Origin of the sequence: Streptomyces sp. NPDC005302 (genome assembly GCF_040607345.1) — a bacterium.
Taxonomy (GTDB): domain Bacteria; phylum Actinomycetota; class Actinomycetes; order Streptomycetales; family Streptomycetaceae; genus Streptomyces.
In genome coordinates, this window is sequence record NZ_JBEXGN010000026.1 from 1 (window position 1) to 99,121 (window position 99,121).

The 99,121-nt window shown below is 70.6% G+C and carries 118 protein-coding genes and 6 pseudogenes; 84 read left to right on the plus strand and 40 right to left on the minus strand.

What is annotated here, in order from left to right; translation table 11 throughout:
- Positions 1-116: 116 nt before the first annotated feature.
- Positions 117-491, minus strand: a pseudogene (locus ABZT74_RS29360) (DUF6325 family protein); the annotation flags it as partial.
- Between the two features lie 167 nt (positions 492-658).
- Positions 659-1,303, minus strand: coding sequence for a GAP family protein (locus ABZT74_RS29365; RefSeq protein WP_356439673.1), 645 nt, complete (start codon positions 1,301-1,303; stop codon positions 659-661).
- A gap of 337 nt (positions 1,304-1,640) precedes the next feature.
- On the opposite strand from ABZT74_RS29365, the gene ABZT74_RS29370 reads away from it, so the two are divergent.
- From ABZT74_RS29370 to ABZT74_RS29380, 3 genes are read left to right on the plus strand one after another with little or no spacing between them, the layout of a single operon-like run.
- Positions 1,641-3,059: a DUF2252 domain-containing protein gene (locus tag ABZT74_RS29370; protein WP_356439676.1), complete on the plus strand. Its 1,419-nt coding sequence runs from the start codon at positions 1,641-1,643 to the stop codon at positions 3,057-3,059.
- A gap of 12 nt (positions 3,060-3,071) precedes the next feature.
- On the plus strand, positions 3,072-4,901 hold the full coding sequence (locus ABZT74_RS29375; RefSeq protein ID WP_356439678.1) for a glycoside hydrolase family 15 protein: 1,830 nt from the start codon (positions 3,072-3,074) through the stop codon (positions 4,899-4,901).
- 56 nt (positions 4,902-4,957) lie between these two features.
- A complete protein-coding gene (locus ABZT74_RS29380) occupies positions 4,958-5,692 on the plus strand; it encodes a Sir2 family NAD-dependent protein deacetylase (protein WP_356439680.1) in 735 nt (244 codons plus the stop codon).
- Positions 5,693-5,717: 25 nt separating this feature from the next.
- Here the strand turns inward: ABZT74_RS29380 and ABZT74_RS29385 are convergent, their stop codons facing one another.
- The 4 genes from ABZT74_RS29385 to ABZT74_RS29400 all read right to left on the minus strand — a co-directional run bounded on the left by ABZT74_RS29385 (position 5,718) and on the right by ABZT74_RS29400 (position 10,464).
- Entirely contained in the window at positions 5,718-6,200 is a 483-nt protein-coding gene (locus ABZT74_RS29385; protein WP_356439682.1) for a methylated-DNA--[protein]-cysteine S-methyltransferase, read from the minus strand.
- A 70-nt stretch (positions 6,201-6,270) separates the two neighbouring features.
- Positions 6,271-7,770: an AlkA N-terminal domain-containing protein gene (locus tag ABZT74_RS29390; protein WP_356439685.1), complete on the minus strand. Its 1,500-nt coding sequence runs from the start codon at positions 7,768-7,770 to the stop codon at positions 6,271-6,273.
- Positions 7,771-7,900: 130 nt separating this feature from the next.
- Positions 7,901-8,959: a lysylphosphatidylglycerol synthase domain-containing protein gene (locus ABZT74_RS29395; protein WP_356439688.1), complete on the minus strand. Its 1,059-nt coding sequence runs from the start codon at positions 8,957-8,959 to the stop codon at positions 7,901-7,903.
- On the minus strand, positions 8,956-10,464 hold the full coding sequence (locus ABZT74_RS29400; protein WP_356439691.1) for a hypothetical protein: 1,509 nt from the start codon (positions 10,462-10,464) through the stop codon (positions 8,956-8,958). The genes ABZT74_RS29395 and ABZT74_RS29400 overlap by 4 nt, the downstream gene beginning before the upstream one ends.
- A 235-nt stretch (positions 10,465-10,699) precedes the next feature.
- Between ABZT74_RS29400 and ABZT74_RS29405 the strand changes: the two genes are divergently transcribed.
- Both ABZT74_RS29405 and ABZT74_RS29410 read left to right on the plus strand, forming a co-directional pair.
- Positions 10,700-11,101 (plus strand): BlaI/MecI/CopY family transcriptional regulator, encoded by a 402-nt coding sequence (locus tag ABZT74_RS29405; RefSeq protein WP_356177450.1) that lies wholly within the window; start codon positions 10,700-10,702, stop codon positions 11,099-11,101.
- Between the two features lie 54 nt (positions 11,102-11,155).
- Positions 11,156-12,127: an endonuclease/exonuclease/phosphatase family protein gene (locus ABZT74_RS29410; RefSeq protein ID WP_356439694.1), complete on the plus strand. Its 972-nt coding sequence runs from the start codon at positions 11,156-11,158 to the stop codon at positions 12,125-12,127.
- A 57-nt stretch (positions 12,128-12,184) separates the two neighbouring features.
- Here the strand turns inward: ABZT74_RS29410 and ABZT74_RS29415 are convergent, their stop codons facing one another.
- From ABZT74_RS29415 to ABZT74_RS29435, 5 genes are all read right to left on the minus strand, one after another.
- A complete protein-coding gene (locus ABZT74_RS29415; protein ID WP_356439697.1) occupies positions 12,185-12,691 on the minus strand; it encodes an O-acetyl-ADP-ribose deacetylase in 507 nt (168 codons plus the stop codon).
- Positions 12,688-14,097 carry an NAD(P)/FAD-dependent oxidoreductase gene (locus ABZT74_RS29420; RefSeq protein ID WP_356439700.1) on the minus strand — a complete coding sequence of 470 codons (1,410 nt, stop codon included), beginning with the start codon at positions 14,095-14,097 and terminating at the stop codon, positions 12,688-12,690. Before ABZT74_RS29420 ends, ABZT74_RS29415 begins: the two co-directional genes overlap by 4 nt.
- A gap of 191 nt (positions 14,098-14,288) precedes the next feature.
- Positions 14,289-15,155, minus strand: coding sequence for an inositol monophosphatase family protein (locus tag ABZT74_RS29425; RefSeq protein ID WP_356439703.1), 867 nt, complete (start codon positions 15,153-15,155; stop codon positions 14,289-14,291).
- A gap of 87 nt (positions 15,156-15,242) precedes the next feature.
- Entirely contained in the window at positions 15,243-17,063 is a 1,821-nt protein-coding gene (locus tag ABZT74_RS29430) for a gamma-glutamyltransferase (RefSeq protein WP_356439706.1), read from the minus strand.
- A gap of 91 nt (positions 17,064-17,154) precedes the next feature.
- Entirely contained in the window at positions 17,155-17,847 is a 693-nt protein-coding gene (locus ABZT74_RS29435) for a DUF4232 domain-containing protein (RefSeq protein ID WP_356439709.1), read from the minus strand.
- A gap of 335 nt (positions 17,848-18,182) precedes the next feature.
- On the opposite strand from ABZT74_RS29435, the gene ABZT74_RS29440 reads away from it, so the two are divergent.
- Positions 18,183-18,854 carry a hypothetical protein gene (locus tag ABZT74_RS29440; protein ID WP_355883265.1) on the plus strand — a complete coding sequence of 224 codons (672 nt, stop codon included), beginning with the start codon at positions 18,183-18,185 and terminating at the stop codon, positions 18,852-18,854.
- Between the two features lie 19 nt (positions 18,855-18,873).
- Here the strand turns inward: ABZT74_RS29440 and ABZT74_RS29445 are convergent.
- The 3 genes and pseudogenes from ABZT74_RS29445 to ABZT74_RS29455 all read right to left on the minus strand — a co-directional run.
- Positions 18,874-19,542, minus strand: a pseudogene (locus ABZT74_RS29445) (cytosine permease); the annotation flags it as partial.
- Positions 19,543-19,599: 57 nt separating this feature from the next.
- Positions 19,600-19,758 carry a hypothetical protein gene (locus tag ABZT74_RS29450; RefSeq protein WP_356439712.1) on the minus strand — a complete coding sequence of 53 codons (159 nt, stop codon included), beginning with the start codon at positions 19,756-19,758 and terminating at the stop codon, positions 19,600-19,602.
- 320 nt (positions 19,759-20,078) lie between these two features.
- Positions 20,079-20,480, minus strand: a complete 402-nt coding sequence (locus ABZT74_RS29455) for a hypothetical protein (RefSeq protein WP_356439715.1) — start codon at positions 20,478-20,480, stop codon at positions 20,079-20,081.
- A 375-nt stretch (positions 20,481-20,855) separates the two neighbouring features.
- On the opposite strand from ABZT74_RS29455, the gene ABZT74_RS29460 reads away from it, so the two are divergent.
- The 19 genes and pseudogenes from ABZT74_RS29460 (at position 20,856) to ABZT74_RS29550 (ending at position 29,810) form a co-directional block, all read left to right on the plus strand.
- Complete coding sequence (locus ABZT74_RS29460) at positions 20,856-21,098, plus strand: helix-turn-helix transcriptional regulator (protein ID WP_356439718.1); 243 nt, start codon at positions 20,856-20,858, stop codon at positions 21,096-21,098.
- Entirely contained in the window at positions 21,095-21,274 is a 180-nt protein-coding gene (locus ABZT74_RS29465; protein ID WP_356439721.1) for a hypothetical protein, read from the plus strand. The genes ABZT74_RS29460 and ABZT74_RS29465 overlap by 4 nt, the downstream gene beginning before the upstream one ends.
- Before the next feature lie 84 nt (positions 21,275-21,358).
- Positions 21,359-21,784: a hypothetical protein gene (locus ABZT74_RS29470; protein ID WP_356439724.1), complete on the plus strand. Its 426-nt coding sequence runs from the start codon at positions 21,359-21,361 to the stop codon at positions 21,782-21,784.
- Positions 21,781-22,221 (plus strand): hypothetical protein, encoded by a 441-nt coding sequence (locus ABZT74_RS29475; RefSeq protein WP_356439727.1) that lies wholly within the window; start codon positions 21,781-21,783, stop codon positions 22,219-22,221. Before ABZT74_RS29470 ends, ABZT74_RS29475 begins: the two co-directional genes overlap by 4 nt.
- Entirely contained in the window at positions 22,221-22,427 is a 207-nt protein-coding gene (locus tag ABZT74_RS29480) for a hypothetical protein (protein ID WP_356439729.1), read from the plus strand. The genes ABZT74_RS29475 and ABZT74_RS29480 overlap by 1 nt, the downstream gene beginning before the upstream one ends.
- Positions 22,424-22,804, plus strand: coding sequence for a hypothetical protein (locus ABZT74_RS29485; RefSeq protein ID WP_356439731.1), 381 nt, complete (start codon positions 22,424-22,426; stop codon positions 22,802-22,804). The genes ABZT74_RS29480 and ABZT74_RS29485 overlap by 4 nt, the downstream gene beginning before the upstream one ends.
- Positions 22,801-23,136: a helix-turn-helix domain-containing protein gene (locus ABZT74_RS29490; protein ID WP_356439734.1), complete on the plus strand. Its 336-nt coding sequence runs from the start codon at positions 22,801-22,803 to the stop codon at positions 23,134-23,136. Before ABZT74_RS29485 ends, ABZT74_RS29490 begins: the two co-directional genes overlap by 4 nt.
- Complete coding sequence (locus tag ABZT74_RS29495; RefSeq protein ID WP_356439737.1) at positions 23,133-23,600, plus strand: hypothetical protein; 468 nt, start codon at positions 23,133-23,135, stop codon at positions 23,598-23,600. Before ABZT74_RS29490 ends, ABZT74_RS29495 begins: the two co-directional genes overlap by 4 nt.
- Entirely contained in the window at positions 23,597-24,100 is a 504-nt protein-coding gene (locus ABZT74_RS29500) for a hypothetical protein (protein WP_356439740.1), read from the plus strand. Before ABZT74_RS29495 ends, ABZT74_RS29500 begins: the two co-directional genes overlap by 4 nt.
- Positions 24,097-24,939 (plus strand): hypothetical protein, encoded by an 843-nt coding sequence (locus ABZT74_RS29505; RefSeq protein WP_356439743.1) that lies wholly within the window; start codon positions 24,097-24,099, stop codon positions 24,937-24,939. Before ABZT74_RS29500 ends, ABZT74_RS29505 begins: the two co-directional genes overlap by 4 nt.
- 1 nt (position 24,940) lies before the next feature.
- Complete coding sequence (locus tag ABZT74_RS29510) at positions 24,941-25,996, plus strand: hypothetical protein (RefSeq protein ID WP_356439746.1); 1,056 nt, start codon at positions 24,941-24,943, stop codon at positions 25,994-25,996.
- Positions 25,993-26,820, plus strand: a complete 828-nt coding sequence (locus tag ABZT74_RS29515) for an exonuclease domain-containing protein (RefSeq protein ID WP_356439748.1) — start codon at positions 25,993-25,995, stop codon at positions 26,818-26,820. The genes ABZT74_RS29510 and ABZT74_RS29515 overlap by 4 nt, the downstream gene beginning before the upstream one ends.
- Complete coding sequence (locus ABZT74_RS29520; protein WP_356439750.1) at positions 26,820-27,122, plus strand: hypothetical protein; 303 nt, start codon at positions 26,820-26,822, stop codon at positions 27,120-27,122. The genes ABZT74_RS29515 and ABZT74_RS29520 overlap by 1 nt, the downstream gene beginning before the upstream one ends.
- Positions 27,119-27,337 (plus strand): hypothetical protein, encoded by a 219-nt coding sequence (locus ABZT74_RS29525; protein ID WP_356439752.1) that lies wholly within the window; start codon positions 27,119-27,121, stop codon positions 27,335-27,337. The genes ABZT74_RS29520 and ABZT74_RS29525 overlap by 4 nt, the downstream gene beginning before the upstream one ends.
- Entirely contained in the window at positions 27,337-27,867 is a 531-nt protein-coding gene (locus ABZT74_RS29530; RefSeq protein WP_356439754.1) for a hypothetical protein, read from the plus strand. Before ABZT74_RS29525 ends, ABZT74_RS29530 begins: the two co-directional genes overlap by 1 nt.
- Positions 27,864-28,667, plus strand: a complete 804-nt coding sequence (locus tag ABZT74_RS29535) for a hypothetical protein (protein ID WP_356439756.1) — start codon at positions 27,864-27,866, stop codon at positions 28,665-28,667. Before ABZT74_RS29530 ends, ABZT74_RS29535 begins: the two co-directional genes overlap by 4 nt.
- Positions 28,664-28,933: pseudogene (locus tag ABZT74_RS29540) on the plus strand (WhiB family transcriptional regulator); the annotation flags it as partial. The gene ABZT74_RS29535 and the pseudogene ABZT74_RS29540, both read left to right, overlap by 4 nt.
- A 308-nt stretch (positions 28,934-29,241) precedes the next feature.
- Positions 29,242-29,496 carry a hypothetical protein gene (locus ABZT74_RS29545; RefSeq protein WP_356439759.1) on the plus strand — a complete coding sequence of 85 codons (255 nt, stop codon included), beginning with the start codon at positions 29,242-29,244 and terminating at the stop codon, positions 29,494-29,496.
- On the plus strand, positions 29,493-29,810 hold the full coding sequence (locus ABZT74_RS29550) for a hypothetical protein (protein WP_356439761.1): 318 nt from the start codon (positions 29,493-29,495) through the stop codon (positions 29,808-29,810). The genes ABZT74_RS29545 and ABZT74_RS29550 overlap by 4 nt, the downstream gene beginning before the upstream one ends.
- A gap of 5 nt (positions 29,811-29,815) precedes the next feature.
- Here the strand turns inward: ABZT74_RS29550 and ABZT74_RS29555 are convergent, their stop codons facing one another.
- The gene (locus ABZT74_RS29555; protein WP_356439763.1) at positions 29,816-30,013 is read right to left on the minus strand and encodes a hypothetical protein; all 198 of its coding nucleotides are present in this window, start codon (positions 30,011-30,013) and stop codon (positions 29,816-29,818) included.
- Positions 30,014-30,199: 186 nt separating this feature from the next.
- Between ABZT74_RS29555 and ABZT74_RS29560 the strand changes: the two genes are divergently transcribed.
- The 18 genes from ABZT74_RS29560 to ABZT74_RS29645 all read left to right on the plus strand — a co-directional run bounded on the left by ABZT74_RS29560 (position 30,200) and on the right by ABZT74_RS29645 (position 40,398).
- Entirely contained in the window at positions 30,200-30,463 is a 264-nt protein-coding gene (locus ABZT74_RS29560; RefSeq protein WP_356439766.1) for a hypothetical protein, read from the plus strand.
- On the plus strand, positions 30,460-32,580 hold the full coding sequence (locus ABZT74_RS29565) for an AAA family ATPase (protein ID WP_356439769.1): 2,121 nt from the start codon (positions 30,460-30,462) through the stop codon (positions 32,578-32,580). Before ABZT74_RS29560 ends, ABZT74_RS29565 begins: the two co-directional genes overlap by 4 nt.
- Before the next feature lie 12 nt (positions 32,581-32,592).
- Entirely contained in the window at positions 32,593-33,498 is a 906-nt protein-coding gene (locus ABZT74_RS29570) for a hypothetical protein (protein ID WP_356439772.1), read from the plus strand.
- 54 nt (positions 33,499-33,552) lie between these two features.
- Positions 33,553-34,029, plus strand: coding sequence for an NUDIX hydrolase (locus ABZT74_RS29575; RefSeq protein ID WP_356439775.1), 477 nt, complete (start codon positions 33,553-33,555; stop codon positions 34,027-34,029).
- An 82-nt stretch (positions 34,030-34,111) separates the two neighbouring features.
- Positions 34,112-34,501 (plus strand): hypothetical protein, encoded by a 390-nt coding sequence (locus tag ABZT74_RS29580; protein WP_356439778.1) that lies wholly within the window; start codon positions 34,112-34,114, stop codon positions 34,499-34,501.
- On the plus strand, positions 34,498-35,328 hold the full coding sequence (locus tag ABZT74_RS29585; RefSeq protein WP_356439781.1) for a DNA adenine methylase: 831 nt from the start codon (positions 34,498-34,500) through the stop codon (positions 35,326-35,328). The genes ABZT74_RS29580 and ABZT74_RS29585 overlap by 4 nt, the downstream gene beginning before the upstream one ends.
- A gap of 80 nt (positions 35,329-35,408) precedes the next feature.
- Entirely contained in the window at positions 35,409-35,588 is a 180-nt protein-coding gene (locus tag ABZT74_RS29590; protein WP_356439784.1) for a hypothetical protein, read from the plus strand.
- Positions 35,585-36,331, plus strand: a complete 747-nt coding sequence (locus ABZT74_RS29595) for a hypothetical protein (protein WP_356439787.1) — start codon at positions 35,585-35,587, stop codon at positions 36,329-36,331. Before ABZT74_RS29590 ends, ABZT74_RS29595 begins: the two co-directional genes overlap by 4 nt.
- 54 nt (positions 36,332-36,385) lie before the next feature.
- Positions 36,386-37,531 carry a hypothetical protein gene (locus ABZT74_RS29600; RefSeq protein WP_356439790.1) on the plus strand — a complete coding sequence of 382 codons (1,146 nt, stop codon included), beginning with the start codon at positions 36,386-36,388 and terminating at the stop codon, positions 37,529-37,531.
- Complete coding sequence (locus tag ABZT74_RS29605; RefSeq protein WP_356439793.1) at positions 37,528-37,707, plus strand: hypothetical protein; 180 nt, start codon at positions 37,528-37,530, stop codon at positions 37,705-37,707. The genes ABZT74_RS29600 and ABZT74_RS29605 overlap by 4 nt, the downstream gene beginning before the upstream one ends.
- A complete protein-coding gene (locus tag ABZT74_RS29610) occupies positions 37,704-37,970 on the plus strand; it encodes a hypothetical protein (RefSeq protein ID WP_356439796.1) in 267 nt (88 codons plus the stop codon). Before ABZT74_RS29605 ends, ABZT74_RS29610 begins: the two co-directional genes overlap by 4 nt.
- Positions 37,967-38,437 (plus strand): hypothetical protein, encoded by a 471-nt coding sequence (locus ABZT74_RS29615; RefSeq protein ID WP_356439798.1) that lies wholly within the window; start codon positions 37,967-37,969, stop codon positions 38,435-38,437. Before ABZT74_RS29610 ends, ABZT74_RS29615 begins: the two co-directional genes overlap by 4 nt.
- Positions 38,438-38,521: 84 nt before the next feature.
- On the plus strand, positions 38,522-38,773 hold the full coding sequence (locus ABZT74_RS29620) for a hypothetical protein (protein WP_356439801.1): 252 nt from the start codon (positions 38,522-38,524) through the stop codon (positions 38,771-38,773).
- Entirely contained in the window at positions 38,758-38,958 is a 201-nt protein-coding gene (locus ABZT74_RS29625) for a hypothetical protein (protein WP_356439804.1), read from the plus strand. The genes ABZT74_RS29620 and ABZT74_RS29625 overlap by 16 nt, the downstream gene beginning before the upstream one ends.
- Positions 38,955-39,284: a hypothetical protein gene (locus ABZT74_RS29630; protein ID WP_356439807.1), complete on the plus strand. Its 330-nt coding sequence runs from the start codon at positions 38,955-38,957 to the stop codon at positions 39,282-39,284. The genes ABZT74_RS29625 and ABZT74_RS29630 overlap by 4 nt, the downstream gene beginning before the upstream one ends.
- A 2-nt stretch (positions 39,285-39,286) precedes the next feature.
- Positions 39,287-39,409 carry a hypothetical protein gene (locus ABZT74_RS29635; RefSeq protein ID WP_356439810.1) on the plus strand — a complete coding sequence of 41 codons (123 nt, stop codon included), beginning with the start codon at positions 39,287-39,289 and terminating at the stop codon, positions 39,407-39,409.
- Between the two features lie 102 nt (positions 39,410-39,511).
- The gene (locus ABZT74_RS29640) at positions 39,512-40,219 is read left to right on the plus strand and encodes a hypothetical protein (protein WP_356439812.1); all 708 of its coding nucleotides are present in this window, start codon (positions 39,512-39,514) and stop codon (positions 40,217-40,219) included.
- Entirely contained in the window at positions 40,216-40,398 is a 183-nt protein-coding gene (locus ABZT74_RS29645) for a hypothetical protein (protein ID WP_356439815.1), read from the plus strand. Before ABZT74_RS29640 ends, ABZT74_RS29645 begins: the two co-directional genes overlap by 4 nt.
- A gap of 77 nt (positions 40,399-40,475) precedes the next feature.
- Here ABZT74_RS29645 and ABZT74_RS29650 read toward each other — a convergent pair whose 3' ends face one another.
- From ABZT74_RS29650 to ABZT74_RS29660, 3 genes are all read right to left on the minus strand, one after another.
- Complete coding sequence (locus tag ABZT74_RS29650) at positions 40,476-40,682, minus strand: hypothetical protein (protein ID WP_356439817.1); 207 nt, start codon at positions 40,680-40,682, stop codon at positions 40,476-40,478.
- Between the two features lie 174 nt (positions 40,683-40,856).
- Positions 40,857-41,261 carry a DUF6221 family protein gene (locus ABZT74_RS29655; RefSeq protein WP_356439820.1) on the minus strand — a complete coding sequence of 135 codons (405 nt, stop codon included), beginning with the start codon at positions 41,259-41,261 and terminating at the stop codon, positions 40,857-40,859.
- On the minus strand, positions 41,254-41,526 hold the full coding sequence (locus ABZT74_RS29660) for a helix-turn-helix domain-containing protein (RefSeq protein WP_356439823.1): 273 nt from the start codon (positions 41,524-41,526) through the stop codon (positions 41,254-41,256). Before ABZT74_RS29660 ends, ABZT74_RS29655 begins: the two co-directional genes overlap by 8 nt.
- Before the next feature lie 193 nt (positions 41,527-41,719).
- Between ABZT74_RS29660 and ABZT74_RS29665 the strand changes: the two genes are divergently transcribed.
- The 8 genes from ABZT74_RS29665 to ABZT74_RS29700 all read left to right on the plus strand — a co-directional run bounded on the left by ABZT74_RS29665 (position 41,720) and on the right by ABZT74_RS29700 (position 45,232).
- Entirely contained in the window at positions 41,720-42,184 is a 465-nt protein-coding gene (locus tag ABZT74_RS29665) for a hypothetical protein (RefSeq protein ID WP_356439826.1), read from the plus strand.
- The gene (locus tag ABZT74_RS29670) at positions 42,184-42,378 is read left to right on the plus strand and encodes a hypothetical protein (RefSeq protein WP_356439829.1); all 195 of its coding nucleotides are present in this window, start codon (positions 42,184-42,186) and stop codon (positions 42,376-42,378) included. Before ABZT74_RS29665 ends, ABZT74_RS29670 begins: the two co-directional genes overlap by 1 nt.
- A gap of 74 nt (positions 42,379-42,452) precedes the next feature.
- Positions 42,453-43,520, plus strand: coding sequence for a hypothetical protein (locus tag ABZT74_RS29675; RefSeq protein ID WP_356439831.1), 1,068 nt, complete (start codon positions 42,453-42,455; stop codon positions 43,518-43,520).
- Positions 43,517-43,663, plus strand: coding sequence for a hypothetical protein (locus tag ABZT74_RS29680; RefSeq protein ID WP_356439834.1), 147 nt, complete (start codon positions 43,517-43,519; stop codon positions 43,661-43,663). The genes ABZT74_RS29675 and ABZT74_RS29680 overlap by 4 nt, the downstream gene beginning before the upstream one ends.
- 8 nt (positions 43,664-43,671) lie before the next feature.
- The gene (locus tag ABZT74_RS29685; protein ID WP_356439837.1) at positions 43,672-44,178 is read left to right on the plus strand and encodes a hypothetical protein; all 507 of its coding nucleotides are present in this window, start codon (positions 43,672-43,674) and stop codon (positions 44,176-44,178) included.
- A complete protein-coding gene (locus ABZT74_RS29690; protein WP_356439840.1) occupies positions 44,178-44,552 on the plus strand; it encodes a hypothetical protein in 375 nt (124 codons plus the stop codon). Before ABZT74_RS29685 ends, ABZT74_RS29690 begins: the two co-directional genes overlap by 1 nt.
- A 105-nt stretch (positions 44,553-44,657) precedes the next feature.
- Positions 44,658-44,813, plus strand: coding sequence for a hypothetical protein (locus ABZT74_RS29695; RefSeq protein WP_356439843.1), 156 nt, complete (start codon positions 44,658-44,660; stop codon positions 44,811-44,813).
- A 119-nt stretch (positions 44,814-44,932) separates the two neighbouring features.
- Positions 44,933-45,232 carry a hypothetical protein gene (locus tag ABZT74_RS29700; protein ID WP_356439846.1) on the plus strand — a complete coding sequence of 100 codons (300 nt, stop codon included), beginning with the start codon at positions 44,933-44,935 and terminating at the stop codon, positions 45,230-45,232.
- Between the two features lie 65 nt (positions 45,233-45,297).
- On the opposite strand, the gene ABZT74_RS29705 is transcribed toward ABZT74_RS29700, so the two are convergent.
- From ABZT74_RS29705 to ABZT74_RS29715, 3 genes are read right to left on the minus strand one after another with little or no spacing between them, the layout of a single operon-like run.
- Positions 45,298-45,594, minus strand: coding sequence for a hypothetical protein (locus tag ABZT74_RS29705; protein ID WP_356439850.1), 297 nt, complete (start codon positions 45,592-45,594; stop codon positions 45,298-45,300).
- The gene (locus ABZT74_RS29710; protein WP_356439853.1) at positions 45,591-45,839 is read right to left on the minus strand and encodes a hypothetical protein; all 249 of its coding nucleotides are present in this window, start codon (positions 45,837-45,839) and stop codon (positions 45,591-45,593) included. The genes ABZT74_RS29705 and ABZT74_RS29710 overlap by 4 nt, the downstream gene beginning before the upstream one ends.
- Positions 45,836-46,048 carry a hypothetical protein gene (locus ABZT74_RS29715; protein WP_356439855.1) on the minus strand — a complete coding sequence of 71 codons (213 nt, stop codon included), beginning with the start codon at positions 46,046-46,048 and terminating at the stop codon, positions 45,836-45,838. Before ABZT74_RS29715 ends, ABZT74_RS29710 begins: the two co-directional genes overlap by 4 nt.
- 112 nt (positions 46,049-46,160) lie before the next feature.
- Between ABZT74_RS29715 and ABZT74_RS29720 the strand changes: the two genes are divergently transcribed.
- The 27 genes from ABZT74_RS29720 to ABZT74_RS29850 all read left to right on the plus strand — a co-directional run bounded on the left by ABZT74_RS29720 (position 46,161) and on the right by ABZT74_RS29850 (position 69,995).
- Positions 46,161-46,550 (plus strand): WYL domain-containing protein, encoded by a 390-nt coding sequence (locus ABZT74_RS29720; protein ID WP_356439858.1) that lies wholly within the window; start codon positions 46,161-46,163, stop codon positions 46,548-46,550.
- 12 nt (positions 46,551-46,562) lie between these two features.
- On the plus strand, positions 46,563-46,760 hold the full coding sequence (locus tag ABZT74_RS29725) for a hypothetical protein (protein ID WP_356439860.1): 198 nt from the start codon (positions 46,563-46,565) through the stop codon (positions 46,758-46,760).
- A gap of 103 nt (positions 46,761-46,863) precedes the next feature.
- Complete coding sequence (locus ABZT74_RS29730; RefSeq protein WP_356439862.1) at positions 46,864-47,436, plus strand: hypothetical protein; 573 nt, start codon at positions 46,864-46,866, stop codon at positions 47,434-47,436.
- A complete protein-coding gene (locus ABZT74_RS29735; protein ID WP_356439865.1) occupies positions 47,433-48,836 on the plus strand; it encodes a phage terminase large subunit in 1,404 nt (467 codons plus the stop codon). Before ABZT74_RS29730 ends, ABZT74_RS29735 begins: the two co-directional genes overlap by 4 nt.
- A complete protein-coding gene (locus ABZT74_RS29740; protein ID WP_356439868.1) occupies positions 48,833-49,009 on the plus strand; it encodes a hypothetical protein in 177 nt (58 codons plus the stop codon). Before ABZT74_RS29735 ends, ABZT74_RS29740 begins: the two co-directional genes overlap by 4 nt.
- Positions 49,010-49,026: 17 nt before the next feature.
- Positions 49,027-50,610: a phage portal protein gene (locus tag ABZT74_RS29745; protein ID WP_356439871.1), complete on the plus strand. Its 1,584-nt coding sequence runs from the start codon at positions 49,027-49,029 to the stop codon at positions 50,608-50,610.
- The gene (locus tag ABZT74_RS29750) at positions 50,607-51,698 is read left to right on the plus strand and encodes a head maturation protease, ClpP-related (protein WP_356439874.1); all 1,092 of its coding nucleotides are present in this window, start codon (positions 50,607-50,609) and stop codon (positions 51,696-51,698) included. The genes ABZT74_RS29745 and ABZT74_RS29750 overlap by 4 nt, the downstream gene beginning before the upstream one ends.
- Before the next feature lie 13 nt (positions 51,699-51,711).
- A complete protein-coding gene (locus ABZT74_RS29755; protein ID WP_356439877.1) occupies positions 51,712-53,091 on the plus strand; it encodes a phage major capsid protein in 1,380 nt (459 codons plus the stop codon).
- 93 nt (positions 53,092-53,184) lie between these two features.
- Positions 53,185-53,622 carry a hypothetical protein gene (locus ABZT74_RS29760; protein ID WP_356439880.1) on the plus strand — a complete coding sequence of 146 codons (438 nt, stop codon included), beginning with the start codon at positions 53,185-53,187 and terminating at the stop codon, positions 53,620-53,622.
- A gap of 3 nt (positions 53,623-53,625) precedes the next feature.
- On the plus strand, positions 53,626-54,099 hold the full coding sequence (locus ABZT74_RS29765; protein WP_356439883.1) for a hypothetical protein: 474 nt from the start codon (positions 53,626-53,628) through the stop codon (positions 54,097-54,099).
- Between the two features lies 1 nt (position 54,100).
- Entirely contained in the window at positions 54,101-54,700 is a 600-nt protein-coding gene (locus ABZT74_RS29770; protein ID WP_356439886.1) for a hypothetical protein, read from the plus strand.
- A gap of 38 nt (positions 54,701-54,738) precedes the next feature.
- A complete protein-coding gene (locus ABZT74_RS29775) occupies positions 54,739-55,452 on the plus strand; it encodes a hypothetical protein (protein ID WP_356439889.1) in 714 nt (237 codons plus the stop codon).
- Between the two features lie 11 nt (positions 55,453-55,463).
- On the plus strand, positions 55,464-56,843 hold the full coding sequence (locus tag ABZT74_RS29780) for a hypothetical protein (protein WP_356439892.1): 1,380 nt from the start codon (positions 55,464-55,466) through the stop codon (positions 56,841-56,843).
- Between the two features lie 14 nt (positions 56,844-56,857).
- Positions 56,858-57,220: a hypothetical protein gene (locus ABZT74_RS29785; RefSeq protein WP_356439895.1), complete on the plus strand. Its 363-nt coding sequence runs from the start codon at positions 56,858-56,860 to the stop codon at positions 57,218-57,220.
- Positions 57,217-57,684 carry a hypothetical protein gene (locus ABZT74_RS29790; protein ID WP_356439898.1) on the plus strand — a complete coding sequence of 156 codons (468 nt, stop codon included), beginning with the start codon at positions 57,217-57,219 and terminating at the stop codon, positions 57,682-57,684. The genes ABZT74_RS29785 and ABZT74_RS29790 overlap by 4 nt, the downstream gene beginning before the upstream one ends.
- On the plus strand, positions 57,684-58,436 hold the full coding sequence (locus ABZT74_RS29795) for a hypothetical protein (RefSeq protein WP_356439901.1): 753 nt from the start codon (positions 57,684-57,686) through the stop codon (positions 58,434-58,436). Before ABZT74_RS29790 ends, ABZT74_RS29795 begins: the two co-directional genes overlap by 1 nt.
- On the plus strand, positions 58,436-58,879 hold the full coding sequence (locus ABZT74_RS29800) for a hypothetical protein (RefSeq protein WP_356439904.1): 444 nt from the start codon (positions 58,436-58,438) through the stop codon (positions 58,877-58,879). Before ABZT74_RS29795 ends, ABZT74_RS29800 begins: the two co-directional genes overlap by 1 nt.
- 6 nt (positions 58,880-58,885) lie before the next feature.
- Positions 58,886-59,293 (plus strand): hypothetical protein, encoded by a 408-nt coding sequence (locus ABZT74_RS29805; RefSeq protein ID WP_356439907.1) that lies wholly within the window; start codon positions 58,886-58,888, stop codon positions 59,291-59,293.
- Between the two features lie 12 nt (positions 59,294-59,305).
- Positions 59,306-59,707, plus strand: coding sequence for a hypothetical protein (locus ABZT74_RS29810; RefSeq protein WP_356439910.1), 402 nt, complete (start codon positions 59,306-59,308; stop codon positions 59,705-59,707).
- A 141-nt stretch (positions 59,708-59,848) separates the two neighbouring features.
- Positions 59,849-63,625, plus strand: coding sequence for a phage tail protein (locus ABZT74_RS29815; RefSeq protein WP_356439913.1), 3,777 nt, complete (start codon positions 59,849-59,851; stop codon positions 63,623-63,625).
- Positions 63,625-67,491, plus strand: coding sequence for a carbohydrate binding domain-containing protein (locus ABZT74_RS29820; protein ID WP_356439916.1), 3,867 nt, complete (start codon positions 63,625-63,627; stop codon positions 67,489-67,491). The genes ABZT74_RS29815 and ABZT74_RS29820 overlap by 1 nt, the downstream gene beginning before the upstream one ends.
- Before the next feature lie 9 nt (positions 67,492-67,500).
- Positions 67,501-68,031, plus strand: coding sequence for a hypothetical protein (locus ABZT74_RS29825; RefSeq protein ID WP_356439919.1), 531 nt, complete (start codon positions 67,501-67,503; stop codon positions 68,029-68,031).
- 10 nt (positions 68,032-68,041) lie between these two features.
- Positions 68,042-68,254, plus strand: coding sequence for a hypothetical protein (locus tag ABZT74_RS29830; protein WP_356439922.1), 213 nt, complete (start codon positions 68,042-68,044; stop codon positions 68,252-68,254).
- A 13-nt stretch (positions 68,255-68,267) separates the two neighbouring features.
- Positions 68,268-69,026 (plus strand): N-acetylmuramoyl-L-alanine amidase, encoded by a 759-nt coding sequence (locus ABZT74_RS29835; RefSeq protein ID WP_356439925.1) that lies wholly within the window; start codon positions 68,268-68,270, stop codon positions 69,024-69,026.
- A gap of 8 nt (positions 69,027-69,034) precedes the next feature.
- Positions 69,035-69,292, plus strand: a complete 258-nt coding sequence (locus ABZT74_RS29840; RefSeq protein WP_356439928.1) for a hypothetical protein — start codon at positions 69,035-69,037, stop codon at positions 69,290-69,292.
- Positions 69,292-69,726, plus strand: coding sequence for a hypothetical protein (locus ABZT74_RS29845; RefSeq protein ID WP_356439931.1), 435 nt, complete (start codon positions 69,292-69,294; stop codon positions 69,724-69,726). Before ABZT74_RS29840 ends, ABZT74_RS29845 begins: the two co-directional genes overlap by 1 nt.
- Complete coding sequence (locus tag ABZT74_RS29850; RefSeq protein WP_356439935.1) at positions 69,726-69,995, plus strand: hypothetical protein; 270 nt, start codon at positions 69,726-69,728, stop codon at positions 69,993-69,995. The genes ABZT74_RS29845 and ABZT74_RS29850 overlap by 1 nt, the downstream gene beginning before the upstream one ends.
- A gap of 53 nt (positions 69,996-70,048) precedes the next feature.
- Here the strand turns inward: ABZT74_RS29850 and ABZT74_RS29855 are convergent, their stop codons facing one another.
- From ABZT74_RS29855 to ggt, 13 genes and pseudogenes are all read right to left on the minus strand, one after another.
- Positions 70,049-70,216 carry a hypothetical protein gene (locus tag ABZT74_RS29855; RefSeq protein WP_356439938.1) on the minus strand — a complete coding sequence of 56 codons (168 nt, stop codon included), beginning with the start codon at positions 70,214-70,216 and terminating at the stop codon, positions 70,049-70,051.
- A gap of 28 nt (positions 70,217-70,244) precedes the next feature.
- Positions 70,245-70,490: a GntR family transcriptional regulator gene (locus tag ABZT74_RS29860; protein ID WP_356439940.1), complete on the minus strand. Its 246-nt coding sequence runs from the start codon at positions 70,488-70,490 to the stop codon at positions 70,245-70,247.
- A gap of 831 nt (positions 70,491-71,321) precedes the next feature.
- On the minus strand, positions 71,322-71,555 hold the full coding sequence (locus tag ABZT74_RS29865; RefSeq protein WP_356439942.1) for a helix-turn-helix transcriptional regulator: 234 nt from the start codon (positions 71,553-71,555) through the stop codon (positions 71,322-71,324).
- A 259-nt stretch (positions 71,556-71,814) separates the two neighbouring features.
- The gene (locus ABZT74_RS29870) at positions 71,815-73,221 is read right to left on the minus strand and encodes a recombinase family protein (protein WP_356439945.1); all 1,407 of its coding nucleotides are present in this window, start codon (positions 73,219-73,221) and stop codon (positions 71,815-71,817) included.
- A 40-nt stretch (positions 73,222-73,261) separates the two neighbouring features.
- Positions 73,262-74,131, minus strand: a pseudogene (locus ABZT74_RS29875) (cytosine permease); the annotation flags it as partial.
- 211 nt (positions 74,132-74,342) lie between these two features.
- Positions 74,343-75,365 carry a TIGR03842 family LLM class F420-dependent oxidoreductase gene (locus tag ABZT74_RS29880; protein WP_356439947.1) on the minus strand — a complete coding sequence of 341 codons (1,023 nt, stop codon included), beginning with the start codon at positions 75,363-75,365 and terminating at the stop codon, positions 74,343-74,345.
- 18 nt (positions 75,366-75,383) lie between these two features.
- The gene (gene hydA, locus ABZT74_RS29885) at positions 75,384-76,784 is read right to left on the minus strand and encodes a dihydropyrimidinase (RefSeq protein ID WP_356177441.1); all 1,401 of its coding nucleotides are present in this window, start codon (positions 76,782-76,784) and stop codon (positions 75,384-75,386) included.
- Between the two features lie 130 nt (positions 76,785-76,914).
- Positions 76,915-77,757, minus strand: coding sequence for a nitrilase-related carbon-nitrogen hydrolase (locus ABZT74_RS29890; protein WP_356439949.1), 843 nt, complete (start codon positions 77,755-77,757; stop codon positions 76,915-76,917).
- Positions 77,758-77,948: 191 nt separating this feature from the next.
- On the minus strand, positions 77,949-79,505 hold the full coding sequence (locus tag ABZT74_RS29895; protein ID WP_356439952.1) for a PucR family transcriptional regulator ligand-binding domain-containing protein: 1,557 nt from the start codon (positions 79,503-79,505) through the stop codon (positions 77,949-77,951).
- 166 nt (positions 79,506-79,671) lie between these two features.
- Positions 79,672-80,955, minus strand: a complete 1,284-nt coding sequence (locus ABZT74_RS29900) for an aspartate aminotransferase family protein (protein ID WP_355883284.1) — start codon at positions 80,953-80,955, stop codon at positions 79,672-79,674.
- Positions 80,952-81,794, minus strand: a complete 843-nt coding sequence (locus ABZT74_RS29905; RefSeq protein ID WP_355883287.1) for a nitrilase-related carbon-nitrogen hydrolase — start codon at positions 81,792-81,794, stop codon at positions 80,952-80,954. Before ABZT74_RS29905 ends, ABZT74_RS29900 begins: the two co-directional genes overlap by 4 nt.
- 262 nt (positions 81,795-82,056) lie before the next feature.
- Positions 82,057-83,700 carry a hypothetical protein gene (locus ABZT74_RS29910; protein WP_356439955.1) on the minus strand — a complete coding sequence of 548 codons (1,644 nt, stop codon included), beginning with the start codon at positions 83,698-83,700 and terminating at the stop codon, positions 82,057-82,059.
- Between the two features lie 319 nt (positions 83,701-84,019).
- On the minus strand, positions 84,020-85,837 hold the full coding sequence (gene ggt, locus ABZT74_RS29915) for a gamma-glutamyltransferase (protein ID WP_356439959.1): 1,818 nt from the start codon (positions 85,835-85,837) through the stop codon (positions 84,020-84,022).
- Between the two features lie 104 nt (positions 85,838-85,941).
- Here ggt and ABZT74_RS29920 point away from each other — a divergent pair, with 104 nt between their 5' ends.
- The 3 genes from ABZT74_RS29920 to ABZT74_RS29930 all read left to right on the plus strand — a co-directional run bounded on the left by ABZT74_RS29920 (position 85,942) and on the right by ABZT74_RS29930 (position 89,812).
- Entirely contained in the window at positions 85,942-86,712 is a 771-nt protein-coding gene (locus ABZT74_RS29920) for a hypothetical protein (RefSeq protein WP_356439962.1), read from the plus strand.
- A 373-nt stretch (positions 86,713-87,085) separates the two neighbouring features.
- Positions 87,086-88,042, plus strand: a complete 957-nt coding sequence (locus ABZT74_RS29925; protein WP_356439965.1) for a L,D-transpeptidase — start codon at positions 87,086-87,088, stop codon at positions 88,040-88,042.
- A gap of 192 nt (positions 88,043-88,234) precedes the next feature.
- On the plus strand, positions 88,235-89,812 hold the full coding sequence (locus tag ABZT74_RS29930; protein WP_356439968.1) for an alpha/beta fold hydrolase: 1,578 nt from the start codon (positions 88,235-88,237) through the stop codon (positions 89,810-89,812).
- A 489-nt stretch (positions 89,813-90,301) separates the two neighbouring features.
- Here the strand turns inward: ABZT74_RS29930 and ABZT74_RS29935 are convergent.
- Both ABZT74_RS29935 and ABZT74_RS29940 read right to left on the minus strand, forming a co-directional pair.
- A pseudogene (locus tag ABZT74_RS29935) lies at positions 90,302-90,400 on the minus strand (amino acid ABC transporter ATP-binding protein); the annotation flags it as partial.
- A gap of 223 nt (positions 90,401-90,623) precedes the next feature.
- Positions 90,624-91,064 carry a DUF6278 family protein gene (locus tag ABZT74_RS29940; protein WP_355883304.1) on the minus strand — a complete coding sequence of 147 codons (441 nt, stop codon included), beginning with the start codon at positions 91,062-91,064 and terminating at the stop codon, positions 90,624-90,626.
- A 360-nt stretch (positions 91,065-91,424) separates the two neighbouring features.
- Between ABZT74_RS29940 and ABZT74_RS29945 the strand changes: the two genes are divergently transcribed.
- From ABZT74_RS29945 to ABZT74_RS29955, 3 genes are all read left to right on the plus strand, one after another.
- A complete protein-coding gene (locus ABZT74_RS29945) occupies positions 91,425-92,357 on the plus strand; it encodes a helix-turn-helix transcriptional regulator (protein WP_356439971.1) in 933 nt (310 codons plus the stop codon).
- A gap of 101 nt (positions 92,358-92,458) precedes the next feature.
- Complete coding sequence (locus tag ABZT74_RS29950) at positions 92,459-93,457, plus strand: hypothetical protein (RefSeq protein WP_356439973.1); 999 nt, start codon at positions 92,459-92,461, stop codon at positions 93,455-93,457.
- Between the two features lie 146 nt (positions 93,458-93,603).
- Complete coding sequence (locus ABZT74_RS29955) at positions 93,604-94,506, plus strand: NADP-dependent oxidoreductase (RefSeq protein ID WP_356439976.1); 903 nt, start codon at positions 93,604-93,606, stop codon at positions 94,504-94,506.
- A 43-nt stretch (positions 94,507-94,549) separates the two neighbouring features.
- Here the strand turns inward: ABZT74_RS29955 and ABZT74_RS29960 are convergent, their stop codons facing one another.
- From ABZT74_RS29960 to hisC, 4 genes and pseudogenes are all read right to left on the minus strand, one after another.
- Positions 94,550-95,329 carry an exodeoxyribonuclease III gene (locus ABZT74_RS29960; protein ID WP_356439978.1) on the minus strand — a complete coding sequence of 260 codons (780 nt, stop codon included), beginning with the start codon at positions 95,327-95,329 and terminating at the stop codon, positions 94,550-94,552.
- A gap of 110 nt (positions 95,330-95,439) precedes the next feature.
- Positions 95,440-96,075 (minus strand): MBL fold metallo-hydrolase, encoded by a 636-nt coding sequence (locus ABZT74_RS29965; protein WP_356439981.1) that lies wholly within the window; start codon positions 96,073-96,075, stop codon positions 95,440-95,442.
- Positions 96,076-96,145: 70 nt separating this feature from the next.
- The gene (gene pcaC / locus ABZT74_RS29970; RefSeq protein WP_356439983.1) at positions 96,146-97,444 is read right to left on the minus strand and encodes a 4-carboxymuconolactone decarboxylase; all 1,299 of its coding nucleotides are present in this window, start codon (positions 97,442-97,444) and stop codon (positions 96,146-96,148) included.
- Between the two features lie 210 nt (positions 97,445-97,654).
- Positions 97,655-98,740: pseudogene (hisC, locus tag ABZT74_RS29975) on the minus strand (histidinol-phosphate transaminase); the annotation flags it as partial.
- Positions 98,741-99,121: the final 381 nt, after the last annotated feature.

Sequence of the window (99,121 nt, forward strand, 5' to 3'; positions counted from 1 at the left end):
GATGAGGCACTCACCGACGGCCGGGTAGTGCTCGGGCCGCGTTCCGTACTTGCGGTGTCCGCGGCCGAGGTTCTGCAGATACGCGACGAGCACATCGACAACACCGATGTCCTCGCCGGGATGCGGCCGGAGGCGACCATCTGGGCGCCTCCGCGTCGCAGGGCGGTGGCGAAGGGCGCGGCCCACACGTTCTCGTAGACGAGGATGCCGGCGGAGTTGCCGGGCTCCAGCGCCTGGCCGGCCTCCGCGATGTCGTCCTCGCCCAGCAGGCCCGAGGAGGCGCCCTCGAAGACGGCGAGGTCGAGCACCCCGTCTCCGTCCAGGTCGGCGATCTCCAGGCCGACCACGGATCCGTCCTCCTCCTTCTTCACGAACAGAAGGTCGAGGATGCGGATGAGTCCGCGGTCCACCAGGTCGACCAGGAGGGGAAATCCCTCGCCGGTCATTCGGCTGCCGGGAAACTCGATGACCACGTAGTCGATCGGTCCCATCTCGACGAATTCTTCTTCGCTCACGGCTTCATCCCTGGGTGGTCGCGGAATTCCCCCTGCCCCTCAATTCCTCTCCATTGCAGCACCGGACGGATGCCGACGCACGTTCGCGCGGTGTCCGGAACGCGGCGAACGGGACACGTGCCGCACCGGGGTCGGCGCACGCGTCACGCGGTCAGTCCGTAGATGCTCTTGCCGACCAGCCACAGGCCCAGGAACAGCACCAGCGACACGAGGGCCTGTTCCTGGTGGCCCTCCAGCCAGGCGCGCAGCTTCCCGAGGCGCACCGCCGCCGAGCGGGGGGCGAAGGTCGCGTAGAGCTCCATGGTCAGCAGGCTGGACGAGGCCAGCAGGCAGTAGCCCATGAGGGCGGCGTACGAGGCGAGATGCGCGAGGTCGGCATCGACGACGGTGGCGGCGCCCGCCGCGACCATGCCCCAGGGCTGGAGGAGCAGTGCGAGGCCGGCCGCGGACCAGGGGGAGATGTGTTCGACGCGCGACATGAATCCGGAGGGCCCGGGCCGTGTGCCGATCCTGCGGCGGGTGCGTTCCGCGTAGCAGAGGAGGCCGACACCGACCGCCAGCTTGGCGGCCAGGGCGGCGGTGGACGGCGAGGAGTTCGCGGCCGGTGGCTCGCCTCCTGTCACGAGGAGCACGACGGCGATGATGCCGACGAAGGTGGCGAGCCAGGTGAGGAGGAAGGCGAGGCCCTTCCAGATGCCGTTGCGGGCGGAGAGCACCAGGACGAATCCGGTGACCGGCAGCGGGTTCAGGGCGATCGCCAGACCGATGAGGACCAGGTCAAGGACCATCACCGCTCCCGCGTCGGCTCGCGCGTATCACCATGGCGGCACCGCGCACGTCTTCATCGTCCGCTCCGCCGTCCGCCTCCACAAATCCGCGCCGCGTCCGGGACCGCGCCCCTCGGGCACCGGCCCGGACGGCACTTCGGCCCTCGCGCCGCGGCCGGGAGGAATGCCCGTCCGGCAGTCCGCACGCACAGCGCACCGGCCCCCTCGCGGGCCTCAGGGCCCGCGAGGGGGCCCACCGTTCCCGACTCGCCGGACATATCGCCCGGCGATACCTTGATGACGGGGCCGGGTGTCCTGAGCGGCGGGCCCGGACCGCGACGCTAGGACGGTGGCCGGTATGACCCCCAAGCACCCGGCCGACGGCCGGACCCCGCACCCCACGCCGAAGGAGCGGGCCGCGCTCGGCAAGGCCGCACGGGCCTCCGTGCCCCGGTCCCGTCACGCGGACTTCACGCCCTCCCCGAAGCGGACCGACCCGGTGGACATCGTGGAGGGGCAGTCGGCGAACCGGCTGTCCGAACTGATCCCGATCCGCTACGGCCGGATGAGCGAGTCGCCGTTCCGCTTCTACCGAGGGGCCGCCGCCATCATGGCCGCGGACCTCGCCGACACCCCCCGGTCCGGTATCAGGGCCCAACTCTGCGGTGACGCGCACCTGTTGAACTTCCGGCTGCTCGCCTCTCCGGAGCGCCGGCTGATGTTCGACATCAACGACTTCGACGAGACACTGCCGGGACCGTGGGAGTGGGACGTCAAGCGGCTGTCCGCCAGCTTCGTCATCGCGGGCCGGGCCAACGGCTTCAGCACCAAGGAGCGGGCCGGCATCGTCCGTGCGACGGTGCGCTCCTACCGCGAATGGATGCGCCGCTTCGCCGAGTTGGGCAATCTCCCCGTCTGGTACACGCAGTTCGACGAGGAGTGGGTCAAGACCCACTTCGCCGGAAATCTGAGCGAGCGGGCACGGGACCGCTGGTCGCAGTCCGCCGCCAAGGCGCGGACCCGGGACAGCGCCCACGCCTTCGGCAAGCTCACCCACATCGTCGACGGAAAGGCCCGCATCACCGCGGTCCCGCCGCTCATCACCCCGCTGGGCGACCTGCTTCCCGACGTCGAACGCAGCTCGCTGGAGCGGGAGTTCCGGCGGCTGATCGGACGCTACGGCCACAGCCTGAACTCGGACCGGCGGCACCTGCTGGAGCAGTACCGGATCGCCGACGTGGCCCGCAAGGTGGTCGGCGTGGGCAGTGTGGGCACCCGCTGCTGGATCATCCTGCTGCTCGGCCGGGACGACGACGATCCGCTGCTCCTCCAGGCCAAGGAGGCCGACGAGTCGGTGCTCGCGCCGTTCGCCGGTGCGAGCGAGTACCGGACGCAGGGCGAGCGGGTGGTCGCCGGGCAGCGGCTCATGCAGGCCACCAGTGACATCTTCCTCGGCTGGGAGCGGGCCGACGGGATCGACGGCCGCCGACGGGACTTCTATCTGCGGCAGTTGAGGGACTGGAAGGGCATCGCGCAACCCGAGGCCATGGTGCCGACCGGCATGCGCGCCTTCGGTGAGCTGTGCGGCGCGACGCTGGCCCGGGCCCACGCACGCTCGGGGGACCGGATCGCGATCGCCTCGTATCTGGGCGGCGGTGATGTCTTCGACCGTGCGCTGGTCACGTTCGCCGAGCGCTACGCGGACCAGAACGAGAGGGACTACCGGGCACTCGTCGACGCCGTCCGTTCGGGGCGCGTCACGGCAGCGGCGGCCTGACAAGGAGACAGCATGGATCGCTATCCGCCCATCGCCGACCACGGCCTCATCGGGGACCTGCAGACGGCGGCCCTGGTGTCGTCGCAAGGCGTGGTCAACTGGTTCGCGGCGCCGCGCTTCGACTCCCCCAGCATCTTCGCCTCGCTCCTGGACCACGACGGCGGCGGGTACTTCCGGCTCGCGCCCGAGCATCCCGAGGGAGGCTGGAAACAGCTGTACTACCCCGACACCGCCCTGCTGGTGACGCGTTTCATGTCCCCGGACGGCGTGGGCGAGGTCATCGACCACATGCCGGTCATCACCGACAGGACACCGACCGACCGGCACACCATCGTCCGTGTCGTGCGGTGTGTGCGCGGCACCGTGCACTTCGCGCTGGAGTGCCGGCCGCGGTTCGACTACGCGCGGGCCGGTCACGAGCTCGAACTGACCGCCGGCAGGGCGACGTTCCGGGCGCCGGGCATGACGGCCCACCTCCAAGGTGGCATCCCCTTCGAACGCGACGGGCAGGACGTCCGGGGCGGCATCACCCTGCGCAACGGGGAGACGGCGGGCGCCGTGTTCACGGTGTGCGGCGCGGACGACGACGCCCCGCCGACCGGCAGCGTCGACACGATCACCGAAGGCCTGTGGAACAACGTCGACTTCTGGCAGCGGTGGGTGCGCACCTCCAACTACCGGGGCCGCTGGACGGAGATGGTGCACCGCTCCGCGATCACCCTCAAGCTCCTCACGTACGCCCCCACCGGCGCCCCGGTCGCCGCCGCCACGATGGGCCTGCCCGAGCAGGTCGGCGGGGAACGAAACTGGGACTACCGCTACACGTGGGTGCGGGACGGCTCCCTGTCGGTGCGCGCGCTCCTCGACCTCGGATACGTGGAGGAGGCGACGCAGTTCACGCACTGGCTCGGCGACCGCTTCGCGGCCCGTATGGGGTCCGAGGGCGAACCCCTCCAGATCATGTACCGGGTCGACGGCGACCCGCATCTGACGGAGGAGATCCTGGAGCACTTCGAGGGCTACCGCGGCTCGTACCCCGTCCGCGCGGGCAACGGCGCCGCGGACCAGTTGCAGCTCGACATCTACGGCGAGGCCCTCTACGCCCTGGCGCAGGGCCGCGACGTGGGCGAACAGGCGGGCTATCACGGCTGGAAGGGCCTGGCCGGAATGCTCGACTGGCTCGCCGACTCCTGGGACCGGCCCGACGAGGGCATCTGGGAGACCCGCGGCGGACGCAAGGACTTCACGTACAGCCGGGTGATGTGCTGGGCCGCCTTCGACCGGGGCCTGCGGCTGGCCGCCGAGTTCAGCAGACCGGCCGACACCCAGCGCTGGACGCGGGCGCGGGACGCGATCCTCGAACAGGTCATGGAACGCGGCTGGAGCGAGAAGGAGCAGGCGCTGGTCCAGCACTACGAGGGTGACGTCCTGGACGCGTCGCTGCTGCTGGCACCCCGGGTCGGCTTCATCTCGCCGCGCAGCCCCGGCTGGTTGTCCACCCTCGACGCCATGGAACGCGTCCTCGTCTCCGACAGCCTGGTCTACCGCTACGACCCCGAGGCCTCGCCCGACGGACTGCGCGGCTCCGAGGGGACGTTCAGCCTGTGCACCTTCCTGTACGTCGACGCCCTCGCCCGGGCGGGACGCCTCCCGCAGGCCCGCTACACCTTCGAGAAGATGCAGACGTACGCGAACCATGTCGGCCTGTTCGCGGAGGAGATCGGCCCGAGCGGCGAACAGCTCGGCAACGTCCCGCAGGCCTTCACCCACCTGTCGCTGATCATGGCCGCGACGACCCTGGACGAGTCGCTGGACCGCGCCCTCGAACGGGGCACCCGCTGAACCCCGGGATAAATATCCGCTCGCCGCCCCGCCGCCACCGCCCTACCCTCGACGGCATGACCAGGCCCCTCGTCGCCGTCCTCAGTGGCGCAGGCATCTCCACCGACTCCGGCATCCCCGACTACCGCGGCCCGAACGGGCTGTGGCGGCAGGACCCCGAGGCCGAGAAGCTCGTGACGTACGAGTACTACATGGGCGATCCGGAGATCCGGCGGCGGGCCTGGCTGATGCGGCGGGAGAGCGGGGCCCTGCGGGCGGAGCCGAACGGCGCGCACCGGGCGGTGGCCGACCTGGAGCGGTCCGGTGTGCCCGTGCGGGTGATCACGCAGAACGTCGACGGCCTGCACCAGCTCGCCGGCATGCCCGCCCGCAAGGTCCTCGAACTGCACGGCACCGCACGGGCCGTGGTGTGCACCGCGTGTCATGAGCGCACGCCCATGGAGGACGCTCTAGCCCGCGTCGACGCCGGAGAGGACGACCCGGCCTGCCTCACGTGCGGCGGCATCCTCAAGCCGGCGACCGTGATGTTCGGTGAACGGCTCGACCCGGTCGTCCTCGGCCAAGCCGCCGCCATCGCCAAGGCCTGCCAGGTGTTCATCGCCGTCGGCAGCAGCCTCCAGGTCCATCCCGCCGCCGGGCTCGCGGGCGTCGCCGCCGACCACGGGGCCCGCCTCGTCGTCGTCAACGCCGAGGCCACCCCGTACGACGAGTTCGCCGACGAGGTCGTACGCGAGCCGATCGGCACGGCGCTGCCGGAACTGCTGCGCGCGCTGGGCTCCGAGGGCGGCTAGGCGGCCGGGGCGCCGGAGGGGGCGGTCAGAACAGGGCCGCTCCGCTCTCGAAGTCCAGCAGGCGCTGCTTGCGGTCCAGGCCGCCGCCGTAGCCCGTGAGGCTGCCGTTCGCGCCGACGACGCGGTGGCAGGGCACGATGATGCCGACCGGGTTCCTGCCGTTGGCGAGGCCGACCGCGCGGGAGGCGCCCAGGCTGCCGAGGGCTTCGGCGAGTTCGCCGTACGAGCGGGTCTCGCCGTAGGGGATCTTCCGCAGCCGGTCCCACACGCCGCGCTGGAACGGTGTTCCCGTCAGCCGCAGTTCGACCGTGAACTCCTTCAACTTCCCCGCGAAGTAGGCGTCGAGCTGTTCCGTCACGTCGCCGAAGAGGGTGTCGTCGCGCTCGCCGAAGGTCTCCTCCTGGGGGCGGTGGCGCTGGCCGGCCATGTAGAGGCCGCACAGGACACCGTCGTCGGCGACGAGGGTGAGGGGCCCGTAGGGGCTGTCGATGACCATGTGCTGTTTCACCGGGGGTCCTCGAGACGTGGTGGTCGTGGTGGTCGTGGTGTCGCGTACCGCGCGGCCGGCACGGGCGGGCTCACGCGGGGAGGAAGTTGATCGGGTGACTGGCGGTGGCCCACAGGTACTGGACCGCGTACGCCCGCCAGGGACGCCAGGCCGCGGCCCGCGCGGTGAGGGCCGCGGGCGTGGACGGGAGGCCCAACTCCCGTGCCGCGTAACGGATTCCGAGGTCCGTGGGGAGGAAGGCGTCCGGGTCGCCGAGGGCCCGCATCGCGATCACGTCGACGGTCCAGGGGCCGAATCCGGGCAGGGCCAGCAGCCGCGCCCTGGCCTCCGCCCAGTCGCTCTCCACCCCCAAGTGCAGCCTCCCTTCGGCGAGTTCGGCCACCAGGGTGGTGAAGGTGGTGCGACGGGTGCGGGGCATCGCGAGCGACTCGGGATCGAGAGCGGCGAGCGCGGCCGGCGTGGGGAAGAGATGGGTGAGGCCGCCCTCCGGGTCGTCGACCGGGTCACCGTGCGCGACGACCAGCCGGGCCGCGTGGGTCCGCGCCGCGGCCGTGGAGACCTGCTGCCCCAGAACGGCCCGTACGGCGAACTCGGCCTCGTCGACCGTACGCGGCACCCGGCGGCCGGGCGCCTTGTCGACCAGAGGGGCGAGCAGCGGGTCCGTGCGCAGCTGGTCGTCGACGGCGACCGGGTCCGCGTCCAGGTCGAGCAGGCGGCGGCAGCGGCTGATCGCGACGGGCAGGTCGCGCAGATCGCTGAGACCGAGCCGGCACGCGATGTGGTCCGGCGTCGGCGTCAGAGCGGCGATCCCGTGCCCGTACGGCAGCCGCAGGGTCCGCCGGTACGCGCCGTCGCGCCACTCCTCCACCCCGGGCACGGCGGTGGCCGCGAGGTGTCCGAAGAGGTTGTCCGGATGGAGCGGGGCGCGGAACGGGAGCCGGAGGTTCAGGACGCCCGGGGTGTGCGCGACTCCCGCGGGGCCCCGGTTGCCCTTCTTGGGCAGCCGGGCCCGCAGCTCGCTCGGCGACAGGGCGAAGACCTCGCGGACGGTGTCGTTGAAGGTGCGGATCGAGGAGAACCCCGCGGCGAAGGCGATCTCGGCCATCGGAAGCGGCGTCGTCTCGATGAGCAGCCGGGCGGTCTGGGCGCGCTGCGCCCGGGCGAGCGAGAGGGGGCCCGCGCCCAGCTCGGCGAGCAGCTGCCGCTCGATCTGCCGGGTGCTGTAGCCGAGCCGGGTGGCGAGGCCGGGCACGCCTTCGCGGTCGACGATCCCGTCGCCGATCAGTCGCATCGCGCGGGCCACCAGGTCGGCGCGGTGGTTCCACTCGGGCGAGCCGGGACTGGTGTCCGGGCGGCACCGCTTGCAGGCCCGGAACCCGGCCTGCTGGCAGGCGGCCGCGCTCGGGAAGAACGTCATGTTCCGCGGCTTGGGCGGCACGACCGGGCAGCTGGGCCGGCAGTAGATCCTCGTGGTGGTGACGGCGGTGAAGAACCATCCGTCGAAGCGCGCGTCCTTCGACTGGACGGCACGCAGACAGCGCTCCGTGTCGGTGTGCATTCCGTTCTGCATGCCTCAAGCATCGGTCACCCGGGAGGGTCGGGCTGGCGGGAATCCGACATCTGCCTCGCCCGGCCTGCACCCCGGACCGCCCCTTCGCCCACCTGTTCCCGGCCGGTACGGGGCTGTGGCGGCGTACGGGTCACAGGACGCGGCGCCGGACCAGTACTCCCAGGGTGACCAGCCCCGGGACGAGGGGAAGCCAGCTGGTCAGGAGCCGGTAGCCGAGCACCGTGGACGCCGCCGCGCTGCCGGGCGCGCCCGCGAGGGTGAGGGCGAGGACGAGGGCGGCGTCGAGGGAACCGATGACGCCGGGGGTGGGCAGCAGGACGGCGGCGCTGCTCGCGGCGAGGAAGGCGAGCGCCACGCGTGCGGGCGACAGCGGCAGGCCGATGGCCTGGGTGACGGCGACGACGACGGCGGAGTGCAGCGCGGCGGAGCCGAGGGAGCCGCCCCACAGGGCGGCTGCCCGCGCGGGCCGTTCGTGGACGGCGCGCACGTCGAGCAGGACGCGGCGCAGTGCCCGCCGCAGTGGCCCGGCCAGAAGCACCGCGGCGACGGCGGCCACCACGACGGCCGCCGCACAGGCCGCAACCGTCCACGCGGTCACCTGCGCCCGCGGGATCCGCAGCACGCCGGGGCAGGCCAGGGCGAGGGCGGCGATGAGACAGCTGCGCCCGACCCCTCCGGCGCCGGCCTTGACGGCGAGCGCGGTCGCGGCCTGGGGGACGGACAGTCCGCACCGGGTCAGGAACCGGAGGTTGACGGCGCTCGCGCCGAGCCCGGAGGGCAGGACGTGGTTCGCCGAGGCCGCCGCGAACTGCACCGCGACGAGCCGCCCGGCGGGTAACGGCACGATGGTGGCGCCCTGTTGTGCGAGTGCGGAGGAGGCCCAGGTCGCGCCGGCCACGGCGGCCGCCACGAGCAGCCAGCCGCGGTCGGCGCCCGCGAGCCGGGCGGCTCCGGCCGCGACCACGGGCCAGTGGCGGTGGGCGAGGTAGGCCGCGCACACCAGCACGACCAGCGAGAAGCCGGCATGCCAGGAGACCCGTCCGCGCAGCCGGCGCGCCGGTCCCGGCACCGCCGTCGGCTGCTGCCCGCCCGGCACGGCCGGCCGGAGGTACGCGGCGGGCCGCCGTCCGTCGGCCGTGCCGTCCCCGCGCGGCGGGGACGGCGACGGCGTGCCGGGCGGGGCGGTCATGGTGCCCGGCTCCCGGTCAGGGGGGACACGTAGACGTTCAGGTTGCCGGCGCGGTGCGGGGTCCAGTCGCGGGCGTACGCGGGCGGCCGCTTCCCCGGTTCGGTGACCACGGCGAACGGCAGGGAGCGGGTGGCCCGTGCGAGGGCCCGCTCGGTGGCGTTCGCGTTGTGCCCGGCGGCCGCGAGCGCGGAGCAGCGGGCGTAGAAGGCGATGGGGATGGCCTGGTGGCCGGTCAGCCGGCAGGGCGGGCGCACACCGAGCCGGTGGAGTTCCGCCGCCGTCGCGGACCAGCCCCGGTGCGCCTCGGTGGTGCGCCGCACGGTGGTCTGCAGGACGGAGAACTGGACGGCCACGTGGGCGGCGAGGCCGAGGGCAACGAGCGTCACGGTGACCGGGCGCCAGGACCTGCCCGGGGCGGTGACGAGGTGGACGACGGCATCGGCGACGGGGATCGCGAGGAGGGCGTAGGCGGGGAGCAGGAAGCGCGGCGCGGCGTAGCCGATCATGAAGAGGTACGGCAGCGCCGCGGTCGCCGCGCAGGCCACGAGCAGCACGGTGGCTGCCGGGCGGCGGGCGCGGACGGCGATCACCAGGGCGAGGGCGGCGGCGAGCGGCAGGGCGAACCACCACAGCGTCATCGGGAGGCCGGGCAGTGCGCCGGCGCAGGGCCGGCACAGGGCCTTGCCGCCGAGGCTGCGGGCCTGGTCGAGGATCGCGATGTTCCAGCCGAGGCCGCCCTGGATGCGGGAGGCGTCGTCGAGCCGTTGTCCCAGGCCGCCGTAGGCGGCGTACGCCTCGGCGACCCACTCGACGCCCCCGGCCAGCAGGCCCGCGACGAGCGCCGCCAGAGGCCGCGGGCGCCGCCACCGGGGGACGGTCACGGCGGCGACGAGGAGCGGCAGCGTCGCCCAGACCGCGTCGGTGGGCCGCATCAGCGTCATCAGCGCGGCGCTGAGCGCGAGCCCCCACAGGGCGGCCCGGTCGGTGCGGTCCGCGGTCGCGCGCAGGAAGCAGCCGGCGCAGGCCAGGGCGCCGACGGCGACCCAGTAGTTGGGCATGGCCTGCGGGCCGTAGAAGAGGGTCACCCATAGCGTCGCGAACAGGGCGCCCGCCACGGCGAGCACCCGTGCCGGGAACAGTCCGCGCCAGACGCGCAGCGCCACGAACAGCGCGAGTCCCGACAGGACGGCGAGGTACACGCGCAGCAGCACGGTCGACGAGGACCATGCGGCGACCGGTGCCACGAGGACGGAGACGCCACGGGCGCGCGGGGCGCTGAAGAAGGCCGCCGGGGCGTGCCCGGAGACCTGGCTGACATACACCGCCTCGTCCCAGCCGAGGCCCATCGCCGGTGTCACCAGGGCGAGTTGGACGAGAGTGAAGGCGACCGCGACGAGAGCGAGGAGGCCTGTTCCCCCTGGGTGGCGGAGTGTCCGGGCGGCGGGGGCGGGGGCCGGTCCGTTGCGCCGGACACCGAGCAGCGGGACGTTCTGGGTCTTGGGCATCGTCCTCCCTTCAGCCCTACAAACCGTAGGGTCGGGCCGCGCCGCGCTCCATCCGGGCAAGGTAAGAGTCGGGGAAATATGCGACAAGCTACCTCGCACCGGCACAAGCCGCCGGGCGGGACGGGCAACCGGGTTAGCGCCGCACCGGGACACGTCACCGGGCCGCCCCGACGCGGTGCCCGCCCCCTCTTTCGAGGCCGTCCCGGGCGCCCCTACGCGCTGTAAGGTGAGGGGCATGGCTGGGACAGGCCCCGACGGAAGGGCGCAGCGGCGCAGCGCGGGCATGCTGGAGAGCGAAGTACTCGCCGCCCTGTGGGCCACCGAGGACGCGCTCACACCCGCCGAGATCCAGGCGGAACTCGCGGGCGGCCTCGCCTACAACACGGTGCACACCATCCTCAAGCGTCTGTACGACAAGGGTCTGGTGCTCCGGGACGTGGACGGCAGGCGCGGCGCGTACCGGCCCGCCAAGGACGCGGCCGAACTGACCGCCGCGGCCATGCGCGAGGCCCTCGACCGCGGGCCCGACCCGATCGCCGCCCTCCAGCACTTCGTGACGGGGCTCAGCCGTCAGGAGGAGCAGACACTGCGCGACCTCCTCCGGGGCGACGGCCCTCCGGGCCCGACGAACCCGTGAACGTCCGCGGGATCGGGCCACCCCGCCCGCCGCCCGCCCGATACGGTCGCGCCCATGACAGCCTCCGAGGCGGATCCCCACGGCCGGACGCGTGCCGGCCGAGTACGGTTCGCGACGTTCAACGTGCTCCACGGCCTGCCGATGCGGAACGGGCGGCCTGTCGCCGTCCCGGCCGGAAGCGGCCCCGAGGCCCCGCTCGTCCGGGCCGTCGCCTCCCTGGACGCGGACGTGCTGGCCCTTCAGGAACTGGACCGTCTCCAGGAACGATCGGGCCGGGTGGACCAGGCGCGGGCCGCCGCCGAGGGCGCCGAGGCGCCGTACTGGCGCTACGCGTCCGCGTTCCCCACCGGGCCGGCACCGGCCGCCGGCCGGACGCCTGAACCGGACGAGCCGGGGCTACGCGTGTACGGCCCCGGCGAGACCGAGGCCGAGGGCGGTACGGAGGTGAGCGAGGGCGTTCCCTCGCACGGCATCGCGCTGCTGTCCCGACTGCCCGTACGGCACTGGAGAGCACACCGGCTGGCACCCGCACCCGTGCCCCTGCCGCTGCGGACACCGGGACGGCCCGGACTCACCGTGTCGTGGGACCACCCGCGGGCCGCACTGGCCGCCGTACTGGAGGGCCCGCACGGCCCGTTCACCGTGGTGGCCCTGCATCTGTCGTTCGTCCCCGGCTGGAACGTCCGCCAACTCCTCGAAGTCCGCGCCTGGACGGCCGACCTGCCTGGCCCCCAGGTCCTGCTCGGCGACCTCAACCTGACCGGCGCCCTCCCGAGAACCGTCCTCAACTCCCCCACACGCAAGGGCCGCACGGGACGCCGACGGACACGCGACGACGCCACCACACGCCCACCGCGCCACTGGTACGACCTGGCCCGCACGCCGACCTATCCGGCGCACCGCCCCCTCGTCCAGTTCGACCACGTCCTCGCGACCGGGATCGCGGCGGACACGGTCACCGGCGTGGACACACCGCCGACCCGCGTCTCGGACCACCGGCCACTGGTGGTCGAACTGCCGCTGTGAGCACGGCCGACGAACCCGTCCGCGCCGACCGCCGCCGGGCCCGGCAGGCCCACCGCCTCAGATCCGCGCCCTGAACGCGCCGTACGCCGCCTCGTCGAACAGCACGAAACGGACCTCCTCGACGCCGGTCTCCGCGGCTCGCACCGTCTCCACCGCGATACGGGCCGCGTCGTCCATCGGCCAGCCGTAGATACCCGCGGAGACGGCGGGGAAGGCGACCGTACGGGCGCCCAGTTCGTCGGCGACCCGCAGCGACTCCCGGTAGCAGGACGCCAGCAGCTCCGAGCGGTCCTCGTCCCGGGCGTAGCGCGGGCCGACGGTGTGGATCACCCAGCGCGCGTCGAGTTCGCCCGCGGTGGTGGCGACCGCCCGGCCGGTGGCAAGTCCCTTGCCGTAGTGGCCCGCGCGGAGCCTGCGGCAGTCGGCGAGGATGGCGGGGCCACCTCGCCGGTGGATCGCCCCGTCGACACCTCCGCCGCCGAGCAGCGAGGAGTTCGCCGCGTTGACGACGGCGTCGGCGCTCTGCCGGGTGATGTCACCCAGCACCAGCGTGATCGTCGTCATTCCTGCCTCAGTCTCCTCCACACGGCCTTCGCCGCGTTGTGCCCCGACATGCCGTGCACCCCGGGACCCGGCGGAGTGGCCGAGGAGCAGAGGAACACGGCGGGATGCGGAGTGCGGTAGGGGAACGCGGACAGCCTGGGCCGCAGCAGCAGTTGGAGCCCGGAGGCCGCACCACAGGCGATGTCACCACCCACGTAGTTGGCGTCGCGGGCCGCGAGCTCGGGCGGTCCGGCCGTCGCGCGGGCCAGGACCCGGTCACGGAAGCCCGGCGCGAACCGCTCCAGCTGCCGCTCGATCGCGTCGGTGAGGTCGCCCGTCCAGCCGTTCGGCACATGCCCGTACGCCCAGAACACCTGCTTGCCCTCGGGCGCCCGGGAGGGGTCCACGACACCGGGCTGCACGGTGATCAGGAAAGGCGCGTCCGGTGCCCGGCCCTCACGCGAGGCCGCCCGCAGCGCCGTCCCGATCTCCGCCCTGCTCGCCCCCACCTGCACCGTGCCGGCCCTCCGGGCCTCCTCGGCGGTCCACGGCACCGGGCCGTCCAACGCGTAGTCCACCTTGAAGACGCCCGCCCCGTACCGGTAGCCGTCGTAGTAGCGCCCGAACCCGGCGATACGGGCCAGCGCCGTGGGCGAGGTGTCGAAGACGTACGCCCGCGCGGGCGGCAGATCGTCCAGCCGCTTGACCTCGTAGTCCGTGTGGACGGTACCGCCGAGGTCCTTCAGATAGGCGGTGAGCGCGTCCGACACCGACTGGGAACCACCGCGCGCCACGGGCCAGCCCCGGGCATGCGCGGCCAGCGCGAAGACCAGACCCACGGCACCCGTGCCGATCCCCCCGAGCGGAGCGATGACATGCGCCACCAGACCCGCGAACAGCGCCTGGGCCCGCTCGTCACGGAAGCGGCGCATCAGCCACGTCGACGGCGGCAGCCCGGCCAGCCCGAAGCGGGCGAGCGTGACGGGGTCACGGGGCAGCGAGGTCAGCGGAAGCGACATGAAGTCGTGCGCCAGGGTGTCCCACTTCGACAGGAACGGCGTCACGAGCCTGCGGTACGCGCCCGCGTCACGCGGCCCGAACGACGCCGCCGTCTCGGCCACCGACCGCGCGAGGACCCCCGCCGAACCGTCGAGGAAGGGATGCGCCATGGGCAGCTCCGCGTGCAGCCACTCCAGGCCGTACCGCTCCAGCGGCATCGCGCGGAACGCCGGTGAGTTGATGCCCAGGGGATGCGCCGCCGAACACGGATCGTGCCGGAAACCGGGCAGCGTCAGCTCCTCGGTGCGCGCACCCCCGCCCACCGTGTCCCGCGCCTCGAACACGGCGACGGAGAAGCCCCGGCGGGCCAGCTCCACGGCAGCCGTCAGTCCGTTCGGCCCCGCACCCACCACGACCGCATCGAGCATCGACGGCACCTTCGGACTCCTTCGTCAGCCGATGGCCACTGAGGTTCAGGATATGCCGGTGGACCGGCGCCCCCGACGGCCCGGGTCGCCGGGAGCGCACCCACGGTGAACCCCGGCAGGCCGTACGCCGCCGCCCGGACCGGACCGGGTGCGGCTCTCCCAGGCGACGGACCAGGGATTCCCCGGGCCGCTCAGGCGCCGGCCGCCACCTGCTCGGACCTCGGCTCCAGCAACGCCATCACCCGACGCGCCGTGGCCTCGTCCCGGGCGGCCGTGAACGGCAGCGCGTTCCCCCCGGTGACGCGGAACGGCTCGCCGCCGAGCGTCCGGTGCGTGCCGCCCGCCTCCTCGACCAGCAGCAGGCCCGCCGCATGGTCCCAGGCCGCCTCCCAAGAGAAGGCGGTGGCGTCCAACTCGCCGCGGGCCACGGCCAGATACTCCAGGCCCGCCGAGCCGCACGGCCGCGCCACGACACCCTCGGAGCGCAGCCCGAGCAGCGCACGCTTCTGTTCGTCCGTCGTGTAGTCCGGGTGCGACATCGCCACGTCGAGGTCACGGTCAGGCTCGGGCGAACCCGAACGCAGGGGCACACCGTCCAGGACGGCACCCCTCCCCCGTATCGCGGTGGCGAACTCCTCACGCGCGGGCGCGTACGTCCACGACGCGTGCACCACGCCGTCCAGCACCAGCGCCACCAGGGTGCAGAACCCGGAGTCGCCGTGCACGAACTGCCGTGTGCCGTCGACCGGGTCGACGATCCAGACCGGCGCCGTCCCACCGATCGCCCCGTAGCTGGCGGGGTCGGCGTGCACCGCCTCCTCGCCAACCACGACCGAGCCGGGCAGCAGCGCGGTCAGCGCCCCGGTCAGGAACTCCTCGGCCTTGCGGTCGGCGTCCGTCACCAGGTCGTGCGGGCCGGACTTCTGGTCGATCTCGTGCGCGGCGAGCTGCCGGAACCGGGGCATGATCTCGGCGGCGGCCGCCTGACGGATCACTTCTTCCACGTCGGACGTGCGGTGCGCGAGAAACTCGTCGATGGTTTCGATGTCTTCGATCATGGCTCCATCACAGCACGCGGCACTGACAATCCCCACCCCTCCCGGGTACTCGGGGTGGAATCACCATGAACTCCCGGTGCCGGACGATCACCGGCCGACCGCGTACCCCTGCATCCCGCGCGCGTTGGCCGCCGCCGACAGCACACCCGTCTCCGGATCACGGGCCACCGCGCACAGCCGCCCCTCGGTCCACGCCCCGGCCACCGTCACGTCATGACCCCGGCGACGCAGCTCCTCCACCACGGCCTCCTCCATGCGCGACTCAACGGTCAGACTGCCCGGAAGCATGCCGCGCGGATAGAAGGACCCCGGAAAACTGTCGTTGTGCCAGTTCGGGGCGTCGACCGCACCCTGCAGGTCCAGCCCGCCCCGCACCGGCGGACGCAACGCCACCGACAGGAAGAAATGCGTCTGCCACTGGTCCTGCTGATCACCGCCCGGCGTACCGAACGCCATCACCGGCACCCCGTCACGCAACGCCAGCGAAGGCGTCAGCGTCGTCCGCGGCCGCCGCCCCGGAGCGAGCGCGTTCGGCAGCCCCTCCTCCAGCCACGCCATCTGGAGCCGCGTACCGAGCGGAAAACCCAGCTCGGGGACCACCGGGTTGGACTGCAGCCAGCCGCCGCTCGGCGTCGCCGCGACCATGTTGCCCCACCGGTCCACCACATCGAGATGACAGGTGTCGCCCCGAGTACCCCCGTCCGGCGCCACCTCGGGCTCCGCCGCGGCCCGCGCCACGGTCGGCTCCCCCGCACCCGGCACCCCCAGCGCGTCGAAACCGGCCTCCCCCGCGGCCACCACGCGCGCGTGGCCGCTCAACACCGGCTCCCTGCCACCCGGACCGCCCGGCCGCAGCTCGAACGACGCCTTGTCACCGACCAGCGCCCGCCGGGCCGCGTTGTACGGCTCCGACAGCAGATCGTCCAGCGGCACCCCCGCCGCGTCCCCGTACCAGGCCTCCCGGTCCGCCATCGCGAGCTTGCAGCCCTCCACGAGCAGATGCACGTACGCGGCCGAACCGTACGGCGGCAGTTCGGCCGGGAGCAGCGCCAACTGCTGCAACAGGACGGGACCCTGACTCCACGGGCCCGCCTTGCACAGCGTCCAGCCCCGCCAGTCGTACGTCACCGGGTCCTCGTACGTCGCCGACCAGCCGGCCAGGTCGGCGGCCGTCAACGTGCCCACATGCCGCTCACCGCTGGTGTCCACGGTGGGCCGCCCCGCCTGCCGGACCAGCGCCCGCGCGACGAACCCGGAGCGCCACACCTCGCGCGCCGCGTCGATCTCCGCCTCCCGGCCGCCCGCACCGGCGACCTCGCCCAGCAGCCGCCGCCACGTCGCCGCCAGCGCCGGATTGCGGAACAGCTCCCCCGGACGCGGCGCCCGGCCGCCCGGCAGATACACCTGCGCCGACGACGTCCACTCCGTCTCGAACAGCTCGCGCACGGTCTCCACCGTCTCGCCGACGCGCTCCACGGGCGCGTGCCCGTCCTCGGCGTACCCGATGGCGTACTTCAGGACGTCCGTGAGCGTCCTGGTGCCGTGGTCGCGCAGCAGCACCATCCACGCGTCGAACGCCCCCGGCACCGCCGCGGCGAGCGGACCCGTCCCCGGCACGAGATCCAGACCCAGCCCCCGGTAGTGGGCGACCGTCGCCCCGGCGGGCGCCACACCCTGACCGCACAGCACCCGCACCGGACCGCCGGCAGGCGCGAGGATGATCGGAACCTCGCCCGCCGGACCGTTCAGGTGCGGTTCCACGACGTGCAGGACGAAACCGGCCGCGACCGCGGCGTCGAACGCGTTGCCACCGTCCTCCAGGACGGCCATCGCGGACTGCGAGGCCAGCCAGTGCGTGGAGGACACCATGCCGAAGGTGCCCTGGAGCGTCGGTCGGGTCGTGAACATGCCTGCCACCTCGCTGTACGGAGCGATCAACCTCGGCTCCGACTATGACACTTGCCCGCCCCCGCACAGCAGAGCGGGCGACAGCCGGGGATCAGCTCGCGGGCACCCATGCCGTCGCGCCCAGCGTGTTCCGCGGACCGATGTCCAGCGGGTCCGGCAACGGCAGCGTGACAGACCGCTGCCCCTTGCCCGGCGCCACCCGCAGATACGAGCCCTCCTCGGCCGCCATCCGCCAGTACAGACCCGCACTGGCACGCTCGCCCGGCCGCAGCGTGAACGCCTTCGGCCCCGGATCCCGGGGCGCCATGAACACCTGGTCCGTCCCCGCCACCGCCCGCACACCGGTGACCCGCGCACCCTCGGGGCCGAGGACCGCCACGACATCCGGGTAGCCGTCCACCGCGTACGGCCGCTTCCCGCAGTTGGTGAGCGTGAGCGTCATGCCGCGCAGCCCCATCGCCGCGTCCACGGGACCCGTCCCGAACCGCAGCCCGGACGCCGGACAACCGCCACCCTGCAGCCCGGACACCGTGCCCGACGGGGAGAGCGACGGGGAGAGCGACGGCAGCGGCACGGACGACGGGAGCTCGGGCGGCTCGATCCGCAGGGCCCCCGACCCGTCGGTCCCGACCGCGCTCCGCGTCGGAAACGGCTCGGCCGTACGCGCCGGGTCCCGCTCACGGTCCAGTTCGGCGGACAGCCCGCACCCGCTCGTGACCGTCATCACCAGACAGGCCAGGACGACCGGCCGCACCCACCTGCCCCTCGGGCGTATCGCGATCATCGGCCGATCATGGCACGGGCACCCGCCGGACGGACCCGCTTCACCCCGCCGAAGCCTCCCAGGGCTCGACTCCCTTACAGGAAAGCCCAGTTGAGCGACATGCGCGCACCGGGGCCGCCTCCACGCGACACGGTCCCGCACCCCACTCGGACAAGGCCCCATAAGAGGCGAAGTGTCCCACTGCGTCCCCCAACCGGCCGTCCAACGGCGGCCGCTGTCACCACGCGGGCACGGAGCGAGTTGGCACTTCCCCACCACAGGGACTCGTGTGACACTGGCGTCCCGTCCGCCGTGCGGACCACGACCTCCGCACCGTCCCCCACGAGAAGTGCGCCTTGCGTTCTCTGCCTCTGCCGCTCGCACTCACCGCGCGTCTGCTGCCCGTCGCCGTGCTCGCCGCCGCGGGCTGGGCCCTGGCCGCGGACCCGTTCACCGCGACCCCCACCGCCGAGCACAACCCGACGCAGGACAAGCCCAGCGACACGGCATCGGCACCGTCCACCGCGGCCGCCGCGAGGAAGACGTACACCGCCTCCCCCGCGCCCTGCACCGGCATCCCCGTCGCCTCGGTCAAGTCCCTGGTCCCCGGAGCCAAGACCGCCGGCCAGGAGATCGCGTCGACCGACAAGTCCCTGCGCCGCACCTGCTCGTGGAACGCGCTGAAGGACTTCGACTACCGCTGGCTCGACGTCTCGTACGAGATCAAGGACTCGGACGCCGCGGCGGAGAAGGCCTACAAGGACCGCGTCTCCGACAAGAGCGGCGGCGGAGCGGTCCCCGGCCTCGGCGACTCCGCCTACTCCGTCGTCAACCTCACCACCGAGGACAAGCAGCAGACCCGCGAAGGCGTCGTGATCGCCCAGGTGTCCAACGCCCTGGTCGTCATCACCTACAACGGCAGCGACTTCGAGACGAAGAAGGCACCCGGCACCGACGAGATCAACAAGGGCGCCATCAAGGCCGCCAAGGACGCCGTGAACACGCTGAAGGGCGGCCAGAAAGCCTGACCGCCCTCGCCCCACGCGGTCAGACGGCCGTCCGGCCCTTCCCGCGCGACAGCATCAGCACCAGATACAGCACCATCGACGTGCCGAGCCCGACCGCCCAGCCGTAGTCGGCCAGCGACCTCAGCGCCCCGATGGGACGGCCGTCGACCAGCGGATGGAAGTCGGCCCCGCCCACCGCGAGGACACCGCCGGTGAGGAACGCCACCACGGCACGCCAGTTCCAGCCGCCGTCGTACCAGTAACGGCCACCAGCGCGGTACAGGTCGGCGAGATCGAGCTTGGTCCGCCGCAGGATCCAGTAGTCCGCGATCAGGATGCCGGCCACCGTCCCCAGCAGACCGCCCACCAGCCCCAGCCACGTGAAGATGTAACCCTGCGGATCCGCGTACAGCTTCCACGGGAAGATCAGCACCCCGAGGACACACGTGGCGAGCGCCCCCATCCGGAAACTGATCCTCCGCGGCGCGATGTTGGAGAAGTCGAACGCCGGAGAGACCAGGTTCGCCGCGATGTTCACGGACAGCGTCGCCACCAGCACCGTGACGAGCGCGAACAGGATGCCCACCACGTTGTCCGTCTTGGCGGCCAGCTGCACCGGATCCCACACCGCCTCCCCGTACACCGCCTGCGAACCCGACGTCACCATGACCGACAGGAACGCGAACAACGTCATCGTGGTGGGGAGACCGAAGGTATGCGAAAGCCCCCTCTAACTCCCGTGGGATGAGGGGGCTTTGTTCGCAGGTCAGACCTGGGGATGGCCGGAACGGCTGGGCTCACGCGGCCAGATGCCGAGTCGGGTTACTCGCTCGAGGTACCTGTTCCACTCTTCGTAGAGCGGGCGTTCCATGGACTTCGGCTTGATGACGATGAGCGTCTCGTCAACGAGTTCGATCTCCATCATGTTCCTGCCTTCCGGCCATTCGAATGGAGGGCATCCCTCGGGAAGTTCGTCGCTGAAAACGATGCGTGCGCGGACTGTCGTGCGAGGTGCGGTGGTGCCCTTACTGCGTTCCGTCATCGAACCCCCAGGGACGTGCACACGGATTCGATCGTGCGTTCGATCTAATCGTTCGTGCAGGCTATCGCAACATCTCACGCTTCCCAGGCGGATCAGTAATGGTGCCAGCTTGAACAAGATTCGACTACACCCCGACACCATGTACTACTGGTTGTAATGGTGTAGGCCAATGATCATGCCGGGGGTTCTCCCGGAATGTCCGGCTAGCGACCCTCGGCGAGCGACCGCATGAGCGCCTGAACAGCCTCGCGCTGCGTCGGAGTCAGCCGGTCCGCGTCCTCGAGGAATGCTTTCGCCTCGACCGATTCGACGAAAATCTTCTCCGCGCCGAAGAACTGAGCCGACGCCGCGTCCTGAAGGACGTCAACGTCTACCTCCAGGCCGGCGGCCATGCCGAGCAGCATGTCGTAGTCCGGGGCCTGAACCGGTTCACCGGTGGCCACCCGATGGAGCCAGGAGTCCTTCACCGTCTGCACCCCGGTGTCCGGGTGGATGCAGCGCGCGGCCAACTTGGCATAGCTCAGATTGAGCGCGGTCTTGCGCGCTACAACGACGTCGCGGAACTGAGTCCGCCCCTGCGCCGCCTTTCGATCTTCCGCTGCCATGAGGCTCATCCTGCCACTCCGTGTCGCTACATGGGCCGTGGGGTGTCCATGGGGTCAGGGAGGTGCGGCGCAAATACCCCCTGGTGGCGCAGGCCCGACGAGTTATGCGCCGGACAGAGTGTCCATGCAAATGGATGGCTCACGCCAGAGCGCGCGCTCAGTTTGGCGAAAACGAGACCCAACTATCCGGCTCCTCGGCGGGGCGACACGAGCCTTCTCCAAGAGGATGGACAAGCCGTCCAAGTCGTGCAATGCTCTACTCATCCAAGCGGTGCAGTACCGCAGGGCGAACCATTGCATGAGGTGGACGTGACTACACCTGAACCCGCACCACCGCTACAAGAACTACTCGACCGTGACCTCCTCTTCACCCTGATGAAACGCACAGGCCGAGGCGACGCGGTCGACGTTCGGAAGCTGGCCCACCGGGCCGGCATCGCACGCGGAGTGGTCGGAGACCTCGTCTCCGGAGCCCGCACCCGCGTGACCTACGAAAGCGCCGTGGCCATCTGCACGGCCCTTGGCGTAGACCTCGCGATCCTCTTCGGCACCGTTGGCCGGTCTCTGACCTTCATGCCGGAGCGGCTCAGCAAGCAGCGGATCACGGTCGGCTCATGAAGGGCGTCCCGTTCTCCTTCGCCGACTGCGAGGCGGACTTCCCCGGATGCTCTGAACGCGTCGAGCGCAGCGTGACCGAGGCTCCCCGCTTCACGCAGGAGCAGATCCTCCGCGGCAAGGCCCTGTGGGCCACGTTCCGCGTCCCGCCGCCGGCCTCCTCGGCCGACGCCGCCTGACCCACCAACGCCGAAGGGCCGCCCGCTTGTCCGGCTCGGCGACCCCTGGCAGCAACCCCGCACAACAGAGAAAGCGAGGCGGCTATGACCGCATCATTCCAGACCCCGGACACGGCGCCGACCGTGCGTCCGGCCGACGTCTCCGCAGCGTTCCGGGCCGCGGCCCGCCTGATCGCGGCGAACGGACACCATCAGGGCGACTACCTGCCCGACCCGTTCGACCGCCGCACATCCTCCCCGCACTCGTCGCGCCCCCTGTCGATCGTGGCTGCGATCCGCTGCGTCGCTTCGCCGGGCGGCGACAACCCGCGCCTCGCGACGGAGCTGTCGGAGGCTGCGGTGAAGGTGCTGGCCCACCGCCTGGAAGTGGAGGGCGAGCCGCCGTGGAGTGACGCGCCTCGGTGGCTGGAGAACCACGTCGACTGCTGGGGTGATCTGCCCGGCCGGACGGTCGAGTCGGTCGTCGCGGTGCTGGAGGCGGCTGCGGACGCGAACGAGGTGTCCGCGTGAGCGCCCCGAGGACTGTCGTCCCGTCGGCGTGCAGGTGGTGTGCGGTCGAACGGCGTGGCCACGGACGGCAGTTCGCGGACGCGGTGGGCTGGCACGAGTGGGCGGCCCCGTCGCAGGAGCAGATCCTCGCGCGGATGAAGGCCCGGCGGCTCGCGTTGACGGTGGCCCGGGAGGGTGCGCTGCCGATGCCGGTGGGCACCGCTGAGGCGGCGCCGGATGGGATCACGCGGTTGTTCGCTCCGACGCAGGCCCTCCGCGTGGACGCGGATCGGATCGTCGCCCACCGGGCTCCGGACGTGAGCGTCATCTACTGCACGATCTGCTGCCGCGGCAACGACCAGCTCGACGCGTTGACTTCGGCGGACCTGCCGGACGGTGGCGTGTGTGTGAGCTGCGACCGGGACGTGCTGCTCATGGCTGAGCAGGGCGGTGCCTGATGCCTGAGTGGCTGATCGCCTCACTCGCCGACCTCACCCCGACCAGCGCCGTCCTCCTCGCCATCGCCCTGTTCTCCGGGTCGCTGGTCCCCTTTTTCCTCCTCGTCGAGGCCGAGCACCTCACCCCGCGCTGGCTGCGTGACGCCCCGCTGTCGCTGGCTGCCGCTCTCCTCGTCCTCACCGCACCGATCGGAGCCGCCCGATGAACCGTGTCCGCCTGTACCTGCACCGCGTCTTCCGCCGACCGGTCATCACCGGCCCGTACCGGCTGTACGTCCGCCGCACCCCGGGCGGGGCGATGCTCGACGTGGAGCACTACCTCGTCGCGACGATCCACGCGATCGCCGACAACCCGGACCTCCTCGGATTGCTTGACGAGATCGTTCGCGACCGGGCCGAGGCGCGGGCCCACGACGGGTGGGAGCCGGAGGACTGCCTCGTCGAGCAGCTCGTGGCCGCGCTCGGCTACGAACTCCCGCTGCACGGGCCTGCGGTGGGTCACCTCGCGGACCGACTGCGTGCGGTGGCTCCGGCTCCGGCCGTCGTCATCCCCGGCCAGCGTGAGGGCGAGGCCGCCGCATGAGCGAGTCCCGCCAACGCCCGCCCGTCCAGCCGCTTGCGGCCGAACTGTTCGCCAAGATCCGGACGCTGCGAAAGCTCCAGGGCATGTCGGTGCAGAAGCTCGCCGACCGGATGAACGCGCAGGGCTTCAAGATCAGCCGCTCTCAGGTGGCCTCCTGCGAGATCGGATACCGCCGCGACATCTCGGTGGACTTCGCCGACCACGCCGCTCGCGCTCTCGGCCTGACCCTCGTGCAGCTCCTGTTCGAGCCCGCCGTATGCCAGAAGTGCAAGGGCGCGGTGCCTGAGGGGTTCACCTGCAACGCGTGCGGGACAGCCGGTGGTGCCGCATGAGCGCCCGCGATGTGCTGGAGACGAACATCGATCCTGCCGTCCCGGACGGAGGTGGGGCCTCCATCGACGCCTACCGTGCCGAAGTTCTCGCCGAGGCTGACCTGTTGCCGAAGGCGGACGTCGTCACCTGGCTGGTCAAGAAGGCCCGGGAGATTCCGCGCGGCAACAAGATCGGCCGGGCGCAGGGGGACGTGATCGCGGTGATGGCCTCGAAGGTCGCCCGTGGCGCGGTCCGCCCGGACAACCTGCGGATGCTGCCGCCGGACTTCTTCGAGCCCGGTCACACCTACTCGGCTGGTCCCTGGGACTTCAACTGCGCAGCGGTCACCACCCACCCCGAGACGGGTGAGCGTGTCGCCCTGGGGTGGACCCGTATCAACGGCGGCGCGTGGACGACGTACTCGCACGAGGGCGCGGAGTGGCCGTGCGGGTGGGCCGACGTCACCAAGGAGGGTGGCCGATGAGCGCCCTCGATGACGTCCGCCGCGCCCTCACCCAGGCCTACGGCACCGACCCCATCTTCGACGGACTCACCGTCGACGACCTGATCAAAGCCCTCGTCGCTGACGAACAGCTCGCCGTCAGCGCGGAACTCCGGGAAGCGGCGGACGACCTCAGCGACCGCATCCGGACCGGCGGGCCCCGCGCCCGTGGACTCGTCTTCGCTCGCGCCCTGCTCATCGCCCGGGCCAACGGCGCCACCGCGCCCGCCGAGCGCATCTCCGCCAATCACGGACAGGTCGACACCCAGTTGCGGGCCAACCCGGGGGTGTGGCTCCCCGTTCGCGACTACTCCAGCCGCCAGTCGGCCTCATCCATCTGCTGGCGGATCCGCAACGGCGGTCGTGGCCTCAACGCCTATCAGCCGGCCGGGTCTTTCGAGGCCCGTGTCGAGCCGACTCCCGATGCCAGCCGCGTCTTCGCCCGCTTCGTCGGCACCGCACCTGAGGACGGTGGCCAGTGACCAGTCCCAAGCACGCCCGGGACACCGAGCGGGGTCGCTACTACAGCGACCCCGCCGGGGGCCCCGACCTCGTCTCCGTCACCAACGTTCTCAACACCAGCGTCCACAAGCACGGCCTCATGCCGTGGGCGGTCAAGCTCACCATCGAGTGGATCCTCAACCACCGCATCGAGGTCGCCCGCCGGGCGATCACCGACCGGGCGGCGCTCGTCAAGGAGATCAAGCAGGTCCACATCGACGCACGGGAGACCGCGTCAGACCTCGGCACCCTCATTCACCAGGCTGCGGAACTCCGCCTCCTCGGCTCCCCGTTCGCGGTCGAGGAGGTCGTCGCCCCCTACCTCGCTCAACTGGAGGCGTTCCTCAACTTCTGGGGCGTCGACATCGACGAGCACGTCGAGGCCACCGAGATCACCTGCCTGCACCGCCGGCTCGGCTACGCGGGCACCGCCGACCTCATGGTGTGGCTGCCCACCGGGATCGGCCGGCGGCGGGAACTGTGGCTGATCGACTTCAAGACGTCGGCGACCCGCTCCGCGAAGGACGTCTACCCGGAGAACACGCAGCAGCTCGCCGCGCTCCGCTTCTGCGAGACGGTCCTGCTCCCGGACGACACCGAGCAGCCGATGCCGAAGATCCAGCGGACCGGTGTCCTCAACCTGCGGACCAAGTCCCACGCCCTTGTCGAGATGCCCGCCGGCCGTGACGCGCACAAGGCGTTCCGCGGCGCCCTCGTCAACGCGCTGTGGCACCACGCCGCCCCCTCCTCCTATCCCGCTCTCCTCGCCCCCGACCAGCCGGTGCCGGCCCGGTGGCGCAACTTCCGAAAGGTGGCCTGACGTGGGCTCCCGAATCCGCACCGCGCAGAAGCAGGCCCGCGAGCTGGGCCGCCTGCGCACCGGCTACAGCATCCCGAACCAGGACCCGAAGAAGCGGCCCCGGCCGGTGAAGTCGAAGACCTGGGTGGTCAGCAGTCACGCCGAGCACTACGTGAAGGCCGCCGCAGAGGCGATGGGCGGCACGGTCGAACGCTGGCAGCCGCAGGGCAACGGCGCCCCGCAGTTCCGGGTCATCACCGAGGCCGAGCAGATCGAAGCGATCCTCCCGCCCGGCGACCCGCTGTCGCAGGCCAACGAGATGTGGAACAAGGGCGGGTGCGTGCGCCGCTGCGACGGTGAGACCGAGCAGATCAGCCGGCACCCCTGCTTGTGCCTGGCCGAGCACGGTCCCGAGTGGCACCAGTTGCGGCAGGACGCCTACACCAAGGACCAGGTGTGCGCGGCTACGTCGCGGCTGAACGTCATCCTCCCGGACATGCCTGACATGGGCGTGTGGCGGGTGGAGACGCACTCCTGGTATGCGGCGAACGAACTCGCGGGCACCGTCGACATGGTGCTGTCGGGGACGGGCGGCAAGGGCCTGGTTCCGGTGACGCTGCGGATCGAGCCGCGCACTCGGGTCGCGGGCGGGCAGACGAAGCACTTCCCGGTCGTCGTCGTCGAGATCAGGGGGGTCACTCCGCGGCAGGCACTGAACGGGCCGCTGCCCACGGCGGTGGCGCTGGATCCGGCCGGTGGCGGTCAGGCGCGGGCTGCGATCGAGGCTCCGCGGCCGGACTACCTCGCTGACGCTGCTGCCGCGCTGACGGTTGATGACGTGCAGGACGTGTACCGGGCGGCGTTCGCTGCGGGGCATCTGACGGACGATCTGATCGCCGCGCTGAAGGTGCGTGCTGATGAGATCAAGGGTGATCCCGAGGGTGCAACTGGGGGTGGTGGGGCGCCGGGCCCGGACGATGACGGCGCGTATGCCGTCGAGGTCGTCGAGGACCGGGCGCCCGCGGAGGCTGCGGGCTGGCCGGCGGCTGCTGCTCCGGGATCGGGGGCCCGGCGATGACTCCCTGGCACCTCCAGCGCATGGCCGCCCTCGACTTCGAGTCGTCCGACAAGGACCCGGAGACCGCACGCATCGTCTCGTGCGCACTCATCCTCGTCGGCGGCGGACTCCCCACCGATACCCGCGAGTGGCTCCTCAACCCTGGAATCAAGATGGAACCCGGGGCCATCGAGAAGCACAAGATCACCGACGAGTACGTGGCCGAGCACGGCCAGCCCGCAGAGCAGGGCGTCGGCGAGATCGCGAAGGCCATCGCCGAAGTCGTGGCCGGCGGGGTCCCTCTGGTCGGTCACAACCTCGGCGGCTACGACCTGAACCTCCTCGACCGGGAATGCCGCCGCCACCTCGGCGACAGCCTCGAAGACATCTGCCGTACCCCGCTGACCCGGGTCATCGACACGATGATCCTCGACTGGTGGGCCGCCCCCTTCCGTAAGCGTGTCTCGGAGAAGCAGGGCGCTTACGAGATGAAGACCACTGCTCAGAGGTACGGGCTGGGCTGGGACGACGAGAAGGCCCACGGCGCCACCTACGACGCCCTCATGTCCGCGCGTGCCGCCTGGCGTATGGGCAACATCGCTGGCCTGCCTCGTGACCAGCGTCCCGAGTGGGTGCAACTCCTCGTCAACCGGCGCGGTCCCTACGAACGGTTCGACGACCTCGCCGTGGCCGACGTCGAGGAGCTGCACCGCCGCCAGATCGGCTGGGCTGCACAGCGGGCCGCTGGCCTTCAGGACCACTTCCGCAAGACGGACCCCGCCGTGGTGATCGACGGCACGTGGCCGCTGCGCCCGGTCCCGGAGCTGGTCGGGGGTGAAGCGTGATGCCTGGCGTCTCCCCCGAAGAGCAACTGGCCGCGAAGAACCGGCATATCGGATCCCTCACCGCCCAGCTCGCCGCGGAGAAGGAGACCGCGAAAGCCTGCGCCAACCAGATGGAACGCGCGCTGACGGACCTGTGTCGGGTGAAGGACGTCATCGCCGCCCACATCGCCCGCGCCGGCCACCCGGACACGGTCCTGCACGACGTGACCGCGTTCGCCCTGTCGTTGCAGCAGACCCTCGCCGCCGAAGGCATCGACCTGCGCATCGAACTCCACCGCCTCGAAGGGAGCGCCGCGCTGTGACCAGAACCCTGCGCGTCCTGCGCCAGATCGTCGCCCCGACCGGCCGCCACCGGCCCCGCCCCGTCGGCCCGGTCCTGACCGCCCCGGACCCCGACGAGATCCGCATGCCGTGCCACACCACCCGGTGCGCGCACCTCACGACCCGGCACGACGAAGTGTCCGAGGACCAGTTCAAGTGCCGCGGCTGCGGCAACGTCACGACGGGCGGTGCCTGATGACGACCGCGCCGACGCTCTTCGACACCGCCACCCCGGCCGCCACCCCGGCCGCCACCCCGGCCGCCACCCCGGCCGCCACCCCGGCGGCCGGGCCCCGGCCCCTCGTCATCGTGCTCCCCGCCGGCCTCGACCTCCTCAACTCGAACCAGCGCCTCCACCACGCCCCCAAGGGGAAGCTGACCGCCGCCATCCGAGCGGAGACGCACAAGGCCATCACCGAGAGCCCCGCCCTCATGCAGGCCCTCGCTGCCGCCAAGCCCGGCCCGCTCTACCAGCGGATCCACGTCCTCGGCATCCTGCACCCGCCGAAGAACGACCGCCGTGACCCCGCGAACTGGTACCCGTCCTTCAAGGCCGCGATCGACGGTCTCGTCGACGCCGACATCGTGGAAGACGACGACCACACGCGCGTGATCGGCCCCGACATGCGACTCGGGGAGAAGCGCAAGGGCGGCCAACTCGTCCTCGTCGTGCGCCCGCTGGAGCCGGGCCAGGACCCGCTCGGGTTCGCGGCGGTGACCCGGTGAACAACCTCCCCACCCACGGCACGTACAGCCGCTACAGCCGCCACTCCTGCCGCTGCACACCATGCGTCGCCGCCGGCCACTCCTACCGACTCCGCCTCGCCTACGACCACAGCAACGGCATCAACCGCCTCATCGACAACACCCAGGCCCGCGCCCACGCCGAACGCCTCACCGCCCGCGGCTGGACCCACTTCCAGATCGCTGCCGCCGCGGACTGCGGGAGCGTCACCATCAGCGATCTCCTCTCCGGACGCAGCCGCAGGACGAAACGGACCACCGTCACCGCAGTCCTGAACATCCGCCTCGACCAGGCGCCGCCCATCCCCCGCGGCATGAGCGACGCGACCGGAACCCGACGCCGCCTCCAGGCCCTCATGGTCCTCGGCTACACCCTGCCCGACATCGCCGCCCAAGTCGGCACGGGAATCAGCAGCCTTCAGCAGACCGTCGAAGGGCGCTGGGTGAACATCCGGTCCATGACCGCGACGAAGGTCGAGCGCGTCTACCGGCGGTTGTCGACGCGGCCGGCCCCGCAGTCCCGGTTCGCGGAGCAGGCCCGCAATCAGGCGATGGCCGAGGGCTGGTACGGGCCGATGGCGTGGGACGACATCGACAACCCCGCCTGTGTGCCCGACCCGGACGCTCCGTCGGCGCCGCGGAGTGTGCACGCCGACGATGTGGCCGAGCTGGCCGGCCGTGGTCTCGACGACCACGAGATCGGGCGACGGCTCGGAGTGTCACCGCGGACGGTGCTACGGGCCCGGGCCGTGCACGACATTCCGGCGGGGGTGGCGGCATGAACGCCTACACCGGGACCGTCCCCGCCACCCCGCGCGCCACCGACTGGCGAGACCAGGCGGTCTGCCGCGACGAGGACCCCGACCTGTTCTTCCCCGCCGGCAGCACCGGCCCCTACCTCGACCAGATCGAAGAAGCCAAGGCGGTCTGCCGCCGCTGCCCTTCCCTTGAAGCCTGCGCCCTGTGGGCCCTCGACACCGGGCAGGACACCGGCGTCTGGGGTGGTCTCTCCGAAGCGGAACGCCGCGTCATCCTCCGCCGCCGCTCCGTGAAACGGATCAGTGTCGACGACTACACCGGGACCCCGCGCACCGTGACCCGGGCCCGCAGCCTCGAAGAGGCCTGGGAGGCGTACACCGAAACCGACGGCGAACACACCGTGTGGACCGGCGGGAAGGTCGTCAGCAGGCCCGGCAGCAGCGGCGTCACGCCGAACCGGCTGTCGTTCTACCTCGACCGCGGTCACTGGCCCGAGGGCGACACGAAGCGGATGTGCGCGGTCGAGGGCTGCGTGAAGCCGTCGCACCTCGCGGACCGCCGGGAGCGGGCCGAGGAGACAGAACTGGCGGCCACCGGATGACCGGCCGTCAGCAGGTCAACGACGCCCTCTTCATCGACTGCGGCGACGGCTACGAGATCAAGCACGGCGACAACGCCGGAGAGATCAAGTACCGGCGCCCGCCCCGCGCCCGCTTCGAATGCGTCCGCTGCGGCTACGCCTCGCCGATCGTCACCGGCCCGACCGCCGTGAAGAACTTCGTCGCCGCCGCCCGGCCAGAACACCGCTCGATCTGCCCAGCCACTCACGCCCAAGGAGTACGCGCCGCATGAAGCCTGCCCGCAGCAACTCGGGGGTCTCGCACCGGTCATGCGACCGGTGCGGGTCCCCGGTGCTGCGGCAGAGAGAAGGCCTGCCGTGGGTGGTGGTGGTCGACGACGTCCGCCACACCCCCGGCCAGGCCGCCGAACTGACGACTCCGAACCGGCTGGCCTGGTGCCTGAGGGAGAGCAAATGGACCGGTGCCCGGTTGGTCGAAGTCCACACCGCGTTCCACAACCGCGAGTGCCCGCGCCCTCACCTTGTCGAGCACACGTGCCCGCCAGGCACGCCGCTCAGCGCGAAGCCCGAAGGAACGCTGTGGTGAACGGGTCAGGAGTTCCCGGGGTTCTGCGCCGAGCCGGCGTCCCGCTGCTTGTGCTTGCGACGCCAGGCGTTCACGCGCGAGTGGACATGGCGACGGATGTCGTCCGCACGGGAGGTTCCCTCCTCGTCGCACAGCTCCCCGTATGCCGCCCACATCTCTTCGTCGATGCGGACCATGCGGCCGGGGGTGCCCTTCGTCGTCATGACGTCAGAGTAGCTGACCCGTCACCGGCAACACACCCCCTCTCACCTCACCGTATTGCCAATGTATTGCGGGTGACTACACACCCCGAGGTAGAATCTGAGGCAGGTGAGGCCCCCAGCAACAACGCGCTGACCTGCTAACTCGCGCTGCCCACCACCAGCACTCCCGCAAGGAGCACCACCCGAGTGACCGAGAACCCGCAACAGCCTCGCCAACCAGGCGAGTGGCCCGTACCGCAGCCCGCCGACATCGACGAGCACGCCTACGCCGGCCACGACGAGCTGTACGTCCAGCGCGCTGCCGAACGCGCCCTGCACGAGCTGGTTCTCGACTCCATCCGCCACGACCTCAAGCAGCAGCCCAGCCCCGCATCCGTCCGCACAGCGGCCCGCGCTTGGTGCAACCGCATCACTGCCGCAGCCGAAGAGATCGCCAAGGGGATGCGATGAACGCGCGCACCCGCGTCACAGACGCTCTCAACAACCGCGGCTGCCGAGGCCGCGGAAACTCCTGGCAGTGCCCCGCCCACGAAGACCGCACACCGTCCCTCTCCATCGGCAACCGCAACGACGGCAACGGCATCGTCCTCAGCTGCCACACCGGCTGCGACATCGACGACATCGTCGCCGCCCTCGGCCTCACCCTCGGCGACCTCTTCGACGAACCCCTGCCCAAGCCGGACCCCAACCCGACCCGCCGCAAGGTCGCCGACTACCCATACGTCGACGAGCAAGGCGAACTCCTCCTGCGCGTCGAACGCTGGGAGCCCGGCAAGAACGGCAAGAAGAAGGACTTCCTCCAACGCACCCCCGACGGCGGATACAAGACCAAGGGAGTCCGCCGCGTCCTCTACCGCCTGCCCGAAGTCGTCGCCACCGCACAGGCCGGCGGCATCGTCCTCGTCTGCGAGGGCGAGAAGGACGCCGACAACCTCGCCAAGATCGGCGCGACCGCCACGACCATGCCCGGCGGCGTCGGCATGGGATGGCGCGACGACTACACCGCCAGCCTCCGCGGCGCCGCCGAGGTCGTCATCATCGCCGACCGCGACGACGCAGGGATCACCCACGCACGCAAAGTCGCCGCTTCCCTCGCCCGCTTCGGCGTACCCCACCGCATCGCCCTGCCCGCCGTCGCCCACGCCAAAGCCGACGTCTCCGACCACCTCGCCGCCGGCTACGGCTTCGACGACCTCATCCCCCTCGCCGACTCCGACGACGAAGAGCCCGAAGAACCGGCACAGGAAGAAGCGCCGACCCCGGAACCGGAGCCCGAACCGGAACAACCGCAAGACCGGTTCCCCAGCATCAACTGGTACGAGGCCTACGCCACCGACTTCACCCGCATCGACTGGCTTCCCGGCAGATTCATGGAGCGCGGCCAGCAGGTCGCTCTCGTCGGCCCCGGCAAAGCGGGCAAGAGCATCTTCGTCCAGTACTGGATCTTCTGCGCCATCACCGGCCGGTCGTTCCTCGGCGACGAACGCCGCGAGCCCCTCAACGTCCTCTACTTCGACCGCGAGAACAACCTCCGCGACATCGTCACCCGCATGATCGCCTTCGGCGCCACACCGGACGATCTCCAACGCCTCGACTACCGGCTCTTCCCTCGCTTCAGCGGCAGCTTCGACCAGTCCTCCGTCGCCGCGGCCGAACTCCTCGCCATCGTCGAAGAGCGGCCCCGAGACCTCGTCATCTTCGACACCGTCTCCCGCTTCATCACCGGCAAGGAGAACGACGCCGACACCTGGCTCCAGTTCTACGGACGCGTCCACGCCCCCCTCAAGGCCCGCACCATCAGCGGTGTCCGCCTCGACCACATGGGCAAAGACGAAGACCGCGGCGCGCGCGGCAACAGCGCCAAGTCCCAGGACGTCGACCACGTCTGGGAACTCACCCGCCTCACCGAGAACAAATCGTTCGACCCCAGCGCCGGCATCGAGCACATCACCACCACGCTCAAGCTCAACCGCACCCACACCCGCTCCGGACTCGGCGAGGACCTCTTCCTCATCACCCGCCGCGGACAGCGCCAGCGCGGCGGCCTCTGGGTCCCCGGCGGCACCCGCCACGAACTCAGCAGCAACACCGGCGGCGGCAGCGGCGCAGCCCCCGGCTCGGCCGCGTGGATCGTCGAACTTCTCGACAGCGCCAAGGTCCCCAATGACTGGGGCGCCCGCCGCGTGATCCCCAAGTGCCAGGAACTCGGCATCAAAGCGGCCAAAACCAAGATCGAAGAAGCCATCCGGATCCGCAAGAACCGGCCCGCTTCAGACGTCCCCCCGCACGTCCCCTACTCCTCAGTAACAGAAACGTCCCCCGAAGAAAACGGCCAACAAGACATTTTCCCAGGTCAAACGTCCCCCGGGGACCCCTGGGGGACACCCCGGAACACCCAACAAAGGGGTACGTCCCCCCGCCCCCCCACCAAGGAGGGGGGACGTCCCCAGGGCGGCCACGTCTGCACCGTCTGCAACCTCACCCTCGACAGCAACTGGGCCTCCCGCGGCTACGACACCCACATCGGCTGCGACACAGCCACCGGAAGCCACCCACCCGCCGCCTGATCGGACACCACCATGACCACCAACATCCGCCCCCAAGACCTCCCCGAACTCCGAGCCGAACTCGCCGCCGCGCTCGCAGCGCCAGGAATGGCCTGGTTCTACGAAGACCGAGCCGCCTCACTGAACCACCGCGGAGCGCCCTACTCGCCACCCGACGAGTACCAGCGGATGGAAGTGAACGGGCTGCTCTGCGACGAACTGTTCTATGTAGCCGAGGAGATGTACGAGCTAGCCACGGCCGCCGCCGAATCGCTGCCGGAGTACACCCTGTTCCCCGAGGACGTGCCGTCCGAGTTCGGCTTCGCCTACCTCGCACCCGGGACACGCTCAACGGGCGGAAGCCTGAGTCCCATCGCCGCAGTCGAATGGTGGTCATCGAGCGAGGGGGTGCGACTCAACTTCTACTGCGACACCGAAACGATGATCACGCACATGACCGCCCTGGGGAAGTGCACTCCCGAGCAGGCGGCCTACCAGCGCAGCGCCATGGGTCGGTTCTCCCCCATGCAGGCCGAAGCGCTCATCCACTTCGGATTCGATCCCCTTGACCACGTCTCCATCGGCGACGAGCGGTTCATCCGCACTATCCGTGCGATGTGGCTCCTCATGCAGCAGCCCCTCGCGGAAGACACCGAAGTCCAGCCAGACCGTGCTGTCCGCAAGCGCCTCCGTCGCGCCGGCCACGAACCCGCACCCGTCCGCGTCATCGAACTCCGACGCCCCAAAACCAGCAGCAGCCCCAGCGACAGCGAGACCAGCCGCGAATACCACCACCGATGGATCACCCGCGGCCACTGGCGCCAGCAATGGCACCCCAAACGACAAGTCCACCGCCCCGTCTGGATCGCACCCCACATCAAAGGCCCCGAAGGCGCACCCCTCATCGGCGGCGAAAAGGTCTACGCCCTCAAACGCTAGCCACCCCGACACCCCCGCCCACACCCACGCGCCCCACGACGAAAGAAGACCCGCATGACCACCACACCGCCCCTCACCCAGCAGCAGACCGAAGCCCTCCGCCCCCTCGCCGCACTCATCGAAACCGCCATCCGCGAGACCCCCATCCGCCTCGACGCCGACCACCCCGCCACCGCCCTCGGCGGCCGGCTCCTCGCCGACGTCGCCGCCTACATGGGCCGCACCCTCGGACCCGACGCCGCAGTCCTCGCCGAAGTCCAGGCCGAGCGGGAGCGGCAGGACGCGAAGTGGGGCGAGCAGAACCACCCCGACGGCACCGGCGGATCAGGCGCCCTGTACGTCGCCGACCGCTACCGCTCGATCGTCGACGAGGCGCTGAAGACCGGATCCGTCACATGGCGGGACGTCCTGCTGGAGGAGGTCTACGAGGCGCTGGCCGAGCGTGATCCGAATCGACTGCGAACCGAGCTGGCCCAAGTCGCCGCACTTGCCGTCGCCTGGATCGCAGCCATCGACCGACGCACCGCCTGACCGCGCTCACTCGGTTAGGCCGCGCCCCGCACACATCCGACCTCGCACACTGCTGACGTCACTGTCAACAAGGAGAACGATCATGACCGACCGCCAGCCCATCGACCTCGACGAGATCGAAGCCCGCGCCGCACACCTGCACGAGTACGGCGACCCCACCGACACCCGCACCGCCGGGTGGGAGGAACTCGCCGGGACCGACGTGCCCGCGCTGCTCGCCGAAGTCCGTCAGCTCCGCTTCCGTCTGGCCGAGTTGGGAGAGCAGGGCCCCGGTGACCGCGAGACCGTCTCCGAGGCCGCGCAGATGTACCGCAGCCTCCGCACGGTCATCGAGCGCACGATGACCGAGCCCGACCGCTGGGACGGCGACGAGGACGAGTCGTTCCACCTCGCCCGCTACGTCGAATGGCTTGCTGCCGGACGGCCGGACTATGCCGGGGAGCAGCCGGCCGCCGAGGGGGCGCAGCGATGACCGAGCGCATCAAGTCGCCCGTCCCGTACTTCGGCAGCAAGCAGCGCATCGCCCCATGGATCACCAGCCTGCTCCCCGCGCACGACCACTACGTCGAGCCGTTCGCCGGCGGCCTGTCCGTGCTCCTCGCCAAGTCGCCGTCCCGGATGGAGACCGTCAACGATCTCGACGGGGAGCTGATGACGTTCTGGCGCGTGCTCCGCGACCGGCCCGCCGAGCTACTGCGCGCTTGCATGCTCACCCCGCACGGCCGCGCTGAACTCGCCGCAACGTGGGACCCGACGACGGACGAACTCGAACTCGCCCGCCGCATCTGGTGCCGCCTCGCCCAAGGCCGCTCCGGCACGCTGCGGAACACCGGGTGGCGGCACTACATCGACCCCGCCGGCTCGGCCACGTCGATGCCCGGCTACCTCGAGGCCTACGCCCTGCGGCTGGCCGCAGCTGCGGAACGTTTCCACGCCGTGTCGCTGGAGGCGTTGCCCGCGCTGGAGGTCATCGCCCGGTACGGGGCGCGGCCGAGTGTCCTGCTGTACGTCGACCCGCCGTACCTCGGCAGCACCCGCGGGTGGGGCAACAACTACCGCTGCGAGATGAAGACCGAGGCCGAGCACCGGGAGCTGGCGGCCGCGCTCGCCGCGTGTGCGGCGACGGTCGTCCTGTCCGGGTACGACAGCCCGCTGTACCTCGAGCTGTTCGACGGCTGGCACCGCTACGAGCAGGCGGCGCAGACCGGCAACGCCAAGACGGACAAGGCGCGGACCGAGGTGCTGTGGGCGAACCGCCGGCTCGGCGACCAGCTCGACCTGTTCGACCAGACCGCGTGACTGTCCGCAGTACGGCCGTCCCGCGCGCTCGAATCGCGCGGGCCGGCCGCCCACCCAGCCTACGAACCCAGGAGCACACCATGCCCGAGACCACAGCCGACTGCCAGATGGTGGCCGCAGCAGGAGCGACCGCCGGACAGCCCGTGATCCGCATCCCCCGCTTCGCCAGCGACCCCTTCCCGTGGGGCCACGGCCCCGACCTGAACGATGGCCTGCGCTTCAGCGACAGCGAAGTCCGCCCGGCAGGAGACGCCAGGTGACCGCCGCCGCGGTTGTGGCCCACGGCTACACGATGCGCGACCTCGACCGCCTCGCCGCGTCCGCCTGCACCTACGACCGATCCATGGCCTCCGACGCCACCACCCGCTACGAGACCGCATGGTCGGCGATCGCTGAGGCCCTGTGCTCCGCCGTCGAACCGCCTGACTGGCACGACCTGTTCACGGTCGGCTGGCGCGCCATCTACGCCGAAGTCCGCGAGATGCGGCACCTGTTCGGCCAGCGTGACAAGGACGGCACCAACGAGGTCGCGAGCAGCCCGCGGTTCCGGCAGTACTGGACGCTGCCGCCCGCCCGCCCGGAGGAAGGCATCGCGGAGCGGCTGGCGCTGCCACAGATCATCGCCGTCCTCACCGAGACGGAGCGGGCCGCGGTCGTCGCGCTCGCCGTGTACGACGACTACCAGGCTGCCGCGGACGCGCTCGGCATCGGCTACTCGGCGATGACCCTCCGAATGAGCAATGCCCGGAAGCGATTCCGCGCCCACTGGTACGCGCCGGAGACGGCCCCGCCGGTGAAGGGCACAGACCGCCGCGTCGGCTCCCGTACCAAGCCGCTGTCGACGCACTGCCGCGGCGGCAAGGGCCCGCACGAGATGACCCCGGAGAACACCTACCGCCGGCCGAACCCGAAGCCCGGCAAGCGCGGTGAGCGCGTGTGCCGGGCTTGCGAGACCGAGCGCGGCAAAGCCCGCCACCTCGCCAGGACCGCCGCCACCGCCTGATCGTCCGCTGTCGGGGCCGTACCACTGCGGCCCCCACCACCCAGGAGCCACACCATGAACCAGCCCGACCTGCCGCCGTCCGAGGGCCCCGAGTACACGCCGTGCGCCTGCCGCCACATCGAGCCCGAGCACGAGCCGAACGCTGGCGCCTGCCTGTCGTGCGACTGCGAGGCGTACCGGCCCGCTGTCCCGATTGCCGTGTCCCCGCCCGCCACCAACCAGACCGAACTCCGCGACCGCATCGCCGAGGTGCTGGTCACCACATCCCGAGCGGACTGGCCGTACACGCCAGGCCAGGAGAAGTGGGACCACCACAAGCACGGTGACCAGCCCGGCCACACCTTTTCGATCTCCTGCGCGCTGTGCACCGGCGACGTGGACAGGCTGGCCGCCGTGGTGCTGGCCGTGCTGCCCGCGTGCTCCGACCCGATCGAGTGCAGCCACGAAGCCGCCCTCGGCGAAGCGCGCGAGACGAACCGCCGCCTCAACTACCGGGCGCAGCAACTGGAGTCCGAACTCGCCACCTACCGCCGGGCCGTCAGCCAGTGGCAGGTCAGCGACCGTGGAACGTACATCCCGCTCAGGACCATCAGCGCCATCGCCAAGGCTGCTGGCCGCGACATCGAACACCCGCGCTGGATCCTGCACTACCAGCGCGTCGAGCAGGCGGAGGCCGCCATCGAACGCGTGCGCAGCTACCTCGCCAGCCAGACGGACGCCTTCCCCGCCAACTACCCGGTCGCCGTTCCTGCGGCCGACGTGCTCGCCAACCTCGACACCGCGCCCGCCGCCGGGCTGCGCGGTGAGGCCGGCGAGACACAACAGGACCAGACACAGGGCGAGCGCCACTGCTCCCGCTGCGGTGACAGCCTCACCGACTACACCGAAGACGACCTCGTGTGGCGTACCGGCGACGACCGCCCGTACTGCTCCGGCGAATGCATCGTCGCCGCACACCGGGCAGCGCAGAAGGAACTCTTCGACGCGCACCCCGAGCGGATCGTGGGCTACAAGTCCAAAGGCGGGCGGCTCCTTCGCTGCCTCGCGCACCACCCGGGTAACGAATCCGTCGACTCCGGCGACTTCTACCCGGTTGCCTCGGACGACCTGCCGGACGGCGGAGTCTGCACCATCTGCGGCACGGACGTGCTGAGTCAGCCCGCTGTCGTGGCCCAGCCCGACAAGGAGCCGACCCCGTGACCGGCCAGCCGAGTGCCGAAGACTTCGGCCACGAGCCGATGAACATCATCACCAACGGCAAGCTCCGCGCCGTCGTCTGCGCCCGCTGCTCGGTGTGGGACCGCGGCTTCAACCACGTCGACTGGCCGTGCACCAGCGCGATCGTCCTCGGCCTCGTCGCCCGGGAGTCGTCGTGACGGGCGTGCTGATCTACGACGCGATCGACACCGCGAGCCTGCTCATCAACGTCATCTGGCTGTGGTGCCTCACCGCCGCAGCAGCCGTCACCGCGCTGCTCGCCCTCACAGCCGTCAGCATGCGCGCCGCCTGGATGGCCGTCAGGCGGGGCGTGGTGGGGGCACAGAGCGCCGCACACGCCACTCCGGCCCCCGCGTCCACCGAGACCGCGCCAGAGCCTCACACGCCCGCCTGGGCCCACCGAGAGACGGAAGCCGCATGACCGACCCCACCATCACCGACCTCCGCCGCGAACTGGAAAAGGCACAGATCGCACTCATCGCCGCACTGAAACACCTCAGCGCGCACGCCGAAATGAACGCAGCCCTCCACTGCGCAGACCGCGTCATGTACTCGCCGCTCCACGCCAAGGTCGAAAGCGCCGTCAGCGGAATCGACCACGCCCTCAACCGCACCACGCAGACCGAACCCACCACACAGTTCGCACGATCCCTCGCGGACACCCAGGCCCTCGTCAAGATCCTCACCGACCTCGACCGGTGCCGGCACGGCCGCCACGAAGGCGACCCCTGCGGACCAGCCGACGAATGCAACGGCACCTCCGCAGGCAACCCGTGGCTACGCCCCGGCATGGTCATCGGCCACGACCGGCATGGCGACGAGATCGTCATGCCCGACCGGGACCACAAGCACGACCCGGCGGCCTGGCGCACGACTCCCCGGACCTGACGCCCCGCTCATCACCGCCGCCCTCTACGCCCTCCGGCAGACAGGGCGGCACCTCGCCCGAACACTTCGCACCTGGAGATCACCGTGACCGTCAACATGCAGGCCATCCTCATCGGCCTCTTCTCCGTCAAGCACACCCCCGAAGAGGCCGAGCACGCGGCGAACGAAGTCCTCAGCCAGCACGCCCACGAACTCGCCAAGCAGCAGCGAGAGCACTTCGGTGTCGGCGATGCCCCGGTCCGTGCGCACTGCGACCCCGCCTGCGACTTCTGCCGAGGCGTCATCGGAGCCGCTGACCTCATCGACCCGGAGGTGCAGTCATGGCCGCTGCCGTAATCCTCGCCCTGCTCTTCGGCCTCTCCGCCGGCTGGGTCTGGGGCCACTGCACCGCCCGCATCGTGTACAAGCCGATCGGAGCGGACGCACACCGCGACGAGTTGCTGCTCGACGCACACGAAGCCCGCCAGTTCCGCGACATCGAGCAGCACTTCGACGGGACCGAATGGAGGCCTGAGGCATGACCGAACGGCTCAGCATCGACGAGATCAACTCCGACCAACTCGACGCGCTGTACGACAGGCTCGACGGGTACGAAGCCGCCGAGCGGTACCGGAAGGCAGCGACCGAAGCGACCAGAGCCACCCACATCGAGACCACGGCCCGTGTTTTCGCCGGACTCCACCGCTCCGCCGAGGCCGACGTCACCCGCGTCATCGAACTGTACGAACGCTGGGTGAAAGAAGGCGCACCCCCGCTCGGCGTCCCCATCGCCCGCTGGTGGGACAAGCGGCTCGTCGAGCTGCACGACGCGATCGTCCCGCCCACCGACCAGCCCAAGGAGAAGTGACCATGCGAAAGCTGCGCACCGTCGGCCGCTGGCTCGGCGAAGAGTGGCCCGTCCCCCGCTGGATCTGCCTGCTCATCGTCATCGGCTGGATCGTCAACACGACCATCCGGATCACCAGCCCCTGACACGACGAAGGGGCGCGCCTAAATCGACCTCCCCAGGCCAGGCACGCCCCATCTCACCGGTGGCCATCACGTTACCCGCCCCACCAGCACCATGGAGCCCCGATGACCACCACCGCCACCCACCTCCGCACCTGCGCCCTCCACTGGGCCGACCTCCACGAGTCCATCGGCCAGCCCAACATCCTCACCGGATTCGGCCGAGGCCTCCGCGGCTACCTCGCCGCCCTCGACGACGCCGAACAGCAGGAAGCCCGCCTCTACCAGGCCGCACACCTCCGCACCCTCGAACGCGACCCCATGCAGCTCGGCGACCGCCCCACCCCGGTCCGGCTCCACATCCTCGACACCATGCGCGCCGTCGAGGCCGCACTCCACGACACGGCTGACCACAGCGCCTCCGCGGTGCAGCGCCCGCCCATGCCGTTCGCCCCGAGCAACTGGCCGGCCGCGGACCGGGAACGCCGCAACCAGCTCGCCCGCGCGGACATGGCGGACCCTCGGCGTTGGAGGTGGACCGGCCGCCGGCGCCCCGTCCCGTACACCGCGCTGTGGCTGCTGGCCCGCGTCGAGGGCAAGGGCGGCCCGTTCCGGACGCTGACCGTGGTCGAGGTCGAGCAGATCGGCGCGACAGCGGCCGGGGCTGCGGCGCGGATCGAGCAGGCCCTCGACATCGCGGCGCAGCGACGGACGCTGGAGCAGCGGCACGAATGCGGCGGCCGGATCGACGTCCACGGCGGTGAGGGCCGGGCCCCGGTCGCGCACTGCACAGGGTGTGGACGCATCTGGGCCGAGGGAGTGATCGCGGCATGACGGGCGCGCAGTGGCAGGCCGGGCGCATCACCGCCTGCGTGGTCTCCGGGCTCGCCACCATCGCGGGCATGCTGTGGCTGCGCGAGCAAGGCGACATCGGGCGGGCTCTCGCCCTGGCGTTGGGTGGCGCGGGCTGGCTCGGCCTGGCGATCTGGTACGTGCGGAGCCGGAAGGACTGAGCAGCACGAAGCCCGCCGGTCCGAGAACCGGCGGGCCCGTGTACCTCCCAGATACAGCGACGCTACGCCTGCCCCGCTCAGTGCGTCCAGACCTCGGGCCCGCCGCCGCGCCACTCGATCCACTCCGCGCGCACCACGCTCATCTCGTCCGCGTCCTGAAGGCCGGCCATCTGGAGCAGCGCCGCGATGTCGCGCACCGAGTAGGCGAGGCCGAGGATCGCCCCGTCCGCGCGGACGCGTCGGCCGCCGTCCTCGTCGGGCGGGTACACGATCACCGGAGTCATGCAACCAGCCTCACCCGGAGCCTGCGGGCGCGCATCCCGGGCCGCTAGTCTGGCCGTGCAGCCGGACGCCAATCGGGTTGCGGGGATCGCGCAAGGCCTGGACAGCCGGAAGGCCCTCACCGAGTCGGTGGGGGCCTTCGTCGTGTGCGGGGTGTCAGCCCCAGGTGGTGTCGCTCATGGCGCCCACTCCTGTCGGTAGCCGGGACGGTCGCTGTATGCGCTGGCGTACAAGCGCAGCGTCCCCTCCAGCGCGGACGCGAAACCGTTCATGAACGTCTCGTGGTAGTCGTGCGCTGCCGCCGCGACGCGCAGCAGATCCCGCTTCGCCTCGACCTCGCGCAGGCAGCGATCCGGGTTCTGCACAGGCACCGCGCCCGTCACAGAGCCGGGGCAACGCCTCCCCTGCCATGCAACCTTGCCGGGCAGTGTGGCCTCGTTGGCACCGTGCGTGTAGCCAGTGATACCGAGGTCGCTCCGGATCGGAACCACGGTGCTACCGCAGTTGATGCAGAGCTGGTCTCGCGCAATCCGTTCGTCCTCGTCGAGCTGCTCGCCGTACCACCGGACCAGATCATCCATCCGACGCCTCCGCCTTCTTCGCGCGTGACCCCCACGGTCCGGAGTGCCCCCGCACGATGTCCTGCACCGTGCCCAGCGAGACGTCCAGCGCAGCAGCGATCTTCCGGAACGAGACGTTCTCCTCGCGCATCCTCAGCACGATCTCCCGCCGCTCGTCGCGCAGTTCGGGTTCCTTCTCCGTCTGCGCTTTCAGCAGCTCGCTGATGGCCCGCGCCCGCCGCACCGGGTCCTCGATTGCACGCACTGCGTTCACGGCGTCGACCACCCTCTGAACCTCCTCGATCACACCCGGCCTCATCTCGTTCGGGCGGGCTGCTTCCCCACAGCGTATGGCATGCCATACAGTGGCGGAAGCAGCCCAACGCTGCTGATGCACAAAGCCCCCGGCCCGGCGCTGCGAACGCCATATGGGCCGGGGGCGGACCCACCTCGACCATCACGAAAAGGCAGGCCCTGGCATGGATCGTATCGATCAGCAGGCCCACCAGCCCAGCCCCACGGGCGAGGCCACCATCCGCGCTCTCCTCCTCACCATGGCCGACCGCCTCAACAACGAGGCACAGGACGAACCCATGACCGAGAAAGGCCGCCTCGACCTCGCCCGCGAACTCGCCGGCCGCGACACCGACCTGCACACCGCGCTCCTCGCGGCCAGCGTCCACGTCGCACCCGAAGCCACCCGCGCCGAATACGCGGCCGTCCTCCTCGCCGTCGCCGACACCCTCGACCTCGTCAACCGGTTCGCCGCCGCCAACCAGACTTGCCGCGACATCGCGCAGCGGGTCGGCGTGCGCGAGTGCGACGACAGCCAGGAATGGCGCGACGCCGAGACCGAGTGCAACCGGCTCTGGGACCTGGCACACGAGGGCGGGCACTCCTCGGCCACGCTGCTCGCCGCCGGCAAGGCGAAGGCGGCGAGCTGATGAGCATCTTCTCCAGGCGCAGCGACAGCAGCCGCTCGTACCCCGCCGCCGGTACGTCCGTTACCGGAGACTCCGGCCGCTTCTTCCGCGCCAAGACGTCCGGTGCCCGCCGCGCTGCTCGCGCCGGCCAGGCGTGGGAGGACCGCGACCGCGCGCAGGAGCGGCGCGGCATCTGGTATCGCGCCGCCCGCTGACCCTCACCGACCGCCGCCCCGAGCGAACATCCCCCCGCTCGGGGCGGCCCCATCTCCCACCACCGGAGACCACCGTGAAGAAACTGACCGGCGGGCAGATTGCCGTCCTCATCCTCGCCGTCATCCCCATGACCGCTGTCGGCGCAGTCGGGGTCATCGGCACCTACACAAACGCCGCGTCCGTCCTCCACCGCAAGGGCACCGCCCTCGGAATGGTCGCCGGCGGAGAGGGCGCGACGCTCGTCGCCGCCCTCGTCATGATCGTCGTCACGATGTTCGGACAGACCACACCCCGCACCCTCCGAGCCGCACTCTGGCTGCTCCCCGCCTCGGCCGCCGTCATGGGCGTAGCCATCGCCCCCAGCCTCAGCGAGATGGTCGTGTTCGCCCTCACGCCCCTAGCCATGACCGCCTCGGCCGAAGGCGTCAGCTTCCTCGCCCGCCGCCTCGTCGTCCACCGGACCGCGGTCGACATCGAGACGCAGCAGCGCAACGCCACCATCCTGCGGAAGATCGCCTACCACCGGGCTCGCGCTGAACGTCACCCGTGGAAGTGGGTACGCAAGTGGTCGACCCTCAGGGTGTGGCGCCTGCTTGCCCACGCCGGGGATGGTGACGCGCAGCTCGGCGCGGGGCTCGTCACGGTGCAGCGGGACCGGCTCACCGCTGGGGCGGGCGAGGCCCTCGGTGAGCTGCTCTCCGGTCACGCGGCTCACGCCGAGCGGGCCCCCGATGAGCCAGCGAGCCATGAGCCTGAGCCCGGCTCAGACCCTGAGCCCGATCGTGATCCCGGCTTTGAGACGACCGTGAAGACCGCGCTCGACGTCGCCGCGCCCGAGCTGCTCGCGCTCCCGACTGCACCACCGGCTCAGCCCGTTGACCAGCAGGGATCACGTGAGCCCGTCTTGAGCCCAGCCGAGCCGCTCACCGTGAGCCTCGCTGAGCCGGACCCTGAGCCCGAGCCGGATCACACGGATCAGATCGAGCAGCAGATCGTCACCCTCGCCACCCGGCTCAAGGACGGCGAGCAGCTCACCAAGACCAGCGCGGCTCACCTCCTCGGCGTGAGCCAAGCCACCGCCGGCCGACGGCTCAGGGACGCACGCACCCGCATCGGAGACGGAACGGGGTTCTACCCGTGATCCTCGCCGCGTTCTTCTCCGTCGCCATGGTCGGCGCGATATGCGGCCTCGCCGCCGTCGAGCCCCGTGCCGTTCCGCCCGTCGCCGCCACGACCGCCTTCATCCTCACGCTCGCCGCGCTCGCCGTGGCCGTCTGCCACTAGGACCAGCCATGACCGTTGTCACGCTCGGCGGAGTCACCGTCGGCATCATCATCCTCGCCCGCCACCTGATCGTCTGGTGGCCCGGCCTCAAGGCCCTCCAGGGCAACCCTGTCCACTACGCGGCCGACCTGCTGCCGTTCCTGATCGCCTGGTCGTACGGCGTCCTCGCGATCCTCGGCGTCGGCGGGATCATCGGCTGGGTCGCCGACACCACACTGTGGATCTCCTCGTGGCTCGGAGACGTCGCCCTCGTCTGGGGTGTCGGCGGGCACGCCGGGCAGCACGGCTCACGGGCCGCATACCTGCCGCTCACCCAGACCGGGGCGTGCATCGTCCTCATCCTCACGGCCGTGCTGCTCGCCGCGGTGAAGAAGTCCCGGTACGGCGCCGACATCCGGCGCGGCGCGTGGTGCGGCGTCTGCCTCGGCACCTCGGCGGGGGTCGCGGGATTCGCCGCCGCTCCCCTCGCGCTTGGCGCCAACTGGCTCGGCGATGTTCTGTACGGGGTCCTGTGATGGGCCGCTCGAAGAAGACCCCGGAACCCGAGCCCGAGGAGCGCAGCGCGGCAGCCGGCGCCTGCGTCCTCATCGTCCTCGCGGGCGTCGTGATCGCGGTCGCGTTCGCCTGCTCGCCGATCGCTGGGGTGCTCGGTCTGTGGGTCGCGGGGGCCGTGCTGCTGTGGCGTTCCGCCCGTCGCGTGTCCGATTCGTCCGCCACTCCCCCACCCCGGGAGGGGCTGCCCTCCTGTCGCAAGTGCGCTGGTCAAGAGCTTGTCGACGGAGCCCCTTCCGAACCCCAGAAGGGGATGTTGATCTACAGGTTCGCCCTGCCTAAGCGGCCCGGCCACACCCACATCCACATCGAAGAAGTGGAGGAGTCGACCCTGTAACAGCCCCTCGCTGCCACACTGGTGGTGCATCGTCAGTGCACAGGCCCCGTCGCGGAATCCCCCCTCGCGGCGGGGCCGCCCTGTACCCCAGCGAAGGACACCTCCGTGACCCAGACCCAGTCCACCGCCGCGCGCCGGCCGCGTACTCCGCTCGCCTCCATCGACCCGCACAGCGCCCGTGCCGCGCGTGCAGCCGGCCGGATGCGAGACATTCCCGGACGCCGCCCACCCCGGCCGATCACCTTCGACTCGGCGCTGTAGCCCGCCGGTCCGTGTTGGCCCCACCGTCGCCCGGACGGTGGGGTCTTCGCGCGTTCCCGGGGTGGACTGTCGGTGGACGCGGCTACGATCCCGGGCACACCACAGTCCTGGGGGGACACATGCGCCGACGCACCATCCTGATCATCGCCACTGCCGTCGTAGTCATCGCAGCGGGCGTCGGCTTCGCCATCTGGAGGAACGACAACCCGTCCTACGGCACCATCGCCAAGAACTGCACCCACGCCCTGAAGGCCCGCCCGGACGGCGACAAGACCAAGCCGAAGGACTGTGAGGGGCTCAGCGAGGACGACTACCAGACGCTCCTCATGTCGCACGTGCTGAAGGACGATCTCGGCTGGGTCGACGAGGACGGGAACGTCGACCAGCAGAAGATGCTCGACGACGCGACGCAGCCGTAGGTCGGGCGCAGCGAGGCCCCGCTCCGGATCACCGTCCGGGGGCGGGGCCTTCGTCATGCCGTGGGCTACTCGAAGAGGCGCCGGACGTGCGCTTCGTTCACTGCGAACTGCGCGTCCAGCTCCTCGGCATTGAGCCGCCCGTCGCGCTGGATGGCGCGCCATGTATGCCAGGCCAGCTCGTATGCGGCGTTGTCGGGATAGCCCTCGCGGCTGGGCCGCGCGAGTTGGTCTGCCTCGCCGCGCAGGTCGGGGTGAGATGCGAACATCAGGCTGGACTGTGCACCCTGGGCGGCTGCGGTGAAGCGGCCGGTGTCGACGGTGAACTCGATCGTTACGGGCTCCGGCTCTTCCGGCTCGCTCATGTGGACTCCTCGCCCGGGCGCACCGGGGCCGCGCCGTCCACAGCAGCAAGGTTCGAGTCCCGCAGTTCCCTCACCCGAGACTCGTGCAGCAGGCGCAACTGCCCGAGCATGTCCCCCATGCGGCCGTTGGCCGTGATCAGCGTGTCGGCCAGCCCGGGTTTCGCTGCGCTCTGTCCCCACCGCAACTGCTCGTAGAGCCTGCCGAACGCGCGGCCCGGTCCGTTGAGGTTGATGGTCTTGCTCATGCGCTCTTCTCCTCGCTGCCCCTGACGAGGCGTCGCACGTACTCGCGGGTCCAGCCGGTGACCTTGACGACGGTGGCCTGCGCGCCTCGCTCGTCGGTGTTCCGGAGGAAGGTGACGGCCTCAGCCTGGAGGTCGGCGCGTGCTGCGTCGAGGGCGGTCTCGGCCTCTCGGTAGCGCTGAGCTGCGAGTTCGAGTTTCGCGGTGTCCATGTAGAGGAGTCTCCCACAAGATTGGCCAACCGACTAGGCCAAGCCTATTGACTAAAGCCTACCGAGTAGGCCAACATAGGTGTCACAGGGAAGCGCGACGAGGGGGCCACTGATGAAGCACACGGCGAACGAGACCAGCACCACCACCCTCACCCGCCTCATCAAGGCCCTCGACGCCAAGCACCCCGTCACCATCACCTACGTGAAGGCCGACGGCACCCAGACCATCCGCACCATCGAGATCGCCGACATCATCGTCACCGCCGCCGGCGACATCGTCCTCCGCGCCATGGACCGCGAGACCAGCGAGATGCGCTCCTTCCGCATCGACCGGATCCAGACCTACACGGTCCACCGCACCGAGTACACCGTCGCCCGCCCCGCCGCCGAGGAGTCGAAGGCCGGCCCCGGCCGCGGCCTCGCCTCGATCGTCGTGCTCTACCCCGTCGACCTGCCCATCACCGAGCGCATCGCCCTCCTCGCCGACGCACTCGCCGCCTGATCGGAGACCACCATGCAGACCACCACCCACGTCGGCCGCCGCATCTACTCCAACGCCAACGGCCCCACCTACACCGGCGTCATCACCGAGGAGGAGCACATCCTCCCGAACGGCGACGAGCATCCGACCGGGGACCTGTACGTCAACGTCACCTACGACGACGGCGGATGGTCCGACTGGACCCACCACTCGAACGTCACGCTCATCTGACCCCGCGCATAGCTGAGGGGCCCTGACCGCCACCGTGGTCAGGGCCCCTCCGCGTGCGTGCGCACCGCCGTCCACTGCTTGCGCAACTCGTTACCATCAGACCATGGATACCGGTAACGAGCCACCCGTACCGGCCGACCGCCCGGGCGCCGGCCAGACCGCCGAGCCCACGCTCCAGAGCCGAACCCGTGACGGCCGCGGGAAGTTCGCCCGCACCATCGACACCGCCCGCCGTGACGCGGAAGCGGCTGAGTACCTCGCCGACCACCCCGGCACCACATACCGAGAGCTGGCCGAGCGGTTCGGCTACTACGACAGGGGCACGGCCTGGCGCGCGATCCAGGCCGTGAAGGTGGAGGTCGTCCGGCCGGCCGTCACGAAGCTCATCGAGACCGAGTCGGAAGAACTCGACGCCCTGTACGTGATGGCGCTGGAGATCATCGAGCGGAATCACATCGTCGTCTCGCACGGCAAGGTCGTCACGATGAAGGATCCGGAGACCGGCGAGGAGAAGCCGCTCCAGGACGACGGCCCCCGGCTCCAGGCGATCCAGACCGCGCTCCGTGTCCGCGAGTCGTACCGCAAGCTCCGTGGCCTCGACCAGCCGTCGCAGGTCGCCGTGTCCGGTGGCGTGAAGTACGAGGTCGTCGGCATCGATCCGGCGGACCTCACGTGACGACCGCGCTCGACCGGGACACGGTTGTTCGCTACGAGCCGCGTGGCGCAGCACGGGAGCTGTTCAAGCGGCGCGACGACGAGCTGGTCATCGCGGGCCCGGCCGGTACGGGCAAGTCGCTGGCCGCGCTGTTCCGCCTGCACCTGACGGCGCTGCACAACCCGGGGATCCGCTGCCTCATCGTTCGCAAGACCGCGGTGTCGCTGACGTCGACGACGCTGGTGACGTTCGACAACAAGGTGGCGAGCGACGCGCTGGCCCGCAGCATCGTGTCCTGGTTCGGAGGCAACGCCAGGGAGGCCGCGTGCTACCGCTACTCGAACGGGTCGCGCATCGTCGTCGGCGGCATGGACAAGCCCGAGAAGATCATGTCCGCCGAGTACGACCTCGTCTTCGCGGACGAGGCGACCGAGCTGACCATCGACGACTGGGAAGCGATCTCCACCCGGCTCCGCAACGGGGCCCTGTCGTGGCAGCAGCAGATCGCCGCGTGCAACCCGTCGCACCCCTCGCACTGGCTGAAGAAGCGGTGTGATGCGGGCGAGGCCCGGATGCTGATCTCCCGTCACCGCGACAACCCGGCCTACGTGAACGCCGACGGCACCCCCACGGAGGCCGGCGTCGCGTACTTCAAGAAGCTCGACCGGCTCACCGGGGTCCGCAAGGCGCGCCTGCGTGACGGGGCGTGGGCTGCGGCCGAGGGCCAGATCTACGACGCGTGGGACGACGCCCTCCACCTGATCGACCCGTTCGACATCCCCGACACGTGGACCCGCTGGTGGACCGTCGACTTCGGATTCACCAACCCGTTCGTGCTCCAGTGCTGGGCCGAGGACGGCGACGGCCGGCTGTACCTGTACCGGGAGATCTACCGGACGAAGCGTCTCGTCGAGGACCACGCCCGGGACATCCTCCGTCTGGTGCGGCGCTGCGCGAAGTGCTGCAAGACGAAGGGCTCCGACCACGACTGCCACACGTGCGAGGCCTGCGAGATGGAGTGGACCGAGCCCCGGCCGCGCGCGGTGATCTGCGACCACGACGCGGAGGACCGGGCCACGTTGGAGAAGCACGTGGAGATGGGCACCGACGCCGCGCACAAGTCGGTGAGCGACGGGATCCAGGCGGTGCAGTCCCGGCTGAAGCCGGCGGACGACGGGCGGCCGCGCCTGTTCGTGGTGCGTGGCGCGCTCGTTGAGGCGGACCCGCTGCTCGATGACGCGTCACTGCCTTTGTGTGCGACGGATGAGGTCGGCGGCTACGTGTGGGCGGTGAAGCCGGGCAACGCGGGCGGGCTGAAGGAGGCTCCGCTGAAGCAGGACGATCACGCGATGGATGCTCTGCGCTACATGGTCGCTGAGCGGGACTTGGGCGGGCGACCGCGGATGAGGTGGGTGGGATGAAGAAGCTCCGCGCGAACCCGAAGATGCTGAAAGATTTGCGGCCAGCATCCATGTTGACAGGAGGATTTACACTCATCACAGCAGGATGCTGGAATATCTTCGGTACAGGCGTTGGCCTGATCGCCGGAGGAATCCTCACGTGCGTCCTCCAGTGGGTGCTCGACAGCGACTGACGTGAAGGGGGTGCCGAGTGGGAAGAACCCTCTTCGGCTCCCTCGGCCGCGCAGCAGCCACCTTCAGCAACCGCACCCCCGTCTCCTTCGCCCCGCCCGGCTCCGGCATCCGCCGCGGCTTCTCCGGCCTCATGCGCCCCGCAGGCCAAGAGGCGCAGATGCGGGCCATGGGCGGCAGCTCCACCCTGTACGCGATCGTCGACCGCATCACCACCACGTACGCCGGCATCGAGTGGAAGCTCTACCGCTCCGCCGCGTCCGGCCGGGACGAGGACCGCGTCGAGGTCACCCGGCACGCGGCCCTCGACCTGTGGAACGCGCCGAACAAGTTCATGACCGGGCCCGCGTTCCGCGAGTCCGCGCAGCAGCATGAGGAGCTGGTCGGCGAGCAATGGTGGGTGATCTCCCGCTCCGAGTTCTCGCCGATCCCGCTGGAGTTGTGGCCCGTCCGCCCGGACCGGATGCAGCCCATCCCCGACGCCGAGGACTTCCTCGTCGGCTACGAGTACACCGGGCCGAACGGCGAGCGCGTCCCCCTCGGTGTCGACGAGGTCATCTTCCTGCGCCGCCCGAACCCGCTCGACCCGTACCGGGGCATGGGCGCGGTGCAGACGATCCTCCTCGACATCGACGCCACCCGCGCGAGCGCGGAGTGGAACGCCAACTTCTTCGCCAACTCGGCCGAGCCCGGCGGGATCATCGAGGTTCCCAAGCGGCTGTCCGACGCCGAGTTCAACGAGTTCAACGACCGGTGGCGCGAGCAGCACAAGGGCGTCTCCAACGCTCACCGCGTCGGCATGCTCGAAGCGGGCATGAAGTGGATCGACCGCAAGTACTCGATGCGGGACATGCAGTTCACCGAGCTGCGCGCCGTCAACCGGGAGATCATCCGCGAGGCGTTCGCGTTCCCCAAGCCGCTGCTCGGCGCGGTCGACGACGTGAACCGCGCGAACGCCGAGGCCGCCGAGCTGGTCTTCGCCCGCTGGCTGATCAAGCCGCGTCTTGAGCGGGTGCGGGAGATGCTCAACACCCGCCTGCTCCCACTGTTCGGCGCGACGGCCACCGGCCTGGAGTTCGACTTCACGAACCCCGTCCCGCAGGACGAGGAGGCTGAGGCGCGCATCCTGCAGCAGCGGGCTCTCGCAGCGTCCAGCCTGCACAGCGCGGGCTGGTTCGCAGCGGACATCCTCGGTGTCGTCGACCTCCCCGAGATGGGCTCCCGCGATCCGCAGGAGCAGCTCCTCGTCGACATCGTGCGCGGCGCCCCGTCCACGGCCCCGGTGATCCTGCCCCTGCTCGGCTTCGACATCGACACCTCACGTCTCGCGCCGGCCGCGAAGAACGCGTGGGCCGACATGGTGGCCGGCCTCGTCGACGCCGCGGACATCGAGGCAGCGCAGCGCTGGGTCGTGAAGATCCACGACGACGGCGACACCTGCCACAACTGCCGCGAGCAGCAGGGCCGCACCTACAAGAACCGCGAAGAGGCATACAAGGACTACCCCGAGGGCGAGGGCTACGTGCGCTGCGAGGGCGTCGCATACGGCAACCCGTGCCGCTGCAAGGTCGTCAAGCGCGGCCGGAAGGGAGAAGGCGAATGACGACCCGGATCCAGGGGCTCGCGCTCCCCGCCGCTGCGGCGGGGTTCGTTGCCCGCCAGCGTGAGCAGGCCGACAAGCTCCGCAAGGAGCACGGCATCGAGGCGCAGTCCTGGTACCGCATCACGAACGCCGCGTCCCCGGACGAGGCCGAGGTGATGCTGTACGACGAGATCGGCGGCTGGTACGGGGCGACCGCCGATCAGTTCATCGCGGACCTGCGGGGCGTGACCTCCCCGAACCTGCGGGTGCGCATCAATTCGCCTGGCGGCAGCGTTTTCGAGGGCATCGCCATCGCCAACGCGCTGCGCTCCCACCCCGGCAACGTGACCATCCAGGTCGACTCCGTGGCCGCGTCGATCGCTTCCGTCATCGCGATGGCCGGCGACCGCGTCGAGATGGCCCCGAACTCGATGCTGATGATCCACGACGCGTCCGGGGTGTGCCTCGGCAACGCGGCCGACATGGAGGAGATGGGCAAGCTCCTCGCCCTCATCAGCGACAACATCGCCGACGCCTACGCGAGCAGGGCCGGCGGCACCCGCGAGGAGTGGCGGGCGGCCATGCAGGCAGAGACCTGGTACCTCGCCGAAGACGCAGTGAAGGCCGGGCTCGCGGACGAGGCGCTGTCCACGCCGAAGACGGGCGAGCCCGTCGAGAGCCCCGACGAGGACGAGCCGGACATGGCGCGCGCCTGGGACTTGGCCGCGTACGGATACGCCGGCCCCGACGAGCAGCCCAAGGAGTGGGTGACGCCCGAGCCGCAGCCGACCACGCTGACGATCCCCATCGGGTCGGCGATCGGCCAGGAGCTGTTCGAGGCGCTGCGCAAGACGGTGGCGCACCAAGGCGAGCACGGGCCTGAACTCGTCGCGCCCAAGCCCACCCCTGCGGAGCCCGAGACGCCGGCCGTACCGGAGACGCCGCCCGTCACCGACACGGCCGGGCCAGACGCCGAACCCGACCCTGCCCCAGACCCGTGGACGGACGCCATGTCGCGTCTCGCCCAGCCGAAGCCCGCTCCGTGGGCCGAGGCATTCGCCCACCTCATCAATCCCCAACCGTCGTCCAGCGCGGCGACAGCAGCCTGAAGGAGGCACCACAGTGGCACCCACTCTGACCGCTCCGCGCAATGCCGACGAGCTGGAGGAAATGCTCGGCGACACCTCGAACTACGCGAAGATCGCGGAGACGCCGGACACGTTCAAGAACTTCATCCTCGACTACGCGAGGAACCAGCAGAGCGAAGGCACCGACCTGCAGCGGCAGATCGACGAGGGCGTGCAGCGCGGCCTCGCCAACATGCTCCGCGAGACCGACCCCGACGCCGACAAGGGATCCATCAGGGACTCCATCAAGCGGCTCAACCTCGACCCGCAGACCCGCCCCGCGACGATGCTCACGTCGCACAGGCAGGCCACCGCCTACAACCCGAAGGCTGTCGGCTCGGCCCTGGACGGCAAGTTCGAGAACGCCGCGGACTACTTCCGTCACGCCTGGCACCTCAACCGGGACCCGCAGCAGCGCGCGAAGATGGAGGAGATCCGCAACGCGTACTCCTCGGTTGTCCCTGCGGACGGCGGGTTCCTCGTCCCCGAGACGCTCCGCAGCCAGCTGCTGCAGATCGCGCTGGAGTCGTCCGTCGTCCGCTCCCGCGCGACGGTCGTCCCGATGGAGACGGCCCGCGTCCCCTTCCCGATGATCGACTCGACGACCAGCGTCGGCTCCGTCTTCGGCGGCATGATCGGCTACTGGGGCGAGGAAGGGGCGGCGCTCATCGAGTCGAGCCCCAAGTTCGGCCGGGCCGTCCTCGACGCGAAGAAGCTCACCGGGTTCGCGCTCGTCCCCAACGAGCTGCTGCAGGACAGCCTCATCTCCTTCGCTGCGCTCATCGAGACGCTGTGGCCGCAGGCCCTGGCGTTCTTCGAGGACATCGCGTTCATGTCTGGCTCTGGTGTCGGTGAGCCGAGCGGCTTCCTCGGCGCGGGCAACGGCGCGGCGGTCCCGGTCACCAAGGAAGTCGGCCAGACCGCGGGCAGCATCGTCGTCGAGAACGTCATCAAGATGTACTCGCGGATGCTGCCGTCGTCCCTGGCGCGCGGTATCTGGGTGTGCTCCCCCGAGGCCATCCCCGAGCTGTACACGATGGCGCTGTCCGTCGGTACGGGCGGCGGCCCGGTCATGCTCACCAACGTCGCGGGCCCGGCACCCATGACGATCTTCGGGCGCCCGCTGGTTGTCTCGGAGAAGGCCGGCCGCCTCGGCGCCCGCTCCGACCTGTCGTTCGTCGACCTCTCGTACTACTTGATCGGCGACCGCCAGCAGATGAGCGCGGACTCCTCGACCGAGTACAAGTTCGGCAACGACCAGACCGCGTACCGCATCATCCAGCGCGTCGACGGCCGCCCGTGGCTGAAGAACCCCATCACCCCGGCCAACGGCGGACCCGCCCTGTCGCCGTTCGTCGAGATCGAAGCCCGCTGATCACCGGCCGCCGCCGGCAGTGACACCCCGGCGGCGGCTTCTACCCGGGTCGGCAGTGTCGCCCCGACTGGACACCACAGACAGGAGGCCCTCATGGGTCAGAAGGCACTCGGTAGGTCGCTGAACTGGCAGCCTGCCGGAGACGGCGTATGGATCAACTTGCGTGAGGTAAGTGGCATCGCGTTCGGCCTCTACCTCGGAGGCGCGGCTGGGGACACCTACACCCTGCAGGAGGCCAAGGATGCCTCCGGGACCGGGGCGCAGAACCTCGCCGTGATCACCGAATACCACACGAACACGGGCAACGGCACGGACGCGTGGACCCGGCGCACGCAGGCTGCAGCGGCGACCGTCGTCACCACGGCCACGGCAACTCAGCAGGCCGCCGTGTTCGAGATCGAAGGCACTCAGCTCTCCGACACCTACAAGTACGTCAAGGTCACCAGCACCGGTGCAGGCACCGTGTCGCCGATGCACCGCGACCTGATGACGCAGCGCACGCCGGCGAACCTGCCCGCGATGGGGGTGTGACGCATGTCGACTCTCATCCAGGGCGACCAGATGCGCACGCTGCTTCTGGGCGCGCAGTCCGCGAACGCGGCCGGCAAGACCGTTCCGCAGAACGCCACCAGCACGATCTTCACCGTGGCAGGTGGCCGGGTCGCGATCACGTCGCTGGTCGGGAAGGTGACCACCGTCATCGGCGGCACCACCCCCTCCGCGAAGGTCGTGGCCACGCCCACCGTCGGCACCGCCAACGACCTGTGCACGGCGACCGCCATCACAGCGGACGAGGTCGGCACCCTGTACAGCCTGCCCGGCCCGACAGGCAGCGCACTCGGCGTCTCCGGAGCAGGGTCCGGCGGGGTGACCGGCCAGACCGCGCCGGTGATCGTGGCCGCCGGAACCGTCGGCGTGAATGTGAGCGCCGCAGACGCGACGGGCGCGATCCAGTGGGCGCTGACCTACGTGCCGATCGACAACGGCGCGACTGTGACGGCGGCCTGACATGGCTGCTGAGACGTGCGCCGACTGCACCACCACCTATGCGGTGGGCGTCGAGCAGTGCCCGCAGTGCGGCAGCACCGAGCGGGTCGAGCAGCCGACGAGGGGCGCCGTGCTCCCGTCGGTGACGGTCGCGTGTGCCGACTCTGGCTGCCGATATGAGGGGCGCGAGCGCCGGGTGCTCTTGCGCACGGCCGCGCAGGGCGTCCTGGAACTGCCTCGCCTGGTGTGCGCTGGGTGCGGCTACGACATGCCGACGGTCACTCCGTGGCCGCCGGTCACGGAACCGGAGGAAGAGCAGATGCCGAAGATCACCGTGCATGGCGGCCCGAGCGTCGACGGGCATGTCGTGGACCCGGAGACCAGCGAGGTCACGCCGGTCGAGACCGACGAGACCGAGGGCGGTGAGGACGTATCAGCTGGGAGCAGCTCGTCGACATCCTCCGAGACGGAGTCCAGTACGCCCGAGACGAGCGAGCAGCCGAGCCCGTCTCCTGCCCGAACGACGGGGAGCCGCTCAAAGAGGGCGGCGACGGACAAGGCCTCTTCTGTCCCTGGGACGGATGGCGGCCAGGCGGCCGGTACGTCGGCCAGTGACAAGTAGATCCACAACGTGACGAGTTCGGAGAGGAGGACGGCAGGATGACGGCGACTGGATACGTGAGCACCAGCGGTGACAACCGCAAGCTCAACCGCGCGGGCGACACGATGACGGGCGAACTCACCCTGCCCGACGCCTCTCCGGACGCGGCCCTCAACGCGGCACCGCGCGCCTACGTCGACAGCGCTGTGCTCCAGGCGGTGCCCGAGCAGCCGGGGGACCAGAACCTGTTGGCCTGGACGTACGACCCAGATCAGGCCGGCCACGTCACCGCGCAGTCGAACGGCGGGGTGGCCGGGCGGATCACGCTGACGCGGCTGATCCTCCGCAAGCAGATCACGTGGTCGAACATCTGGCTCGGCCTGTCGGGCATCGACGCTGCGGCCGTCCTGTCGAACTGCTACCTCGGCGTGTACGACAGCAGTGGCGCGCTGAAGGCGGTGACGGCTGACATCTCCAGCCTGCTGATGACGAACCCGGTCGCGAAGCCCTTCCCCCTCGCGGCCTCGTTCGTCGCGGCGCCCGGGACGTACTTCATCGCCCTGCTGCTGAACGGGACGTGGTCGACCAACTCATTGACGCTGAAGTGCTCCGGCGCCGGGGTCAGCGTCAACGGTGGCGCGTCCGCCCCGGGCCTGCGCTACTCGAACATGCTCACCGGCCAGACGTCGCTGCCCAGCAGCCTGAACCTGGCCGCACAGACCACCACCATCATCACCACTGGGTGGGCCTCCCAGTGGTACGGCGTGAGCTGAGGGAGGCGACGATGACCGACGTAACCGCAGGCCAGCAACTCGCTCTCCTGTCACAGTGGTTCGACTTCCAGGGCGGCGCACTCACCGACCTCGACGCCACCCCCACCATCACCATCGTGGCCATCGCCGCCGGCACCCCGGCCCTCGCCGCGACCAGCACAGGCGTCACCCACCCGGGCACCGGATCGTACGGATACGCCTGGACCCCCGCCGCGAACCTCACCCCGGGCGCCTACCTCGCGACCTGGTCCGGGCTGAAGTCCGGCGCCCCGGTCGCCGCGTCGGAGACGGTGACCGTCCTGCCGGCCGGGCCCGCCGCGACCGTCCTCGACGCGGGTGTCTTCTACGCGACCCGCGAGGAAGTGAAGGCCGAACTCGACGTGCGCGAGACGGCCCGCTCGAACTTGCGGATCGACCGCGCGCTGGCCGACGCCACGGGCGCCGTGCACGGGCTGACGCACCGCGTGTTCTACCCGGTCCTCGCCACCCGCTACTTCGACTGGCCGGCGCGCGGCGGGTCCGCTGCGGACGTGCTGCGGCTCGACTCGAACGAGCTGGTTGCCGTCACCGCGCTGGCCTCCGGGGCCACGTCGATCAGCGCCGACGACTACTTCCTGCGCCGGGCCGACGACCGCGACGAACCCCCGTACACGCGCATCGAGCTGAACCGCGCCACCTCCGCATCGTTCGGCAACGGCACCACCTGGCAGCGCGACGTGGCCATCACCGGCCTGTTCGGCTACCGCAACGACGAGACCCCGCTCGGCACGGTCGTCGAAGCCCTCGACTCCACCGAGACCGGAGTTGACGTCGACGCGGCCACGTCCGCCGGCCTGGGGGTCGGGTCCGTGCTGCGCCTCGATGCGGAGCGGCTGATCGTCCGGGAGCGGGCGCAGCTCGACACCGGGCAGACCCTCGCCGGGGGCGGCCTCACCAACCAGAACAACAGCGTCGTCGTCACCGTCCAGTCGGGGGGCGTCTTCGCTGCGGGCGAGGTCATCCTCATCGACGGCGAGCGGATGCGCGTCGACGACATCGCGGGCAACACGCTGATCGTGTCGCGCGCGTGGGACGGGTCGACGATCGCCGCCCACACTGCGGGCGCCGCCATCTATGCGCCGCGCACCCTGACCGTCACCCGCGGCGCGCTCGGCACTGTCGCGGCCTCCCACACGAGTGGCACGACGATCGCCCGCTGGGATGCGCCCGGCTCGGTGCGGCAACTGTGTCTGGCGGAGGCGCTCGTCGACCTGCTCCAGGGCCGCTCCGGATACGCGCGCACCGCCGGGTCCGGGGACAACGAGCGGGAGACCAGCGGCAAGGGCATCAACGATCTCCGCGACCGCGTGTACACCAGCCACGGCCGCAAGGCCCGAAGCCGGGCGGTGTAGCCATGCTCCTCGACGTGTCCACCAGCCGCCACGGCCCGATGTTCGACGGGCGGGCCCGCACTGCGGCGAACGCCTACGTCAACCGGCTGGAGCGCGACCTCGCCGACACCGGCCGCACCATCCTCCTCGAAGAGCTGGACCGCGTCCTGAAGACGCAGACCCCGTACTACGCGACACGGATCAAGGTCGAGGGCGGCAACACCATCACCGACTCCCGCGTCATCTACGGGCCGTGGCTCGCCGGCATTGGCTCCCGGAACTACCCGGTGACGAAGTTCAAGGGCTACGACCACTGGTACGTCACCCGTGACCGGCTCAACGCCCGCAAGCAGGGCATCGGCGAACGCCTCCTGCGCCGCTACACGGGACGGATGTGACCGCCGTGACCCTCGACCTCTCCGCCTATCGCAGCGCCGTCACCTCGCACGCTCAGAGCCTCGGCCTGTTCGGGCAGGTCCTCGACTACGAGCCCGTGTCCGCGCCCGGGTCCGGCCTCACCCTCGCCCTGTGGGTGGCGCGGATCTCCCCGATCCCGGCGCGCTCCGGGCTGGCGTCGGTGTCGGCCCGTCTGGAGTTGAGCGGCCGGATCCTCATGCCGGTGGACACCGAGCCGAAGGGCGACATCGACCTCCAGGTCGTGGCCGCCGTGGATGGGCTGCTGCGCGAGTACGCGGGCGACTTCGAGCTCGGCGGCCTGGTCGCGGCCGTGGACCTCCTCGGCATGCACGGCGCCGCCCTGGCCGCGCAGTTCGGCTACACCCGCTTCGACAGCACGACGTACCGGGTGGCCACGCTCACCGTGCCCCTGATCATCAACGACGCGTGGACGGAGGCCCCGTAGTGGCCAAGACAGGCGGGCTCGGCGACGGGCTCCTCATCGCCGGATACAACGCGTCCGGCGACATTCAGCAGCTCGGCCGCATCGGTGGCGGCCCGGCCCTGCTGAACTTCACCGGCATCGACAAGTACGCGTTCGAGCGCAAGGGCGGACTGCGCGACGGCGCGATCGAGATGACCACGTTCTTCAACTCGGACACGGTCGTCCCGGCCACGCACCAGAAGCTGTCCGCGCTGCCCCGCACGGACGTGATGCTGACCTACTGCCGGGGCACCACGGTCGGCGACCCGGCCGCCTCCCTGATCGCCAAGCAGGCCAACTACGACCCCAGCCGCGGCGACGACGGCATGATCACGTTCGGGGTCAGTGCGCAGGCCAACGGGTTCGGCATCGAGTGGGGGCGCCAGCTCACGGCCGGCGTCCGCACAGACACCGCGGCGACCCTCGGCACGGGCATCGACACGGTCGCGGCCGCGTCGTTCGGCGGGCAGGCGTACCTCCAGGTCGGCGCGTTCGTCGGCACGGATGCCACCGTGAAGATCCAGGACAGCGCCGACAACGTGACCTTCGCGGACGTCGCCGGTTTCTCGTTCACCCAGGTCACCGTCGGGCCGACGACCGAGCGGATCCAGCTCGGCAACACCGCCACCCTGCGCCGCTACCTGCGCGCCACCACGGTGACCACCGGCGGCTTCACGTCGCTGCCCTTCTCCGTCAACGTGATCAAGAACGAGTCCGCTGGGGTGACCTTCTGATGGGCGACGTCTTCCGCATCGAACCTGCCATGCCGCCCGAGGCGTACAGGACGTTCCGCATCACGTCACCGCTGAAGACCCACATGCGGCAGGCCACCTGCGAAGAGATCGGCTGCGACCAGTACCGCAACGGCTGGCGCGTCCACGTCGAGGCCCTCACCCCCGACGTCGTGCACGCGGCCAAGACGGCCGGCCGCCGCTACCGCGAAGAGCACCTCGGCGAGGGACAGACCTGGCTCGTCTTCGAGGCCGGCCAGCCCTGCTTCAGGGCCAGGCAGCACCGAGCCCCCCTCGGCCGGCCGCCCCTGTACGTGGTGCAGGACGGAGACCACCGCGGCAACCCGCGCGGCACCAAAGCCCGGGTGCATGCCCGGCCTTCGGACTGGGTGGAGAACTTCGCCGAGCACCAGCAGGCGCTCGCCGACGAGATCAAGAAGGGATGACCTCTCATGGCAAAGAGCAGCGGCCTCGGCCAGACCGCACTGTCCATCGACGACGCGTCGGGGACCCCGCGTGACATCCGCAACGACATCACGAACTGGCAGATGGCCACACCGCGTGGCGTGCAGGACGTGACCGGTGTCGACAAGAGCGCGAACGAGCGGCTCCTGCTGCTCGCCGACGCGTCGATCACCCTGAACGGGGTGCACAACCCGTCGACGAACCGGCAGCACGACGTCTTCAAGACCGTGCCGTCGACCTCGGTTCCGCGCACCGTGACGCAGACCGTCAACGGAGTGACGCTGCCGTTCGAGGCGCTGTTCTCCGACTACCAGGTCAGCCGCTCCGACAGCGGCGAACTGACCTGGTCCGCGCCCGGCGCCCTCGCCGACGGCACCGTCCCCACCTGGGCCTGAGAGGCGACACGCATGGGATACGAAGCAGGCGTCCGGGCCGTCACGGTCAAGTTCGCCGAAGGCCACGAGTTCCACGGCGCGGAGGCGCGCGTGCGAGGCATGGCCATCGGCGAGTACATGGCCGCGACCGGACTCGACGGCGGCGAAGGCGACAACGCCGGCTCCAGCATGGCGCGGTTCATCGACCGCCTCATCTCCTGGAACCTCGAAGTCGACGGGGCACCGGCACCGCCCACGCCCGAGGGCGTTCAGCTCGTCGACCAGGCCGTCGTCCGCGCACTCCAGAACGCGTACGTGAGCGCGCTCATCGGGGTCCACGATGCCGACCCTTTGCCGGACAGCTCGACCTCTGGCGAGCCGTCCCTGGTGGAGTCCATCCCGATGGAAGCCCTGTCGGAGAGCCAGGCGAGCTAGGCCGGGCCCGGTACCTGCTCGGCCTGCTGGAGCGGTTCCAGGGCTACACGCTCACCTCCCTGATGGCGGAGGACACCGAGCTGCTGCGCCTCGTCGCGATCGAGGAACGCGGCGGCGCACGCGACGGAGAGGAGGTGGACGATGTCTGATGACGTGACGATCACCGTGCGGGTGGGTGACCACACGGCGGCCGGCTTCCGGGACATCGACGGCCGGATCCGTTCGCTGGACGGCCGGTTCGCCACGTCGGCCGGTTCGATGCAGCGGTCGTCGTCGAAGGCGGACGCTGCGATCAGCGGGCTCAAGTCCACCCTCCTCTCCCTCGCTCCGGCCGCGGTGCCCGTCGCCGCGTCCCTCGCGCCGATCGCTGTGCAGGCGGGTGCGGCGACGCTCGCCGTTGCCGCGTTCGGTGCGGCGGTCATCCCGCAGATCGGGAACTTGAAGGACGCGTCGGCCGCACAGACGAAGTACAACGACGCTGTCGCGAAGTACGGGGCGGGATCACGGCAGGCCGGGCAGGCGCAGCAGGCGACGGCGCAGGTGCTGGGTGCGATGCCGAAGGCGACGGCCCGCGCCGCCGTCGGCTGGATGACGCTGAAGGACACGTTCTCCGACTTCTCCGACAGCACCGCGAAGTTCACGATGGCGCCGGTCGAGAAGTCCTTCGCCGTCATGGGGCAGATCGTGCCCAAGTTGGCGCCGATGGTGAAGGGCACGTCGGAGCAGCTGGACCGGCTGATGACGCTGGCCGGCGGCGGGGTGGCGACGGGCGCGTTCGACACGCTGTCGGAGAAGGTCGGCACCTTCGCCAACAGCACGCTGAAGGGCGCCACCGACAAGGCGGTCCACTTCATCCGCGTCCTGTCGGAGGGCAACGCGACGGGGCCGATCGCCGCGTTCATGGACTACGCGCGCGCCAACGGACCGGCGACGAAGGAACTCATCACCAACCTGTCCGAGGCCATCAGCAACCTGCTGGAGGGCGCCTCGCAGGCCGGGCCCGGGTTGCTCACGCTGGTCAACGCGATGGCCAAGCTGGTTGCTGCGGTCCCCCCGTCGATGATCGCCAACCTGATGCAGGTGTACGCCGCGTTCAAGCTGATCAAGCTGGCGGGCTCCGGTGTCGGTGCGATCGCCGGGAGCTTCGCCACGCTGTCCGGCCGGGTGACCGCGCTGCGCGCCGCGTCGGTCGCGGCAGGCGGCGGCATCGCGGGCATGAACGCCGCGCTCAACACCCTGTCGACGGGCGGGAAGGCCGCGCTCGCCCTCGGCGTGGTGGGCGCCCTGTCGCTGGCCATGCACGAACTGTCCAACAACAAAGCTCCCGTGCAGGTCGATGAACTGTCGACCGCACTGAATACGCTGGCGACCAAGGGCAAAGTCACCGGCGCTTTGAAGACCAACTTCGACGAGATCTCGCAGTCGATTGCAATGGTGTCGAAGGGCGCATCCGATAACGGGCTCGCCACCATGGTGTCCGACTTCGGAACGTGGGTGGGCATTTCCACAGGCCCCGGTATCTCGGATGCGAAGAAGAACCTCGACGCGTGGGACAAGTCGATGGCGAATCTCGTGCGCGCCGGGAAGCCGAAGGAAGCGGCAGCCCAGTACGAGATCCTGAAGAAGGCGTGGCTCGCTGGCGGCGGCAGCATGGACCGCCTGAAGAAGACCATCAACGACTACACCGACGCGCAAGCGGACTCGAAGTTCGAGCAGCAGATGGCCGCCGAAAGCATGGGCGTATTCGGAAAGGCCGCGCTCGACACCAAGGCGACTCTCGACGCGCAGAAGCAATCGGCGGACGGGCTCCGCGAATCCATCCTCGCCCTCAATGACGTGAACCGTTCCGCCTACGATTCACAGATCGCATTCGAGGCGGGCATCGATAACCTGTCGGAGGCGTTCAAGAAGAACGGCGCGACCCTCGACATCCACACGGAGAAGGGCCGCGCGAACGGGCAGGCCATGTCGCAGGCCGCGAAAGCCCAGGACGAGATGATCGCCTCCGGTATCGCGGCCGGCGACTCCCTCAGCTCGATGACGAAGAAGTCGGGCGAGCTGCGCGGCGAGATGCTGAAGCTCGCGACGGAGGCCTTCGACGGGAACAAGAAGAAGGCGACCGAGTACGTCAACACGCTGCTCGGCGCCCCGTCGGAGATCAAGACGCTGGTGCGCCTGGAGCGTGAGGAAGCGGTCGCCGGGCTGAAGGAGGTCGAGGCCGCGATCCGGAAGACTCCGGGCGCGAAGAAGATCACCGTGGACACGCTGAACGGGGCGGCGATCAAGGCCCTGGAGGCGGTGGGCTTCAAGACGAAGCAGCTGCCCAACGGCCGGACTCAGGTGTTCACCGCGAACGGGAAGTCGCTCGGGTCGATCGCCGCGGTGGCCCGTGCGCTGCGTGCGCTGGACGGGAAGACGGCCACGACCTGGACGTACCACAACATCAAGACGAACTACTCGACGTCGCACTCCGTGTCCGGCGGGAAGTCCGTGCACGACATGGTCGGCGCGACCGGCGGCCTGTACACGGGGAAGGGCTCCGGGTTCCGGTACGCGGACGGCGGCCCGGTCAAGGGCCCGGGTACGGGCACCAGCGACGACGTGCCCGCCCCGTGGCTCAGCAACGGCGAGTTCGTCATCAAGGCTGCGGCCGTCGCCAAGTACGGGGAGAAGTTCCTCCACACCGTCAACGACGGCCAGTACGAACGCGGCCAGGGCTTCGCCAAGGGCGGCAAGGTCACGAAGGCGCAGCAGCGGGCGAAGGCTCAGGCCGCCGCGGAGAAGGAAGCGCGCGCCGACCTGCGGGACCAGTTCGGCATCAGCCACTTCGGGGTGAAGGCCGGCTACCAGCGGACCCCGTTCGAGAAGGGCCTCGGCGGGGCCGAGGACATGGGCGCTCTCGTGACGGCGCTGAACGCGGCGCGCGGCAACATCAAGCGGTCCACGCATGGGGGCACGGAGTCCCGGCTGCTGAAGCAGTTGGACTCGGTCGGCAAGGCCATGATCAAGCAGGAGCGGCAGCTCACCGCGGTGAACAAGAGCCTGGCCACGGCGAAGGACAAGCTCAACGACCTGAAGTCGGCCGCGTCGTCGCTGTCGTCGTCGGTGCGGGGCGGCGTGCTGTCCGCGTCGAACATCACCAAGGGGGCCAGCGGGGACGCCCCGGTGACGGTGGCGTCCCTCATGTCGGGGGCCACCCAGTCCCGCGACAAGGCCAAGTCGTTCGCGGGTGCGCTGGCCGCGCTGAAGAAGAAGGGTCTCGACAAGGGGCTCATCGAGGACATCGCGAACGCGGGCATCGACGGGGGCGGGCTCGAGACCGCGGGCGCACTGATGGGTGCGTCGAAGTCGGAGATCAAGTCGATGAACACCTTGCGCTCCCAGACCGCGAAGTACGCGAAGCAGGCGGGCGGGACCGCGGCCGACGCCGTGTACGGGGCGGCGATCAAGGCGCAGACCGCGGCGGTGTCCAAGCTGCAGAAGAGCCAGGACAAGCTGGAGAAGTCGATGGCTCACCTGGCCAAGGTGATGGAGAAGTCCATCAGCAAGGCGATCGGGAAGAAGGCGGCCGGCGGGATCGTCGGTGCTGCGGCGGCGGGCGGGATCCGCAGTGGCATGACGTGGGTGGGTGAGCACGAGCCGGAGCTGCTTGACCTGCCGGTCGGGTCGCGGGTGTGGTCCGGGCCGGACTCCCGCCGGAAGGCTCGCGCACCGTGGGAGTCGATGCTGAACACCCCGCGCGGTGGCAGCCAGCGTGCCTCTGCGCCGGCCGCCTCCGGGGGCGTGGGCGGCACGGCCCCGCTGGTCCTGAACATTGCTCTCGGCGGCCGTGAGTTCGGCCAGGTGTGGGTGGACGTGGGCCGCAACGAGGTCCGCACCCGCGGCGGCCTGAAAGCCACGCTGGGAGGGCTGGACTGATGCCGTTTCCGCAGACGCTGCTCCCGCTGAAGGTGGAGCTCCAGGTCGGGTCGACGTGGACGGACGTGTCCGGTGACGTCCGCCAGGAGCAGCAGATCCGTATCCAGCGCGGCCGCTCGGATGAGGGCCAGCAGGTTGATGCGACGCGCTGCTCGTTCACCCTGGACAACAACTCGGGGAAGTACAGCCCGAGGAATGCGGCGGGCCCGTACTACGGGAGCATCGGCCGCAACACGCCATGTCGTGTCAGCGTGTTGACGGGCACCCCGTACCTCGACCTGCCCGGGACGTTCACCGACTACGCGGGCACCCCGGACGTGGCCGCCCTCGACATCACCGGCGACCTCGATGTCCGCCTCGACATGACGATCACGAACTGGCTGCCCGGGGCATTGTCGGGGATCTCTGGTACGGCGGAGTGGATCGGGAAGCTTCAGTCGGCGAGCAAGTCCTGGTTCCTTGGGGCCAGGTCGGGGCGCCTGTACTTCGAGTGGTCGGCGGACGGGACGAACTCTCTTTCCGCGTCGTCGACGGTGCCGCCGATCATCCCGGGTGCGGGCGGCCGCCTCGCGGTGCGGGCGACGCTGGACGTGAACAACGGGGCTGGCGGGAACACCGTCACCTTCTACGTGGCCGACAACCTCGATGCTCCGTGGACGCAGCTCGGCGACCCCATCGTCCAGTCCGGCGTGACGTCTATCTTCAACAGCACGTCGCCGCTCCGGGTAGGGAATCCCACGGACTTCGGCTTCGCCCTCCCCGTCGGCCGCTGCCACGGCGCGGAGGTCCGCAACGGACTGTGGGGCAGCGTCGTCGCACAGCCCCGCTTCGACCAGCAGACGGTGGGCACCACCAGCTTCGCGGACAGCGCGGGCCGCACGTGGACCCTCGCGGGGAACGCGTCGATCACCAACCGGCAGACCCGGTTCGTCGGCGAGGTGTCCTCGTGGGCGGTGCGCTGGGAGACGAAGTTCGACGTCGTAACACAGGTCGACGCGTCCGGCATCATCCGCCGCCTCACCCAGGGTGCGACGCCTGTGCGCAGCCCGATGTTCCGCGAGTTCACCAACCCGTCCCGGACGGGGATCGTCGCGTACTGGCCGATGGAGGACGACGCGTCTGCGGCGACGTTCGGGTCCGCGCTAGGGCAGCCGGCCATGACCCGGTCGACGGGCGGGGTGACGCTGGCGACGTTCACCGGCTGGGCCGCGAGCACCGCTCTGCCGACGTTCACGTATGGCACGGCGCGGGCGCGGGTCGCCCCGTACGCGACGAACCAGCCGCTGTTCACGAGGTTTTTCGTGCAGGTCCCGGCAGGCGGCGTGACCGGCACGGACCGGCTGTTCAGCATCGCGACGACCGGGACGGCCCGCACCTGGAGTCTGTTCGTCAACACCAGCGGCAGCCTGGAGCTACGCGCCTACGACCCGGACGGGACGCAGATCCTCGCGTCCGGCTTCGCGATCTTCAACATCAACGGGCTGCCGAGGCACGTCGGGGTGGAGCTGACACCGGCCGGGGCCGACGTCAACTGGAAAATCTTCGCCCTCAAGATCGACGAAACGTCGATCGGTGTCCCGGTCAGCAGCACCCTTTCCGGCACCCTCACCGGGAACAGCTGCGGCAACGCCACCGAGATCCGCATCGGGCAGGACGGACTCCTCAACGGGACCGCGATCGGCCACGTCGCCGTCGCCAACAACAGCAACGCGTACGCGGCCACGACCGGCGCGGCCGTCGCATGGCAGGCCGAGGCGGCCACCGCGAGAGTCTTCCGCCTCGGTCAGGAGGAGGGCTTCCCCGCGTACCCGGCGGCGATCTCCGAGCAGACCCTCGGCGTACAGGGCACCGTCACCCTGATCGACCTGCTGCGCGAAGCGGAGGCCGCAGACGAGGGCATCCTCTGCGAGGAGCGCAGCTTCCTGGGCTTCCGGTTCCGGGACCGGGCCAGCCTCTACAACCAGAAGCCCGCGATCACTCTCGACTACACGTCCACCGGGTCCGGGCTGGTCACACCGCTGGAGCCGACGGACGACGACCAGGCCGTCCGCAACGACGTCACCGTCGCCCGCAGCGGAGGCTCCTCGACGCGCCTCACACAGGACACGGGCACCCTGTCGACGCAGGCCCCACCGTCGGGTGTCGGCCGGTACGCGGACTCGGTCACGTTGAACCTGTCGGACGACTCGCAGACCGGGGACCATGCGGGCTGGCGCCTGCACATGGGCACGTGGGACGAGACCCGCTACCCCACGGTCCGCGTGATGCTGGCCAAGGCCCCGAACTCCCTGGAGCGCGCGGCTGCGGTGGACATCGGGGACCGCTTCCAGATCACGAACCCGCCCGCGTGGCTGCCGCTCGACACGATCGACCTGATGGTGCAGGGCTACACCGAGACCCTCGACCAGTTCACCTGGAACGTGGACTTCAACTGTTCGCCGGCCGGGCCGTGGGATGTGGCGTGGGCTGGCTCGTACGCGACCGCGACGTCGCCGCGTGAGTTCGCGTGGCAGGACACCACGGGCTCCGCGCTCGTCGAGGATCTGACGACGACAGAGGTCGACGTCGACGTGACCACGTCGGACGGCCCGCTGTGGACACCGAACGTCCGCGACACCCCGTTCGACTGGCGGGTCGGCGGCGAGGTCATGACGGTGACCGCCCCGCACACCCTGCTGAACCCGAACCCGTTCTTCGATTCGAACGCCACCTCGTGGACAGCGCAGTCGACGTCGATGATCTGGTCGCAGGACTACGTGCACCCGCACCCCCGCGCGTACGGCTCGCTGAAGATCACCCCAGATGGGGTGACCGCGACGGGCGGGGCCCTCGGCGATTTCACGGCGGTCGGGTCGATCACCCCGGGCGCGGTGTACGTGCTGTCCGGCTGGGTGTTCTCGGTGAACGGCAGCAGCGACATTCAGGTCGCGGTCAACTGGTACGACGCGGGCGGCACGCTGCTGTCCTCGGCGACCGGGTCGAGCGGCTCGGCGTCCGCCAGCGTGTGGACGTGGCTGGAGCAGCAGTTCACCGCGCCGGCGTCCGCGTCCCGGGCGAAGGTCCGCGTGCGGCACGGGGGTACCCCGCCCTCGTCGCAGGTCTACTACGTGTGGGCGGCTCGGATCACGCGGCTGTCGTCGAGCTGGATCTACGACCAGTTCGGCCGGACCGCCGCCTCCTCGTGGGGCACCGCCGACTCGTCGCAGCTGTGGCAGGTGTCGGGCGGGACGACCGCGGACTTCGCGGTCGGCTCCGGGTACGGGTCGCACGCCCTCGCCACCGCGAACGTGTCGCGCCGCAGCTTCACGGACTGCCTGCTGCCCGACGTGGACGTCTACGTAGACGTCACCTCCTCGGCGACCGCGACCGGCGGATCTCTGATGGGCGGACCGACCGCCCGCTACATCGACAGCGACAACCTCTACATGGCCAGGGTCGAGTTCACGACCGCGGGCGCCGTGATCCTCTCCCTGCGCAAGCGGGTCGCGACCGTCGAGACCCAGCTGGCCACGCTCACGCTCGAGCTGGGATCCGGAGTGACGTACACCGCGGGCACCTACTACCGGGTGCGGCTCCAGACCCTGGGCACGACTGTGCGCGCGAAGTGCTGGAAGGTCGGAGGCCACGAGCCCGAACCGTGGCAGCTCTCGGTCGTGGACACTTCGCTGACCACCTCGTCGTACATCGGCCTGCGGTCCATCTCCGCGACCGGCAACACCAACGTCGGCGCCACCGTCCGCTACCAGAACCTGGCGCTGGTCAACCCCCAGACGTACCTGGTGACCCGCTCGCAGAACCGCGTCGTCAAGGCGCAAGCATCCGGCGCCCCAGTGGCGTTGGCGTACCCCACCTACACGGCGCTCTAGGAGGCTGGCGTGCGATACCCCGTCATCTACGCGGGCCAGAGGGTCACCGGCACCCTGATGTCGTCGATGCTCCCCGACATCATCACGAAGAACAGCACGCTCACCCGCGCCTCGACGACAACACTGACCGACGATCCCGACCTGGTCGCCACACTCGAAGCGAACGCGTTCTACCACATCATTTTCTACATCCACTATGCGGCGCTGGACGTCTCGCAGATCCAGACCGCGTGGACCACCCCGTCCGGAGCGTCCGGAGTCCGGTCCGCGTCCGGCGCCGCATGGACCCTCGCAGGCGGCGCATCGACAGCGTCCGCAGCGGACGGCGGCTACTCCCGTGCCGGCGTCCACGGATACACGACCGCGGTCCGCTACGGCACCCGCAACTCGGCGTCGAACCAGGCTGTCGCGGTCGAGGAGTCGTATCTGTCGACCGCGTCCGCGGGGACGCTGGCGCTCCAGTGGGCGCAGGGCGTGTCGAACGCGTCCGCTACCTCGCTGTCCGCGGGGTCCACCTTGCACGTCCGACGGCTCGCATAGGAGATGTGGCATGGCTGAACTGGCTTACCCGTACTACCGGATCCAGGCTGACGGTCCGAACGAGACCGCGTTCACGCTGACCCTCCGCGTGGATGCCGGGGTCGGCGGCCCTCTCCCCGGGCTGACGGAGCAGAAGGTTCTCGACGGGGTGCGGGCGCTGCTTACGGGCGAGGACGTGTCGGTGCGGGCCGCGCACTACGACCTGACCATCACCGACGTCTGAGATTGGAGCTGACATGACCACGACCCCGATGACTCCCGCCGAGTGGCGGGCCGCCCTCAAGGCCGAGGGGGTGAAGTACACCGAGTTCGACGGGTGGACCACCCGCGGCCGCGACTCCGCCACGGGCAAGACGTTCGGCCCGGTCCACGGAGTCCTCAACCACCACACCGCGGGCAGCGACTCCCTGAAGGCGGTGACCACCGGCGGCGCGCCGAACCTGCCCGCACCGCTGTGCCACACGTTCCTGCCGAAGAGCGGCATCGCCGTCCTCGTCTCCTGCCACCGCGCGAACCATGCCGGCCTGGCCGCTGCGAACGTGATGGCCGCGATCGTCGCCGAGAAGAAGCTGCCCAAGCAGGACAAGAGCAGCACGGTCGACGGCAACGACGAGCTGTACGGCATCGAGACCGAGAACCTCGGCAACGGCCGCGACGTCTACACGCGAGCCCAGTACGACGCGTGGGTCCGCTGGAACGCGGCGATCTGCCGTCACCACGGCTGGGGTGCAGGCTCGGTCGCTGGCCATCTGGAGACCAGCGTCGAGGGCAAGGTCGACCCGCTCGGGCCCGTCGAGGGCTACGGCACCCGCGGGAAGTTCACGTTCACCATGGGCCAGCTCCGGACGGACGTCGACGAGCGGCTGAAGCACTCCGCGTCCTGGTCCCCGCCGACGGCGACCACACCCAAGCCCCCCACACCGAAGCCGCCGGCCACGACCGAGGAGCGGCTCAGCTCCCTGGAGAAGCGCGTCACCGCGCTCGAAAAGAAGTGAGGACCACCATGTCTGACCTCAGCCTCCCCGACACACAGACCGTCGTGAAGTCCGCGACGACCTACGGCCGCGACCTCCTGGAGCGCGTCCTCACCACGTTCCTCCAGGCGTTCATCGCAGGCATCGTCGTCACCCAGCCCCTCAACGGGAGCATGTGGTACGCCGCGCTCACCGGCGGGGTCGGTGCCGGGCTCGCCCTGCTGAAGGGACTGTTCGCCAGGCTCCGCGGCCTGACCAACTCGGCGTCCTTCGCCAAGACCGTCTGATGTGGGGCGCGGCGGCGCGGCGGCCCTTCTCCCACCGTCGCGCCTTCCTCGTCGTCCTCGGCCTCGGCTGGGCCGCGTACGGACGGCTCGGCATCATCGACAACCCTCGATACGGCACCGCCCGCGGCCTGGCCGACATCACCCGCCACATCCCCGGAGGCCTCGACACCCTCGGCTGGATGTGGGTCGTCCTCGGCGCCAGCGCAGTTGTCTCCGGGCTCGCCGCCAACTGCCCGCGGGTGCAGGCCTTCGGCTATGTGGCCATCGCCGTCCCGGCCGGACTGTGGGCGGGAGCGTTCGCCGCGGCGGCGGCAACCACGTACGCGGAGGCGGTCGGATCGGCCGCGGCCTGGGGGGCGTTCGCGATCGGCGTCGTCCTCGTATCAGGCATGGACGATCCGCCGCCACCGCACCTGAGAAAGGCACGACGCTGATGGACGTGGGGGCACTGGTCGGGGGCGGGGTGGCGCTGGTCGTTGGCGTCCTGGCCTGGACGCAAAACCGGGGGACGAACCGGCGGGAGAACTTCCGCACGATCACCGACCGGCTCGACAAGGAGCTGAAGGAGGTGCGCACACAGCACAAGCTGCTGACGCGCGCCTACCTGGATATCTGGGGGTGGGCTCGCCGGGTGGGGCCGGATACTCCGGCGGGGCCGGCGCCTGAGCCTCCGGTCGATCTCGATCTGTCGCCCTGGCGCTGAACGACTGCGGCCCCGCTCTCTTCGTGAGGGCGGGGCCGTGGTCGTGTGCGGGGTCAGGCTGCGGTGACGATCGCGTCGGCCCATTCGGTGAGGAGCCGCTCGTACTGCTGGCGTTCCTGCGGGGTGAGGCTGCCGCGGGCTCGAGCCCACAGGTTGCGGATGTCGTCGTTGATCTGGTCAGCAGACCGCGCGGAACCAGGGCGGGCGGGGTTGCTGGGCATGCCGTCATTCTACGGGCCGCCCCCGACATCACTCCCCTGCGGGCACCGCGATGACGAAGACGCCCATCCCTGAGACCGTCTCGACGAGGCCCTCGTCCTTCAGCACCTGCACCGCCTTGCGGAGCGTGTCCCGGGCGACGCCGTACGTCTGCTCCAGCTCGACGAGCGACGGGATGCGACGGCCGACAGGGATGCTGCCGTCGACGATCTGCGTGCGGAGCTGGTCGGCGATCTGCCGGTATGGGGGCACGGGCCCTTCACGGTCAATGCTCATGATCACGAAGCTAGGTGGGTAAACACGCCCTGCCATAGCTAGCCACGTGGGTAGCAGGGGGTAGTACGGTCTATACGAGTGAACAGAAAACCCCCGCGGCCGTGTCACCGGCCCGGGGCTTGGACGACTGGTTGGAGTCGACATGGCAGAGCCTACGCACGCGCCGGCCTCCCGCACAGACGGACCGCCGACGCCGCAGTGGTGCCACTGGCACGAGGGGCCGTCCGAGACGGCCGTCCTGGTGGCCGCGCACGAACGCAACAGTGGTCCGCCGTTCCCGCTATACGCGTGCGCCCCGTGTCGTGAGCAGCGTGGCCTGGTCCCGATGTCTGAGCGGTCATGACCCCCGAGTGCAGCTTCGGTGAGCACGACTGGTGCCGTGGCCCGGCCGTCGTCCGCCGGCGCGGTGCCCCTTTGTGGGAGGCGCCGATCCTGACAGTGACGTGCACGTGCCGCTGCCATGGAGCCTCAGCCACGCCCACCCCGACCAGCAAGGACAGACGCCGATGATGTGCGCACGCTGCGACCAGCCGATCCGTGAGGGCCAGTCCGAGACGCGGAGCATCGACCGGGATTCGGGTGCGCCCGTCACTGTGACGGTGCACAAGCGGCCGTGCCGGCGGACGGATCAGCCGACGGTGCAGCAGGGACGCGGCGTCGTTCCGTCATGACTCCCGGTCCCGGCGCGACGGTGTGCCGGGCCCGGGCGGCCGGCCGCCTCCTGCCCCCACAGTGGGCGGCCGTCCAACTCTGCCGCAGGTTGGTCCTACATCGGGGCTACCGGTGGAGCGCCCCGCCCGTGAGGGTGATCACCGATGTGGGACGTCGGATCTACCGGACGAGGTCAGCGAGCGGGGTGTCGAGTGCGCGGGCGATGCGGAGCAGGGTGTACAGCGTCGGGTTGTGTCTGCCTGCCTCGATGCGTTGCAGGACGTCGCGGCTGATACCTGCGGCTAAGTAGAGGTACTCCTGGCTGTAGTGCAGGCGGTCGCGATGTTCGCGGATGCGGTCGCCGATGACGCGGCTGCGCTCTGCCAGCCATTGATCGTCGTCGGGTTGCTGCACTCGACAAACGGTCGACTGAAGATCATCATAAGTCAGCCTGATAAATCAGGCACTTTCGCGGACTCGCCGCAAGACCTCAACCGATAAAACACACGTTCGAGTGATCGGCCCGGCAGACTCTTGCCCAGCCCACTCAACTCCCCAAAGGGTGGGACCCGGATTCCCCCCCACGGACCGGCCGGCGCCAGACGCTTCCCAGGCCAACGGCCGCCGGCCGCCAACGCCCCCAGCCCCGAACCATCGGGGACTGGGGGCGTTGTCACTTCTTCCAATCGATAGCGACCGCGTCGTCATCCCAGTACCCGCCACCCTTCTGCCGCCCGATCTTCGCGGGCAGCACCCGCACCGCCATGGCCCAGTCGATCGCCGCACGCTGCCTCGCCAGATCCCACGCCGACCAGGCCGCCGCCTTGTCCTCAGCCGTGAGCAGCTCGGCCAACGGGTTGATGCGCACCGCCGTCGACAAGACCGCCTCGGCCGCCGCCTTCTTCGCCTTCGCCCCCTCGCGGGCGATCCGCCACTCCTGCATGTCGATCTCCCCCGCACCGAACGCCGCGGCCAGCTGGTCGAGCTGCTCCCGCGCCTTCGTCAACGCCGTCTGCGCGGCCTTCAGGTCCGGGCCGTCGGACTCCGGGCGGGCGAACACGTCCACGGCATCCGGCTCCTGCAATCGGCGCAGGAGATGCCAGATCACCCACTCGTCCAGGAGGTCGAGACTCCTGACCACGCAGCTGTTCTTGCGGCACTTGTACTGCGACGGCCTGCCCTTGCCCTTCATGTGCGACGTGAGGGCCTCACCGCACACCCCGCACAGGAACAGCCCGCTGCCCAGGTAGCGGCGCACGTTCGACCGCGTGGGGATCCGGGACGGGTCGTCGAGGACCGCGCGCAGGCTCCGCCACGTCGGCTCATCGAGGGCGCCCTCCCACTGTGCGGGGCCGGCTTCCTCCCCGCGGTGTTGGAGGATGCCGGCGTTGCGGGGGCGCCGGAGCATGCGGCTCAGGGTCTCGCCGTCCCAATGGCTGCCCCGGCTGGTACGCAGACCCCGCTCGTTCAGGTCCGCGGCGAGGGCCCGCATTGATCCTCCAGCGAGGACGGCCTCGGCTGCCTCGCGGATCACTTCGATCTCTTCAGGAACTTGGGTGGTGCCGTTCTTCTCCCAGCCGTAGGGGCGCGGGCCGCCGCAGTATTCGCCGCGTTCGACCTTCTGGTCACGTGCCCGGCGCTGGCGTTCGACCATCCGCTCGACCTCGTAGCGGGCCTGCACGCCGAGCTGCCGGGCGATCATCCGGCCGGTGGCGGTGGTCAGGTCGAGCGTCCCCGCCTTGACGGTGCGGGTCTGGACGGAGCGGGGTTCGCACACGTCGATGTACTCCTCCAGCTCGGTTGGGGAGCGGTGGAGGCGGTCGGTGTGCCAGGCGATGACGGAGCCGTAGGTGCCTGCGCGGAGGTCTTCGAGCATCTGCTGGTATCCGGGGCGCGGTTTGCCGCTGTAGGCGCTGAGGTCGTTGTCGGTGTAGACGCGGACGACGGTGAGGCCGAGCTGTGCGGCGAGCTGTTCGCAGTCTTCGCGCTGGCGGTCGACGCCGAGGCCCCCGCCTTCACGGTCCTCCGACATGCGGCAGTAGATCGCGGCGAGTTGGGGGTCGGCGGGTTCGTGGCGCATGCCTCATGCTGGCACAACAGAGGGGCTATTCGCAGGTGTTCGGTAGACCGAGCGCCTGCCCCCACGTCTGCGCCCGCTGACTCTTCCCGTACCGGGTGAAGTCCGGGATGTTCAGCGACAGCGTCGACCAGAAACCGATCATGCCCATCAGCGAGGGCCAGAACAGCTTCCAGAAGTCCCCGCCCCAGCCGAGCTTGGAGGGCTGGTCGAGCAACGGCCCGAACCCGCCGGCCTTGCTGCTCATCCACCAGAGCATCACACCGGCGCCGACGAGGACGAAGGGCGCGGCCCAGTTCTCGAAACGGCGGATGGTCTCCATGCCCCGGTAGATGATGGCGAGCTGGAGCGCCCAGAAGAGGGCGAAGGACAGCCACATGGTCCAGGCGTGACCGCCGATCTGCGAGGCGTTGCGCCATCCCTCGCCGAAGAGCTTGCCGGCGAGGAAGTAGATCGCCTCGCCGCCGATCCAGGTCTGGATGCCGAACCAGCCGCACGCCACCAACGCCCGCACGACGGCCGGAAGATTCGCTCCGCGGACCCCGAACGAGGCGCGGGCGAAGACCGGGAACGGGATACCGTACTTCGGCCCCGCGTGCCCGGTGAGGAGCATCGGGACCAGCACGATCAGGTTGGCGAGCGCGATGGTGAAGACGGCCTGCTTCCAGTCCATGCCGACGGCTATCAGCCCCGAGGCAAGGGTCCAGGAAGCGGTGTTGTGGGCCATGCCGACCCAGAGAGCGGAAAAATTGTAGGTGGTCCAGGTCCGCTTCTCGACCGGGACCGGGAGCAGGTCCTCGTTCGCGTAGGGGCCGCTCGGCGCGGGAGCGTCGGGTGCGATCTCCACGCGGCCGTCAGGGAGCGTGACGTGTCCGGAGCCGGACGGACTGTCCGGAGGGACGGTCTCTGTCATGGGCAGGCCAATCAGTGAGGAGTGAACGGGAGAGGCCGTGCGGGGACATCCTGCGGGGGGTGCGCGGAGAGCGCCCTGGACCCCTTCCCGGGACGGCGGGAAGGGGCGAACGGGGGCGAGCCTCAAGGGCCCGGGCCATCCGGCCTGGCCGTCGGATGGCGACTGACAACTGTCAGATATCGGATGACAGATGACAGATGACCGATTTCCATTACTGTCCGTTGACGCCCGGAATGACCTTCTTGCCGTAGGCGTCGATGGTGGCTTCCTGTGCGTCGTGCATGTCGTACACCGCGAACTGGTCGACGCCCAGTGCGCGCAGGGCGTTCAGCTTCTCGATGTGCCGCTCCGCCGGTCCGATCAGGCAGAAGCGGTCGATGATCTCGTCCGGGACGAACGCGGTGTCGGGGTTGTCGGCGCGTCCGTGGTGGGCGTAGTCGTAGCCTTCGCGGGCCTTGATGTAGTCGGTGAGTTCGTCGGGGACGGCGGCGGAGTGTTCGCCGTATTTGGTGACGAGGTCGGCGACGTGGTTGCCGACCATGCCGCCGAACCAGCGGCACTGCTCGCGGGCGTGGGCGAGTGCCTCGGGTGAGTCGTCCTCGGTGATGTACGCGGGGGCGGCGACGCAGATCTTCACGTCGGCGGGGTCGCGTCCGGCGTCGGCGGCGGCGTCCTTGACGGCCTTGACCATGTACTCGGTGAGGTAGAGGTCGGCGAGCTGGAGGATGAAGCCGTCGGCTTCCTCCCCGGTCATTTTGAGGGCCTTGGGCCCGTAGGCGGCCATCCAGACGGGCAGTTCGGCGCCGGGCTTGACCCAGGGGAACCTGATGACGGTGCCGCCGAGGTCGGCTTCCTCGCCGCGGCCGAGGGCGCGGATGACTTTCATGGCGCCGCTGATGCGGGCGAGGGTGTTGGGTTTGCGGCCGGCGACGCGCATGGCGGAGTCGCCGCGGCCGATGCCGCAGACGGTGCGGTTGCCGTACATGTCGTTGAGGGTGGCGAAGGTGGAGGCGGTGACCTCCCAGGTGCGGGTTCCGGGATTGGTGACCATCGGTCCGACGGTCAGGGTCCGGGTGTTGGCGAGGATCTGGCTGTAGATGACGAAGGGTTCCTGCCACAGGACGGCCGAGTCGAAGGTCCAGCCGTGGGTGAAGCCGTTGGCCTCGGCGCGTTGCATCAGTTCGATGACGCGGGAGGCCGGCGGGTCTGTCTGCAGGACGAGTCCGAAGTCCATGGCGCCGCTCCTGGTCTCTCAGAGAAGGTACTGACAGGTGGAGCGGGGGGTGTAGACGCCGTGGCCGGCGCGTCCGGTGAACTCCCGCTCGGTGATGACGGGTTCGCCGCGGGAGAGGACGGTCTCGACCTGGCCGGTGACGCGTTTGCCCTCGTAGGCGGAGTAGTCGACGTTCATGTGGTGGGTCTCGACCGACATGGTCTGCTCGGCGTGCGGGTCGTAGATGACGATGTCGGCGTCGGCGCCCGGGGCGATGGTGCCCTTCTTCGGGTAGAGGCCGAACATGCGGGCGGGGGTGGCGCAGGCGATCTCGATCCAGCGGCGGCGGGTGATGTGTCCGTCGACGACGGCCTGGTGGAGGAGGTCCATGCGGTTCTCGACGCCGGGGAGGCCGTTGGGGATCTTGGAGAAGTCGCCGCGGCCGAGTTCCTTCTGGCCGGTGAAGCAGAAGGGGCAGTGGTCGGTGGAGACGACTTGGAGGTCGTTGGTGCGCAGGCCGCGCCAGAGGGCGGCCTGGTGTTCCTTGGGGCGGAGGGGGGTGCTGCAGACGTACTTGGAGCCTTCGAAGTCGGGTTCGGCGAGGTTGTCGGTCGAGAGGAAGAGGTACTGGGGGCAGGTTTCGCCGAAGACGTTGAGTCCTTCGTCGCGGGCGCGGGCGATTTCGGCGAGGGCTTCGTTGGCGGAGACGTGGACGACGTAGAGGGGTGCGCCGGCGACCTGGGCGAGTTTGATGGCGCGGTGGGTGGCTTCGGCTTCGAGGAGGGCTTTGCGTACTTCGCCGTGGTAGCGGGGGTCGGTCTCGCCGCGGGCGAGGGCCTGTTCGACGAGGACGTCGATGGCGATGCCGTTCTCGGCGTGCATCATGATGAGTCCGCCGTTCTCGGCGGAGCGTTGCATGGCGCGGAGGATCTGGCCGTCGTCGCTGTAGAAGACGCCGGGGTAGGCCATGAACTGCTTGAAGGAGGTGACTCCTTCTTCGACGAGCAGGTCCATTTCCTTGAGGGTGTCCTGGTTGACGTCGGAGACGATCATGTGGAAGCCGTAGTCGATGGCGCAGTTGCCGTCGGCTTTGGCGTTCCAGGTGTCGAGTCCTTCGCGCAGGGTGTGGCCGACGCTCTGGACGGCGAAGTCGATGATGGTGGTGGTGCCTCCCCAGGCGGCGGCGCGGGTGCCGGTTTCGAAGGTGTCGGAGGCGAAGGTGCCGCCGAAGGGGAGTTCCATGTGGGTGTGGGCGTCGACGCCGCCCGGGATGACGTATTTGCCGGTGGCGTCGATGGTGCGGTCGGCGGTCCAGGTCTCTGCCGTGGGGGTGCCGGTCGCGGCGAGGGCGGCGATGCGGCCGTCCTCGATCAGGACGTCGGCGTGGATCTCGTCGGATGCGGTGATGACGAGTCCGCCACGGATGACGGTTCGGCTCATGCTCCCTCTCCTTCCGGTTGTGCGTGCGTTGAGGTTGTGTGGGTGTGGGGTTGTCGGGGGCTGGGGTGGGGGGTGTGGGGCCGCGGGTCCGGCGCCGGGTGGGTGGCCGGGCCCGCGGGGTGGGGTGGGCCTAGGGTGCGGTGAGTGGTCCGTAGGTGCCGGGGGCGCGGTCGCGGTAGAACTGCCAGCGGTCGCGGACTTCGCGGAGTTTGGTCATGTCGAGGTCGCGGACGACGAGTTCGGGTTCCTTGTCGCTGGCCACCTCGCCGACGAACTGGGCTTCGGGGTCCACGAAGTAGGAGGTGCCGTAGAAGTCGTTGTCGCCGTACTCCTCGACGCCGACGCGGTTGATGGCGCCCACGAAGTACTCGTTGGCGACTGCCGCTGCGGGTTGTTCGAGTTGCCAGAGGTAGCCGGACAGTCCGCGTGAGGTGGCCGAGGGGTTGAAGACGATTTCGGCGCCTGCGAGGCCGAGGGCTCGCCATCCTTCGGGGAAGTGGCGGTCGTAGCAGATGTAGACGCCGATTCTGCCGACGGCGGTGTCGAAGACCGGCCAGCCGGAGTTGCCGGGGCGGAAGTAGAACTTCTCCCAGAATCCGGGTACTTGGGGGATGTGGGTTTTGCGGTACTTGCCGAGGTAGGTGCCGTCGGCGTCGATCACGGCGGCGGTGTTGTAGAGGACGCCGGGTTGTTCTTCCTCGTACATCGGCAGGATGAGGACGAGGCCCAGTTCCTCGGCCAGTGCCTGGAAGCGCTGGACGATGGGGCCTTCGGGGATCTGTTCGGCGTACGCGTAGAACTCTTTGTCCTGGACCTGGCAGAAATAGGGTCCGTAGAACAGTTCCTGGAAGCACAGGACTTGGGCACCCTGGGCGGCGGCGTCGCGGGCCGCCTGCTCGTGGACCTGGATCATGGATTCTTTGTCGCCGGTCCATGCGGTCTGGAAGACGGCGGCGCGGATCACTCTGTTCATCGGGACCTCCGGTCGCTCGGTGTGCGAGGAGCCTAGGAAGCCTGGGCGGCCGGTTTGAGTTGCACCGTGTCACGTGTGGAGTGCCGTGCCGTTCCACGGTGTCACCTCCGTGTTGTCCCGTGTTTCGGCCGAGTGGTCGTGTGTTGCACCGTTGTTGCGCATGGGGTCTCACTGTGGTCGTGCGTCGGGTTTCAGCGTTGTTGTGCGTCGTGCGCGAGCAGGGCGATGTGGACGGATGCGGCTTGTTCGAAGTCGTCGAGGTCGACGCCGAGGCGTGCCTGTATGGCTTCGAGTCGGCGGTAGAGGGCGGGGCGGCTGACGTGGTGGAGCTGGGCGGTGCGTGACTTGTTGCGGCCGGTGGCGAGGTAGGTGCGCAGGACGGGCAGCAGGTGTGGGTCGGGGTGTGTTCCGCAGAGGAGGCCGTCGAGTTCGCGTTCGGCGAAGGACTGGACGTGGGGGTCGTCGCGGAGGAGTCGGACGAGGCCGCGCAGGTGTACGTCGCGGAGGCGGACGAGTGGGGGCTGGTCCTGGCCGGTGGGTGTGTCGGCGGCGGCCTCGGCGACGTGCAGGGCTTCGCGCAGTCCGGTGGGGACGTCGTCCCAGTCGGTGCGGGGTCCGGCGGTGGCGACGGTGGTGGGGGTGCCGGTCTCGTGGCGGAGTCGTGCGGCGAAGTGGGTGGCGAGGGCGTCGGCGTCCTGGTCGCGGGGGAGGCTGAGCAGGAGGGCGGTGGCGCCGTCGGAGAGTTCGGCGACGAGTCCGGGCAGGCCCAGGAGTCGCAGGACGCGGTCGAGTTGGGCGGGGTCGCCGTGGGGTACGACCAGGGGCACGAAGGTGCGGCGGTTGACGGGGAGTCCGGCGGCGCGTGCTCGGGGGAGGAGTTGGCGGGCGGGTTGTGCGCCGCTCACGAGGTCGGTGAGGAGGCTCTGGGCGGATTCCTCTTCCCAGGTGTGGGCGGAGCCGCCGAGCATGCGGTGGAGAATCAGGGCTTCGGCGGCGCGGTCGGCGAGGAGTTGTCCGGTTCCTGTGTCGCCGCGGTGGCCGCAGAGGAGGATGCGGCCCCATCGTTCTCCGCGTCCGCCGAGTTCGGCGCGGATCCATCCGTCGCCTTCGCGGCCGCCGGCCTGTCGTGCGATGCGGTCCCAGTCGCGGAGCACGTCGTCGACGGCGGAGCGTTCGCCCGCGGTGGCGAGGACGCGGTGGGCGAGGTTGGTGACGACGACGGGGCAGGCGGTGTGGAGGGCGATCTCGTCGAGGAGGTGCTGGAGGGGGGCGCCGGTGGTGATGAGTGCGGTGAGTGCGGTGCGTACGGTTTCGGAGAGGCTCACGGCGGCGAATTTGCTGCGTAGGAGCCGGGACTGGACTTCCTCGGTCAGTTCGGCGAAGGGGGAGGGCCGGTGGAGTACGACCAGGGGGAGTCCGCAGCGTTCGGCGGCTCGGCGCATGGCGTCGGGGGGTGTGGGGAAGGCGCGGCCGAGTCCGAGGACGATGGCGGCGGCTTCGGCGCGGTGCAGGGAGCGGATGTAGTCGGCTTGGGCGTCGGGGTCGCCGGCGAGGAGTACTCCGGTGGTGAGGACCATTTCGCCGCCGCTGAGCATGACGCCGACGTCGGCGGCTTCGGCGACGTGGACCCAGCGCACGGTGCGGTCGAGGTGTCGGGCGCCGGCCACCACCTCGGGTTCGCCGGCCTGTACGCGGTCCAGGGCGAGGACCTGGCGTACGGACAGGGCGGGTTCGAGGGTGGTGGTCATGGCGGCGTTCCCCTTTGTTCTGTGGCTTGGTTCGCCTCGGAGCGTCGCGGCCGGTGTGGGGGTCTCGGTTCGCGTCGGGCCTGTGGGGTGGTCGTGCGCCGGGGTTCGGCTCCCTGCGTGTCGTCGGCGAGTGGGCCTGGTGGGCGCCGTGTTACTGGGCGCTGTGCTACTGGGCGCTGTTGAGGGCTCGTTCGAGGATGGACGCGCCTTCTTCGGCTTCGGCGACGGTGAGGGTGAGGGGTGGTGCGATGCGGAGGACGCTGGTGTTGTGGCCGCCGCCCTTGCCGATGAGGAGGCCTTCTCGGCGGGCTGTTTCGAGGACGGCTGCGGCGGCTCGGGGGTCGGCTTCGTCGGTGCCGGGTTTGACGAGTTCGATGCCGATCATGAGGCCGCGGCCGCGGACTTCGCGTACGCCGTCGAGTTGGGCGGTGATGGCGCGGAGGCGTTCGATGAGGAGGCCGCCGACGCGTCGGGCGTTGCCTTGGAGGTCGTGTTCGAGGAGGTAGGTGAGGTTGGCGAGTCCGGCGGCCATGGTGATGGGTGAGCCGCCGAAGGTGGAGATGGAGTTGGAGTCGAGGGTGTTCATGATGTCGGCGCGGGCGACGACGCCGCCGATGGACATGCCGTTGCCGATGCCTTTGGCGAAGGTGAGGATGTCGGGTGGTCCGGAGGCGGCGTGGGCCTGCCAGCCCCAGAAGTGTTCGCCGGTGCGTCCCCAGCCGGTCTGGACTTCGTCGGCGATCCAGAGGGTGCCGTGTTGGTGGAGGACGTCGCGGAAGGCTGCGTAGAGGCCGTCGGGTGGTGCGGTGAAGCCTCCGACGCCTTGGATGGGTTCGGCGATGAGGGCGGCGGGGGTGCGGGTATGGCCGAGGAGGTCTTTGAGGTCGTCGACGCAGGCGGTGATGAAGGCGGTGTCGTCGAGGTGGGCGTAGGGGCCTCGGGTGCGGACGGCGCCGTGGACGTACTGGGTCTGGAGGGGGGTGAGGCTGGTGGGTGACCAGCCTTTGTTGCCGGTGATGCCGACGGAGGTGAAGGAGCGGCCGTGGTAGCTGTTGCGCATGGCGAGGATCTGGTTGCTCTGCCGGTGGGTGGTGGCGAGCAGGAGGGCGGTGTCGTTGGCTTCGGTGCCGGAGGTGGTGAAGAAGACGCGGGCGTCGGGGATGCCGGAGAGTTGGGCGATGCGTTCGGCGAGGTCGACCATCTGCCGGTTGAGGTAGAGGGTCGAGGTGTGGATGATGCGTCCGGCTTGTTCGGTGACGGCTTTGGTGACTTCGGGGAGTGCGTGGGCGGTCATGGTGGTGAGGATGCCGCCGAAGAAGTCGAGGTATTTGTTGCCGTCGGTGTCCCAGACGTGGCGGCCTTCGCCGTGGGTGATCTCGATGGGGTCTTCGTAGTAGAGGGTGAGCCAGTCGGGGAGGACGGCTTTGTGGCGGGTGTGGAGGTCGGTCACGGCTGCACCAGCCCTTCGTAGGCGTCGGGGCGGCGGTCGCGGTAGAAGGCCCATTGTTGGCGGACTTCTTCGATGAGGTCGAAGTCGAGGTCGCGGACGATGAGTTCTTCGTTCTTGCCGCTGGCGGGGTCTCCGACGAACTGGCCGCGGGGGTCTACGAAGTAGGAGGTGCCGTAGAAGTCGTTGTCGCCGTATTCCTCTTGGCCGACGCGGTTGATGGCGGCGATGAAGTATTCGTTGGCGACGGCTGCGGCGGGTTGTTCGAGTTGCCAGAGGTGGGCGGAGAGGCCGCGGGAGGTGGCGGAGGGGTTGTAGACGAGTTGGGCGCCGTTGAGGCCGAGTTGGCGCCAGCCTTCGGGGAAGTGGCGGTCGTAGCAGATGTAGACGCCGATTTTGCCGACGGCGGTGTCGAAGACGGGCCAGCCGAGGTTTCCGGGCTTGAAGTAGTACTTCTCCCAGAAGCCTTTGACCTGGGGGATGTGGTGTTTGCGGTATTTGCCGAGGTAGGTGCCGTCGGCGTCGATCACTGCCGCGGTGTTGTAGTAGAAGCCGGTCTGTTCGACTTCGAAGACGGGCACGATGATGACCATGCCGGTTTCGCGTGCGAGTTCGCGCATGCGGGTGACGGTGGGGCCGTCGGGGACGGGTTCGGCCCAGTTGTAGTGCTCGGGTTCCTGGACCTGGCAGAAGTAGGGGGCGTTGAAGACTTCCTGGAACCCGATGATTTTGGCACCCTGCCGGGCGGCCTCGCGGGCGTGTTCCTCGTGTTTGGCGACCATGGATGCGGTGTCGCCGGTCCAGGTGGCCTGGACGAGGGCGGCGCGGACGACGTTGGCCATGAGCTGCTCCTTCGACGGGACGTCAGAGAGCTTCTACGCCCGTAGACAAAGGCGGTAGAGGCTCGAAGGTAAGCCCCCCGGACAGCCTTGCCAAGACCGTCGTCGTTACCCCGCTGAGTCGATCACGTTTCCCACTCCCACGGGTGAAGGACGTGGCCGGTGGCCGGGGCGATGGGGCCCGATCGGAGGAGGGGCCGGTGGCCGGTGGCCGTGGCCGGCGGGGTGGGTGTGCGGGTGGTGCGGTCGCCTCGGGGGCGGGTGGTCATGTGGGGAAGCCGGCGACGCGCAGGGCGTGGACGAGGTCCCGGTGGCGTTGGTCGGAGACGGTGCGGGCGGCTTCGAGGAGGAGCGGGACGAGGCGTTGTGGGTCGGGCTGGGCGCTGCGGGCGGCTTCTTCGGGGGCGCGGACGCGGACGTAGGCGCTGAGGAGTGCGCCGAGTTCGCGGTGGCGGCCCTGGTCGGCGAGGTCGAGGGCGGCGGCGCCGATCTCGGGGGCGGGCCGGGCGGCGCCTTGGCGGAGCAGTTGTTGTCCGTCGGTGGTGAGGCCTGCGGCGGTGAGGGCGTCGGCGGCGGCGACGAGCCGGTCGGCGGGCAGGGAGGCGGCTTCCCACAGGAGGGTGGCCCAGTCGGCGTCGAGTCCGTGGCGGTGGAGTTCGGCGGCGAGGTGGGGGAAGCGGGCGGCGGGCCAGTGGGCGGCTTCGACGAGCAGGGCGTGTGCTTCGCCGCTTCGGCCTTCGCCGCGGAGCCGGGTGAGGGTGGTGACGGTCTGTGTGGTGTGGTGCCGGGCGTCGTCGTCGGGTGGGGTGGCGGCGGGTCCGGGGTGGGGTGCGGGTTCTTCGGCGGCTCCGGCGAAGCGTGCGCCGCGTGGTGTGCGGCGGCCGGGTGCGGCCGGGGCGGGGAGGGTGGGTGCCGTGTCGGGTACGGGGGTGGGGTGGGTGTCGGCTTCGGTCATGCCGGCGAAGCGGGCGCTGCCGCGGGTTCGGCGCTTGGAGCGTCTGGGGGCGGGTGCGGCGGGGCTGTCGGCTGTGGTCGGCTCGAACGGGGTGTGCGGGGTGGCGGGTTGGGGTCGGCCGTCGGGTGTGGGGGTGTCGTCGCGGTGCGGGTCGGGTGTCCGGCGCTGATGGTCGTGGGGTGTGTGGTCGGCGGGTCCGTTCCTCGGTCCGCCTTGGGCGGGGACCCGCGGGTGGGGGTCGTCCGCGGTGGCCGGGGCGGCGGGGTTCGGGCCGGTGTCGTAGTGGTCCGGGTACGGGCCGGTGTACGGGGTGGTGTGTGGGCCGGGGGCGCCTGGTGCGGGGCCGCGCGGGTGGGTGCCCTGTTCGGCGGGGCGGGATCTGTTCTCCCGCTGGGGGGTCCAGGTGCCGTCGGGGGCGGGTGCGGTGCGCTGGGGGGTGTGCGGGGCGCGGCGGTCGAGGCCGTCGATGCGGCGGCGCAGTTCGGCGCAGCGGGCGGTGGCGCGTTCGTGGTCGTCGTGGGCCCAGGCGAGGTCGAGGCGGATGGTGTCGGCCTCCTCGTGGGTGCCGGCGGTGTGGAGGAGGCGGGTCAGTTCTGTCTGGCGTTCGGTGGCGTAGCGCTGTTCGCGGAGCATGACGTCGAGGCGGTCGCCGAGGGCGTCCCGGCCGCCGGGTCGGGCGTCGTGGGCGGCGAGTGCGGCGTGGTGGAGGGTGCGGGCGCGGTCGGTCTCCTGGGTTGCGGCCCGGTCGCCGTATCCGGCGAGGAGGTCTTGGAGGAGTGCTTCCACGACGTCCCAGGGGGGTACTTCCCAGCCGTCGAGGCAGGCTCTCATGCCGTCGGGGTCGCGTTGCCAGAAGACTCCGCACCAGCCGGCGCCCTGGTCGAGCCGGTTCATCAGCTCGTTCAGGTAGCGCGCGAACTCCCGTACCTGTCCAGGGAGTTGTTCTACAGTCATCGCCCAACTCCCGCCCGAGTGGAGTGCCCCGGTCCGGTAGAAAACACCAGCCGTGTTACGTATCGGCTACAGGGAGTTTTCGGCGCGGGCGCAGTGCCCTCAAAGATGGATCACTTCGGTGTGCTCCGCTTCGGGCGCGCCGAATGTGGGGCGACCCTACTCCCCTCCCCCGTCCGTGTGTTGGGGGTCGGGAAGGAAGGTCCGGTCGGTGGGCGGGTGGCCGCTGGGGGCGGGGTGGTGGCACGGTCGGATGGTCGGCTGCGGCGCGGGCGGTCCGGGTGGGGTTCTCGCCCGGACCGCCGTGTCGCATCGAGGGTGGCTACGGTGCCGGTCGTACCACCATCGCCGACCCGCCGCCCCGGCGTACCTTCTCGGCCGCGGCCAGCCATGCTCCGTTGGGGAGGCGCTGGATGCCGGTGGCGGCGCCGATCTCCGGGTTGGGTTTGAAGGAGTGCCCGATGGCTTCGAGTTGGGCCCTCAAGGGGCTGTCGTAGAGGCCGGGTTCGAGTTCGGTCTGGGTCGCGTTGCGCTGGCTCGCGCGGGGTGCGGCGATCGCGTCGACGAGGGGGAGGCCCCGGTCGACGAACTCGGTCAGTGTCTGCAGGACGGTGGTGATGATGGTCGCGCCGCCGGGTGAACCGAGTGCCACGAGGGGCCGGCTGTGGCGGTCGAGGACGATGGTCGGGGAGATCGACGAGCGGGGGCGCTTGCCGGGGCCGGGCAGGTTGGGGTCGTGGACGGCCGGGTTGGCGGGCGCGAAGGAGAAGTCCGTCAGTTCGTTGTTGAGGAGGAATCCGCGTCCGGGGACGGTGATGCCGCTGCCGCCGGTCTGTTCGATGGTGAGGGTGTAGGAGACGACGTTGCCCCACTTGTCGGCCACGGTCAGATGGGTGGTGTTCTCGCCCTCGTACGTCGTCGGGGCGGCGGTGCCGCCGGTGGTGCAGGCGGCGGGGTGGGCCGGGTCGCCCGGTGCGAGGGGGCTCGTGAGTACGGCGTCGTCCTTGATGAGGCAGCCGCGGGAGTCGGCGTACTTCTGTGCGAGCAGGTCCTTGGTGGGGACGTCCTCGAAGGCCGGGTCGCCCACCCAGCGGCCGCGGTCGGCGAACGCGATGCGGCTCGCCTCGATGAAGCGGTGCAGGTAGCGTGCCTCGCTCGCCTTCGAGAGGTCCGTGTTCTCCAGGATGTTGAGGGCTTCGCCGACGGTGGTGCCGCCGGAGGAGGACGGGGCGATGGAGTAGACGTTCAGACCGCGGTACGAGGTCCTGGTGGGTGCCTGGCGTTTCGCCTCGTAGGCGGCGAGGTCGCGGGCGGACAGCTTGCCGGGGCGGGCGTTGTATCCGGAGGCGGGGTCCACGGGCGGCTTGTCGACGGTGGCGACGATCTCTCGCCCGAGGCGGCCGTGGTAGACGGCGTCCATCCCCTTGTGACCCAACTCCGTGTAGGTGCGGGCGAGATCGGGGTTCTTGAACGTGGAGCCGAGGACAGGGAGGGAGCCGCCGGGCAGGAACAGCTTCGCGGTGGCGGGGAAGTTGGCGAACCGGGCCTGGTTCGCCTCGGTCTGGGAGCGGAAGGTGTCGTCGACCGTGAACCCGTCGCGGGCGAGGCGTTCGGCGGGCTTCAGGACGCTGCCCAGGCGTTTGCTGCCCCAGGTGTCCAGGGCTGTCTGCCAGGTCGCGGGGGTGCCCGGTGTGCCCACGCCGAGGCCGCTGGTGACGGCGTCGGCGAAGGCGAGGGGCTTGCCGTTCTCCAGGAACAGTCCGGAGTCGGCGGTCAGGGGGGCCGTCTCGCGGCCGTCGATCGTGTGCACGGCATGGGACTTGGCGTCGTAGTAGACGAAGTATCCGCCTCCGCCGATGCCGGAGGAGTAGGGCTCGGTGACGCCGAGGGCGGCTGCCGTGGCGACGGCCGCGTCCACGGCGTTGCCGCCGTTCTTCAGCACCTCGATGCCGGCGGCGGAGGCGTCCTGGTCGACGCTCGCGACGGCGCCGCCGTAGCCGACCGCGACGGGTGTCTTCGCGGCGGTCGTTCTCGCGGTGCCGGACGCGGCCGGTGGTGCGGGGGGTGCCGCGGCACCGACCGTCATCACCGTGGCCGAAACCGCCAGGACCGCCAGATTCCGCGCAACAGGGCGACGCATCCGTACCTCCAGTCAACAGCTGTCCGCGCAGCGTAACGTTGATGCCATGCTCGCGTCAGGACCGCCTCGAACGTGTTTCCGTGGGCCCGCTAGCATGCGCGCCCATGACTGACGACGTGCGCAACATCGTCCTCGGCGTCCTGGCGGCCGGCATCAGTGCCGCGCTCGGCTGGCTCGCCCGTACCTATCTGTGGAAGCGCAAACTGCGGCGCAAGCAGGCGTTCTTCGGGCTTCCCGACAACTCCGAGTCGCTGCTGGTGGTGAACCGCGAGGCGGGCGGGCCCGAACTCACGGTGATGCGCCATGACGTGTTCGCGCTGCTGGAGCTGTCCGCGTTGATCAAGGACTGCGGCGCGCACGCCCAGGTCATCGCGCACGACGCCACGCAGCAGGGTTTCGGGGAGCGGACGGAGTTCTGCGTGGGCGGCCCGTCGTCGAACCGGCGCATGGCCGCGCATCTGCATTCGCTGCTGCCCGGTATACGGGTGAACGTCGACTCCGAGCCGGGTCCCGACCGGGGCGCCTTCCAGATCGGCAGCGAGCGCTACCGTCTTGAGTCGGGCCGGGGCGAGTACGTGATCCTCGGCCGGCTCACCGCGGGCCAGGGCCGTGACGCGAGACCGGTGTTCCTCTTCTGCGGGCAGCGCGCGATCACCAACCAGGCGGCGACCCGCTACCTCGCCCGCAACCACGCGCGCCTGGCCCGCAAGCACGGCGGGAGCAGTTTCGTCCTGCTGCTGAAGGTCGTGAACTCGCAGGCGTACGGTCCCGACGTCGTCGAGGTCGTCGCGGACGTCACGCGCGCCGCCCAGGCCCCCCTGCCCACGCCGGCACCCGCCCCGGCGGCGGGCTCCAAGCACCGCGCGGAGTCCTGAGCGGCCGCACCGCGCCGAGGACGTCGAGGACACCGGGGGGGCGAGCGGCGCGACGGCACGGGCGGGACGGATGCGGGCGCGGCGGCCGCGAGCGGAGCGGATGCGGGCGCGGGCGCGGCGGCCGCGCGGCGGATGCGGGCGCGGGCGCGGCGGCCGCGAGCGGGACGGACGGGGACGGGGCGGCCCGCCCTCACTCCCCCGCGCCTCACTCCCCTGCCCCGCCCTCGCCGCCCCTGCCGCACCCCGCCTCTCCGTGCCCTGTCTCTCCTCGGCGCGCCCTGCCGCGGATGTGACATAAACGGCATCGGGCAACCCAAAAGGGCGCTTACGCCTCTTTCCGTACGGTCCACAGCCTGTACGGAGGTACGTCCCCTTGCGTCGCATACGCCGCCCCCTGCTCATCCTCACCACGGCCGCGTCCGCGGTGGTCCTCAGCGCCTGCTCCGGCGGTTCCCCCGCCGCGGCGGACGTCGCGCCGACCTCGTCGGGGCCGAAGGCGAGCCCGGCCGCGGGGCGTGCGAAGCCGTTCCACCCCGACAGGGTCAACAAGCTCACGCTGGCGCCCGGCAAGGGCACCACGGTCGGCGTCGGCCAGCCGGTGTCGATCGTGTTCGACCATCCGGTGAAGAACAAGGCCGCCGTCGAGCGCCACCTCTCGGTGACCACGTCGAACGGCACGGCCGGCTCCTGGGGCTGGGTGACCGACCACGACGGCAGGGACCGCGTCGACTGGCGGCCGAAGACCTACTGGAAGGCCGGCACGAAGGTGCGGCTGGACGCGCGCCTCGACAGGGTGAACTCCGGTGCCAGGGGCGGCTGGTTCGTCCGCGACTACACGACGTCCTTCACCGTGGGCCGGAGCCAGGTCGTCCGGGTCGACCTGGATTCCAAGCGGTTGGCCCTGGTCCGGGACGGCCGGGCGCTGCGGTCCGTGCCGGTGTCGGCCGGCACCCCGGGGGGCGTGAAGGCGTCGTGGGGCGGGACCTCCGTGCTGATGGCGAAGGAGGGCACCGTCAACATGCGCTCCGAGACGGTGGGCCTCGGGGACGCCTACGACAAGATGGTCGACTACTCGATGCGGCTGACCTGGTCGGGCATGTACGCGCACGCGGCGCCCTGGAACGCGGCCTACTTCGGGAACACCAACCACAGTTCGGGCTGTATCGGCATGAGTGACGCCGACGCGTCCTGGCTGTACGCGCGGGTGCGGGCCGGTGACCCGTTCGAGGTGACCGGCAGCGGCTCGAAGGGCGTGCCCGCCGCCGGGAACGGGTACGGCGAGTGGAACCTGTCCTGGGCCGACTGGCAGGCCCGGAGCGCTCTGGCGTAGTGCCGGACGCCCTCGCCGACTCGCGCAGGGCGGGCGCCCGTAGGCCTGCCGGGCACATGAGGGCCGGGTCGGCCCGCGCGGAAATGAACTCTTCAACAATCGTTACTCGCACGTAACTTACTGGTGGGTTACCTCCGGTAGCCGACGAGGTTACCGTCGGGTCACTTTGCACTGACCAGTGAGGAGTGACCCGTGGGACACGGTCGCAAGGCCCTGCGCACGTCCGCCGTCGGTGCCGTCTCCGCGACGCTGATCGCCGCCGCCGGCCTCGGAATGGCCCCCGCCGCCCAGGCCGCGGGCGGCGCGAGCGGCGGCATCCGATTCGTCGACATCACCGGAGACGGCGGAACGCCCCTCAAGGCCAACGTCGTCACCCCCGCGGGAGCCGACGGCACCCGCGCCTATCCGCTCATCGTGCTGCCCACGAGTTGGGGCCTGCCGCAGGCCGAGTACCTCGTCCAGGCCCAGAAGCTCGCGAACTCCGGTTATGTGGTGGTCAGTTACAACGTCCGCGGGTTCTGGCAGTCGGGCGGGCAGATCGAGGTCGCGGGCCCGCCCGACACCGCCGACGCCTCCAAGGTCATCGACTGGGCGCTCGCCAACACCCCGGCGGATCCACGGAAGGTGGGGATGGCGGGCGTCTCGTACGGGGCCGGCATCAGCCTGCTCGCCGCCGCGCACGACCGGCGCATCAAGGCGGTCGCCGCGCTCAGCGGCTGGGCCGACCTGATCGACTCGATCTACTCCAACCGCACCCAGCACGCCCAGGCCGCCGCCCTGCTGGACGGCGTCGGATACCTCACCGGCCGCCCCGGACCCGAAGTCCAGCAGGTGTTCAAGGACTTCTTCTCCTCGAACCTGTCCAAGGAGCAGAGCCTCATCGACTGGGGCAAGAAGCGCTCCCCCGAGACCTACGTCGACCAGCTCAACAAGAACGGCGCGGCCGTCTTCCTCGCCAACGCCTGGGGCGACACGATCTTCTCGCCCAACCAGTACGGCAGGTTCTACGACGAGCTGACCGGACCCAAGCGGCTGGAGTTCCGGCCCGGCGACCACGCCACCGCCGAACTGACCGGCCTGTTCGGGCTCCCCAACGACGTGTGGACCGACACCGACCGCTGGTTCGACCACTACCTCAAGGGTGACGACAACGGCGTCGACCGCGAGCAGCCCGTCCGGCTCAAGTCCCGCTCCGGCGACGGCTACGAGGGCTACCCGGACTGGAAGTCGGTCGGCGCCACGACCCGGAAGATCGCCCTCGGCGGCACCACCACGATCCACACGAACGTCGACTCGGGCGCGGACGGCGGAGTGGTCTTCCTGTCCAGCATCCTCGACCAGCTCACGCGGACCCCGCCGATGGCCTCGATCCCGCTGCTGCCGCGCTATTGGGCCGCGGTGTGGCAGTCGGAGAGGTACGCGGGCGGACAGCACGTGCGCGGCACCGCGCGGGTGCACACGACGGTCACCGCGACCAAGGAGAGCGGCACCCTCGTCGCCTATCTGTACGACGTGGGACCGCTCGGCCTCGGCAAGCTGGTCAGCAACGCGCCGTACACCTTCCACGGGCGGACGCCCGGCAAGCCCTTCGGTGTGGACCTGGAGTTGTTCTCCACGGCCTACGACGTCCCGGCAGGGCATCGACTGGCCCTGGTCGTCGACACGGTGGACCCGCTCTACATCGAGCACAACCCGTCCGGCGCGCAGCTGACCTTCTCCTCGCCGGAGCACGACCCGTCGTATGTGTCGGTGCCCCTGCGCGAGCAGTGATCTCCGGCTGCCGCCGGCCGGGCCTGGCCCTGTGAGCTGCTGCTCCCCTACGGTGGCGGGGCGGTGGGGGGTACCCCACCCGGCAGCAGCGTCCCTGGTTCGGCCGCTGCCACGTCCACGGCCTCGGTCTCGGGACCGCTCCGCTCCCACCGGTTCGCCCGGGTGAGCGGCGCGCACATCCCGGTGCGGAGCGGCGGGGTCGCCGTCACCGCGGGGATGAACGCCACATCGTAGTCGAGGTTCGACGCGGTCGGCTTCCCGGTGCGCGGTTCAGGGCCCACGCCGTGCGGGGCGCGGATGCCGTGGGGCTGGGCCGTCCCGGCGCCGCCGAAGCGCCCGCGGGTCCGGCGTGTCCGCTCGCGGAGCGACGCCCCCGCGTACGGGATCCCCTGTGCCGTGCGGAAGTTGGTGTCCTGTCGGGGTGGGGACGGCTCAACGGGCGGGCTGCCCTCCTTTCCGCGGTACCGGCGGGCCGGTGGCGGCGGTCGCCTCCCCCGTGCCGACGGTGAGGTTGACGTCCTGCAGAACATGCAGCTCCCCGAAGTAAGTGTTGACGTCGTGCGGCTCGATCAACGGATCGACGGCCATTCCGGTCCTGTCCACTCTCAGCTGTGTCGGTCAACGAAAACTATCGACGCAAAACTGGACTTAAGGGACGACACGCACGCAGAGCAATTAACCGTATTTGAGGCTGCATTACGACCTCATCACGACACTCCGTACGATCCCCCGGATGGCATTCATCCGGCACGCCCGGGCTCCGAGGCTCCGGGGGGGTGCCGTGTGCGTCGGCCCGGCCGATGGCCGCCCGTCACCCCTCGGATGCCTCGGCGTACGTCTGGGACAGTTCGGGGACGCCCTGGACGGCCCAGTCGAGCCCCGCCTCGACGACGGCGATCTCGCGGCCCGAGGGCAGCCGTACGGCGGGGCTGCCGCCGGGCCAGACATGCCAGGACGCGCCGGGGACCGTACGCACGACGACCGTGCCGAGGTAGAGGCCGGCGTCGTTGCCGAGCCAGGGAAGCGCCTCCGGGTCGTCGCGCCACAGCGGCAGAAGTTGGTCGAGTGCCGCCAACGAGGCCGGGGTGTCGTCCAGTTCGAGGCCTGCGGCCGCGGCCTGGGAGCGGAGCAGCTCGCACTCCGAGAGCAGTTCGGCGACACCGTCGGGGTCGTCCTCGAAGGCGGCGGCGAGCGCCCTGTCCTGGTGCGCCGGATGGCGCCTGCGCCATTTTTCCAAGAAGGGGATGTTCATGACCGGCCTCTCCGTGGGGTGCGATCGCCGACGGCACCGCGTTCCCGGCATTTCCACGAGCCTATCTTGCGGCAGTTGATCACGGAATGGTCCGAATCACCATGCCCGGGACTCGCCCGGACCGCTCCCGTCATCCACAAGCTGGGCGTCCTGCCCCTCGGAGATCCGCGCTCGCCGGCGAGCCACCGGGCCAGGGACGTCAGGACGGTCTCGCCCCGGTCGGCGATGTACCGGGGCGCAGCGGCGAGTTGGGTGCGCCGCTCCCCCGTCACGCACGGCCGGCCCGGAGTGCCGGACCCGCCGTTGCCTACCCACAGCCGGGGCAGGCTGACTGGCGCCGGGGCGCCGATACTCGGAGCCATGAACGGAACATCGCACCTCGGGGACTTCCTGCGGACGCGGCGTGCCCAGCTGCGTCCCGAGGACGTCGGGGTACCCACGTACGGGGAACGGCGGCGCGTGCCGGGGCTGCGGCGCGAGGAACTGGCCCTGCTGGCGGGCGTGAGCGTCTCCTACTACACGCGGCTGGAACAGGGCCAGTCGCAGAGCGCCTCGCCGGAGGTGCTGGACGCGATCGCCCGGGCGCTGCGGCTCGACGAGTCCGAGGTGCGGCACCTGCGCCGTCTGGCCCGCGCGGACCGGCAACGCCCGCGGGGGCGGCGGCCCGCTCCGGAACGCGTGAGCGAGGCGATGCGCCAACTGCTCGACGCGCTCGGGGATGTTCCGGCGGTCGTGCTCGGCCGGCGCAGTGACGTGCTGGCGTGGAACCGTCTGGGGCACGCCCTGTTCGCCGGCCATCTGGCCCCGGAGGCACCGGAGTCGGCGGCCGGGCGTCCCAACATGGCGCGGCTGGTGTTTCTCGACGCCCACACCCGGGCGCTGTACGCGGACTGGCCGGGCAAGGCCAGGGCGGTCGTGGGCAACCTCCGGCTGGTGGCGGGCCGGCACCCGGACGACGGGGCGTTGCACGCGCTGGTGGGTGAACTCAGTTCCAGGAGCTCCGAGTTCGCGTCGATGTGGGCCGACCACCGGATCAGGGCGTGCAGTGTCGCGGCCTACGCGATGCGGCATCCGCTGGTCGGCGCGCTGACCGTCACGCAGCAGACCCTCAGCCACGGTCCGGGCCCCGGCATCGTCGTCGCCACGGCCGAGTCGGACTCGTCCTCGCGTGCCGCCCTCACCCTGCTCGCCCAGGCCGTGCGGTCCGCCCCGCCGACCGGGCCCGCAGCCCTCGCGCCGGAACCTCTCCGGACCGTCCCGCCGTCTCCGGGGTCCGGGACACCCGCGCCCTGACCGGGCCGCGAGCCCCGGACACCCCCCTTTTTCCCACTCCCCCAACACCTTTCATGTGTCGGCGAGTTGCTGCCGCATGCCCGAAATCAAGTGAAGGAACCATGGCCAAGAAGCTCTCCACCCTCGTCGCGTCGGCGGCCGTCCTCGTCACGGCCCTGACGGGGGCACTCGTCTCCGTACCGGCGATGGCGTCGACACCGACCCACACGGTGCCGCCGGCCGCTGTCCCCGCGTCGCTGGACCACGCGCGGATCGCCGCGCACTTCGACCTGGCCTCGGGACGGACACCCGAGAACATCGCCCTGGCACCGGGCGGCGACGCGTACGTCACCTTCGCCGCGGGCCGTCAGGTCGCCAAGGTGTCCCGCGACGGCACCACCCGGATCCTGGCCACCCTGCCGAAGCCGACCGACGGCGGCGTCCACACGCCGGTCCTGGGCTTCCCGCTGACCGTCGGCATCACCCGCGCCCACGACGGCACCCTGTACTTCCTGTACGCCACCGGCACCTCCGACCTGACCGGCGTCTGGCGTCTGCGGCCGGGCGGCCGGCCCGAGCGGATCGCCGCACTGCCCGCGGACGGCCTGCCCAACGGCCTCGCTCTGGACGCTCACGGCCGTACCCTGTACGTCACCGACTCCGTGCTCGGCACCATCTGGCGCGTGCCCACCGCCGGCGGCACCGCGACCGCCTGGTCGACAGCCCCCGAACTGGCCTCCACGGGCTTCCTCGGCGCCAACGGGCTGAAGTTCCACCACGGCGCGGTCTGGGCCGGCAACCTCGACCAGGGCACCGTCGTGCGCATCCCCGTCCTCCCGGGCGGACACGCCGGCCGGGCCCGGATCAGGGCCACCGGCCTGCCGGGCATCGACGACTTCGCCTTCACCGGCCACGGCGACCGCCTGCTGGCCACGCTCAACGGCTCCAGCCGGGTCGCACTGGTACGGCCCGACGGCAGCCACTCCATCGTGCTCACCCAGGCCGACGGCCTCCAGAACCCCACCTCCGTCGCCCTGCGCGGTCACACCGTCTATGTGACGAGCGCCGCCTACGTCACCGCCCAGGATCCCAACCTGCTGCTCGCCCGCCTGAACGACTAGCGCCACGACACCCGTGCCCGTACCGCGCCGGCTCACCCGGCGCGGCGCGGGCACGGGTGTCGTACGTTCCGTACGGTGCCCGTGCGAAGGCGCCCGCACGGTCGGGCGCGTGGCAGACGGTGTGCGGGGCGAGAGCGGAGGCAGGCGTGAAGGCAGTGCGGTTCAGCCGGTTCAGCGGGCCCGAGGTGCTGGAGATCGTGGACCTTCCCGATCCGCGTCCGGGCCCCGGCCAGGTCCGGATCGCGGTGCGGGCGGCCGGGGTCAACCCGAGCGACTGGAAGAAGCGCGAGGGCCTGATGGACGAGGAGCTTCCGCAGACCCTGGGCCACGAGGCGGCCGGCGTCGTCGACGAACTCGGCGCCGGCGTCACGGATGTGGCCGTCGGCGACCACGTGTACGGCTTCACCCCCGACGGGGCGGCCCAGGCGGAGCTGGCGGTGCTGTCCCCCTACGCGCCGATCCCGCCGTCGCTCGACTTCCCCGGCGCCGCCGCCCTCCCCGCCGCTGTGGAGACGGCCACGCGGGCGCTCGACCGGCTCGGAGTCGCAGGCGGGGTGCTGCTCCTCGTCAACGGTGCCTCCGGGAGCGTCGGCAGCGCCGCGGTCCAGCTCGCCGTGGAACGCGGCGCGCGGGTCATCGGCACCGCCGGTCCGGCGAACCACGACTACCTTCGCTCGCTGGGCGCCGAGCCCGTCGCCTACGGTGCGGGCCTCGTCGAGCGGGTCCGTGCGCTCGCTCCCGACGGTGTCGATCTGGCGCTCGACGTCGCCGGGAGCGGGGTGCTTCCCGAGCTGATCGGTCTCGCCGGTGGTGCCGGGCAGGTCGTCACCGTCGCCGACTTCACGGGAGCGCGGCAGTACGGGGTGACGTTCAGCAGCGGGGACGACGGCCGCGCGGTGCACGCGCTCGGCGACATCGGTGAACTGATCGAGTCGGGGCGCTTCGCCCTCCCGGTCGCGCGGACGTTCCCGCTCGTCGAGGTCGCCGAGGCTCACCGGACGGGCGAGCGGGGCCGGACACGGGGGAAGCTCGTCCTGCTGGTGGGCTGATGCAGGGGCCCGGTCCTTCGGTGCCGCGGGCCGGACGGGCGTCCTAGACGTCCAGGTCCACGACGACCGGCGCGTGGTCCGAGGCGCCCTTGCCCTTGCGCTCCTCACGGTCCACGTAGGCGTCCTTGACCGCTGTGGAGAACGCCTCGTTGCCGTAGACGAGGTCGATGCGCATGCCGCGGTTCTTCGGGAAGCCGAGCTGGCGGTAGTCCCAGTACGTGAAGGGCCGGTCGTACTTCAGGGGGCGCGGGACCACGTCCGACAGGCCGGTCGCCCGCAGTGCGGCGAGGGCGTCGCGCTCGGCCGGCGTGACGTGCGTGAGGCCCTCGAAGGCGGCCACGTCGAAGACGTCGTCGTCCGTCGGCGCCACGTTGTAGTCGCCCATCACGGCGAACGGGCGGCCGCCCGCCGCGTCGCCCGCGGCGGCGGTCCTCAGGGCGTCGAACCACTGGAGCTTGTACGTGTAGTGCGGGTGGCCCACCTCGCGGCCGTTCGGCACGTACACCGACCAGACGCGGACCGGGCCGCAGGTCGCCGAGACGGCCCGGGGTTCCTCGGCGCCCTCGTAGCCGGGGTCGCCGGGCAGGCCCTTGACGACGTCGTCCAGGCCGACGCGGGAGATCACCGCCACGCCGTTCCACCGGCCGGTGGCGTGCACCGCCGCCTCGTAGCCCAGCTCGCGCAGCTGGTCCGTGGGGAACTGCTCGGCGGCGACCTTGGCCTCCTGGAGGCACAGCACGTCCGTGCCGGTGCTCTCCAGCCAGGCCAGCAGCCTCGGCAGGCGGGCGGTGATCGAGTTCACGTTCCAGGTGGCGATGCGCATGCCTCACAACCTACCGGGCGGGTACGACAACGGGTCCGCGGGAGACACCCGGCCCCCTCGCGAGCGAAGTCAACGGGCTCGCGAGGGGGCCGGGGCGGGCGGCGGTCCGGTCAGACCTCGGCCGACGCTCCCGGGGTGAGCCGCAGGTGCTCGGAGCCGCCCAGGGAGCCGATCTGGCTGTCGTAGATGGGCCGGGCCAGGTCCGTGAGCAGGGCGTCGTGGATGTCGTAGGCGCGTTGCGGCTTGACCTCGCGTACGTATTCGATGACCTCGGAGATCTTGTTCCACGGGGCCATGACCGGCAGCATCAGCGTCTCGACCGGGCCACCGGGGACGGTGAGCGCGTCGCCGGGGTGGAAGACCCGGCCGCCGTCGACGAGGTAGCCGACGTTGGTGATGCGCGGGATGTCGGGGTGGATCACGGCGTGCAGTTCGCCGTGCACCTGGACGTCGAATCCGGCCGCGCCGAACGTGTCGCCGTGGCCGACGGTGTGCACCCGGCCGGGGAAGGCGGCGGAGATCTTCTCCGCCACCGAGCGCAGCGTCCAGATCTCGGCCGCCGGGTTGGCGTCCATGCCGGCCCGCAGCCGCCCCTCGTCGAAGTGGTCGGGGTGCTCGTGCGTCACGAGGATGACGTCCGCGCCCAGGGCCGCGTCCTCCTCGCTGAAACCGCCGGGGTCGATGACGAGCGTGCGCCCGTCCTTCTCGAGACGGACGCAGGCGTGCGACTTCTTCGTGAGCTTCATACGTCCCATCCTGCCCCCGCGGCCGCGCCGGGGCTCCACCACCCGGCGCACGGGCCGCTCGCTCCCGCGCTCACTCCTCGGGGGTGGTCTCCTCGCGGATCACCTGCTGCGCCACCTTGAAGGCACTGTTCGCGGCCGGTACGCCGCAGTAGACGGCGGCCTGGAGCAGCACCTCCCTGATCTCGACGGGGGTGAGGCCGTTGCGCAGGGCGGCGCGGGTGTGGAAGGCCAGTTCGTCGAGGTGTCCGCCGGCCACGAGGGCGGTGAGGGTGACACAGCTGCGCGAGCGCCGGTCGAGTCCGGGCCGGTCCCAGACCTCGCCCCACGCGTAGCGGGTGATGAAGTCCTGGAAGTCTCCGGAGAACTCGTCGGCCGCGCCCAGTGCCCGGTCCACGTGCGCGTCGCCCAGCACCTCGCGTCGCACCTTGATCCCGGCGTCGTAGGGGTCGGGCCGTCCCATGACCTCGGGCGGTGCCGCGGCGGGGCCGATCTCGGCGAACGGGCCGACCGGCGGCGGCGCGGACAGGGCGGGGTGCACGGGCGCCGACTGGATGGCCATCTGCCCGGTCGCGGAGTCGAAGGCGGTGGGCTGCCAGGCGGTGGAGAAGTGGCGTACGAGCAGGTCGGTGACGGCGGCGGGCTGCTCGACCGGTACGAGGTGGGAGGCGCCGGGCACGACGGCGAGGCGGGCGTCCGGTATGCCGGCGACCAGGGTGCGGGCCTCCGCGGGGCCGGTGACCTGGTCGTCGGAGCCGACGAGGACGAGGGTGGGCACGCCGATCCGGCCCAGCTCGGACCGTACGTCGAAGGCGGCGAGGGCCTCGCAGGCGGCGATGTAGCAGCCGGGGTCGGTGGTGCGCACCATCTGCACGGCCCACTCGGTGATGGCGGGCTGGGCGGCGGCGAAGCCGGTGGTGAACCAGCGCTCGGGCGAGGTGCGTGCGATCGGGTCGAGTCCGTTCGAGCGGACGATCACTCCGCGCTGGCGGAACTCGTCGGCGGTGCCGAATCGGGGTGAGGCCGCGATCAGGGCGAGGGAGGCGACGCGTTCCGGGCGGCGCAGGGCCAGCTCGATGCCGAGGGCGCCGCTGAACGCGCAGCCCGCGTATCCGAAGCGCTGGACGCCGAGCTGGTCGAGCGTGCCGAGGAGCCGCCCCGCCAGTTCGGCCACGGAGCCGGCCGGGTAGGCGAGGGCCCCGCCGTGTCCGGGGAGGTCGAAACGGAAGACCCGGAAGGTCTTCGCGAGCTCCGGGACCTGCCGGTCCCACATGTGCCAGGTGGTGCCCAGGGAGGGACCCAGGATCAGGACAGGTGCGTCTTCCGGCCCGTCGAAGCGGTATTGGAGGGTGTTAGGTGGTGTCTCGCTCACCCGTCAGACCCTCTCATCTCTCGCGAGATCCCACATGGCCGGTCCCGGCCTAAGGGCTCTCGTCCCCGCTCCCTACGATGGCCCGGGCACGGCCGGAACCCTCGGGAAGGACGCGGGTACCCGCTCTGCGGCGGGTACACGTGACCGTCTCCGCGGTGGGTCCTCCGGGAGGGTGTCCTCGCCCGGTCCCGGGTTGCCGGGCGTGGTGGGGAAGGCGGCCGACGCCGCGAGGAAGGCGTCGTTCTCCGCGGGAGAGCCGATCGAGACGCGGACTCCCTCGCCCGCGAAGGGCCGGACCGCCACCCCCGCCGCCGCGCAGTGACCGGCGAAGGCGAGAGCCCGGTCGCCGAGCGGGAGCCAGAGGAAGTTGGCGCCGCTGGAGGTGACGCGCCGGCCCTGTTCGGTCAGCGCGTGGTGGACCCGCTCGCGTTCCTCGACCGTGGTCTGCACGCGGGCCATCAGGGCCTCCTCCGAGCGGAGAGCGGCGATCGCCGCGGCCTGCGCGACGCCGTTCACGCTGAACGGGAGGAAGGCCTTGCGGAGGGCGTCGACCACGGCGGGGTGTCCGACCGCGAAGCCGATCCGGAGCCCGGCCAGGCCATATGCCTTGGAGAAGGTACGCAGGACCACCACGTTGGGACGCCCGGGCCGGAGGCTGAGGCCGTCGGGGACGTCGTCGTCACGCACGTACTCGATGTACGCCTCGTCGATGACCACCAGGCAGTCGGCGGGGACCTGGTCGAGGAATCTCTCGACGCCGGACCGGGAAATCACCGTGCCCGTCGGGTTGTTGGGGTTGCAGATGAAGATGAGCCGCGTCCGGTCGGTGATCGCGGCGGCCATCGCGTCGAGGTCGTGCGCCCCGTCCTTGAGCGGGACCTCGACCGGCGTGGCACCGGAGAGCCTGGTCAGGATCGGGTAGGCCTCGAACGAGCGCCAGGCGTAGAGGACCTCCCCGCCGGGCTCCGCGACCGCCTCCAGAAGCATCCGGGAGACGCCGACGGAGCCGCAGCCGACGGCGACGTTGTCCTCCGGCACGGCGAAGCGTGCCGATATCTCGGAGATGAGGTCCGCGCAGCTGTTGTCCGGGTAGCGGTTGATGCCCAGCGCCGCCTCGTGGATCGCCTGCACCACCGCGGGGATCGGCTCGTACGGGGATTCGTTGGCTGCCAGGGGGAAGGTGTGCCCCTCGGGTGAGCGTACGGACGTGCTCTGCTTGAAGCTCACGAGTTTGTCGAGCGCGGAACGGATGCGGGGCAACGGCCCGGAAGCGGCGTGGGCGGGGGGCGCAGACATGCTTGTTCTCCTCTGCAGAGCTCGTAACACGATCTTGTTGCGGTGCCTCTGGTCGAGCGGGACCAAGGCGACGATTCCGCCGTTCGTGAGGTAGGGGGAACCGGCCCTGGATCGCGGACGACCGGCTGTGGCCGCGGAGCAACTTGTACGTGCCCTGCGGTGACGCCGGTCGGCAACTACCGGCGTCAGGGCTGACGTTCGGCTCCGCTCGGACCTGCCGGCACCGGGCTGGGACGGTGGCACGGGGCGTCAAGAGGACCCGCCCCTGGTCGTGTTACGAGCTCTGAGAGGGACGGCGGCGCTGTGGCTACTTCGAGGCGCCTTGGGGTGTTGCGGTGGTGGTGGTTTCTTCTGTGGTTTCGGTGGGTGGGGTGTCGTTTG

Bases quoted from the DNA above. Each gene is read 5' to 3' on its own strand.
- ABZT74_RS29590 (WP_356439784.1), top strand. From the start codon at position 35,409: ATGCCCGAGACCACAGCCGACTGCCAGATGGTGGCCGCAGCAGGAGCG.
- ABZT74_RS29720 (WP_356439858.1), top strand. From the start codon at position 46,161: ATGAAGCACACGGCGAACGAGACCAGCACCACCACCCTCACCCGCCTC.
- ABZT74_RS29805 (WP_356439907.1), top strand. From the start codon at position 58,886: ATGGCAAAGAGCAGCGGCCTCGGCCAGACCGCACTGTCCATCGACGAC.
- ABZT74_RS29405 (WP_356177450.1), top strand. From the start codon at position 10,700: ATGGCTGGGACAGGCCCCGACGGAAGGGCGCAGCGGCGCAGCGCGGGC.
- ABZT74_RS29490 (WP_356439734.1), top strand. From the start codon at position 22,801: ATGAGCGAGTCCCGCCAACGCCCGCCCGTCCAGCCGCTTGCGGCCGAA.
- ABZT74_RS29415 (WP_356439697.1), bottom strand. From the start codon at position 12,691: ATGACGACGATCACGCTGGTGCTGGGTGACATCACCCGGCAGAGCGCC.
- ABZT74_RS29920 (WP_356439962.1), top strand. From the start codon at position 85,942: ATGACTGACGACGTGCGCAACATCGTCCTCGGCGTCCTGGCGGCCGGC.
- ABZT74_RS29550 (WP_356439761.1), top strand. From the start codon at position 29,493: ATGAAGCCTGCCCGCAGCAACTCGGGGGTCTCGCACCGGTCATGCGAC.
- ABZT74_RS29910 (WP_356439955.1), bottom strand. From the start codon at position 83,700: ATGACTGTAGAACAACTCCCTGGACAGGTACGGGAGTTCGCGCGCTAC.
- ABZT74_RS29630 (WP_356439807.1), top strand. From the start codon at position 38,955: ATGACCGAACGGCTCAGCATCGACGAGATCAACTCCGACCAACTCGAC.
- ABZT74_RS29650 (WP_356439817.1), bottom strand. From the start codon at position 40,682: ATGACTCCGGTGATCGTGTACCCGCCCGACGAGGACGGCGGCCGACGC.
- ABZT74_RS29500 (WP_356439740.1), top strand. From the start codon at position 23,597: ATGAGCGCCCTCGATGACGTCCGCCGCGCCCTCACCCAGGCCTACGGC.
- ABZT74_RS29715 (WP_356439855.1), bottom strand. From the start codon at position 46,048: ATGGACACCGCGAAACTCGAACTCGCAGCTCAGCGCTACCGAGAGGCC.
- ABZT74_RS29800 (WP_356439904.1), top strand. From the start codon at position 58,436: ATGGGCGACGTCTTCCGCATCGAACCTGCCATGCCGCCCGAGGCGTAC.
- ABZT74_RS29375 (WP_356439678.1), top strand. From the start codon at position 3,072: ATGGATCGCTATCCGCCCATCGCCGACCACGGCCTCATCGGGGACCTG.
- ABZT74_RS29890 (WP_356439949.1), bottom strand. From the start codon at position 77,757: ATGAACAGAGTGATCCGCGCCGCCGTCTTCCAGACCGCATGGACCGGC.
- ABZT74_RS29470 (WP_356439724.1), top strand. From the start codon at position 21,359: ATGACCGCATCATTCCAGACCCCGGACACGGCGCCGACCGTGCGTCCG.
- ABZT74_RS29515 (WP_356439748.1), top strand. From the start codon at position 25,993: ATGACTCCCTGGCACCTCCAGCGCATGGCCGCCCTCGACTTCGAGTCG.
- ABZT74_RS29730 (WP_356439862.1), top strand. From the start codon at position 46,864: ATGGATACCGGTAACGAGCCACCCGTACCGGCCGACCGCCCGGGCGCC.
- ABZT74_RS29845 (WP_356439931.1), top strand. From the start codon at position 69,292: ATGTGGGGCGCGGCGGCGCGGCGGCCCTTCTCCCACCGTCGCGCCTTC.
- ABZT74_RS29710 (WP_356439853.1), bottom strand. From the start codon at position 45,839: ATGAGCAAGACCATCAACCTCAACGGACCGGGCCGCGCGTTCGGCAGG.
- ABZT74_RS29765 (WP_356439883.1), top strand. From the start codon at position 53,626: ATGTCGACTCTCATCCAGGGCGACCAGATGCGCACGCTGCTTCTGGGC.
- ABZT74_RS29895 (WP_356439952.1), bottom strand. From the start codon at position 79,505: ATGACCACCACCCTCGAACCCGCCCTGTCCGTACGCCAGGTCCTCGCC.
- ABZT74_RS29840 (WP_356439928.1), top strand. From the start codon at position 69,035: ATGTCTGACCTCAGCCTCCCCGACACACAGACCGTCGTGAAGTCCGCG.
- ABZT74_RS29370 (WP_356439676.1), top strand. From the start codon at position 1,641: ATGACCCCCAAGCACCCGGCCGACGGCCGGACCCCGCACCCCACGCCG.
- ABZT74_RS29530 (WP_356439754.1), top strand. From the start codon at position 27,337: ATGACGACCGCGCCGACGCTCTTCGACACCGCCACCCCGGCCGCCACC.
- ABZT74_RS29430 (WP_356439706.1), bottom strand. From the start codon at position 17,063: ATGTTCACGACCCGACCGACGCTCCAGGGCACCTTCGGCATGGTGTCC.
- ABZT74_RS29665 (WP_356439826.1), top strand. From the start codon at position 41,720: ATGGATCGTATCGATCAGCAGGCCCACCAGCCCAGCCCCACGGGCGAG.
- ABZT74_RS29410 (WP_356439694.1), top strand. From the start codon at position 11,156: ATGACAGCCTCCGAGGCGGATCCCCACGGCCGGACGCGTGCCGGCCGA.
- ABZT74_RS29945 (WP_356439971.1), top strand. From the start codon at position 91,425: ATGAACGGAACATCGCACCTCGGGGACTTCCTGCGGACGCGGCGTGCC.
- ABZT74_RS29380 (WP_356439680.1), top strand. From the start codon at position 4,958: ATGACCAGGCCCCTCGTCGCCGTCCTCAGTGGCGCAGGCATCTCCACC.
- ABZT74_RS29815 (WP_356439913.1), top strand. From the start codon at position 59,849: ATGTCTGATGACGTGACGATCACCGTGCGGGTGGGTGACCACACGGCG.
- ABZT74_RS29705 (WP_356439850.1), bottom strand. From the start codon at position 45,594: ATGAGCGAGCCGGAAGAGCCGGAGCCCGTAACGATCGAGTTCACCGTC.
- ABZT74_RS29425 (WP_356439703.1), bottom strand. From the start codon at position 15,155: ATGATCGAAGACATCGAAACCATCGACGAGTTTCTCGCGCACCGCACG.
- ABZT74_RS29725 (WP_356439860.1), top strand. From the start codon at position 46,563: ATGCAGACCACCACCCACGTCGGCCGCCGCATCTACTCCAACGCCAAC.
- ABZT74_RS29640 (WP_356439812.1), top strand. From the start codon at position 39,512: ATGACCACCACCGCCACCCACCTCCGCACCTGCGCCCTCCACTGGGCC.
- ABZT74_RS29555 (WP_356439763.1), bottom strand. From the start codon at position 30,013: ATGACGACGAAGGGCACCCCCGGCCGCATGGTCCGCATCGACGAAGAG.
- ABZT74_RS29615 (WP_356439798.1), top strand. From the start codon at position 37,967: ATGACCGACCCCACCATCACCGACCTCCGCCGCGAACTGGAAAAGGCA.
- ABZT74_RS29770 (WP_356439886.1), top strand. From the start codon at position 54,101: ATGGCTGCTGAGACGTGCGCCGACTGCACCACCACCTATGCGGTGGGC.
- hydA (WP_356177441.1), bottom strand. From the start codon at position 76,784: ATGAGCCGAACCGTCATCCGTGGCGGACTCGTCATCACCGCATCCGAC.
- ABZT74_RS29545 (WP_356439759.1), top strand. From the start codon at position 29,242: ATGACCGGCCGTCAGCAGGTCAACGACGCCCTCTTCATCGACTGCGGC.
- ggt (WP_356439959.1), bottom strand. From the start codon at position 85,837: ATGCGTCGCCCTGTTGCGCGGAATCTGGCGGTCCTGGCGGTTTCGGCC.
- ABZT74_RS29810 (WP_356439910.1), top strand. From the start codon at position 59,306: ATGGGATACGAAGCAGGCGTCCGGGCCGTCACGGTCAAGTTCGCCGAA.
- ABZT74_RS29690 (WP_356439840.1), top strand. From the start codon at position 44,178: ATGGGCCGCTCGAAGAAGACCCCGGAACCCGAGCCCGAGGAGCGCAGC.
- ABZT74_RS29520 (WP_356439750.1), top strand. From the start codon at position 26,820: ATGCCTGGCGTCTCCCCCGAAGAGCAACTGGCCGCGAAGAACCGGCAT.
- ABZT74_RS29600 (WP_356439790.1), top strand. From the start codon at position 36,386: ATGAACCAGCCCGACCTGCCGCCGTCCGAGGGCCCCGAGTACACGCCG.
- ABZT74_RS29645 (WP_356439815.1), top strand. From the start codon at position 40,216: ATGACGGGCGCGCAGTGGCAGGCCGGGCGCATCACCGCCTGCGTGGTC.
- ABZT74_RS29465 (WP_356439721.1), top strand. From the start codon at position 21,095: ATGAAGGGCGTCCCGTTCTCCTTCGCCGACTGCGAGGCGGACTTCCCC.
- ABZT74_RS29860 (WP_356439940.1), bottom strand. From the start codon at position 70,490: ATGAGCATTGACCGTGAAGGGCCCGTGCCCCCATACCGGCAGATCGCC.
- ABZT74_RS29820 (WP_356439916.1), top strand. From the start codon at position 63,625: ATGCCGTTTCCGCAGACGCTGCTCCCGCTGAAGGTGGAGCTCCAGGTC.
- ABZT74_RS29580 (WP_356439778.1), top strand. From the start codon at position 34,112: ATGACCGACCGCCAGCCCATCGACCTCGACGAGATCGAAGCCCGCGCC.
- ABZT74_RS29420 (WP_356439700.1), bottom strand. From the start codon at position 14,097: ATGCTCGATGCGGTCGTGGTGGGTGCGGGGCCGAACGGACTGACGGCT.
- ABZT74_RS29495 (WP_356439737.1), top strand. From the start codon at position 23,133: ATGAGCGCCCGCGATGTGCTGGAGACGAACATCGATCCTGCCGTCCCG.
- ABZT74_RS29435 (WP_356439709.1), bottom strand. From the start codon at position 17,847: ATGATCGCGATACGCCCGAGGGGCAGGTGGGTGCGGCCGGTCGTCCTG.
- ABZT74_RS29740 (WP_356439868.1), top strand. From the start codon at position 48,833: ATGAAGAAGCTCCGCGCGAACCCGAAGATGCTGAAAGATTTGCGGCCA.
- ABZT74_RS29835 (WP_356439925.1), top strand. From the start codon at position 68,268: ATGACCACGACCCCGATGACTCCCGCCGAGTGGCGGGCCGCCCTCAAG.
- ABZT74_RS29950 (WP_356439973.1), top strand. From the start codon at position 92,459: ATGGCCAAGAAGCTCTCCACCCTCGTCGCGTCGGCGGCCGTCCTCGTC.
- ABZT74_RS29485 (WP_356439731.1), top strand. From the start codon at position 22,424: ATGAACCGTGTCCGCCTGTACCTGCACCGCGTCTTCCGCCGACCGGTC.
- ABZT74_RS29780 (WP_356439892.1), top strand. From the start codon at position 55,464: ATGACCGACGTAACCGCAGGCCAGCAACTCGCTCTCCTGTCACAGTGG.
- ABZT74_RS29960 (WP_356439978.1), bottom strand. From the start codon at position 95,329: ATGCGCATCGCCACCTGGAACGTGAACTCGATCACCGCCCGCCTGCCG.
- ABZT74_RS29480 (WP_356439729.1), top strand. From the start codon at position 22,221: ATGCCTGAGTGGCTGATCGCCTCACTCGCCGACCTCACCCCGACCAGC.
- ABZT74_RS29855 (WP_356439938.1), bottom strand. From the start codon at position 70,216: ATGCCCAGCAACCCCGCCCGCCCTGGTTCCGCGCGGTCTGCTGACCAG.
- ABZT74_RS29400 (WP_356439691.1), bottom strand. From the start codon at position 10,464: ATGCCCAAGACCCAGAACGTCCCGCTGCTCGGTGTCCGGCGCAACGGA.
- ABZT74_RS29700 (WP_356439846.1), top strand. From the start codon at position 44,933: ATGCGCCGACGCACCATCCTGATCATCGCCACTGCCGTCGTAGTCATC.
- ABZT74_RS29390 (WP_356439685.1), bottom strand. From the start codon at position 7,770: ATGCAGAACGGAATGCACACCGACACGGAGCGCTGTCTGCGTGCCGTC.
- ABZT74_RS29625 (WP_356439804.1), top strand. From the start codon at position 38,758: ATGGCCGCTGCCGTAATCCTCGCCCTGCTCTTCGGCCTCTCCGCCGGC.
- ABZT74_RS29395 (WP_356439688.1), bottom strand. From the start codon at position 8,959: ATGACCGCCCCGCCCGGCACGCCGTCGCCGTCCCCGCCGCGCGGGGAC.
- ABZT74_RS29585 (WP_356439781.1), top strand. From the start codon at position 34,498: ATGACCGAGCGCATCAAGTCGCCCGTCCCGTACTTCGGCAGCAAGCAG.
- ABZT74_RS29775 (WP_356439889.1), top strand. From the start codon at position 54,739: ATGACGGCGACTGGATACGTGAGCACCAGCGGTGACAACCGCAAGCTC.
- ABZT74_RS29940 (WP_355883304.1), bottom strand. From the start codon at position 91,064: ATGAACATCCCCTTCTTGGAAAAATGGCGCAGGCGCCATCCGGCGCAC.
- ABZT74_RS29965 (WP_356439981.1), bottom strand. From the start codon at position 96,075: ATGAAGCTCACGAAGAAGTCGCACGCCTGCGTCCGTCTCGAGAAGGAC.
- ABZT74_RS29870 (WP_356439945.1), bottom strand. From the start codon at position 73,221: ATGCGCCACGAACCCGCCGACCCCCAACTCGCCGCGATCTACTGCCGC.
- ABZT74_RS29455 (WP_356439715.1), bottom strand. From the start codon at position 20,480: ATGGCAGCGGAAGATCGAAAGGCGGCGCAGGGGCGGACTCAGTTCCGC.
- ABZT74_RS29750 (WP_356439874.1), top strand. From the start codon at position 50,607: ATGACGACCCGGATCCAGGGGCTCGCGCTCCCCGCCGCTGCGGCGGGG.
- ABZT74_RS29760 (WP_356439880.1), top strand. From the start codon at position 53,185: ATGGGTCAGAAGGCACTCGGTAGGTCGCTGAACTGGCAGCCTGCCGGA.
- ABZT74_RS29565 (WP_356439769.1), top strand. From the start codon at position 30,460: ATGAACGCGCGCACCCGCGTCACAGACGCTCTCAACAACCGCGGCTGC.
- ABZT74_RS29655 (WP_356439820.1), bottom strand. From the start codon at position 41,261: ATGGATGATCTGGTCCGGTGGTACGGCGAGCAGCTCGACGAGGACGAA.
- ABZT74_RS29850 (WP_356439935.1), top strand. From the start codon at position 69,726: ATGGACGTGGGGGCACTGGTCGGGGGCGGGGTGGCGCTGGTCGTTGGC.
- ABZT74_RS29450 (WP_356439712.1), bottom strand. From the start codon at position 19,758: ATGATGGAGATCGAACTCGTTGACGAGACGCTCATCGTCATCAAGCCG.
- ABZT74_RS29830 (WP_356439922.1), top strand. From the start codon at position 68,042: ATGGCTGAACTGGCTTACCCGTACTACCGGATCCAGGCTGACGGTCCG.
- ABZT74_RS29570 (WP_356439772.1), top strand. From the start codon at position 32,593: ATGACCACCAACATCCGCCCCCAAGACCTCCCCGAACTCCGAGCCGAA.
- ABZT74_RS29635 (WP_356439810.1), top strand. From the start codon at position 39,287: ATGCGAAAGCTGCGCACCGTCGGCCGCTGGCTCGGCGAAGAGTGGCCC.
- ABZT74_RS29460 (WP_356439718.1), top strand. From the start codon at position 20,856: ATGAAACGCACAGGCCGAGGCGACGCGGTCGACGTTCGGAAGCTGGCC.
- ABZT74_RS29685 (WP_356439837.1), top strand. From the start codon at position 43,672: ATGACCGTTGTCACGCTCGGCGGAGTCACCGTCGGCATCATCATCCTC.
- ABZT74_RS29905 (WP_355883287.1), bottom strand. From the start codon at position 81,794: ATGGCCAACGTCGTCCGCGCCGCCCTCGTCCAGGCCACCTGGACCGGC.
- ABZT74_RS29880 (WP_356439947.1), bottom strand. From the start codon at position 75,365: ATGGACTTCGGACTCGTCCTGCAGACAGACCCGCCGGCCTCCCGCGTC.
- ABZT74_RS29575 (WP_356439775.1), top strand. From the start codon at position 33,553: ATGACCACCACACCGCCCCTCACCCAGCAGCAGACCGAAGCCCTCCGC.
- ABZT74_RS29670 (WP_356439829.1), top strand. From the start codon at position 42,184: ATGAGCATCTTCTCCAGGCGCAGCGACAGCAGCCGCTCGTACCCCGCC.
- ABZT74_RS29365 (WP_356439673.1), bottom strand. From the start codon at position 1,303: ATGGTCCTTGACCTGGTCCTCATCGGTCTGGCGATCGCCCTGAACCCG.